Source organism: Devosia sp. SL43, assembly GCF_021729885.1.
GTDB lineage: Bacteria > Pseudomonadota > Alphaproteobacteria > Rhizobiales > Devosiaceae > Devosia.
The window spans coordinates 4,035,857-4,151,199 of sequence record NZ_CP063401.1; the positions used below are offsets into that span (position 1 = coordinate 4,035,857).

The window sequence follows — 115,343 nt, forward strand, 5'->3', positions numbered from 1 at the left end:
GAAGAACACCCCGTGGCGCTGCAACTGGGCGGCTCCGATCCGGCGGAACTGGCCAAGGCGACCCGCGTTGCCGAAGCCTATGACTATGCCGAGATCAACCTCAACGTCGGCTGTCCCTCCGACCGCGTGCAGTCCGGTCGCTTCGGCGCCTGCCTCATGGCCGAGCCCGACCTCGTGGCCGATTGCGTCCGTGCCATGCGCGACGCCACCGATCGTCCGATCACGGTCAAGTGCCGCATCGGCATCGACGATCAGGATACCGAGGAGAGCCTCGATCGCTTCGCCGACGCCATGGTCGGTGCTGGCGTCGATGCGCTCTATGTCCACGCCCGCAAGGCCTGGCTCAAGGGCCTGAGCCCCAAGGAAAACCGCACGATTCCGCCGCTCGACTACGACCGCGTGCATCGCCTGCGCGCGCGCCTCACGCCGCTGCCGGTGATGATCAATGGCGGCCTCGAAACGCTGGAGGCCGCCGAGGCCGAAATGGCGCATATGGATGGCGTTATGCTGGGTCGTGCCGCCTACAACAATCCGATGTTGCTGGCCGAAGTCGACGCCCGGTTCTTCGGCAAGGCCACCCAAGCGCCAACCCTCGAAGCGGTCATGCAGACCATGGCCGCCTATGCCGACCGCGAGGCCGCCAGCGGCACTCGCATCAACAACATCGCGCGCCACATGCTCGGCCTGGCCAACGGTCTCCCCGGTGCCCGCCAGTTCCGCCAGATCCTGAGCGTCGACGCCTGCAAGCCCGGCGCCGATTCAAGCGTGATGCTGCGGGCCCTCGAGGCGGTCAACCGTCCGCGTCTGGCAGAGGCCAGCTAGCCTCGGCTGGCCCAGTAATCGGCCTGTAGCGCGGTCGCTTCGTCCTCCAGCAGTGGCCCAACGACCTCCGTCGCCCGCTGGCCTGCCGCGAACACCACCTCGCATGGCAGGTCGAGCGTCGGGTTCTCCGGGTTGTCGCCCGTCATCGCCTTGAGGCCGCGCTCGGTCTGGCCGTAGACCACCCGGCCAATGCCCGCCCAATAGATCGCCCCGGCGCACATCGCACAGGGCTCGGCAGAGGTGTAAAGAGTGCACCCGGCCAGCGTTTCGAGGCTGTAGGCCTTGCCCGCTCGCGTCGCCAGGAGCTTTTCGGCATGCGCCGTCCGGTCATGTCCTTCCGCCGAAAAGCCATTGCCTTGTTCCATCAGCACCTTGCCATTGGCATCGGCCAGCAAAGCCCCGAATGGATGGTCGCCCTCGTCGCGCGAGCGCAATGCAACCGCGAAGGCCTGCCGCAACAAGGCTTCGTCATCTGGACGGCTGGGCATGGTTCAGTCCACGAGTTCGAGCGAATTCTGCGTCACGCTATAGCGGCTGAGCGTTTCGAGATAGGTCATTCCGAGGAGGCTCATATCGAGCGCATTGTCCTCGGCCACGAAGGCAACGATGCCCTTCCGCCCGATGCCGCCGACATCCATCCGCTCGATCCGCACCCGCGCCGCCCGGCCGGTGCCATTGGCGGTCGAAACCGGAATGGTGAAGTTCAGCGCCGCCGTATCGATTCCCGCCGCCTCCGCATCCTCGATGGTCAGCACCACTGCGCTGGCGCCCGTATCGAAGATCATCGGCGTCGTGTGGCCGTTCACTGTGGCGTTGATCTCGAAATGGCCGCCAACGCCGCGGCGGAACGTGGCTGTGCCGGTGCTCGCATCGACCATGGCCACCCCCGGCTGCAACTCGCCCATCACCCGGCCGGTCATGCCGACTATTTCGTCCCGATAGGCATAGGTCACCATCGCGACCCCGAAAATGCCCACCCAGAGCAAGATGCTGGTGAGCAATTCGCCAAGCTTGCGCCGTCGCGTGAACAGGCCGCCTGCAAGGAGGATCAGGATGACCAGCAGCGGGATGATTTGCGCCGTCTGGTTCTGCGTCAGCCCGACCAGGCTGCCGGCATCGCCACTGATCAGCAGGGCGAGACCAATTGCAATGACAAGCGCTATGCCGATGAAGATCATGGTGTCGCGCTCACGTCCTGGTTCATGTCTTCGATAAAGGCACCGTCGACGGCAATTTCAAGGCCTCACACAAACGGCAACAGCGGGGTCAGCACCGCGATCTCGACCAGCGCGCCCAACGCACCGATCAAATCGCCAGTTTGCCCCCCGACGAGTCGGTTGCACAGGGCCGTCCATCCGGCAATCACCGCCACAGCCAGCAACAGCGCAAAACCAAGCGCCACTAGGCTCGTCGGCGGTCCCGCCAGCACAAACAGCAGAATCGTCGCGAACACTGCACCCACGGCAAAGTTCCCGCCTTTCAACCGTCCCGCCGTTGCCGAAGCCCCGTCGCTTCGCGCCGTCGGTAACGCGACGGCCACCCACAGTGCTCCCGACCGTCCGACGATGTTGGCCGCCAGCCAGACCGCTCCCGCCGCCAGGGGATTGATCGCGGCCATCGTGCCCAGCGCCATCACCCGCAGCACAATGAATAGGCTCAACGCCGCCACCCCATAGGTGCCGTGTCGGCTGTCCTTCATGATTTCCAGTCGCCGCTCGACACTATGTCCGCCAAACAGCCCATCCACCGCATCGGCCAGCGCATCCTCGGCCATCGCTCCGCTGGCAACCACCATGGCCGCCACTGCCAATGCCGCTGCGAAATAGCTGGGCAGTCCGATCAGCGTGCCGCCGATCAGCAGCAGCGCCGGGCCAATGCCGATTGCGATGCTGGCCAGCGGCAGCGCCATGGCGATGCGACCCAAGTTCGGCTTCTGATGCGGCGATGACCCGGTGGGCAGCCGCGAAAAGAACCGCAGCGCCATGATGAAATCGTCTTTTAGCCCGACGCCCTCGGGCGTCGGCGCGGGGCGGCTTGCCTCCAGCGCCTCGGCTCCGATCGCGTCCCTGGGTTGCTCGTCGGTCAATTGCTTTTGGCCTCGTTTTCCGCAACAAGTCCCGACCTTCCTACCACAGCCTCCCGGATGCGCCATGCCTTCGCTTAACCCCGCCTATGCCGACGTTCTTGAGCTTTTGACCATCGTTCCTGATGGCGACGAAGCAGCAGTGGCGGCCGTTCGTGCCCGCGATTCGCAGCTGACCAAGCCTGCTGGCTCGCTCGGCGCACTCGAAGGTCTGGTGGAATTTCTCGCCCGCTGGCAGGGCAGGGCGCAGCCTCGTCTCGACAATCCCATGGTCACGATCTTTGCCGGCAATCACGGCGTCACCGATCAGGGCGTGTCGGCTTTCCCGCGCGAAGTCACCGCGCAGATGGTGGCCAATTTCACCAATGGCGGCGCTGCCATTTCGCAGATTTGCGCCCTGCACGAAATCAACCTGCGCGTATTCGAGTTGGCGCTGGAACTGCCCACTGGCGACATCACGCAGGAGCCTGCGCTCGACGACAAGATGTGCGCCGCCACCATTGCCTACGGCATGGAGGCCATCGCCGGTAAGCCGGACCTGATCTGCATCGGCGAGATGGGCATCGGCAATACCACCGTCGCTGCAGCCATCTACGCTGCACTTTATGGCGGCACCGGCGCCGACTGGGTCGGCCGTGGCACCGGTGTTGACAATGCGGGCCTGAATCGCAAAGCCGATGCCGTCGATCGCGCTCTCACCCGCCATGCCGGCACCCTCGACCATCCGCTGGCCATCCTCGCCCGCGTCGGTGGACGCGAAATCGCCGCCATGCTCGGCGCCTTGCTGGCTGCCCGCCACCAGAAGGTCCCGGTTATTATCGACGGCTTCGTCGCCACCTCGGCCGCCGCCATCGCCCACGCCGTTAACCCGGCGGCGATCAATCACTGCATCTTCGCCCACGTCTCGGCCGAGTCGGCCCACGCCCGCGCGCTGACCGCTATGGGGCAGAAAGGCTTGCTCGATCTGGGCATGCGCCTGGGCGAAGGCAGTGGCGCTGCCCTGGCCGCCGTCCTGGCCAAGACCGCGCTGCATCTCCACAACAACATGGCAACCTTCGAAAGCGCCGCCGTGAGCGGCAAAGAGGGGTAAGCCTAAGCGCCCTTCGGCACCATGATGCGCCCCAGCTCGCGCACCAGGCTTGTTTCCACCTTGCCCGCCTGCGCCATGGCATGGAGGATCATCATGGATTGCGTCGGGCTCTTGGGTTCCTTGTAGCTGCGCCGTTCGATCAGCGCTGCGTAGATATCGCAGATCGTGATGATGCGTGTCAGGTCGCCGATTTCGCTGGCCACCAGCCCGTCCGGGTAGCCCGATCCATCCAGATATTCGTGGTGGTGCCGTACGCTGCCCACCGCATCGGTGGCCACGCTGCTCCGCGCCGTCAGGTAGTCGAATCCCGTCACCGGATGCTGGCGTAGCACCGCCATTTCCACATCGGTCAGCGCGCTCGGCTTGTCGAGGATTTCGATCGGCACAGCCGCCTTGCCGATATCATGCAACAGCCCCGCCACCGTCAGGCGCACCACGTCGCGCTTGGCCATGCCCAGCTTGCTGCCGAAGGTTGCCGCGACCCCGGTCACCAGCATGCAATGCTGGAACGTGCCGATATGATAGCCCTTGACCGTCGCCAGCCAATCATCAAATCCCAGCCCGCTGACGGCATCGGCGATACGGCCGCTGGCATCGATAATGCTGTCCGTGTCGAGTTGGGCATCCGCCGTCAGACAGGCAAAGCTCTGGTCCAGTGCCGCCACGCCGGCGTCTATCGACTGCATCAGCGCCTCGTCGTCGAGACCCACCGTCTTGATGCCAAAATGCTTGTGCAGTGCCGCATTCATCTCGGCCACCGTAGCCGGTCGCGGCAACAGGCTATCCGCGCCAAGCACATTGGCATGCACCACTGTCAAGCGGCTGTTAGGATCGACCAGAAAGATGCGGCAACCGCGCCCGCGGCGTGCCAGCGATCCCTTGAGCTTGCGAATATTGTCGACTCGGCGCAGATCGATGTCGAAGACGATGCTGGGATCGCTGTCGAGCAGGTTGGCTTTGAACTCGTCGAGCCCGACTGTTTCCGCGCCGAGGCCTTTGGCCGTGTCCTGATGAGCAGCGGACGCGGGCCTGTCTGTTACCAGCAATACTGCGCCGCGACCTTGTCTACCGACCACTATCGTCTCCGTCTATCAGGCCGACAATGGGTCCGGAAACATTTCCGCATGACTAATAAGTACGAGTGTGGAGCAAATTAACCGGCTTCCGAGAAGATTTGCAGGCGGTTCTTCTTCTCAACCACTGGCGCCAGCGCATCCATGACCCGGGCGCGGGGGAATGTGGCAATCACTTCTGTGCCGAAGCGCAGCTTGCTGAACAGGTCGAACCGCCCCTGATGCAGTTCCATGATCTTCTGCACGATCGGCAGACCCAGGCCGGCGCCCTGTTCGGCGGTCTTCTGCGCCAGCGAGCCCTGTCCGAACGAAGACAGCACCGTCTCGATCTCATCCTCTGGAATGCCCGGCCCGTTGTCCTTGACCGACACCATCTGCCCGCCATCGCCGCTGCGCGTCACCACCAGAATGACCTTGCCATGTTGCGGCGTGAACTTGATGGCGTTGCTGAGCAGGTTGAGCACCACCTGGCGGATGGCGCGCTCGTCGCCCCACAGCTTGGGCAGGTTGTCGCCGACGCTATAGATCAGGTCGATGCCCTTGGCCTTGGCGCGCAGCTCCATCATGCGGCGGCAGTCCTCGGCGATATCGACCAGCGACACCACTTCCTCGTTCAGCTCATACTTGCCCGCCTCGATACGGCTCAGGTCGAGCAGTTCGTTGATCAGGTTGAGCAGATGTTGCCCGCTGCTATGGATATCCCCGGCATATTCCTTGTACTGGGGCACCTGGTGCGGTCCCAGCAGTTCCGATTTCAGCACTTCCGAAAAACCGATAATGGCGTTGAGCGGCGTGCGCAGTTCGTGGCTCATCGTGGCGAGGAACTGCGACTTGGCAATATTGGCCTGCTCGGCATGGCGGCGCGCCTCGTCCGACATATGCCGCGCCTCTTCCAGCTCGTTGATCAGCGCATCCTTTTCGCCCTGATGCGTAATCGTCTCGAGCTCCGATGCGTGCAACTGCCGCGCCAGATAGACGAAGAAGATTTCGCCACACACCGCCACCGCTGCCAGCGTGTAGTTGAGCGTGCCACCCAGTGCGATCAGGTTGGCCGACACCGTCAGCGTCACCGGCATCGTGCTAACCAGCGTCGCCGGGGGCAGGGTGTGCGTCGCCACCGCATTGGCAGCCACCGCCACCAGCACCATGGCAAACATCACCGGCGTCAATGTCTCGGGATTGGCCACCAGCGTAAACAGTGCCAGAAGCGACCAGGCCAGCCCCAGCACCGTCTCTCCGGCGACAAAGCTGGTTGTCCACTGCCCGGCATTGAATTTGCTTGGATCGCTGGTCTTGAACCGCTGCGCCATCAGCACCACGATCAGCATGCTGAGCAGCACGGCTCCGGCCCAGAGCGCGGTGAAGACCGGCGGCACCCAGAATGTCGCGACGATGGCGAGAATGGCGACGATCGCCGCCATGGGCAGCGCAGCACTCAGCCGGGAATCGGCATAGTCGTGCATCAGTTCGAAATCGAAGGAGGCGCGGGTTCCTGAACTCGAGGTCAACCGCTGGCGCGCATCGAGCACCGTCTTTTGTGCCGCGCGTTTGCCGTCGCGTCCCATCTGCGAACGGACGTCATCGGTGACAGCCGGCTGGGACGCCATGGGGAACTCGTTACTCGTTACTAGATAGTGCGAACCGGAAACGCATTCGCTACGCTACTGGCAAAACACTACGGGCGGCGTAGTTAACGGGTGGTGAAATCCTGCGTCGATACCAGTACCGAACCAGCATCTTTTCCGGTCGCCGCGGCGCGCTGCTCGCGATTGTCGTTTTGGGCGTGCTGGCACTGGTCGCGGCGCGTCTCGATCCGCCCCCGCCACCTGTGTCCGGCACCGCACGGGCCAGCGACGGCGACAGCTTCCGGCTGGGCGACGACCGGGTGCGCCTGCTGGGCCTCGACGCCCCGGAACTGGCGCAGCAATGCCTTGGTGCCGACGGCCTCCAATGGCCCTGCGGCCGAGCCGCCCGCGATCGGATGGCGGCTTTGCTGGCAAGCGGCAATGTCGACTGCATCCCTCAAGACAAGGATCAATACGACCGCCTGCTGGCCCGCTGCACCATCGACAAAAGCGACCTCGGTGCAACCATGGTGGCCGAGGGTCTGGCGGTCTCGTCCGGCGACTACTGGCGCGAGGAACAGGCGGCGCGTGCTGCCCGGCTCGGCATCTGGGCCGGCGGCTTCGATCGCCCCGCCGACTGGCGCGAGGATCACCCTCGTCCGCAAGGCGTATTGGGTTGGTTCGGACTTTAGGTTAAGACAGGGTTAGAAACGGCCGTCGCACTTCGTTGGCGCAAGATTATTGCTAAGGTCGGTGGAATGTGGCAGTTATTTCGCCGAAATCTTGGATGGTTTTGCCCATTCTTAGAAATCTGATCTCGCGGGGGCGATATGGCATTGGACAAGATCGACAGGAAAATTCTGACCCTTCTGCAGAAGGATGCGACCATGCCGGTGGCCGAAATCGGTCGCAAGGTTGGCCTTTCGACCACCCCCTGCTGGCGCCGTATCCAGAAGATGGAAGAGGATGGCGTCATTCAGCGCCGTGTCGCTGTGCTCGACCCGGCAAAGGTCAATGTCGGTGTCACCGTCTTCGTTTCGGTCAAGACCAACGAGCATAACGAAGCCTGGATGCGCAAATTCTCCGGCGTCATTGACGAGTTCCCCGAAGTCGTCGAATTTTACCGCATGAGCGGCGACGTCGACTACCTGATGCGCGTCGTCGTGCCCGACATCCACGCCTATGACAGCTTCTACAAAAAGCTCATCGGCAAGATCAACCTCACTGACGTCAGCTCCGCTTTCGCCATGGGCCAGATCAAGTACACCACTGCCTTGCCGCTCGATTTCGCCATTGTCGTCGATGACGACAAGTAAAGTTCAGTTTGAGGGGACACGACGTCATGCTTCTCGGCTTTGAACATATCGGCATGACGTCCCGCAATCTCGACCGGACCATTGCCTTTTATTGCGACCTGCTTGATCTCAAGCTGGCCCTGCGCCTGAAAACCGATCGGGGCGAGCAGGCCTTTCTTGACACCGGTAGCGGCATGCTTGAGGTCGGTTGTCCTGTGGCCCAGGTTTCGCGCTCACGCGATGTTCCTCCGCACGAAGCCGGCATGCGTCACCTGACCTTTGCCTACGATGACGTCGATGCCATGGTCGAGCGGTTGCAGGCCGCAGGCGTCGAGATTCTCGAAGGTCCGCGCCCTGCCGTTTACACCGAGGTGATCAAACGCGTCGCCTTCGTCCGCGATCCCGATGGCATCATTGTAGAATTGGTCGAGCGCGCCGACGGCCGCTGACGTTGCCGCGAGGTTATGTCGATGGGTTCTTTGGCTTTCGCGGGGGCTTAGCCGGTACCGCGTTCTTTAGTTCAGTTACATCAGTTCTGAGAACGAAGTTGCGATGCACGAATGCTTCGATGATCTGCAGCATAGTGTCTAGTTGATCTGAAGAGGGGCGCCAACCTCGGTGGGCCGACGCATTCCCTGCTTCTGTCATTACGGATAGAGCATCTCGCTCTGTTGCGCCCGCAAAACCCTTGTCTACCAACTGAGTGAGTTTCTCGGAGAAAGTCAAACTGGAGTCGATCCCGAGAAGCTCCGACCCGCGATCGAATGTTGTACGCACGCCGATTGCCGCCAACACCGCTAAGTCTATGTCGAGTGCTGAATATACGTCATTGAGGAGCTTGTAGAGATCCGTGTCCACCGCTGGGAGGCGCTCTAGCCAATTTGGTCTAGGGCGCTTGTTCGGTGCGGGCCAGTGCTTCACATCGTGCTCGTAGTCGTACTCCTCCTCGCCAGTCTCTGGATTCTGCGAGTAAAACATATCTTCCGAGAAGACACGGTCAGTTTGGTGGTAGATAGCATCACATCCGCGACATTTTAGAATGCGATGGTCAATCGAAACCCAAATTCCATCGCGTATGTCGCTCGAATACTCGTTGTAGTGTCCGACTGTATCGGCCCACTTTTCGTCGCCGCAAGTAGGGCAATGCCCCTTGATGGGCTTAGTTTCGCTAACTTTGGTCACCTTGCTCCTCCAGCGGCAAGGAATAGGTGATCTGCGTTGCTAATGGCAATGGTAAGAAGTACGTGTTTGTTGCACAGACTTCTGTCCGTTCCTGGCCTGCCTGGTAACCAGCTTATCGACTCGGCAACGCCCAAGCCGACGACCCAGTCTGCGACGTGGCCAAATGCCTCTTCTGCTCCGAGCACGAAGCCCCCGGCAGCGCGCAGCCCATCCTTGAGGGCTGCGGCCCCATCGACCACCCAGACCCCACCTCGGCCCTGAGCTTCTACACGCTGCTCCACCGCGTCATCATGTGGTGGTTCCTCCGTCACATCGGCGTCCTGCCAACGCCCGATGCGCCCAGTGACATCATGGACGACCTGCGCCAGATGGCTACCCGCTAGGCGACCTGATCGGTGGCAGCCTCCCGTCGCCCAAACTGCCGGAACCCTGGATGCAGCAGCGGCGCCAGCGTGGCCGTAAGATAGACCAACGTGGCGATCCATAGCCCGCCATTGAGGCCGATGCCGCTGATCCACAGGCCGCCCAGTACGCCGCCGAACGGCATGAGCGACCAGGCCAGCGCCCCGATCAGTGCCGTCACCCGGCCCACCAGGGCCTTCGGAATGCGCTCGAACATCAGCGCCCCGATGATCGGGTTGAGAAACCCTGCCGAGAAGCCACTGATCGCCACCACCGCGAAGATCGCCGGCAGCGGCAGGCCCAGTGCCAGTACCGCGAAAAACGGCGGTGCCGAGAACAGAAAAGCGATGACGTAGACGGTCAGCCGCGGCAGGCGGCTGCCGATGGCGGCCGCCAGGGCCGACCCGGCGATCGAGGTGCCCGAATAGGCCGCCAGGATCGCCCCCAGCATCGACGCATCATAGCCATGGCTCTTGACCCAGACCGGCAGCATCACCCCCGCCGACGCCTGGTCGATCAGGTTGGTCACTGCCACCATCATCACTATGCCCACCAGCACGGGGTCGCGCCGCAGGAACTGCCAGCCTTCAGCCAGCCTCCGGCCGTACCTCGATGGTTGTCCTTCCGGCGCTGCCGCAGCCACCAGCGGGATAGCCACGGCCACGACTACAGCCGTCAGTGCAAAGGCCACCGCGTTGAAGATCAGCGCCTCCGCTGGTCCCATAAGCGCAATCAGCGCCCCTGCCGCGGCGGCGCCCACCGTTCCGGCCAGCCGCTCGATGGCGCCGGTTATCCCGGTCACCCGCTCCAGCGGTACGCCGGCCAACCGTGCTATCTCTGGCACCATTGCGCCTTTTGCGGCGTCCGACGGCCCGCGCAGCGCGCCAATCACCGCCAGTAGCACCAGCAGCAGCGGCATCGTCAGCAGGTCCATCAAATGCAGCACCGGCACGGTGCCTATCGCCAGTGCGGAGGCCGTGTCGCACCAGATGGCCACGCGCTTGGGCCCGGTTCTGTCGATGACTGGCCCGCCAAGCCCCTTGGCCAGCACATAGGGCAGCAGTTCGGCCAGGGCCACCAGCCCGGTCAGCACGGGGTCGCCCGTCGTGGTCAGCACCAGCCAGGGCACGGCAATGGTGGAGAGACGCGTTCCCGCCAACGACAGCACCTGCGCCGCAGCAAGCGCGACAAGCGGCTTCATTTGCTGGGATCCTGCATGGGAAAGCTATGCAGCATGACGGTGAAAGGTCTGACACCCTCCGGCAGGGGATCGCCAAGCTTGGGCGCCGCCGCCATCGCCTCCCACAGCAGCGCCCCTATGCGCTCCGTCAGAGCCCTGGCCGCGTCTGCCGTGAGCGGCATGGTGAAGTCGCTCATATCCGAAGCGGCGCGCCAATCGGGCGACAACTGGCTATAGCCCTCAACTGCACGCTGCATCTGCGCCACCTGGCCGCTGAGCGCAGCCTGGGTGAAGGCCAGGCCCGCCTCGAGCGCCGCGCCCTGCGCATGCGCCGTATCCACGCTGGTCGTTTCATGCCGCGCTTTCCACCAGCGGTCCCGGCGCGTGCCCCGGCCTTCGTCCTCCTCGATAAAGCCATGCCGCGCCAGCTGCCGCAGGTGGTAGCTGGTGTCGCCACTATTGAGCCCCAGCCGCGCCGCAAGCGCTGTGGCAGTCGCCGGCCCCTCCATGCGCAACAGCCCCAGCATGCGCACCCGCACAGGATGCGTCAGCGCCTTGAGCGCTTCGGTGTCGGGAACGATCCGGCTGATACTGCGAGGTGTGGTCATGGCTGAACTCCTCAGTCAGACTTAATCCACAAAGAAATATTTGCAAAGGTTATTCTGCGATTGAAGTGCGTGGCGAATTGTATGGCATAGAGAAACGGATGGGCGGCCGTCCTCGGGGCAGGGGCCCAAATTGTTGCAAGGGATGTTTTTGCTCAGGTCCGCGAGTAGGAGCTCAGTGCCACCATCGCGTCCGCCAGCACGGTCTGTGCCAGCGGTCGCGAACCGTCGGGCAACCCGATCAGCACCCGCTGTACGCTATGGTCGTTGTAAAGGCTCACCATGAAATCCTCGACGCCAAGGCTGCCATAGTCGGCAATAGGCACCTCGACCGCCTCCACCACCAGCCGCGTCCCATCGTCGTGCTGCGCGCACAGCGCAAACACCAGCGCCAAAGCTGGCGACACCCCGGCCAGTCGCGTCCGGAACGCCAGGATATCACCTTCATCAGGCGCTGCCGCAAACAACCGGTCCACATAGGCGTCGATCAGGGCCGCAACCAGCAGCGCCCGTCGGCGCGACAGCGGCGCTGCCTGCGCCGCTTGCCATTCGGTCTGCAGATAGTCCCAATGCCCGGCGAGATCAGCCAAGATGTTTGCGGAAGAAGTCGAGCGTTCTGGCGGAAGCCTTGGTGCAAGCCGCCTCGTTGAAGTTGCTGGCGCGCTGGTTGTTGCAGAAGCCATGCGCCGCTTCATAGAGATGAATGGCAACGCCGGGATGCCGCGCCTTCAGCGCTTCGACCTGCTCCAGCGGAATGCCGGTATCCTGGTCGCCATAATGCATCTCCAGCGGAATGCTGGGCTCCAGCTCGATATAGTTGGGAATGCCGCCACCATAATAGCCGGACGCAGCGCTCAGCCCCAAACCCTTGTTGGCCGCACGCCAGCTCACCGCACCGCCGAAGCAATAGCCGGTAATGCCCACCTTGCCGCCCGCCTTGGCCGGTTCGATAGCCGCCGCGACGTCCAGCAGCGCCGTAGCGTGGTCGAACTTCTTCATCAGCTCGCCGATGATGACGAATTGCTCCGGCCCGTAATTGTCGCTCTCATAGCCGTACTCGATCCGGTCGAACATGGCCGGCGCCACCGCCACAAAGCCATGCCGCGCATAGCGATCCACAACATCGCGAATGAAGGTGTTGAGGCCCCAGACTTCCTGGATTACCACCACGCCGCCGCGCACCGGCCCCTCGGGCACGGCCCGATAGGCATTGAGGCTGAAGCCGTCGCTCGCCGTGATCTTGACCCGCTCGCCCATGATAACTCCGCAATGAAATGAAGAAAAACTAGCCGCCCGTAACGCTCATATGGCGGGCCACTGCCGGCGCAGGCTGCGCCCGGTCGATGACAAAGTCGTGGCCCTTGGGCTTGAGCAGCATGGCGCGATCCAGCGCCTCGTCCAGCGCTACCCGCCCACCGTCGCGCAGCGCATCGCGTAGGTTCACCTGGTCGTCCTGCCCCAGGCACATGAACAGCTGCCCGGTTGCCGTCAGCCGCACGCGATTGCAGCTTTCGCAGAAATTGTGGCTCATCGGCGTGATGTAGCCCAGCACGCCGCCGGTCTCGGCGACATGGACATATCGCGCCGGCCCGCCCGTACGCTTGTCGAGCTTGCTGAACGTATAGTGCCGCGCCAGCCGGTCATGCAATTCGCGCAACGGCAGATAGCTGTCGACCCGGTCGATGCCCACTTCGCCCAGCGGCATGCCCTCGATCAGCGTCAGGCCCATGCCCTTGCCATGGGCCCAGGCCATCATGGGCTCGATCTCGTCGTCATTGACGCCGCGCATCGCCACCATGTTGATCTTCAGCGCCAGGCCGGCGTCACGCGCAGCCTCGATGCCATCGAGCACATCATCGATCCGGCCGCGTCGCGTGATGGCGGTGAACCGCGACGCGTCCAGCGTATCCAGCGACACGTTGATCCGCTTCACGCCCGCCGCTGCAAGACCTCCAGCATGATTGCGCAATTGGCTGCCATTGGTGGTGATGGTCAGCTCGTCCAGCCCATGCCCGATCCGCGCCCCGAGCGTCCGCACCAGATCCATAATATCCCGCCGCACCAGCGGTTCGCCGCCCGTCAGCCTGATCCGCGTCGTGCCGCGGTCGATGAAGGCCGTCGCGATCGCCTCGATTTCCTCAAAGCTCAGCACATCCTTCTTGGGCAAGAAGGTCATATCCTCGGCCATGCAATAGACGCAGCGGAAGTCGCAGCGGTCCGTCACCGAGATACGCAGGTAGGAAATATGCCGCCCATAGCGGTCGATCAGCGGGCGGGCAGGGGGCATGGTCATACTCATGCGCGCAACCTAGTCCCGGCAGCACCATTTTCAAAGCCACGCCCAAACAAAAAGGGCCGCCCAGAAGGCGGCCCTCTATCAATTTCGCGCTAATACCAAGCTGGGCAGGCCAGCATCACCTGCTCAGCGCCTATATTAGTGGTTGACGATGATCAATGCGCCAACCTGCACGCGCTCGTAGAGATCAGTGATGTCTTCGTTGGTCAGGCGGATGCAGCCCGACGAAACGGCCTGGCCGATGGACCACGGTTCGGACGTGCCATGCACGCGGTAGAGCGTCGAGCCAATATAGAGAGCGCGGGCACCAAGCGGGTTGTCCGGGCCACCGGGCATGTAGGCCGGCAGATCCGGAACGCGCTTGCGCATCTGCGCCGGCGGCGTCCAGCCTGGCCACTCGGCCTTGCGGGTGATGCGATGCGTCCCGGACCAGGTAAACCCGTCGCGGCCGACGCCAACGCCGTAGCGCATGGCCTTGCCATCTTCGAGCACCAGATACAGGCGGCGCTCATCGGTTTCGATGACGATGGTGCCGGGCTTGTGGGTGGTCGCGTATTCGACGATTTCCTTGCGGATCGGGCTGCCGCCACGATTGCGAGTCTGGGCGACGGCCGGCTCTTCCCAGGTATTCGTATCGGCGTTGTACACGCGTGCCGCCATCGTCGGCATGACGCTTGTCGCCGACAAGATTAGGGAGAGCGCTATCGCGATAGCGGACTTGAACTTGAACATCTGACGACTTGGCCTCTGGAAGTAGAGCGAGCGTTCGATTCGAACGACGAAATATTGCGGTTGCTTACGCGGTTTAGAGACATGCGAAAAGAGCGTGTGCCGCTTTTCTGCCACACTTCGGGCACCTTGCCCAAATTGTGTTGCTGGCTGGTTACAGTTCCCGTTCACCAATGCGTGAACTACGCCGTTCTGCCGCATTGACACCGGCTTTGCGCCCTGCCAAGGCCTCACCTATGGCAGGGGAGATGAAGGCAGGATGAACGAAAATCTGAAGCGACAGGCCGCCGCCATGGCGCTGACCCAGGTTCAATCCGGCATGCGCCTCGGCCTGGGCACCGGCTCGACCGCATGGCACTTCGTCGATCTTCTCGGGCAGCAGGTCGCCGCTGGGTTCGACTGTCTTTGCGTACCAACTTCGGAAGCAACCGCACGGCAGGCCAAATCCCTCGGTATCCCGCTATCCGACCTCGAGACCCTGGACCGGCTCGACCTGACCGTCGACGGTGCCGACGAGATCGATCCCGCTCTCAATCTCATCAAGGGCGCTGGCGGCGCATTGCTGCGCGAGAAGATCGTGGCAGATGCGTCCGATGCCATGATCGTCATTGCCGACGCATCCAAGCTGGTTGAAACCCTGGGCAAGTTTCCCCTCCCGATAGAGGTCAACCGCTTCGGCTTGGGCGCCACGCAACGCGCCATTGCCGACGTCATGGTCACGCATGGCGGCGAGGGCGGGCTGCGGCTGCGCGCCACCGCATCGGGCGACAACTATGTCACGGACGGCGGTCATCTCATCCTCGATGCTTTTTTTGGCCGTATTTCGCAGCCAGAAGCGCTGTCGCGCGACTTACTCGATATTGCCGGCGTGGTGCAGCACGGGCTGTTCCTTAAAATGTGCAGGCGGGCTTATGTGGCGACCCCGGATGGCGTAAGAACGCTGCTCGCGGCTGAAGAATAATGGATCGGGACAACATGGGTAGTTTGAAGATGACCGGTGTGATGACACGCCTCAAGGCGCTTGTGGCCGTGGCGCTCAGCGCCTCTCTCCTGGCATTCTCGGCGCCTGCAATGGCGCAGGAAGTGCCGCCGGAGCAACTGGCACTGGCGCGCAAGTATATCGACCTCACCGATCGCGCCGCCGTCTTCGAGACCACTCTGGTCGAGATCGCCATTGGCACGATGCGCCAGATCGTGACGCAGAACCCCGAGATCTCCGAACTGACCGATACGGCGATCGGCAAGGTCTTGGAAGAGTACAAGGGCCGCAAGGGCGAGCTGCTCGACCAGTTCGCACGCGTCTACGCGATCCGCTTCACCGCAGAGGAACTGCAGGAGATCGTGGCCTTCTACGAATCCCCGACCGGCCAAAAACTGGCCGCGGCAAATCTGGAAGCCAACTCCGACCTGCAGAAGGTCATGCAGGTCTTTACCAACAATACGCGCCCGGAATTCTTCGCCAAGGTTCGCGCCGAACTCCGCGCCCAGGGCGTCGAGATGTAGCCAGCCCGGATCATTCCAGGTCAGGGTCCATTCGATCCTGGCATGGCAGACCGACCGGCCCCGCCTTGTGCGGGGCCTTTTTTTATGCGATGCGCCACCCGATATTCATCGCCAGATACCGATGTAACCTTTGGAGTTTGTCATGAACGATAGCTACGACCTCGTCGTCATCGGTGCCGGCTCCGGCGGCGTGCGTGCGGCCCGTATGGCGGCCACCTACGGCGCCAAGGTCGCTGTTATCGAGGAATTCCGCGTCGGCGGCACCTGCGTTATCCGCGGCTGCGTGCCCAAGAAGCTCTACGTCTATGCCGCGCGCTTCCACGACATGTTCGATGTCGCCTCCAGCTTTGGCTGGCAGGTCGATGCCAGCTTCGATTGGCCCACCCTGGTGGCCGCCAAGGAAAGGGAAATCACCCGGCTCGAAAGCGCCTATACGGCCAATCTCGAAAAGCCCGGCGTCGAGATCATCAAGGACCGTGGCGTCGTCACCGGCCCCAATGGCGTGCACCTGGTTGGCCAGGATCGGGACCTTCACGCCAAGTACATCCTCATCGCCACCGGCGCTCACCCCCACATCCCCCACATCCCGGGCGCCGAGCTCGCCATCACCTCCAACGAGGCGTTCGATCTTCCAGCTTTGCCGCATTCGATCCTGATCGAGGGCGGTGGCTATATCGCGGTCGAGTTCGCCACCATTTTCGCCGGTCTCGGCGTCGATACCACCATCATCTATCGCGGCCAGCGCATCCTGCGCACCTTTGACGACGACATGGCTGTCGGTCTCGAGGCGGGCTTGACCGATCGCGGCATCAAGATCATCTACCAGACCACGATCCAGTCGCTTGCCAAGCACGGCAACGACATCTTGGCCACCTTCAGTGATGGCGTTTCCGCGCCATATGGCGCCGTGATGTTTGCCACCGGTCGCACACCCAATACGCGTGGACTGGCGCTCGACAAAGCCGGTGTGCAACTGACCAGCGCAGGCGCCGTCAAGGTTGACGCCTGGTCGCAATCCTCCGTGCCCTCGATCTACGCCGTCGGCGACGTCACCGGCCGCGCCGCCTTGACCCCGGTCGCGATCCGCGAAGGCTGGTATTTCGCCGAAACCGTGTTCAACAACAACAGACAGGCCGTCGACCACGGCCAGATACCGACCGCGGTCTTTTCCGAACCCGAAATCGGTGTCATCGGCCTCACCGAGGCAGAAGCCGCCACCCATGGCGATATCGATGTCTATCTTGCCCGCTTCCGCCCGATGATGAACACGCTCTCGACCCGCAGCGAGCGCATGATCCTCAAGCTCATCACCGAAAGGGACGGCGGCAAGGTTCTCGGCTGCCACATCCTGGGCCCATCAGCCGCTGAAATGATCCAGCTCGTCGCCATTCCGATGGGCATGGGCGCGAGCAAGGCCGATTTCGACCGGGCAATGGCGCTGCATCCGAGTGCCGCCGAAGAACTCGTTACCTTCAAGGCCCCCAGCTACACCTATCGCGACGGCAAGAAAATCGGCGGCTAGGCTCGCTAAAAAAATGAACGCTGCCCCAAGGGACAGCGCTCCGATAGTCGTCCGCAAACGCGGCTTACTTCATCGTCACGCCATCAATGACCAGCGTATCGGCAATCACCGAAAGCGAAACGGAAGCAGCGGCGTAGGTCGAGTGGCTGGTCGAGACCGAGGTGACATGTGCGCCCTTGATCTCGTAGCGTAGCTCACGCAGCGTGCCATCGGCATCAGGAACGCTGGCGACGATCTCGAGGTCGCGATTTGCCGCTTCGGCACCGCCGGTCTGGGCCGCCCATTCCAGCAGCTTGGTGTCGATGGGCGAGATCACGACGAAGGACAGCGAGAAATCGGTGGAGGCCGGCACGTCGTCATATCCGGCATTGGTAGAAAGATAGACGCCCAGATCGTTGACCTTGTAGTCGCTGGTGCTGCCATCGGCGGCCGTGACGGTCAGCGTGGACGGATCGAAGGTCGGCGTCGCGTCCTGCGCCAGAACGGCAACTGGCGTCGTAACGGCAAGAGCCAAGGCGAAAAGTGCGCTGCGCGTAGAGATCGTGGTCATGTGAGACTTCTCCTGAAGTGCGCCAGACATGCTAAGCCGCCGCCTTGATTGTCAAGCAACCTCCAGCCAAGTGCAGGACGTGGCCCCGATTATCCTTGTCCCTCATGCGCAGCCTTGGTATTCCGCCCACAGCAGCAAGTAACCCTGCCTGAGCGAGACCTGATATGACCACCTGGACCCCCGATAGCTGGCGCGCCAAGCCCATTTCCCAGGTTCCGGCCTATCCCGATCCGGCAGCGCTGGTCGAAGCCGAGCGCCAGCTCGCCACCTTCCCGCCGCTCGTCTTTGCCGGTGAAGCTCGTGATCTCAAGGCGCGTCTGGCTGCCGTGGCCCGTGGCGAGGCCTTCCTGTTGCAGGGCGGCGATTGCGCAGAGAGCTTTGCCGAGCATGGCGCCGACCATATTCGCGATTTCTTCCGCGTCTTCCTGCAGATGGCGGTGGTGCTGACACACGGCGCCTCCAAGCCCGTGGTCAAGGTTGGCCGCGTTGCCGGCCAGTTCGCCAAGCCGCGCTCTGCCGATACCGAAACCATCGATGGCGTCGAGCTGCCCTCCTATCGCGGCGACATCATCAACGATATCGGCTTCACCGAGAGCTCGCGCGTTCCCAATCCCGATCGGATGCTCCAGGCCTACCGCCAGTCCGCCGCGACCCTGAACCTGCTGCGCGCCTTCTCGATGGGCGGCTATGCCGAACTGACCCGCATCCACGAATGGACCGTGGGGTTCATGAAGGGCTCCAACTGGTACCCGCGCTACGAAGAAGTCGCCCGCAAGATTGACGACGCCATCACCTTCATGGGCGCCCTCGGGCTCAACCCGGACAATACCCCGGCTCTGCGCCAGACCAGCTTTTTCACCAGCCACGAAGCCCTGCTGCTCGGCTATGAGGAAGCGCTGACCCGTCGTGACTCGATCACCAATGACTGGTACGCGACCTCTGGCCACATGCTGTGGATCGGTGACCGCACCCGCCAGCCCGATGCTGCCCATGTCGAATACTTCGCCGGCATCAAGAATCCCATCGGCATCAAATGCGGTCCGTCGCTGACCTGTGATGACCTGCTGCGCCTGCTCGACCGGCTCAACCCCACCGACGAAGCCGGTCGCATCACGCTGATCAGCCGCTACGGCTCCGACAAAATTGCCGACCACCTGCCACGTCACATCGAAACCGTGCAGAAGGCCGGACGCACCGTCGTCTGGTGCTCCGATCCGATGCATGGCAACACGATCAAGGCCTCGACCGGCTACAAGACCCGCCCGTTCGACCGCGTACTGTCCGAGGTGAAGTCCTTCTTCGAAATCCACCGCGAGCTGGGCACCTATGCCGGTGGCGTGCATATCGAGATGACGGGCGATGATGTCACCGAATGCACCGGCGGCAGCTTCGCCACCGTCACCGAGGCGTCACTGTCCGACCGCTACCACACCTATTGCGACCCCCGCCTTAATGCCAGCCAAGCCCTGGAGCTGGCCTTCCTCGTCGCCGAGGAAGTTCACGCCCAGAAGCCGCCGCGCCAGCGCATGGCCGCCGGGGAATAATTCTGCGGCCTGGTGAACCCGGGGAGGGGGCTTCGCGTTGCCATGTTGCAGCGGAAAGCATTAATAGGGTTAGGTTCCGTGCGGTCTGCCTTCACGAAAGCTGCCTATGCCGAAGTCCCTGTTTCCTGAGGCTGACACCGAGACGCGCGCGCGCCTCGAACAGAACCCCACGCTCAAGCTGATCAACGACTACGATTGGGCGAGCAATTCGCTCGGCCCCATTCCGGACTGGCCCGAAAGCCTCAAGGGCGCCGTGCGCGTCATGATGGCGGCTTCGACGCCAATGGTCATGATGATCGGCCCGGACGGCGTGTTGGTCTACAATGACGCCTATGGCGATTTTGCCGGCAACCGGCATCCGGCGATTTTCGGGCAACCCGCCACCTTGGCCTGGCCCGAGATCGCCGATTTCAACCGTGCCCACATCGCGCGCGGCCTGAGCGGCGAGTCGCTGATCCTGCGTGATCAGGAATTGGTGCTCGATCGCCACGGCCGCATGGAATCGGGTTGGATGGACCTCCATTACAGCCCCGTGCTCAACAACGATGGCATGCCCCTAGGCACATTGTGCATCGTCCACGAGACCACCAACCGTGTGACCGCCGAAAAGGCCCTGGCCGATAGCGAGCTGCGTTTTCGCACCCTGGCCGACACCATGCCGCAAATGGTCTGGTCGACCCTGCCGGACGGCTTCCACGACTACTATAACGCCCGCTGGTACGAGTTCACCGGCGTGCCGGCAGGCAGCACCGACGGCGAGGGCTGGAACGGTATGTTCCATCCCGAGGATCAGGAACGCGCCTGGTCCACCTGGCGCCTGTCCCTGGCGACCGGCGAGCCCTACGAGATCGAGTACCGCCTGCGCCACCATACCGGCGAATACCGCTGGACCCTCGGCCTGGCCCTGCCCATCCGCGATAGTTCCGGCACCATCGTCCGCTGGATCGGCACCTGCACCGATATTCACGCGACCAAGCTCGCCGCCGAGGAGCGCGAACTGGTGGCCCAGGAACTCAGTCACCGCATCAAGAATATCTTTGCCGTGCTAACGGGCATCATCAGTCTCTCGGCCCGCAGTCGCCCGGAGATCAAGCCCTTCGCCGACGAACTGCGCCAGCGTGTCTATGCCCTGGGCGAGGCCCACGATTTCGTTCGCCCGCATAGCCATGCCTCGCGCAGCGCCGGTGGCCAGAACTCCTTGCGCTCGCTGATCGAGCGCCTCGTTCGTCCCTACCGCAATGCCGATATGGACCGTGTTCGATTGGTGGGGGACGATGCCGCCATCGACGATGGCGCTGCCACGCCCCTCGCCCTGTTGTTCCACGAGCTTGCGACCAATGCCGCCAAATATGGCGCGTTGTCGGAGGCCGAGGGCAGGGTGGTGCTGACCGGGCGAGACCCAGGCGATGGCTGTTACTTGCTTACGTGGAAGGAACTGGGCGGCCCGGTCCCGTCTGCTCCGACCGACAGTAGCGGCTTCGGGTCACGCGTTATCGAACTCAGCGTGCAGGGGCAATTGCGTGGCAAGCTGGAGCGTCACTGGGAATCCGACGGCCTGCGCGTCGATATCGAAATACCGATGGAAGCGCTCACGCGCTCCGCGCGTCTGACCAGTTGAACAGCCGCAGCCGCTGCGGTGGCGTCGCCTCCGCTGCATGGTGCCGCGCGGCGGCATAGGACACGGCAGCCCGCAAGTCCTTGTCGGTGACCGGTTTTGGCAACACCCCGATCGTGCCGGGAATACCGTCGCCGAGCTGGGACGGATTGGCCGTCATGAACAGCACAGTCACGCCATGGGTCTGGGCCAGGATATGGCCGATCTTGCTGCCGGTCGGGCCATCTTGAAGGTTGAGGTCGACCAGCGCGACATCGGCATCACCGGCAAGCGCCAGCGCGGTGCGTTGGTCGGCGGCAATGCCGACGGGGATATGCCCCATCTCCGCGATCACATGTTCAATTTCCGTGGCGACGAATATCTCGTCCTCAACCACCAGTATCCTGCACGTCATAATATCACTCGTCACACACTTGGCCTTCTGGCTAGGAGCAACTCCTGTGGCTGCAACAGGTTGCCTGCTTGGCACGCGCAGCAGCCATCCAGCGTCGATTCTGCGCCCCAGCGGTTACCAAAATCCCAAGTGAAAGGCCCGACCTGCGCTTAGCGGAACATTAACCCTAATGCTTCATAAATTTCGACAATGACCCAGTAAGCGTACCGATCCCGGAGGATCTCATGAAGCGCTCCCTGCAAGGCGCCGTGGCAATTTTGGCAGTCCTCGTCGCAGTGCCCGCACTCGCAGCCGACTATCCACCCTTGCGGCCTGCCTATCCCGACGATTGGGAGAGCAGTGAGGCCAATCCGCTGCGTTACGAGGTGGGCCTGCGCTACTGGTATTCGCTGGGCGGTCAGGACGTGACCTTTCCGAGCGCGTTTGGTGACACCATCCTTGGCGTCCGCGACACGACCCATATCGGGGAACTCTACGGTCGCATCGACGACCTCTCGACCCAAAGCTACGTCAAGGTCTATGGCGGTCTCGGCTTTGCCAGCTCCGGCACCTATGACCTCCAGCAACCCTTCATGCCCGATGTGAACACGTCACTCGGCGGCGCCGGTCGCGTCGGTTACGTTGTCGGCGACTTCGGCTGGTTGCCCTTCGGAAACATGGAGGAAGGCTTCGCCATCGGCGGGCTGGTCGGCTATCAGTACTGGAATGACTCACCGGACATTGGCCGCGGAAACTTCGCCGTCGTTGACGATTCCTCCGATATCGCCTGGACGCCGGGGTCGCCGACCTACTCGATCGGCGGCGACAGCGAGCGCGACAATCTCGACATTCACGCGTTGCGACTGGGTCTCAGCGCCCAGGTCGATATCAACGACATGTTCGATATCCGCGCCGAAGTGGCTGCCATACCCTACGCCTGGGTCACCGGCACTTTCGGGCCGCACGAAGTTCCCAATATTCCGTTCCCCGGTGGCACGGCCTACAAGGCATCAGCAACCTCGGTCAGCGGCACCGGCTACGGCGCTTCGGGCGAACTGATGGTGGGCGTCCACCCCACCGAGAACCTCACTTTGCGCATCGGCGGTCGTGCCTGGTACGTCGGCGGCACGCTCGACGCGACCTACACCCAGGCCAACATCACCGATCCGATCGATGCCGATGCTGACGGCATCTACGAGACCGGCCCCTCGCTGTCACTGCAGGACTATATCTTCACCTCGCAATTCGCCCAGGTGTTCCGCTACGGCGCCCTGTTCGAACTGACCGGCCGCTTCTAGCACCGGCACCACACCATGCCTGTTGTCCGCTTGCCCTCCTTGGGGTGAGCGGATAAGTCTTGCGCGCGTTCCGGCACCCCCTGCCGCAGCGCTCCGCACCTTCAGACAACGGGCAGTACCATCGTGACAGACCGGCTCCGCATTGCGCTCGCCCAGCTCAATCCCAAGGTTGGCGACCTCACCGGCAATCTTGCCCTGGCCCGTGGCGCCCTCGCCGACGCGGTTGCTGCCAAGGCCGATATCCTGCTGCTCTCCGAGCTGTTCCTCACCGGCTATTTCCCCGACGACCTGCTGTTCAAGCCCAAGTTCATCGCCGACGCCATGCAGGCAGCGCGTGAAATGGTCGCCGACACCAAGGGCACCGATGTGGTTCTCATTCTGCCGACCGTGTGGCAGGACAAGAACGGCCTGCACAACGCTGCCATCGTCGCCGAAAAGGGCGAGATCATAGCTATCAGGTTCAAGCGCGAACTGCCCAACACCGACGTCTTCTACGAGAAGCGCTACTTCACAGCTGGCCCGCTGACCGAGCCGGTCATGATCAAGGGCGTGCCGATAGGCATCCCGATCTGTGAAGATGTCTGGCACCCGAGCGTTTGCGAGCACCTCGCTATGCGCGGCGCCGAAATCATGCTCTGCCCCAATGGTTCGCCTTATTGGACCAACAAGCAACACATCCGCAAGGAACTGGTCCGTGCCCGCGTCGCCGAAGACGATGTGCCCATGCTCTACCTCAACCAGGTCGGCGGCCAGGACGAGATCGTCTTCGACGGGGCCTCCTTCGCCATCGAACCCGGCAACAAGCTGGTCTTCCAGGGCAAGTCCTTCGCCACCGATTTCATCGTCTCCGACTGGGTGCGCGAAGAAGCCGGCTGGACTTGCGCCCAGGGCGAGGTCACCGAGCTCACCACCACCGACGAAGCCCCCTGGCTTGCCTGCGTGTTGGGTCTGCGTGACTACGTGCACAAGAACGGCTTCAAGCAGGTTGTCCTTGGCCTCTCCGGCGGCATCGACAGCGCCGTCGTTGCCGCCATGGCCGTCGACGCGTTCGGCGCCGAAAACGTCCACTGCCTCATGCTGCCCTACCGCTATACCTCCGAGGCCAGCCTCAAGGACGCCAAGGACTGCGCCCAGCGTCTGGGTGTGCGCTACGACATCGTCTCCATCGGCAACCCGGTCGACGATGCGCTGACCGAACTCGCCCCCATCTTCGACAACCGCGCCCCTGATCTGGCCGAGGAAAACATCCAGTCGCGCATGCGCGGCGTCGTGCTCATGGCCGTCAGCAACAAGCTCGGCTCGATGCTGCTAACCACCGGCAACAAATCCGAAATGGGCGTCGGTTACGCCACCATCTATGGCGACATGAACGGCGGCTACAATCCGCTCAAGGACATGTTCAAGATGGAGGTCTACCGCCTCGCTGCCTGGCGCAACAGCCATCGGCCAGGCGACAGCCGCGGCCCGACCGGCGAAGTCATCCCCCAGGCCATCATCGCCAAGGCACCATCGGCCGAACTGCGCCCCAACCAGACCGACCAGGACAGCCTGCCGCCCTATCCGGTGCTCGACGCCATCCTTAAGGGTATTGTCGAGGACGAGCTCTCCCTCGCCGAAATCGTCGCCCAGGGCTACGACCAAGCCCTTGTGGAGCGCATTGAGCGCCTGCTCAACATCGCCGAATACAAGCGCCGCCAGTCTGCCCCCGGTCCGAAGCTGACCCCCAAGGCCTTCGGCATGGGCCGGAAATACCCCATCACCAACGGCTACAAGGACCGGACCGTCGGATGATCAGCCCCGATACTCCAGTCGTTCGCTGGGCGCCGTCCCCCACCGGCCGCATCCACCTCGGCAACGCCCGTCCGGCTTTGCTCAACTGGTTCTATGCCCGCCGCCACGGCGGCCGCTACATCCTGCGCATGGACGATACCGATCTGGCCCGCTCCACCCGCGAATCGGCCGACAGTATCGAGGTCGATCTGGCCTGGCTCGGCATCACCCCCGACCTGCTGGTGCGCCAGTCCGAGCGCACATCACTCTACGACGCCGCGGTCAAACGCCTGATCGCAGCCGGACGGCTCTATCCGTGCTACGAAACCGAAGACGAACTCGACCGCCGCCGTGCCCGCGCCCGCGCCCTCAACAAGCCGCCGATCTACGATCGCGCCGCCCTCAAGCTCACGGACGAAGATCGCGCCCGCCTCGAAGCCGAAGGCCGCAAGCCGCATTGGCGCTTCAAGCTCGCCGGCCGCCCGGTGCATTTCGACGACCTGATCAAGGGCGCCCAGACCGTCAACACCGCCTCGATGTCCGACCCGGTTCTGGTGCGAGAAGACGGCAGCTATCTCTATACGCTGCCCTCGGTCGTCGACGACATCGACCTGGGCATCACCCATGTGATCCGCGGCGAGGACCACGTCTCCAATACCGGCACCCAGATCGAGATTTTCGAGGCCCTTGGTGGTCCCGTCCCCACCTTTGGCCACCACAATCTGCTGACAGATGCGCAGGGGCAGGGCTTCTCCAAGCGCCTGGGCAGCCAGTCGATTGCCGATCTGCGCGACGCCGGCTACGAGCCGATGGCCGTCGCCATCATGGGCTCCATCACCGGCACCAGCCTGCCCATCGAGCCCTACGAGACCCTCGACGAGATCGCCAACCGTCTCGATTTCACGATGATTTCGCACGGCCCTGCGCGCTTCGACCCGGTCGAACTCGACAGCCTCAACGCCCGCCTGCTGCACGCACTGCCCTATGAGGGCGCCGCCGCCCGCCTGAGCAGCCTAGGCCTCGAGGGCGAAGCCATGTGGCTACTGTTGCGCGCCAATCTGGCCAAGTTCAACGACATCGTCGACCTCGCCAAGCTCGTCACCGGCCCGATAGAACCGGTCATCGCGGACGAAGACCGCGACTTCCTCGCGCTGGCCAAGGCCATGCTGCCGCCGGAGCCATGGGACGAAACCACCTGGTCACATTGGACCAATGCCCTGAAGGACACCACCGGCCGCAAGGGCAAAGCTTTGTTCCTGCCGCTCCGCCTGGCCTTGACCGGACGTCACGACGGACCCGAGCTTAAGTCCCTGCTCCCGTTGGTTGGGCGTAAGGCGTGTCTGGCCCGACTACCCTGACCACCTTGTCGCCGAACTGCACCAGGCGCAGTTCGGTATCCTCCTCGGCCTGAACCGGTCGCGTCACCGGCGTTTCACCGGGACCCGCCGGACGTGGCCGGGGCAGGGGAACGTTGACCAGCGTCGCCGTCTGCAGCGGCGCCACCGTCGGCTGCACGGCGGCGGCCACCGGCACCACGCCGCGCGGATCACGCAACGGCATCGGGAAGCTGACGCCATTGACCTCGATCATCGTGCGCGTGCTGCCATCGCTGCCCGTGGCCACGCTCAGCGACCCGTCCGATCGCGGCGCCACCTTGCAGCTGGCGCTCGGGCTGGTGTCGAGCGCGTCGCGATACGCAAAGGCCGTCGGCAGCGACATATAGGCTTCGCCATATATGTTGCGCATCTGCTCGGGCTCTTCGCCGGGATTGTTGTAGAAATACAGGGCCACCGGCGTCGTCGGACAACTCGCCTGGCACATAGCGTCGTCGTTGGTCACATAGTCCTGCAACGTCGCGTAGCTGATCGGCCAGAAATAACCGTCGCTCAGCCGCACGCAGACCGTGCGCACCGTCTGGTAGCCTTGATTTCCCCAGTAGCCGCCATCGATCATCTGGCCATTGGTGAAATCGCCTTCCGACGTCGTGCCGAAAATGCGATCGAATACCGACTGGCGCTCGGTCGTGAAGGTCGCGCTCGATCCATTATTGCCACAGCCAAAACGCGCCATTTCCTGCAGGATCGCCTCGCGCTGGCCGGCAACCGCATTGGCGGTTTCGACCTGCTGGGAAATGCCCGCAGCAACCTCCCGCAGCCGCAGCACTTCACGTCCGATCTGCCGGCATTGCTGCGACAGCGGGCGACCAGCCTTGGCATCGTCATTGCATCCATCGCGGATATAGCGGCTTTCCATGGCCTGTACATCGCGCTGCGCCTGCCGCGCCGACTGCGAATTGCCGCCCATCTGCTGGAAATCGCCATTGCGATCGAACTGCCGCAGCGCGTTCTCCAGCTGCGCACACTGGGCCGCCTGCGCATAGGCCGTGTTCACGTCCAGCAGGAGGCATACCGTCGCCAGTATCAGAAGGATAAGGGCGCGTGCGCCATTGCTGCTCAAACTTGCCATCGAATCCCATAGGCGCGCCGCGCGCCACACCGGCCTTAAGACAACGCTAGGACCGATAGCAACACTATAGTGACAGCGCCTGCGCCGTGGTAGCGCTGCGCGGTCACACCAGCGAGAGAATGCGCCGCCATGAAGCTAGCAACGCTCAACAATGGTCGCCCGGACGGACACCTGGTCATCGTTTCCAGCGATCTGACGCGCTGTGTCTCCGCCGGCCGCATCGCGCCAACCCTGCAGGCCGCCCTCGACGACTGGTCAGTCCACGCGCCGGCGCTGACCGCACTCGCCGCGCAACTCGACGCCGGCGCCATTGCCGGCCAGCCTTTCGATCCCGCCGCAGCCCTGGCACCATTGCCGCGCGCCTATCAGTGGATCGACGGCTCCGGCTATCTCAGTCACCTCGAACGCGTCCGCAGCCTCAAGGGCAGCAAGGATGCCGAGCTGCAATCGGGGCGTCCACTGCTCTACCAGGGCGGCTCCGATTCGCTGTCCGCCCCCACGGCGCCTATCCGCATCACCGACCCCGATCTTGCCCTCGATTTCGAGGCCGAGGTCGCCGTGATCATCGGCGCCGTTCCCATGGGTGCCACCAAGGCACAGGCGAGCGCCGCCATCCGCCTCGTGACCGTCTGCAACGATGTGTCGCTGCGCCGCCTCGTCGTCGACGACCTGCAGAATGGCTTCGGCTTCTTCCACGCCAAGCCATCCACCAGCTTCGCGCCCATCGTCGTCACGCCGGAAGGCCTGGGCACCAGCTGGCGCGACAATCGCCTGCATCTGCCGGTCCGCGTCGAGGTCAACGGCACGCTCTTTGGCCAGCCCAATGCCGGCACCGACATGCATTTCGATTTCGCCGACCTCATCGTCGAAGCCGCCCGTACCCGCTCCCTCGCATCTGGTACGATCCTGGGGGGCGGGACGGTCTCCAATCGCCACGATGAGAGCCTGCCGATCAAGAAGGATGGTATCGGCTTTGCCTGCATCGCCGAAGCGCGCACCGTCGAGAAACTCAAATACGGCCGGGCTCGCACCCCCTTCCTCAAACCCAGCGACACCGTCCGCATCGGCGCCATGGCAGATGGGAAGTCAGTCTTCGGCGATATATTTCAGAAGGTGGTATTGGCGTGACTCCGGCTCTCCCCAAAGGAAGTGGGTAGCTAACGTCTTGCAATTCTTGATAACATTCCCGTGTGCGCATTGGGCCCGTCACAGGCCCATGCAACTCTGACCATCTATGATATCATTCGCCGTTGAGGGTGCACTCGTGTCGATCAAGAAGATTTCTGCCATGGCCGTCGCTGGCCTAATGACTTTGGGCGTCGTCGCCGCCTTCGCACAGGACGCCTTCGTGGCACCTGCCACGCCTGAGGAAGCGGTAACTGCCCGCATCGCCCTGATGAAGGAAGATGGCGGCATCCTGCGCTCTGCCGGCAATCTGACCGGCGCCGAAGCCGTCGCCGCCATGACCACCCTACAGACCAACTACAGCCATATCCCGGCTCTCTTCCCCGAAGGCTCGATCGTCGGCGAAAGCAAGGCGCTCCCCGCCATCTGGGAAAACTGGGACGCCTTCGTCGCCATCGCCAAGACCGGTGAAGATGCGGCTGCCGCCGGTCTCGCCGCCGCTGAAGCTGGAGACGCGGCGGGTTACGCCGCAGCCCTCCAGGCTATCGGTGCTACATGCGGTGCCTGCCACCAGCAGTTCCGCAGCTGACACGCGGCCCGAAAGGGCAAAATCGCTCCGGTGGAGCGATTTTAGTTAGTCAGGCCATGAGACCTACGGTCGAATGGCGGCTATCCTTTAGAAATCGCCTCCAAAGCGATTGGCGGCCCGGTGGGGCCGCCTTTTTTCTTTCCGCTTGCTTTCCGCCAAGGCTCCGGTCAATCTCCGCGCCATGAAGACCGGCATCATTCTGATTAACCGCTGCATTATTACCTGCTAACCAACAGTTGGCGGCGCGGTCTTCTTCATCCTGACTTTCTGATACCCGAAGAGCCGTCTGCCAGCGCTATCACGCATGGCCAGGGACGGACCATATGACCACGCCGCAGCTCACGCTCTACAATACGCTCACCCGCAGCAAGGCGGCCTTCACGCCGATCGATGCCAGCAATGTGCGCATGTATGTCTGCGGCCCGACGGTCTACGACTTCGCCCATATCGGCAATGCGCGCCCGGTCATCGTCTTCGATCTGCTGTTCCGCCTGCTGCGCCACGTCTACGGCGTCGAGCACGTCACCTATGCCCGCAACATCACCGACGTCGACGACAAGATCAACGCACGCGCCTTGCGCGATTTCCCCGATCTGCCGCTCAACGAGGCCATCCGCCGCGTGACGGAAAAGACCGAGAACCAGTTCCTCTCCGACGCCGCCGCGCTCGGTGCGCTGGAGCCGACCATCCAGCCCCGCGCCACCGACAATATCGTGCAGATGCAGGCCCTGATCGGCGACCTGATCGCCAACAACCATGCCTACAACGCGGCCGGCGAAGTGCTGTTCGACGTCAAGTCCATGCCCGATTACGGCCAGCTCTCCGGTCGCAATCTCGAGGACAACCTGGCCGGCGCCCGTATTGCCGTCGAAGCCCACAAGAAGAACCCGGCCGACTTCGTGCTCTGGAAGCAGTCCTCCGAGACCGAGCCTGGCTGGGACAGCCCCTGGGGCCGTGGCCGCCCGGGCTGGCATATCGAGTGCTCGGCCATGTCCGAGCGCTACCTCGGCCAGACCTTCGACATTCATGGTGGCGGGCTCGACCTGATCTTCCCGCACCACGAAAACGAAATCGCCCAGTCCCGCTGCGCCCATGGCACGCACGCCATGGCCAATGTCTGGATGCATAACGGCTTCCTTCAGGTCGAAGGCCAGAAGATGAGCAAGTCGCTGGGCAACTTCGTCACCATCAACGATCTCCTGGAAACCGGCGCCATGGGCGGCCGGGCCTGGATCGGCGATGTGCTGCGTCTCGCCATGCTGATGACGCATTATCGCGAGCCGATCGACTTCTCCCTCAAACGCCTCGAAGAAGCTGAAGCGAAGCTCCGCGACTGGCAACGCGCGGCCCGTGGCGCCCAGGTCGCCGAAGGCGACGAACCCGATCCGTCCATCGTCAAGGAACTGGCCGACGATCTCAACTTCCACCGCGCCTCGGTCGCCCTCGACTTCATCGCCAAAAAGGCCAACCGCGACGAGGGCAACGCCAAGCACTGCCTCGCCGCCACCCTGCGCTTCCTCGGCTTCGGCCTCGATAGCCTGCTGACCTCTGACGACGGCTGGGAAGAGCCCCCGCACATCGCCACCGCCATTGCCGATCGGCTCGCCGCACTCAACGCCAAGGATTTCGCCAAGGCCGACGCCATCCGCACCGAACTGGCCGAGCAAGGCATCACCCTGATGGACTACAAGGACGAAGCCGGCGAACGCCGCACCAAATGGGAGAGCAAGCCATGACTTCCCGTCCGGACGAACACACCGGCGGCTGCCAATGCGGTGCGCTGCGCTTCCGCGTCACCCGACTTGGTCGGCCGTCGATCTGCCATTGCCGCATGTGCCAGAAGGCGTTCGGCGGCTTCTTCGGTCCATTGGTCACGGCCCACAATGCCACCTGGACCCGCGGTGAACCCAAATGGTTCCAGTCGTCCAACGCCGCCCGCCGTGCGTTTTGCGGCGATTGCGGCACGCCGCTGGCCTATGAAACCCGCTTCGGCCTCGAACTCGCCATCGGTGCCTTCGACGATCCCGAGGTCGCCGCTCCCGTCATCCAGGTCAATCCGGCCGACAAGCTCAGCTTCTTCGACGGCCTGACCGCGCTTCCCCTGCGCAGCGAAGAGCCCGATGAATGGCGCGACTTCCTTGCCGGTATTCATTCCAACCAGCATCCCGACCACGATACGGAAGCCTGGCCACCCAGGGAGAATTCCTGATGGATCGTTACGCCATGGAAGTCAGCGGCGGCTGCCAATGCGGCGCCGTGCGCTATCACGCCACCGAAATGCTGGACAATTCGCACATCTGCCACTGCCGCATGTGCCAGAAGGCTGTGGGCAACATCTTCGCGGCACTGGTGGCCGCCCCGCGCGAATCCATCACTTGGACCCGCGGCGAACCCGCTCGCTTCCGCAGCTCCGAACACATCGATCGCGGCTTCTGCGCCGCCTGCGGCACGCCGCTCTTCTACGACAACACCGAAGGCGGCCGGGTCAACTTCACCATTGGCTCGCTCGACCACCCCGAACTCTTCCCGCCCCACGCCAATACCGGCAATGAGGGCCGGGTGCCCTGGTTCAAGTCGCTGACCGCCATTGAGGAACTTGGTAACACCGAAGATGGCCAGGAAGCCTGGGCCTCCGCCATCAAGTCCACCAACCACCAGCATCCCGACCACGACACTGTCAGCTGGCCCGAGTAAGCATTATGTCCAAAGACCGCCTCTACATCTTCGACACCACTCTGCGCGATGGCGCGCAGACTGCCGGCATCGAGTTCTCGCTCGAGGACAAGATTTCCATTGCTGGCCTGCTTGAAGAGCTGGGCGTCGATTATGTCGAAGGTGGCTATCCGGGCGCCAATCCGGTCGACACCGAGTTCTTCGAACAGAAGCGCACCAAACGCGCCAAGTTCACCGCCTTCGGCATGACCAAGCGGGCAGGGCGCTCCGCCGCCAACGATCCGGGCGTGCAGGCGCTGCTCAATTCCCGCGCCGACGCCACCTGCTTCGTCGCCAAGACCTGGGACAACCAGGTCAAGGTTGCGCTCGAAATCTCGCTCGAGGAAAACCTCGAAAACCTGCGCGATACCGTCGCTGCAGCAGTCGCCTCCGGCAAGGAAGCGCTGATCGACTGCGAGCACTTCTTCGACGGCTTCAAGTCCAATCCCGATTACGCACTCGCCTGCGTGAAGACTGCGCTGGATGCCGGCGCCCGCTGGGTGGTGCTCTGCGACACCAATGGCGGCACGATGCCCTCCGAGGTCAGCGACATTGTCGGCAAGGTGCTGTCGGTCGCGTCAGGCGACCGCCTAGGCATCCACGCCCATGACGATACTGGCCAGGCCGTCGCCAACACTCTGGCTGCCGTCGAAGCCGGTGTCCGCCAGATCCAGGGCACCCTCAACGGCATCGGCGAGCGTTGCGGCAATGCCAACCTCGTCACCATCATCCCCACGCTGGTCCTGAAGCCCGCCTTTTCCGACCGTTTCGAAATCGGCGTCGACGCCGCGCGCCTCGCCCGCCTCACCCAGATTTCCCGCGCCTTCGACGACCGCCTCAACCGTGCCCCCGCCCGGCAGGCCCCCTATGTCGGCGCGTCCGCCTTCGCCACCAAGGCCGGCATCCACGCGTCTGCCCTGCTCAAGGACTTTTCCAGCTACGAGCATGTGCCGCCCGAGTCCATCGGCAACGAGCGCTCCATCATGGTCAGCCAGCAGGCCGGAAAGTCCAACCTGCTGACCGCTTTGGCCCGTCACGGGATAAACCTGTCCAAGGACGACCGGCGCCTCGAAAGGCTGCTGGCGACCGTCAAGGAACGCGAATCGCGTGGCTATTCCTATGACGGCGCCGACGCCTCCTTCGCCGTATTGGCCCATGAAGTGCTCGGCACCTTGCCTGCCTACTTCACCGTCGAGAACTACCGCGCCAGCGTCGAACGCCGCCACAATGCGCAGGGCGAGGAGATCACCGTCACCGAAGCGGTGGTCAAGATCCGCGTCGGCGAAGAGCTGCTGATGTCGGTGGCCGAAGGCAACGGCCCCGTCAATGCGCTGGATTTGGCCATGCGCAAGGACTTGGGCAAATATTCTGCCCGAATCGAGGACCTCGAACTGGTCGACTTCAAGGTGCGTATCCTGGACGGCGGCACGGGCGCGGTCACCCGTGTACTGGTCGAGAGTCGCGATGGATCAGGCGAGCGCTGGTACACCATCGGCGTCTCTCCCAATATCATTGATGCGTCCTTTGAAGCTCTGTATGAATCAATCACATACAAGCTGTTGAAAACTGAAGCGGCTCAGGGGACGACAGAAAAGGTGGCTTAACCGGACGGCGTTGCCGTCCTCGGGAGGACGAACTGGCCGAAACCGCTCCGAAACAACCTCTTGCGCTCACCCTTGGGGCGGCGGCGGTTACTCTTGCTGTCATTATCGGCGTTCTGGCTGGTCCAAACGTCGTCACCTGTTTCAACGCATCTGAAGGCATGGGCCAGTGCCTGCGCGGCAAGATGACCGATGCCGGCCTCATCCCGGCGCCCGCCACAGCGGTTGCTGCGCCTGAGGCTGAGCCCGCCGAAGAGGTTGCGGTCGTCACCCCGGAGCCTGCGACGTCAGCGGCAGATCCGGCGACCGATGTCGCCGCGCCCGCGCTGGACGTCACGCCGCCCGCGGCCGAAGTCCCCGAAAACCTTATTGCCGCGACCTTCGGCCTGCTGCGCGCCGAGCCCGATGGCTCCGTGGTCATCGCCGGTAGCGGTACACCCGGCACCGAGGTGGAAGTCTATTCCAACGGCTCCCTGCTCGGCAAAGCCACCGTCGAAACCACGGGCGATTGGGTTCTGGTTCCCGATGCGCCGCTGCCCGCAGGTGGTGTCGAAATCACCCTGGGCGAAGCCGGCAAGACCGGTCGCGCCGCGGAATCCTTCGTCGTTGCCATCGCCGACGACAAGACCAGCCAGCCGCTCGTCGTTGCCAGCACGCCCGGCGCCGCCAGTGAAGTCCTGCAGGGCCTCCAGCCACCGACTGCCGGCACCAGCACCGAAGTCGCCTCCGCCGAGCCCGCAACGCCGCCCGTGGCCGCTGATCCCGCAGCACCCGCCGAACCTGCTGAAACCCCTGCTGCCCCTGATGTAGCGCCGACCACGACGCCACCGGTTGAGGTTGCGCCCGTTGCGGAACCCGCGCCGGTCGCTGCCGACCCAGCCTCCGCAGACCAGCCCGCTGTAGCGACGACCGAAACCAGTGCGTCGCCAGCAGAGCCGGCCAGAACGCCACCAGCCGAACCTGCTTCTGCTGATACCCCGGCCGAGCCAGTCGTCGCCACTGCGGAGGCTGCGCCGGTTGAGCCAAGCACAGCTGCCGCAGCGGACGCCACCGTGGCTGCCGTCGCGACACAGGTCACGCCAACCGTCGTGCTTGAAGGCACGCCACCCACCATCGACGCCATCGAGCTCGAGAGCGAAGAGACTTTCTTTGCCGGCGGAGGACCCGAAGGCGCCACCATGCGCCTCTATGTCGACGACATCTTTATTGCCGATGCCAAGGTCGAAGGCGGTCGTTGGCTGGTCGAGGCCGGCAAGGTGCTGACCAAGCCGTCGCAGCGCGTCCGCATCGATATGCTGCAACCCGACAGCGCCAAGGTCGCTTCGCGCGCCGAGGTCAACTTCGTCATCGAATTGCCAGTTGAAGAAGCGCCCATCGCTGTCGCCCAGGCTGAACCGACAGATCAGCCGGAACCCGCAACACCGGCGCCAGAGCCAGCAGCGGTCGAGCCCGCCGCCCCCGCACCAGAGCCTGCCGTTGCCGCACCTGCGCCGACCCCAGAGGCGCCAGCAGCAGAGTCTGCCACGACAGAGCCCGCCGCATCCGCGACGACGCCAGCTGAGCCAGCGCCTACCTCCGATAAGGCCGCAGAACCGGCGCTGCCGGAGTCCGAACCCATTGTCGTTGCTTCAGGCGACAAGGCGATTGAACCCGCAGCTGCGGCTCTCGACGCGACCATCAAACCGGATCAGGCCTCGGTCGCCGCTGCAACGCCAGAACCAACAACACCGGCCGAACCAGTGGTGACGGCGGAAGCGACACCGCCAGCCGATGATACTGCAGACGAACCTGCGCCGACGCCCGCCACCGAACCTGCGCCAGTCGCCGATGTGCCCACAATGGTCGCCGTCGCCATCGGCGGGGCCGATGCTCAGCGCTTCGTCTCCGGCAAGGCCATCATCCGCCGCGGCGACAACCTCTGGACCATCGCCCGTCGTACCTATGGCGAGGGCATCAAATACACCACGATCTACCAGGCCAATACCGGCCAGATCCGCGACCCCGACCGCATCTATCCCGGCCAGGTGTTTGATTTGCCGGAGGGCGCTAACTGATTTCGACTGTGAGTGGGCAAGATCGTGCTCTCCAATCACCCCCTCCCAGCCTTGATCGCTCAAATCGCTCCACTGGAGCGATTGTCCCTCCGGGCCGCTCCAAGCCCATCAAGGGGGAGGTGCAGTTCTGTGGGTTGAACTGCATCGAGCCACACGAGTGGAGCGACACCTCCCCCTGGAAGGGGGAGGTAGTGCAGCTAGGCCCATAGGGCCGTAGCGAAACTAGGTGGGGGTGAAGCCATACACCGCTCCCTCGACTTATCCCTCTTATCCCCACCCCAAAATCCTCTGCCATAATCGTCCTATCACCCCACGCGGCGGCCTGCAGGCGAACAGTGGTGGGGTGGGTCGGGTGGGGACTTTGCCTTCTCCCACAGGTTCGCGTTTCGGCCGTGGGTTGCTATGACTTCCCGCCGCCGGAAACGTTCCAAAAACCGGCACCCCGAGACGGCTTCCGTCTCACTTTTTACTTTACCAGAGGCGAAAGCCGTCTCGGGGTCCGCCCTCGCTGCCCTCTTGGGCATGCGATCTGCGACAACCGCAACCCAGGCGGCGCTTCCGCGCGCCTAAACGCTGCACAACGCGGTCTGCCCATTGATTATTGCCGCATTAGCCTCCATCTATATCGGCAGATACCGATCAACACAGTCGAGCCCATGCAAGACGACGATATTGCCACCATCATGCGGGCATTGGGCCATCCGGTCCGCCTCAGCATCCTGCGCATCCTTGCCCGCCAGCAGCGGGGCGAATGTTGCTGCGCCGATGTCACCGAGGAACTGCCGCTGGCCCAGTCCACCGTCAGCCAGCACATCAAGGTGCTGCTCGATGCCGGGTTGATCGAGCGCAAGCCGCGCGGCACGCGCAATTGCTACATCGTCCAGCATGATCGTCTTGCCGCCCTGGGCAGCGCCTATTCGGGCATGCTCGCCGGCCTTGGTCCGGTCGCCCCGAAACTGGAAGCGGAAACCGCCTGATGTCTTCAGACAGCGCTGAAAAGAAGCCGTCCGTTAACGCGGACGAGGGCTCTGTATTCGCCACGATCGCCAATCTGTGGACTTATATGTGGCCTGCCGATCGTCCGGATCTCCGCTTCCGCGTTGTCCTCGCCATTGGCGCGCTGCTGCTCAGCAAGGTCGCCACCACGCTCATTCCCTTTGCCTACAAGGGCATCATCGACAGCCTCGATGGCGCGACGCCCGAAAGCGCGGTGGTCATGGGCCTCGCGGTTCCCATCGTTCTCGTCATTGCCTATGTGCTCGGCAACATCATCGATGCCGGCTTCCAGCAATTGCGCGACGTGCTGTTTGCCAGCGTGGGCCAGAACGCCGTGCGCAAACTCGCCCTGCGTACCTTCCATCACCTGCATCGCCTGTCGCTGCGCTTCCACCTGGCTAGGCGCACCGGTGGTCTCAGCCGCGTGATCGAGCGCGGCACCAAGGGCATCGAAACCATCGTGCGTTTCACGATGCTCAACATTGCCCCGACACTTGTCGAATTCGTCATCACCGCCGTCATCTTCGTCTGGATGTTCGGCATCACCTATCTCGGCGTTCTGGTGGTGATGATCTGGGGCTATCTCTACTTCACCATCAAGGCGTCGAACTGGCGGATTTCCATCCGCCGCGACATGAACAATTCCGATACCGACGCCAACGGCAAGGCCATCGACAGCCTGCTCAATTTCGAGACGGTGAAATACTTCGCCAACGAGAAGATGGAGGCCGAACGCTACGACGCCTCTATGGCAGGCTACGAGCGTTCCGCCATTCGCATCTGGACTTCGCTGGGCTTCCTCAACTTCGGCCAGGCCCTCATCTTCTATGCCGGCTTCCTGATCATCGCCATCATGGCCATCGTAGGCGTGATGAACAACACGCTGACATTGGGCGACTTCGTCCTGCTCAACACCTTCCTGATGCAGATCTATCGACCGCTCAATTTCATCGGCTTCGTCTATCGTGAACTGCGCCAGGGCCTGACCGACATCGAGGAGATGTTCAAGCTGCTCGACCAGAATCCCGAGGTGGAGGACGCTCCCGATGCCAAGCCATTGGCCATATCTGGCCCGGTAATCCGCTTCGACAACGTCACCTTCCACTACGATCCCGATCGCTCCATTCTCAAGGGCGTCAGCTTCGAAGTGCCGGCCGGCAAGACTGTGGCCATCGTCGGCCCCACTGGCGCCGGCAAGTCCACCATCTCGCGGCTACTCTATCGCTTCTACGATGTCACCGGCGGCTCGATCACCATCGACGGTCAGGATCTCCGCGCCATCACACAGGAAAGCCTGCGCTCGGCCATCGGCATGGTCCCGCAGGATACCGTGCTGTTCAACGACAGCATCGGTTACAACATCGAATACGGTCGCCCCGGCGCCACTCCGGAAGAGGTTCGCGCAGCCGCCGCCATGGCCCAGGTCGGCCCCTTCATCGAAACCCTGCCCAAGGGCTATGATACACCCGTCGGCGAACGCGGCCTGAAGCTCTCCGGCGGCGAAAAGCAACGCGTCGCCATCGCCCGCACCATCCTCAAGGCCCCGTCCATCCTCATCCTGGACGAGGCGACTTCGGCGCTCGACACCAAGACTGAACGCGACATCCAGTCGGCCCTCGACGTGGTTTCGGCCAACCGCACCACCGTGGTCATCGCCCACCGCCTGTCGACGGTCGTCAATGCCGACGAAATCCTGGTCCTGCGCGAAGGCGTCATCGCCGAACGCGGCAACCACGTCGCGCTCCTGGCCCATGACGGCCTCTACGCCCAGATGTGGAACCGCCAGCGCGAAGCCACCGAAGCCGAAGAAAAACTCCTCCAGACCGCCAACGACCCCGACGGCTTCGTCAAACGCGGTTTGCCGGCGGCGGAGTAGGGCCCAGGCACGAGCTCGCCTATGCACCGGCCGGCACCTCCCCCTTGATGGGGGAGGGTGGTAGGGGGTGCGGAAACCCCGGCCCTTGTGTTCAAGTCATCGGTGCCCGGTAGCCAAGACTTATCCCCGCGTCTTCGACCCGCGCTATGCTTGACCCGAACCAGTCTCGTCATCTGGACGAGCCTCCCTCACTAGGTCAGGTTACGCCAATGACGCCCAGCACCATCACCATCGTCCCGGCGACCGCCGACCAGAAGCCGCTGATCGCCAACCTGATTCAGCTCTATCTCTACGACATGACCGAAAGCATGCCGTTCCCGGTCGGTGCCGACGGTTGCTTCGAATACGACTTCCTCGACCGCTTCTGGCAGTTCCCCTATCTGATCTATTCAAACGACGAGATTGCTGGCTTCGCCCTTGTCATCGACGAGTGCCCCCTGACCGAGCGGAGGTCATGCTGGTTCATGGCCGAGTTCTTCGTACTCAAGGCCTATCGCCGCAGTGGCGTAGGGCAGGCGGCGCTCTCGGCGATTACGGCGAACCATCCCGGCGATTGGCACATTGGCGTGCCCGAAGACAATCGGCCCGCCCAAGCGTTCTGGGGCAGGGCCTTGGCGCCCTATACACCCGAGAGTAGGCATATATCATTCGACGGGGCCGACTGGCGGCTCAACGCATTTGCTGTCTAGCGGCGAAAAACAAAGGGGCCCGCATCGCTGCGGGCCCCTCGCAATTCAATAATCGCTGTCTACTCGGCCGCTTCAGGTCGATCCGGACGGCTGACCACGGTCACGCCGTTCTTTTCCTTCTCCACCAGGCCCTCGTCCTTGCTGACGATATAGCGCTTGGCCCCATCGGCATCGGCAGGAATTTCCACGGCCATGCCGTCGAAGCCGGCCGGAGCCGCCATTGCTGTCTGCCGGCCACGACCAGTGACGAAGCGGCCCAGGCGAGCGAACTGATGCCCGACCCACTTGATCTGCTTCCACAGCACATTGGGCGCCACCACCATCACCGGCACCATGACCAGTGTCAGCGCGGTGGAGACGAACAGGCCCGACACCAAGGCTGCCGACAGGTGGATAAACCACGACCCGGCAATGCCACCCACCACGATTTCGCGGCGGATGAAGTCGAACTCGACATTCAGCGCCATCGGGATAACGCCCAGCGCTGTCACCGTTGCGGTGAGCAGCACCGGCCGAACGCGCTGGCTGATGGTGATCAGCATGGCCTTGACCGGCTCGACATGCTCGTCGCGTTGGTAGTGGTTGTAGGTGTCGATCAGCACGATGCCGTTCTTCACCACGATACCGGCCAGCGCCACGATACCCAGCCCGGTCATGATCGCCGAGAAGCTCATCCCGGTGACGACCATGCCCAGCATGACGCCGGCGATCGACATCACCACCGTCATCAGCGTCACGATCACCTGATAGAAGCTGTTATACTCGATCAGCAGGATACCGGCGATCAGCGCCAGGGCGACAAACAGCGCCGAGACGATGAAGGCATTGGTGTCGTCGACCTGTTCGGCCGCACCGCCATAGACGATCTCCACGCTCGATGGCCATTCCTGGGTCGCCTGCCAAGCCTTGATCTCCTCGATCTTGGCGTCGGAGGTAACCGCTTCGCCGGCCGCATTGGTCGGGTTGAGGTTGGCGGCCACGGTCATGGCGTAAACGCCGTTGCGACGCGAGATATTGGCCACCTTCGGCACGGCGGTACGCTCGATGAAGTTCGAGACGGGGACCAGCCCCTGCGGGGTGACGATACGCAGGCTGTCGAGCGCGTCAAATGTGCGCTCGCCTTCCGGCAGGCGAACGCGGATATCGAGTTCGTCGCCACCATCGTCCGGCCGGTAGCTGCCGAGCTTCACGCCCGACGTTACGAGCTGCACATATGGGCTGAGTTCACGCACGCCGATGCCATACTTGGCAGCGGCTTCACGGTCGATCGTGATCTGCCAGTCGATGCCGGGGGCAGGGCGCCCGTCTTCAATGTCGATCGTGTCGCCCAGATCGTTCTCGATATAGTCGCGCAGCTTGGCAACCGCCGGAGCGATATCGTCATAGATGGTGCCTTCGACGCGCAGGTTGATGGCCTTGCCTGCCGGCGGGCCGTTCTCCTGGGCGGCGATCTGCACGTCGAGCCCCGAAATGCCCTTCACCCGGTCACGGATATTCTGGAAGATCTCGGCAGCCTTGACGCGGTCGTTATAGGGCAGTAGTTGCAGATTGAACGAGCCGATGGTGTCCGGCGGACCACCCGAGCTCATCGTATCGCCACCACCGCCGAAGCTCATGATGACGTCCTGGATGCCTTCGACCTGCAGGATCTCGTTTTCGACTTCGACCAGCATGTCGCGGATCTCGATCGGCGAATAGTTGCCGCGCGTGATCACATTGACGGTGCCGAACTCGGGCTCGGAGGCTGGGAAAGCCTCTGTGCCGGTCGGGTTCATGATGTAGGCGGCAAACATCAGCACCACCAGTGTGAAACCGACGCCCAGCGTCAGGATCGGCTGGTGGATCAGGTGCTCCATGGTCCGCACATAGAAACCCGTCACGCCGCCGACCTTCTTGGGGTCGAACTTGTCGGCATACATGACAATGTCGGCGGCTTCCTTCTGCTTGGGATCCACATGGGTGGAGGCAATGAAGGCGCCGATGATGGGCATGAAGATGAGCGCCGAGACCAGCGAGGCGCACATCACCACGATCACGATGATCGGCAGGTAGCTCATGAACTTGCCGATAATGCCCGGCCAGAACAGCAGCGGGATAAACGCGCCCAGCGTGGTGAAGGTGGCCGAAACCACCGGCACGAACATCTTGCGCGCCGCCAGGATGAAGGCCTCCTTCTTGGAGACGCCCTCCATCAGCTTTCGCTCGGCATATTCCACCACCACGATCGGATCGTCGACGAGCACGCCCACCGCCAGCACGAGGCCGAACATGATCATCATGTTGATGGTCATGCCCATCATCTGCACGACGAGGAACGCGATCATGAACGAGATCGGGATCGACATGCCGATCATGATGGCCGGGCGCACGCCCAGTGTGGCGATACAGGTGATCAGCACCAGCGCCACGGCGGTCAGCACGGCGGCTTCGAGCGAACGGAACAGACCCTTGGTCGAGTCCGCCTGGTCGATCAGGAAGCTGGTCTCGATACCCTGCGGCCAACCCGCTGTGAATTCGTCTGTCACGCGGCGAACGTCGTCGGACACCGTGATGACGTTGGTGCCGAGCTTCTTGATCACGCCCAGCGTAATGGCCGGCTGGCCGTTCACATGGGAGTACGACGTCGCATCTTCGAATGTCCGGGTGATCGTCGCAACATCGCCAAATGTCACCACGGTATCGCCGGAGGTCTTGAGTGGCAGCGAGTAGACGTCTTGCGCGTTCTTGATCAGGCCGGGGACTTCGACGTTGAACGAGCCTTGGCCGCTGTCGAGCGTGCCGCCCGGCACGACCATGTTGTTCTTCGCCAGTGCGTCGAACAGTTCGGCGGCGGTCAGGTTGTAGGCTTCCAGCCGGTTGAGATCGATCGTGACTTCGAGCACTTCCTCGCGCGAACCGCTGAGGGTCACGCTCTGCACGTCGCCCATAGTCTCCAGTTCTTCCTGCAGGTCCTTGGCGCGGTTGACGAGCTCACGCTCCGGCACCGTGCCATAGACCGCCACAGAAATGGTCGGCATGTCGCTGAACGAGATTTCCGTCACGGTCGGCTCGGTCGCGTCGTCCGGCAGCTCGGAGGTAACGCCGTCCATGGCGGCACGGATATCGCTGAGGGCGGCATCCTTGTCGGCATTGACGTTGAACTCGAGAAACACCGACGCGTGACCAGTGGTCGACGTCGCAGTATAGTTTTCTAGTCCGTCGAGTTCCTTGATCCGGTCCTCGATGGGCTTGGCCAGCAACTGCTCGGCGTCACGCGGCGACACCCCGGTCTGGCTGACCGAAATGTAGAAATACGGGATGTCGATCGCCGGGAAGCTTTCCTTGGGCAGCGACTGGTAGGCGGCAAAGCCGGCCCCCAGCAGGAGCACCATGACGGTCAGAACGACACGTGGCATTCGCAGGATTCGTTCGATCAAGTCCAGCATCGTGTCAGCTCGCTGTTACGGTGGCGGTGTCGACAGGCACGTTGGTGGCGTCGACAGCCTGACCGTCGACAACATATTCCTGGCCGACGGTAATGATGTCGACCGACAGCGGCAGGCCCAGCACCCACACGCCTTCGCGTGTATCGCTGGCAATGGTGACGGGCAGGAACTTCACCGAACCATCGACCACGGTGCTGACGCCCAGAACGCCATCGTCATTCAGCGTCAGGACAGATTGTGGCAGGAGGTGCGCGGGAGCGGTGCCCATGGTGACCGTAGCAGTCGCCGTGATGCCATCGCGGATTGCGCCGTCGGCATTGGGCAGCTCGATTTCGACCGGGAACGAACGCGTTGCCGCGTCCGCCGTGGCCGAGATGAAGGTCACCTTGCCGTCGACTTCCTGGTCGGTAATGGTCTTGATCGTTGCCTCGAGGCCAAGCTTGGCTAGGCCGATACGGGCTTCCGGCACCTGGCCGATGAACACCATCGGGTCGAGCTGCACGATCGTCGCACAGGGCTGGCCCATGCCGAGCATAGAGCCGGCAACCACCAGCGGATCCTGAACCACACCGGCAACCTTGGCGTGAATTTCGGTGCGTTCGAGTTCGGCTTGCGCATTGTCGAGACCGGCCTGGGCCGAGCTGATCGCCGCCTTGGCAGCCGTCAGCGCCACTTCGAGCTGGCGCGCTGTATTGGGGGCCGCAAGGCCCTTCTCGCGCAGTTCAGCATTGGTGTCGTAGTCTGATTGTGACTGCGCCAGACCCGCATTGGCCTGTTCCAGCCCGGCCTGGGCCTGGGTGACTGCCGCGACGCGCGTGCCTTGATCCAGCGTGCAGAGCAGGTCGCCGACCTTGACGGTCTGGCCCTTGGTGACATGCACCGTATCGACAATCCCGGCAGTCTCGGCCACAGCGCCGACCGACGCCTTTGCCTGGGTGCGACCGCGCAGCGGAACTTCGATGTTCCAGGGCTGGGCGATATAAGTCGAGGTCCGAACCGACTGTAGCGCGGTATTAGCGCCGGTCGATGCATCATTGCGCTGCGCAATGGTCAGGTGCGGATCGACCGCGTGGTCGGTTTCGTGCTGGGCCAGAACGCCGGCTTCGGCCAATTGGGTCGCAATGGGCCCATGTTCTTCGCCTTCAATGACCGAGATGATCGGCCGTTCGCCGTTGCCCGGACCATTGCCGCCCATCACCAGGCTGCCGGTCGCCAACCAGGCGCCCGCTAGAACCATGATCAGAAAGGCTACGCCATAGGAAAATAGTGCACGCATCGAGAATTCGCCCCTTTACTCAGCCGCGTCTTTTTTCGGCTCGGCTCGCGCCAATGTGATCAGTTCGTGCATATGGGAGCGCATGTGCCGTTCGGCAACCTCCATCACTGCACGTCCATAATTGATGACCCATGTGTCCGCGGCATTGCTGCTGCGTTCCGCAAAGGCTTCTTCAAGCTTGCGATGGGACGCTATGTTCTTTTCGAGGAATTCGTTGGCCCGTGCCTCGACCAGATCGCGCGGCAGGATATGCGCAAAACGGGCAAACAGCAGGAACGGGCTGCGGAAAACGTCTTCACCCAGCGGCCCAGCCAACTCGTCGGCGAAGGCTGCTCGGCCCGCTTCGGTGATCGAATAGACCTTCTTGGCCGGCTTGCCGCTCTGTTGTTCGGTCCGGCTGGTGACCAGTCCCTCGTCCTCGAGCTTGGCGAGGGCGGGGTAGATCGAGCCGAAGCTGGCCTCGATGAAATATGCGCATTCGCCTTCCACGCAAAGCTGCCGGATGTCGTATCCGGTCGCTTCGCCCTCATAGAGGATCGACAGGCAAAGGGTTTTGACGTTCACGCGCGCACTCCACCAGAGCATATGCTGGGCCGATATATGCTGGCTCTGTATATGCTCGACCCGAATCGCGCAAGTTGTACGGGCCACTCGATCTGGCAGACCAGTTAAGAGCCCGTTGCATGGCTGGGTTCAGCTGGCCAGGATGCGGCTCATCTCCGCAGCTGCCCGCTGGGCCAGCGATAGACTGGCAGCGGCCACGAAATAGGGGTTGAGGAACGCCAGGTCCCCCTTGCCGTAATGCATCCGCACCCCGTCAAGCGTCACAACAGCCCCGCCGGCAGCCTCTAGCACAGCTTGTCCAGCCGCGGTGTCCCACTCGCTGGTCGGGGTAAAGCGCGGGTAAAGCTCTGCGTCGCCCCGCGCCAGCAGGCAGAACTTCAGCGACGATCCCACCGATACATCGGCGCCGACATCGAGCGTTTCGCAGAGCTCGACTAGCGCCGAATGCCCATGCGACCGACTGGCGACGATCCGCATGGGTAGCGCCGAAGATACTGCGATCGCCCGTTTTTCTGTCGCAACGCCGGACCGCGTGTCACACACGAATGCCCCGTTGCTATCCCCAGTGAAGGCTTCCCCCGTCACCGGCGCCAGCACGACGCCCATCACCGGCAGGCCGTGTTCCACCAGCGCGATATTGACGGTGAATTCCCCGTTGCGCTTGATGAACTCCTTGGTACCGTCAAGCGGATCGACCACGAAATAGCGGTCCCCCAGCACCGGGATGATCCCAGCAGCGACGCTCTCCTCACCCAGCACCGGGATGCCAGTCGGCAGCAGATAGTCGAGGATGACAGCTTCCGCCGCCGCATCCGCCTCCGTGACCGGCGATCCGTCCGCCTTGGCCACTGCGGCAATGGGCCGCGCATAGACATCCATGATTACCCGCGCCGCAGCGATGGCCGCGTCGAGCGCCAGGTCGGTCAGTTCGGCATCGGTCTTGGCCTGCACTTACGCCCCGATCTCGACATCGAGCCCAAGGTCTAGCGGCTTGGCCGCCATGGTGATCTGACTGGTCGAAATATAGTCGACCCCCGTTTCGCCGATCGACCGAACCCGGTCCAGCTTCACGCCGCCCGATGCCTCTAGTTTGGCGCGGTCGGCGTTGATCGCCACGGCCTGGCGCAGCAGGTCGTTGCTCATATTGTCGAGCAGCACCACCTTTGCCCCAGCTGCCAGCGCCTCTTCCAGTTCGGCCAGCGAGGTAACTTCGATCTCGATCGCCACCAGATGCCCAGCAAACGCCTCGGCCGCTTTGTACGCAGCCGTTACGCTCCCTGCGACTGCAATATGGTTGTCCTTGATCAGGATAGCGTCATCCAGCGAATAGCGGTGGTTGGCCCCACCGCCGCAGCGCACGGCATATTTCTGGAACGCTCGCAGCCCCGGCGTCGTCTTCCGCGTATCGCAGATTTGCGCCCCGGTGCCCTCGACCGCATCGGCATATTCACGCGTCAGCGTGGCAATGCCGCTCAAATGATTGAGGAAGTTCAACGCCACCCGCTCCGCCGACATCACCAGCCTCGCCGGCCCCGACACCGTCGCCACGATGCCCCCAACCGCCACCCGATCACCATCGGCGAGGGCAGGGGTGAACACTACCCCGTCGCCGACCAGTCGAAACGCCGCAGCAGCCAGATCAAGCCCGGCTATCACGCCAGCCTCGCGCGCCGATAGCGTCGCCGTTGCGGTCGCGCTCGGCGCCAGCGTCGCCTGGCTGGTCAGATCACCCGCCAGCCCCAGGTCTTCTTCCAATGCAGCGGCAACGGCACGCTCGACCAGCAAGCGCGGCAATTGGGCAGGTAGACGGTCAGGGCGCGTCATCGGCACGATCCTCAAGGAGTTCGCGCTGATGTACGCGCCCGTCTGCTGCAGCGCAACCGGTGCTAGTGGCGCCCTCGTACTGTATGCTCGGCCTCGATGATCGCCGACGTCAGGCTACCCGTCGCTGGATAGAGCGGGATCAGACACGCCTGCAGCGCGTGATAGATATCCGGCTTGCCCACGAACAACCGCGAGGTCGGCGTCAGGTCTTCCTTCAGTTCACTGAGCCAGCCGCCGCGCGCATGGTCGATCACGTGGTTCTCCGCATAGTCCCACAGCTTGCGATACCAGACCTGGAAATAGTCCTCCCGGTCGTGCTCGCTAAGCCATGCGGCCGCTCCGATCGCCTCGCTGACCGGCCACCACAGCTTCTCGCGCATGATGGGCTTGTTGTCCCAGTCGAGCGTGTAGAAAAATCCGCCATGCACGTGGTCCCAGCCGAGGTCGATCGACTGGCGGAACAGCTGGCGCGAAGCATCGGTCATCCAGCTCAGGCGCTTGTCGCCCAGCGCCCACAGCTGGAACAGCAGTCGCGACCATTCCAGCCAGTGCCCCGGCGTAGTGCCGGACGGGCGGAACATCTCGTTGCCTTCGTAATTCTTGTCGAGCACCCACTTGTCGTCGAAATGCTCGGCCACCCGATGCCCTAGCGGCACCGCATTCTTGGCGATGATAAGCTCGGCAATCCGCTCGGCCTTGACTAGGTAGTCGCGATTACCGGTGGCCTCGAACGCCGCCATCAGCGCTTCGGTCATATGCATGTTAGCGTTCTGCCCACGATACGGCAGCAGCTGCGACCAGTCCTCGTTATATTCGTCGCGCACCGAGCCGGTCTTGTCGTCCCAGAAGCGCGTGTTGATGATATCGGTCACGTCGGCGATCATCTGATCGGCGAGCGGATGCCCCACCAGCTTGGCGCTCGAGGCGGCCAGCAGCACGAAAGCATGGCCATAGGCCTGCTTGGACCCATTGACGACGCCATCGTCGTCCAGCCCCCAGACATAGCCGCCGCGTTTGGCGTCACGATGCTTCTCCCAGATATAGCGCATGCCATGATCGACCAGCTCGCCCGAGCCCGGCCGCCCGATCAGGCTGCCGACCGCCGCGCAGTGCACCATGCGCGTCGTCACGTGAATTTGCCGGGTCGAGTTAGCGGCATCCAGTGGCCTGCCGTCGTCGTCCAGTTCGAAAAAGCCGCCCTTGGGATTGATCGACGCCGCTTCGAAAAAGTCGAACAGGTTATTGGCCTGCCGCATCAGATACTGCCGGTGAAACGGCCGGCTCGACCATAGGCTGGAATTGGTCCTTGGCAGCGTCGGATTAGCGTCGGTCATAGCAGCTCCTGGCCGGCAAAGTGGGGCGCCGGCTCCTCATGTCGAGGAGCTATAGCCGGGCTATAGCAACGTTGCAATTCATCCGCGATGTCATTCCGGCGTAGGCCGGAATCCAGGTCCGGCATTCATCGCGACATCCGGAGTATGGAGAGTTCTCCGCATGGATTCCGGCCTACACCGGAATGACGTTGCGGAAGCGTGAACTCCGGGGGCTCACCCCCGCGCGTACCACCCCTCGACCCGGTCCACTTCCTCCGCTGACCCCAAAATCACCGGCACCCGCTGGTGGATCCCCGTTGGCACCACATCCAGTATCCGCTGCGTCCCGGTCGTCGACTTACCGCCAGCCGCCTCGATCAGCAGTGCCATTGGGTTCGCCTCATAGAGCAGCCGCAGCCGCCCGCCCTTGCTCACCGTTTCGCTGTCCAGCGGATACATGAAAATCCCGCCGCGCATCAAAATCCGGTGGATGTCCGCCACCATCGAGCCCACCCATCGCATATTGTGGCGCTTGCCGGTCGGCCCGGTTTCCCCTGCAACATTCTCCGCCACATAGCCCCGCGTCGCCGCATCCCAAAACCGTTCCCGCGCCGTGTTGATCGCATACTCCGCCGAAGCCGGCTGCACCTTCACCGCATCCGCCGTCAGCACCCAAACGCCCGCGTCATCGAGCGTAAAGACCGCCGTCGACGTCCCGAAGGTCAACACCAGGCTGGTCGCCGGTCCATAAGCCGCATATCCCGCCGCCTTCTGGGCGGTGCCCTGTTGCAGCAGCCCGCCCGCCGACTCCAGCACCGAAAAAATCGTGCCCACAGTGACGTTTACGTCGAGATTCGAAGACCCATCCAGCGGATCGGTCGCCACCATGTAGCGACCCTGATTCTCCAGATGAACCTCTTCATCCAGCTCTTCCGACACCAGAATCGATATCTGCGGATTTTGCCGTATGTGATTCAAAACAATGTCGTTTGAGACGACATCGAGCTCCTTCTGCGCCTCGCCCTGTACATTGGTCTGTCCGGCCAGTCCCGTCTGCCCCGATATCGGCGCTGTCCGCAGCACGGCGGCAATATCGACACTTGCAGCGGCCATGGTGCCGACTACCGACTTCAGTGCGTCATCGACATGTTGAGCGGCGAGCCAGTCGGATAGGGTGGTCATGGATGATCTCGATAGTAGGGCAGGGTACCACCCACTTTCGACATGTGACCGGCAGAGGCAAGGGCGACTTTGGCATGAGAAGTCCCTACTTCCACATCCCCCGCACCTTCTCCCCGATATCCATCCGCACCGGGCTCGGCGACAATCCCTCGATATGCGCCGGCGTCACCGGCGGCCAAAGGATGTCCTCGAACAGCCCTAACATGGCTCGCGGAATGAACCGCGTCCGCTGCGCATACATGTGCTTGTCGCCATGCTTGTGCTGCTGCGTCACGAAAAACCGCTGCGGCACGATCAGGTTGAGCTCATCGCGCGCCCGCGTCATCGCCACATAGAGCAACCGCCGTTCTTCCTCGAGCTCATGCGTCGAGCCAGTGCCCAGGTCCGAGGGAATACATCCATCCACGACATTGAGCACATGCACGGCCTTCCACTCCTGCCCCTTGGCCGAGTGGATGGTGGATAGGATCAGGTAGTCTTCGTCGAGCATGGGTACGCCCGACTGGTCGCTCGTCGCATCCGGAGGATCGAGCGTCAGCTCGGTGAGGAACCGCTCCCGGCTGGGATAGCCACCAGCGATCTGCTCAAGCTGCACAATATCCTGCACGCGGACCACTGCATCCTCATAGGCCTGCTCCATCAGCGGCTCATACCAGAGCCGCGCATAGCCCAGTTCCAACGGCCAGCCCGCATCCTTGCGCGACAGTCGTCCGATCAGTTCCACTAACCCGGTCCAACCCTCGGCCGCCCGCGGCGGCGCCGGTATCTCGCCCAGTGCCCAAACTGGGTCGGGGCCAACAGCCATGGCATCAAGAACTTTGCCGGCCGTGCCGGGTCCAACGCCCGGCAGCAGTTGCAGCACCCGGAATCCCGCCACCCGGTCGCGCGGATTTTCCGCCCAGCGCAGGATCGCCAGCAGGTCCTTGATATGCGCCGCATCGAGAAACTTGAGCCCACCGAACTTCACGAACGGAATATTCCGCCGCGTCAGCTCGATCTCTAACGGCCCCGAATGGCTGGACGTCCGGAACAGAACGGCCTGTTGCTTGAGAGCGATGCCTCCCTCGCGCGACTCCAGCACTTTGTGGACCACATAGCGCGCCTGATCCGCCTCATCGCGCACCGTCACCAGATACGGCTTGGCGTCCGACTGCCGCTCGGTCCACAGGTTCTTGGTGAACCGCTCCATCGCCAGGTCGATCACCGCATTGGCAGCGCTCAAGATTGGCTGGGTCGAGCGATAGTTCCGGTCCAGCGTGATGATATCGGCCGGCGGGCTGAACTCGGTCGGAAAATCCAGAATGTTCCGCACCGTCGCCGCCCGGAACGAGTAGATCGACTGCGCATCGTCCCCAACCACCGTCAGCCCTTCGCCGCGAGGTCGCATTGCCAGCAGCACGCTGGCCTGCAGCCGGTTGGTGTCCTGATACTCGTCCACCAGCACATGGTCGAACCGCGATGATACTTCAGCGGCAATGTCCGGCTCAGCCATCATCCCGGCCCAGTAGAGCAGCAGATCATCGTAATCGAGCACATTCTGCCGCTGCTTGGCCTCGACATAGGCGCTGAACAGCGTGCGCAACTCCTTGGCCCACATGGCGCACCACGGAAACGTCTCCTTGAGCACCGCGTCCAGATCGCCTTGTGCATTCACCACGCGCGAATAGATGGCGAGGCACGTGCCCTTGGTAGGAAACCGGCTCTTGGCCTCGCTCATGCCGAGCTCGTGCCGCACCAGATTCATCAGGTCCGCCGAGTCTTCCCGGTCATGGATAGTGAAGGCCGGATCGATGCCGATCTGCGTGGCATGCTCTCGCAGCAGCCGCGCACCGATGCCATGGAATGTGCCCGCCCAGGTCAGCGCATCCGTCAGCACGCTGGAGGTCTTGCCCATCACCTGCGCCGATATCCGCTCGACCCGACGGCTCATTTCGCTCGCTGCGCGACGGGAGAATGTCATCAGCAATATGCGACGCGGATCGGCGCCGTTGACGATCAGATGCGCCACTCGATGCGCCAACGTATTGGTCTTGCCAGATCCCGCGCCGGCAATCACCAGCAACGGCCCCGGCGCAACCTGACCAACGCCGTGCTCAACCGCACGGCGCTGTTCCGGATTGAGCTTGTCGAGATAGTCGAGGCTGGCGAGCACGAATCGGGGACCTGTGAGGAGTGACCTCACAGGAGTCTATTCGTGGTTTGTTCGCAATGGGTGAACGGGCTTTGCCGTTCAAACCTCCCGCGCCAAGTCCGCCAGCAAGCCCGCTGCCACGCTCAGGCGCGACACAGTCAACTGCCCTTGCGTCAGTTCCGCTACTGCAGCCGCTGTCCGTTCGATACCGGCCTTGCGCTGAGACTTCCATGTCGCCAGCCGATGCGCCACCGCACCGCCTTCCACCTTGAGCACATCCGCCGTCAGGTCGCGCTGCGCCCGCAGCAGGTTGGCCAGTGCCCGGTCCAGCGCCATGCGATCGAAGCGGTCGCTCAGCACCAGGGCGCGGCTCTGCGCAATGACCGGCCAAAGCTCGAACGCGGTGAACACACCGAAGAACGCCGCCGCGCCATCAGCCACCGACACACCCGCACGCTCGCTGACCAGCACGATGTCGCTGGCATAGGCCAGCACCGGCAGCGCCGCGATCCGTTGCGCCAGACTGTCCGGCACGCCCTTTCCGGTCAGCCCGGCCGCCGTCTGAGACACGCCTTCGACCAGCGATGTGGGCAGGGCGCTTGCCATCAGGCTTCGCAGATCCGCAACGCCCGCCGCATGCCGCGCCACCAGGTCGCCCAGCCCGCGCGTCACATCGGCATTGCGCAGGAACCAAAGGCTTTCCTGCCGCAGCAGGGCCATCACCTCGGCATAGAGCCCGAGCTGCACGTCGCCGGCCACCGAGCCATCCAGCGCATCGATCGCGCTGTTGATCTCGGTCAGTCCATAGGCATCGCGCGTGGCCGCATAGGCCAGAGCGACTTCCCCCGGACCGGCGCTGGTTGCCGCCGTCAGCTCGCTGACATAGGCGGGTCCACCGCGATTGATCATGGCATTGGCCAGCACCGTCGCGATCACCTCGCGCTTCAGCCGGTGACCGGTTACCGCATCGGGGTATGTCGCCTGCAACGTTTCTGGGAAATAGCGATAGAGCTCCCCCGCCAGGTAGCCGTCGTCGATGGCTTTGCCGGTAAGCAGGTCGGCATAGAGCGTGAGCTTGGCATAGGCCAGGATCACCGCCAGCTCCGGCCGCATCAGGGCCTTGCCGCTGGCCGCCCGTGCATCCATCACTGCATCGCTGGGCAGGAACTCCACCGCCCGGTTGAGCAGGCCACGATCCTCCAACTGCTCGATCAGTACCCGATGGTCGGGCAACTCACCCAACCCGGCCCGCTGCGCCAGCGAGAGCGCCAGCCCCTGCAGGTAGTTGTTGCGCAGGCACAGCGCCGCGACCTCGTCGGTCATCGTCACCAGGAACGCATTGCGTTCCTCTATCGGCAGCGTGCCATCGGCCAGCATCGGGGCGACAGCAATCTTGATGTTGACCTCGAGGTCCGAGGAGTTCACGCCCGCCGAGTTGTCGATGGCGTCCGTATTGATCCGCCCACCCCTCAGCCCGTATTCGATGCGTCCACGCTGCGTGACGCCAAGATTGGCGCCTTCGCCGACCACCTTGGCCCTGATATCACTGCCGGTGATGCGGATCGTGTCATTGGCGCGGTCGCCCACCTCGGCATCGCTTTCAAGGCTGCTCCGGATGTAAGTGCCGATGCCACCGAACCATAAGAGGTCAACATCGGCCTTGAGGATGGCCGTCATCACCTGGCCCGGCGTCGCGTGATCTGCAGCAATCCCCAGCGCCGCCTGGATCGCCGGTGTCAGCGGAATGGATTTGAGCGACCGCGAAAACACGCCGCCGCCAGCCGAGATCAGTCCCTTGTCATAGTCCTGCCAGCTTGAGCGGGGCAGGGCGAACAGCCGCTGCCGCTCCGCCAGGCTCTTGGCCGCATCCGGGCTCGGGTCAATGAAGATGTCCCGATGATCGAACGCCGCCACCAGGCGGATTTCCGGGCTCAGCAGCATGCCATTGCCGAACACGTCGCCGCTCATGTCGCCGACGCCGACCACGGTGAATGGTTCGCGCTGGATATCGCGGTCCATCTCGCGGAAATGCCGCTTCACCGCTTCCCAGCCGCCCCGCGCCGTGATGCCCATCTTCTTGTGGTCATAGCCAGCCGAACCGCCCGACGCGAAGGCATCGCCCAGCCAGAAACCACGCGAAGTCGCGATGCCATTGGCCGTGTCCGAGAAGCTCGCAGTGCCCTTGTCGGCTGCCACCACGAGATACGGATCGTCCCCATCCCGCCGCACCACGTCCATGGGTGGCACAACCGCACCCTGAACCAGATTGTCGGTGACATCGAGCAGTGCGCCGATGAAGATCTTGTAGCTGGCCACGCCCTCGGCCGCGAAAGCCTCGCGCGCCATGCCGGCAACCAGCCGCTTGGGCACGAAACCGCCCTTGGCGCCCACAGGCACGATGACAGCATTCTTCACCTGCTGCGCTTTGACCAGGCCCAGCACTTCGGTGCGGAAATCCTCCGGCCGATCCGACCAGCGGATGCCGCCGCGCGCAATGGCGCCAAACCGCATGTGGATGCCTTCCACCCGCGGCGAATAAACCGAGATCTCGCGATAGGGTCGCGGCGCGACCATGCCGTCGACCTTGGAGGAGTCGAACTTGATCGCCAGCGCCGGCAAGCGATTGCCCTCGCCATCGCGCTGGAACGCATTGGTGCGCACTGACGCGTCGACCAGATTGAGGAACCGCCGCACGATCGTGTCTTCATCGAGCGACGCCATCGCGTCCAGCGCTTCGTTCAGGTCAGAGCGCGCTGCCTCGGCCTGGGTTGCGCCGTCGGCACTTTTGGGGTCGTGCAGCGCATTGAACAAAGCCACCAGCGCCGTCGCGGCAGCGGACTGGTTCACCAGCACCTGCGCGATATAGCGTTGCGAATAGGAAATCCCGATCTGTCGCAGATACCGCGCCAGCGCCCGCAGCAAGGCCGCGTCGTTCCAGGCCAGGTCAGTCCGGCTCACCAGTGCATTGAGTTGGTCGCTTTCGGCCAACCCGTCCCACACTGCCAGCAGGCCGGCCTCGACCGCCGCGCCACGTTCCTCGACGTCGAAATCACTACCGTCCGCCGGCTCCAGCACCATGTCGTGCAGATACCGTTCCACTCCGTCGCGGGGCACTATCGTATAGGTCCGCTCGTCGATCACCCGGAAGCCGAACGCCTCCAGCATGGGGACGCGGTCGCTCAGCGGAATGGCGCTTTCGCGGTGGTAGAACTTGAGCCCGAGCGAACCGTCGGTCCCGGTGCGCTCGTAGAGCCGCAGCGCAACCCCGGCGCCATCGCCCAGCCCGCGCAGCACGTCGATATCTTCGAGCGCATCCCGCGCCGTATTGCGCGATTGATAGGCTGGCGAGAACGCGCCGCGATAGTCGCTGATCGTCGCCGGGTCGATCGCCGCTGCCGCCAGCATGTCGCCGAAATTGGAGGTCAGTGCATTGACCCGATCTTCCAGCTCCGTGCGGCTGGGCCGCGGCGTGGGTCCGGCGATGCGCCCGATGATCACATGCACCCGCACCAGCTCGCCCTCGGGGAAGTGCGGATAATAGGCCGAGATGCGCCCGTCATAGACCTTGGCGAGATATTGCGTGATCCGCACGCGGGCATCGCTGTCGTAGCGATCGCGCGGCACATAGACGAGGACCGAGACGAAATTGTCGAACAGATCGATGCGCGGCAATACCCGCACGCGCGGCCGGTCATAGAGGCTGGCGATCGCACTGGCGAATTCGAACAGTTGATCGACGCCGATCTGGAACAGCTCGTCGCGCGGATAGCTGTCCAGCGCGCTGAGCAGCGCCCGTCCGTCATGTCCTATTGGATCGACGCCCGATTTGCGCATCACGTCGGCAATCTTGCGCCGGATGATCGGCACCTCGGTATGCGGCGTCGCCTGTGCCTGCGACGTGAACAGGCCGACAATCCTCAACTCACCCCGCGCGGTGCCGTCGGCGGCGTAAAGTTTGATGCCCACATAGTCCATATGCACGCGCCGATGCACCCGCGCCCGCATATTGGCCTTGGTAACGAGCAAGGGCTCGCTTGATGCGATGAAGGCGGCGTGCTGCGGCGTCGATTCGACGAAAGTCGCGCCGCTGCGCAGCACCTTGAAGTCGGGGTCGCGCAGGATGCCCAGGCCACTCACCGCCACCGGCTCCAGCACGCCGGCGGCCAGACGATATTCCCGCATGCCCAGAAAGGTGAAGTTGTGCTCGATCAGCCAGTCGAGAAAGCGCAGCGGCTCGTCCTTCTGGGCGATGGTCTTGCCGAGTTCGGCGATGGCCAGCCGTAGCCGTTCCAGCATCGGCTGCCAGTCGCGCACCGCGCTGGTCACCTCGGCCATAGTCGTCTCGATCTCACGCCCCAGCTCGTCGATATCGACCACCGGATCGCTGTGGATATGCAGCACGCTCATCGCCCGGCCATTAGGCTGACGCACCACCGGATGGGTGAAGAGCCGCACCGTTCCGCCCGCCGCCCGCACGGCCGCCAGTGCGCTGTCGACGATGAAGGGCATGTCCGGCGAAACGATATCGAGCACCAGCGGTTCGCCGGCCCGTCGCGGCGGCGCGGCGGTCAACTGGCTTCCCGCGTCGGCATGGGCCAGCAGGTGGAGATAGGACTGCCGCAATGTGGCTTCGAACTGCTCTGGCGCCTGGCGCTTGAGGTCGTCGCCATCGGTGGCCAGCACCGCCGCCTTGAAGAACTGGGCAAACCCGGGCTCCTCAATGTTCAATGCGTCCGCCCGGTCCAGCAAAGCCGGACGGTTCGATTGCGTCAGATTCATATAAACGACTCCCCACTCGCAGCGTTAGTCTAGGCAGGTGGCGCTCGCCTGTCTGCCATTCCTTCGAACAATAGCGTGCCACCAAGATGGCACGGTGACGCCGGAGCAGGATTGCGGCAGATGGAATGAAATTGCGCCAGCCCCTGTGTTTTGCTGTCACGGATCATGTTTTTCTGCAACTTGCGGCGTTTGAGGCAAAATGTTTTCTTCTGCTGCCTCGGTAGGGCTGGTGTTGGCTTGTGATACACGAGTGATCTGGTAGTCTTTTAATCGTCAATCTCAGCGGGAGACAGAGATGAAGAACGCAACCAAATTCCTGGCCTACACCGCGCTGGCCGCCTCGCTGATGCTGGGCTTCGTGGTGACCGGCCATGCCCAGGACCGTACCCTGATCAACGTCAGCTACGATCCGACCCGTGAACTTTACCAGCAGTTCAACGAGGCTTTCATCGCCCACTGGCAAGCCGAGAAGGGCGAGACCGTCGCCATCGAAAATACTCATGGCGGTTCCGGTGCCCAGGCGCGCACCGTCATCGACGGGCTCGAAGCCGACGTCGTGACCCTGGCGCTCGAAAGCGACATCAACGCCATCTCCGATGCCAATCCGGCCCTGATCCCGGCCGACTGGCGCGGCACCTTCGAAAACAACAACGCCCCCTACACGTCGACCATCGTGTTCCTGGTCCGCAAGGGCAACCCCAAGGGCCTCAACGATTGGGGCGATCTGATCAAGGACGGCGTCGAAGTCATCACGCCGAACCCCAAGACCTCGGGTGGCGCGCGCTGGAACCTGCTGGCCGCCTGGACCTGGGCCAAGGCTCAGCCCGGCGGTTCCGATGAAACCGCGCAGGCCTTCGTGACCGACCTCTACAAGCACGTTCCCGTGCTCGACACCGGCGCCCGTGGTTCGACCACCACCTTCGTGCAGCGCGGCATCGGCGACGTGCTGCTGGCTTGGGAAAACGAGGCCTATCTGGCTCTCCAGGAACTGGGTCCGGACGCCTTCGATATCGTGACCCCGTCGATCTCGATCCTGGCCGAACCTCCGGTGGCTCTCGTTATCGGAAATACCGAGAAGAAGGGCACCACCGACCTGGCCCAGGCTTACCTCGAATACCTCTATTCCCCCGAGGGCCAGACGATCGCCGCCGCCAATTACTACCGCCCGTTCAAGCCTGAGCTGGCAAACCCGGAAGACGTCGCCCGCTTCGGCGAGGTCAACCTCGTGACCATCGCCGACTTTGGCGGCTGGCGCGAAGCCCAGCCCAAATTCTTCGGCGATGGCGGCATCTTCGACCAGATCTACTCCGGCGCCCCGGCGCAATAACAGGATACATCCTCCCAGACGCACCAACGCCGGCCCTTGGGCCGGCGTTTTTGTCTTGCGGCTTAGTCGGGGATGACGACCGTCTGCGACTTGCACAGATCCACGTCGGCCTGCATTTCGCTCTGGTCTGCCAGGACGACATAGACCCGCACCAGTTCGCATTTCGTGCTCGCCAGTGGATATGTCACCGTCGTGCCAGGCAGAATATCGCCTTGGCCGCCGATGTTGTCCTCAATCGCCTCACCATCATCGCCAACCGGATAGGTATTGGCATGGGCGGACTGGCTCGACTGGTTGTCGATGGTCAGGAACATGTCATCCGCCAGGGCCGGCAGGGGCAGGGTCAGGACGATTGTGGCAAGGACGGCGCGGATCATGGTTCGGGGCTCGCTTTGGGTTAGCCCTAGCATTGAGGCCTGGTCCATCGCCGTGCAACCCCCGTCCGTGGTGCGATCAGTGCACCGTGGCCGGCTCCACCGGAGTCACGGGGCCATCGCCAACCTTCGGCCCGGCCCAAAAAACAAGGTATAGCAGCTCTTCCCCGGAGGCGTCGGTGATCTCGATCGACCGTGGCAGCCGTGTGTCCCCGCCGGTACTGGCCGCCCGCTCAACGATCGCCTTGGCCATCGCCGCCGCATTATTTTCGGCGGCATCAAGGTCCGGCAGGTCGCTGCCGTCGGTGTCACGGATCAGTTCGTCATCGGTGCGGTAGTGGAAATAGTACCGGGGCAATCACGCCTCCCTTTGGGGAGAAATGCTGAAGGTGGCGGGGAGTTGCCACCTGGCCAAATCGTTTGCACCAGCTTGTCACCAAGCCGCCGGTCAGTCGAGCCCGCCAATCGTGTGATAATGATGGCGCTGCCATAACAGGGGCGCACGGCTCGTCGTTGTCTCTGCCTCGATGATCGCCCCGGCGAACAGTACATGCGTGCCGGTCTCGATGGCGCCAATCACATCGCAATCGACCGCCGTCACGGCTCCGAGCAGCATAGGATGTCCGGACGGCCATTCCGCCCATTGCCCCTGTCCGAACCGGTCGTCCGGATCCAGCCGCCCGGCAAAGGCATCAGCGACCGCCTGCTGGTCATCGGCCAGCATCGCGAGCGAAAAACCGCCGGTCTTGGCAATGAAATCGGCCAGCCGGCTCATGATGTCGATGGAAACCAGGATCGTCGGCGGGTTCATCGACAGCGACATCATCGACGTCACTGTCCGCCCGATCCGCTCGTCGCCGCGCCGCGCCGTCACCACGCTGACGGTGGAGGCCATGGCCGCCATAGCCGAGCGAAACTCCGCGTTTCCCACCACTGGCCGGCGCGGCGGGCGGAGTTTCATCGTATCGGGCAATTCAAAATCGGCCATTGCCACTGTCATAGGTTCAAAGACTTCAAACAATCACTACGTCATTCCCGTGCGGGCGGGAAACTCCCTTTGTGGAGGTCGCCAAAAGACGGCCCCGCCTGCGCGAATTTCTTTAGCCGAGGTTGGCTTCGGCGAATTCGTAGTTCGCCAGCTTGTCGAGGAAGTTGGTCACGTAGTCGGGGCGGCGATTGCGGAAATCGACATAGTAGCTGTGCTCCCACACATCGAGCCCGAGCAGCGGCTTGCCTTCGCCGGTTGCCAGCGGATTGCTCCCATTGGGCGTCTTGGCGGTCTTGAGCTTGCCATCGCTACCAAGCACCAGCCATGCCCAGCCCGAACCGAACTGCGTGGTCGCCGCCGTCTTGAACGCGTCCTTGAAGGCTTCGACCGAGCCGAAATCGCTGACGAGCTTGGCTTCGAGCTTGCCACCCAGCTTGCCACCATTGGGCGACAGGGCGTTCCAGAAATGGATGTGGTTCCAGTGCTGGCCGGCATTGTTGAACACCGGCGCCAGGTCCGCCTTGCCATTGGCGAAGGCGACGATCTCTTCGAGCGACTTGCCCTGCAGGTCGGGGTTCTTGTCGACGAAGCCGTTCAGCGCCATCACATAGGCCTGATGATGCTTGTCGTGGTGCAGTTCAAGCGTTTCCTGGCTCATGCCGCGATCGGCCAGGGCAGAATGCGCATAGGGCAGGGCGGGGAGTTCAAAGGCCATTTTCGCGGTCCTCGTTCTACGAACTGGGCGGCATCTTGCGTTTTGGCGCGCCGCCGGTTAATTTCCAAGCAATGACTTTGAAAACCCTTCCGACAGATATGTCAAGCCAAGGCTTGGATAATGCGTCCTGGTCCCCCCGCAACCCCAGCGAGCGGGTGCTGATGGCCCTGAAGATGCATGGCGCGCTATCCTCATCCGCTTTGGGCAGCATGCTCGGCACGACAGGCGAAGCGGCCCGCCAGCAGCTCGCCCGCCTCGCCGAAGATGGCCTCGTCACATCAACGACGCAGGCGCGCGGAGTAGGGCGCCCCACCCAGAGCTGGAGCCTGACGCCGGCCGCACAGGCCCGCTTCCCGGACACCCATGCAGCACTGACGGTGCAACTCCTCGATATCGTCCGCTCGTCTCTTGGCGATGCGGCGCTCGATACCATCATCGCGGCCCGCGAGACGGACACCCGCGCTGCTTATGAGGCCGCTATCGCTGATCGCACCAGCCTGCGCGACAAGGTTGCCGCCCTGGCCGATCTGCGCACTGCCGAAGGCTACATGGCCGATTGGCGCGAGGAGTCAGATGGCTCGCTTGTCCTCATCGAGAACCACTGCCCCATCTGTGCCGCAGCCACCGCCTGCCAGGGCTTCTGTCGCGCCGAACTGGATGTGTTCCGCGCCGTTCTTGGCCCGAATGCTGAAGTCACCCGCGACGAGCACATCGTCTCCGGCGGTCGCCGCTGCTCCTATGCCATCCGCGAGACGGACGCATGAGTGATGACAATCCGCGCCCGCCGGTCGGGACGCGCCATCAGCGCGTCGGCTGGGAAACCCCAGACGGCCTCGACGAGACGATGATCCGCGCCGTGGTCGACCGCTTCTACGCCGATGCGCGCCGCGATCCGGTCATCGGTCCGGTCTTCAACCGCGTCATCGCGCCCGAAGCCTGGCCGCACCACCTCGCCACCATCGCCGATTTCTGGAGCTCGATGCTGCTCGGCACCGGCCGCTATGCCGGCCGCCCCATGCCCAAGCACATGGCGATCCCGGAGCTCTCCGACGCCCACTTCATGCGGTGGCTGGCGCTGTTCCGCCGGACCGCCGAAGAACTCTGCCCACCCGACATCGCCGCCCTGTTCATCGAGCGCTCCGAGCGTATCGGCAACAGCTTCCGCATGAACATCGCCATGCGAAGGGGCGAGGACATTACCGGGATGGGGCCACTGGAGCGTGAGACACCACTGTGGAGCCCGCCGAAGTAGGTCCGTCTTTGTGTCGAGGGGGAGGCCTGGAGTGGAGTTCACCCTCCCCCTTGAGGGGAGGGAGAGCGAGATAGAACTTAGCGCTTGCTAAGTCCGTCATCGAGCCGGGAGGGGGTATCTCTCCGCGAGTCCGGTGCGTGGCCCACCCCCTCCCTTGATCCCTCCCCTCAAGGGGGAGGGTGTAGACTGTTGGAGTGCGCATAAATTGCGATCGCCGCTCCTCAGATCAGGCGGCCGCGTCCTCAGAATCTCCACACACCCCCGCCCGCGCAATTTTTTTCCACGACACTTTCCCCAAACGCGACTGCCTCGACTTTGATAAACCAGACCAATCCACTAGGGTCGCGCCGCCGAACCGGGTTGAGAGGTCGACATGAACTGCGCCGCCAAAACTGCTGCCTTCCAGGCTGCCGCTTGAGCACCGCCGTCTCGACTGCGCCGCGCCGCGCCCCGCGCTTCCGCCAGCAGAGCGTCATCCCCGGCTTCGGGCTGACCCTTGGCTTCACGCTCACCTATTTTTCCCTGATTATCCTCATTCCACTGATCGCCCTGGCCGTCCGTTCGGCAGGCCTTGGACCCGAGGGTTTCTGGAAGGCTGCTACCGATCCGCGCGTGCTCGGTGCCCTTCGCGTCAGCTTCGTCACGGCCCTGTTCGCGGCCGCCGTCAACGTCGTCTTCGGCACGCTCATCGCCTGGGTGCTGGTGCGCTATCGCTTTCCCGGCCGCCGCATCTTCGATGCCATCATCGATCTGCCCTTCGCACTGCCCACTGCCGTTGCCGGCATTTCGCTCACGGCGATCTATTCGCCCAATGGTGTGATCGGCGCCCTGTTTGCGCCGCTCGGCTGGCGCATCGCCTACACGCCCATCGGTATTACCATCGCGATGATCTTCATCGGTCTCCCCTTCGTCGTCCGCACCATCCAGCCCATCCTCGAAGAGGTGAGCCATGAGGTCGAAGAAGCCAGCGCGACTCTCGGCGCCAACCGTTTCCAGACCATCGCCCACGTCATCCTGCCCAGCCTGATGCCGGCCATCCTCACCGGCTTCGCCTTGGCTTTCGCCCGCGCGGTCGGGGAATATGGCTCGGTGATCTTCATCGCCGGCAACATCCCTTTCGTCTCCGAAATCGCACCGCTGCTGATCGTCATCCGGCTCGAAGAGACCAACTATGCTGGCGCCGCCGCCATCGCCTCGGTCATGCTCATCATTTCGTTCCTGCTGCTCTTTGCCATCAACCTGATCCAGGCCTGGTCGCGTCGGAGGTATGGCTATGGCAGTTAAGCTCACCGCGCGCCGCAAGCGTCGGGTCTCGCCTACCAGCGAAAGCCGTCCGGTTCAGTGGTTGCTGATCGGCATCGCCGCCCTGTTCATGGGGGTGATCCTGCTGTTGCCGCTCTACGCCGTGTTCCACGAGGCATTCCTCAAGGGCATCGGCGCGTTTTTCTCGGGCCTCGCCCACAAGGATGCACAGGCGGCTATACGGCTGACCCTGCTGGTCGCCGCCATTGCCGTGCCGCTCAACGTGGTGTTCGGCATTGCCGCCTCCTGGGCCATCGCTAAGTTCGAATTCAAGGGCAAGGCTTTCCTCATTACCCTGATCGACCTGCCATTCTCGGTCTCGCCGGTGATTTCTGGCCTGGTCTATGTGCTGCTGTTCGGCGCTGGCAGCGTCATGGGCCCGTTCCTCAAATCCTATGGCATCGAGGTGCTGTTCGCGCTTCCCGGCATCGTCCTGGCCACGATCTTCGTCACCTTCCCCTTCGTCGCCCGCGAACTGATCCCGCTCATGCAGGATCAAGGCACTGGCGACGAGGAAGCCGCCCTGTCACTAGGCGCCAATGGCTGGCAGACCTTCTGGCGCGTGACGCTGCCCAACATCAAATGGGGCCTGCTCTACGGCGTGCTGCTCTGCAATGCGCGCGCCATGGGCGAGTTTGGCGCCGTCGCCGTGGTCTCGGGAAAGATCCGCGGCCAGACCACCACCATGCCGTTGCAGGTGGAAATGCTCTACAACGAATATAACGGTACCGCGGCCTTCGCGCTGGCGTCACTGCTGGCCATGCTTGCGCTGGTCACGCTGGTATTGAAGTCTCTTCTGGAATGGCGCTTTGGCGAGGAAATCGCTGCCGGCGCCGGCCACTGACGGTATAGGATCGAGTGTCTATGGAAGTTCGCGTTCAAAATGTGCGCAAGGAATTCGACCGGTTCCCGGCGCTGCATGATGTGTCGCTCGATATTCGTTCGGGCGAACTGATCGCGCTGCTCGGCCCCTCGGGCTCGGGCAAGACGACGCTGCTGCGCCTGATCGCCGGCCTTGAAATGCCCACCCAGGGCAGAATTTTCTTTGGCGACACCGACGCGTCCGAAAAGACCGTACAGGAGCGCAATATCGGCTTTGTGTTCCAGCACTATGCCCTGTTCCGCCATATGACGATCCTTGAGAACATCTCATTCGGCCTCAAGGTCCGCCCGCGCTCCAACCGTCCGCCGGCCAATGAAATCCGCCGCCGCGCGCTGGAACTGCTCGATCTGGTCCAGCTTTCCGGGCTCGAAAAGCGCTATCCCAACCAGCTGTCCGGCGGCCAGCGCCAGCGCGTCGCCCTGGCCCGCGCCCTCGCCATCGAGCCCGCCGTGCTGCTGCTCGACGAGCCCTTCGGCGCGCTCGACGCGCAAGTCCGCCGCGAGCTGCGCAAATGGCTGCGCGAGATCCACGATCGCACCGGCCACACCACTGTTTTCGTGACGCACGATCAGGAAGAAGCGCTCGAACTCTCCGACCGTCTCTGCGTCATGAGCCAGGGCAAGATCGAGCAGGTCGGCACCCCCGACACGGTCTACGACCACCCGACGTCGCCCTTCGTCTTCGGCTTCATCGGTGATTCCAGCGAGCTACCGGTTACCGTCGAAAATGGCGAAGTCTGGGTTGGCGGCCGCGCGATCGGCCTCCCAGCCGGCGATACCAAGCCGGGCAATGCGCGCCTGTTCTTCCGCCCGCACGATGTCGATCTGATCGAGGCCGACGCCTCGCTGGCCGGCGTCGTCGCCACCGCCCGCCGCGTCGGCGGCACACGCCGCGTCGAGCTGGCCATCGGTGGTGAGGGCAATCTGGTCGAGGTCGATCTGCCCTTCGACCATCCCGCTGGCGATAAGACCCGCCTGTCCTTCCGCCCCCGCCGCTGGAAGCTGTTCCCGGGCGCCTAATGCGGTGTCCTAGAACTTGCATCACTTGGCTGTCGCCTAACTCTAGGTACGACAACAAAAATCCTGGCATGTTAGTGTTCTGGCCATAGAATCTGGCTATGCTCTCCGCATCAACACTGAGAGCGTCCAGTGTCCAACCCGGAACTGACCATCGCTGAGGCTTTCGCCCACGCTACGCAATTGCTGCGAGCTGGCCGGTGCGATGAGGCGTTGGCCGAGTTCCGCGGTATCTACGTGCAGTCTGAACTCGCAGGTGACAGCCTCGGCATGGCAGCCTGTCTGTGTGAAATGGCTTGGAGCTGTTATCGCCTGGGCGACCTTGAACAGGGACTCGAATGCGCCATGGGCGCTCGCTGGCTCTGGAAGCGCCTCGACAACCTGGTCGAGCTGGCCCGCGCAATGGCCGTCGAAGCCATCCTCTTCCTCGATCTGGGCTTCAGCGATGAAGCCTATGAGCTGGCAACAGAAGCGCTGGATATAGCCGAGCAGGCGGGTGACGAGGCGGTGCTCGCCTTCGCCCTAAACGCCAAGGGCATTGTGCTCACCATCTGCCGCGAGGCCGAAATGGGTGCCGGTCTCGTCGGCCGCGCCGTCGCCATCGCCGAGCAGTTGAGCAACCATGCCGCTGCCGCCTACTACCTGCTCAATCTCGGATTTTGCCATGCCAAGCTGGCCGAGGAGGCGGATGCGCTGAGCGACGCTGATCTGGCTATGGGTGAACGCGAGGCGGCCATCGAGCTGACCGACATCGCCATCACTAAGGCCGATGCCGTTGGCGACTATTGGACCCTCCGCGCCGCCCTTGGCAATTGTGCCGAGATGCTGGCTCTCGAAGGCCGCTACGACATTGCCCTGCAGTATCTCGAACGCTCGGCCAGTCTGCCTGCTCCCCCCGGTCCGAGCCTGCGCATCCACTTCCTCTATACACTCGGCGACGTCCAGTTCCGCGCCGGCCGCTTTGCCGACGCCCGCGCCAGTGCGGTCGAAGCGCTGCGCCTGGCTGATCTCGGTGGCCAGATCGACCACCAGGTCAACGCGTCAGGCAAGCTTGCCGAAATCCTTGAAGCCCTTGGCGACGTCGAAGGGGCACTGTCCTTGCACAAGCGCTTCCACGCGCTTTATGTCCGTCAATCGGGTGAAACCGCTCGCCGCCGTGCCCGCGTCGAGGAAATCCGCACTGAGACAGACCGTCTGCGCAGCCGGGCCGCGACCTTGGCCGATCAGGCGCATAGCGACCCCCTGACCGGCATCGCCAATCGACGCAGCTTCGATCAGATACTGAACCGCCTGGCCGGCACGCCCTTCGCCGTCGCCATCGTCGATCTGGACCACTTCAAGTCGGTCAATGACCGCTTCTCCCACATAACCGGCGATGCTGTGCTGCAACGCGTCGCCAGTATTCTGGTTGGCCAGCTCGGTCCCCACGGTCACGCCGCCCGGCTCGGCGGCGAGGAATTTGCCCTTATCTTCCCCAACGCGCCCGAAGCCGTCGCCGCCTCATTCTGCGAGGGGGTGCGCACCGCCATATCGGCAACATCCTGGTCTGACCTGGCCCCCGGACTGGCTGTCACCGTCAGCATCGGCCTCGCCGCTGGCAATGGCGAGAGCCCGTCCGGCGCGCTGATGCAGGTCGCCGACAACAGGCTCTACATGGCAAAATCCAGCGGCCGCGATTGCGTGGTTGCCCACGATAAGCTCGTCGCCATGCCAACTGCGGTCATCGAGGAACGCCAGCGGTGGCGCGCATGAGCGCCGCCTTCCGTACATTCGAGGAATGCCTCGCCCGCTACGCCGATCCGCTGGAGACGGGCAGGGCGCTGCATGACCTCGCTGCCTCGATGATCTCATCCCGGCTTTTCACCCTCACGGCCATCAACATGGCCGCGATGCAGGTCCGGCGCGTCTATTCCAGCCACCCGGACGTCTACCCGCTGCTGGGCACCAAGCCGATCGTTCTCGATGACTGGTTCGAGGCCATGCGCACCGAGCGCCGCATCACCGCCATCAACACATCAGCCGGCATGGAGGGCCAGTTCCCCGACCTGGCGCTGATCCGCTCACTGGGCTGCAACAGCTCGCTCAGCATCCCGATCATGACCGGCAACGAATTGCTGGGAACGATCAACGTGCTCGACGCCGAGGGCAGCTATCCGGCTGATGTGGTGGAAAAAGCTGCGGACCTGATCATTCCCGCCACGGCAGTGTTTTTGATTCTGCGCGGGCATTTCGCGCTCTAGCCGGTCTATCCGTCGGGCCTCCCTCCCCCTTGCGGGGAGGGCAAGCAGCGCTTGGCGCGTGAACGCCTAGCGTCGCTCGGGTAGGGGTTTGAAAGCCCCGATATTCGTGCCAAACCCACCCCCACCCTTGATCCCTCGCGCAAGCGGGAGGGAGTCGACTGAGACGACAAATTCTCCCACCAAACCCGCTTGCAGTAAAAAAATTTTGGTGCTGGAATAGCGCCATGTCAGACATTTGCGGCCGACCATCCCCCGCGACGACCACTCCCAGCGGGGGCGTCTGACATGCCCGCCTATATCCTCCAGCGACTGGGCATGATGGCGATAACCTTGTGGGCCATCGTCACGCTGACCTTCTTCCTGATGCACGCGATCCCCGGCGGCCCCTTCGTCTCCGAGCGCATGCTGGCGCCCGAAATCGAAGCAGCGCTCAACGCCAAATATGGCCTCGACCTCCCCATCTGGCAACAATACCTCAACTATCTCGGCCGCATTGCCAGCTTCGATCTTGGCCCGTCCTTCAAATATCCCGGCGTCTCCGTCAACACGATGATCGCGGACGGCCTGCCGGTTACCCTGCAAACCGGCCTGCTCGCCGTCATCTGCGTCATTGCCCTGGGCATTCCGCTCGGCATCATCGCCGCGCTCAACCGCAACAAATGGCCCGACACCACGGTGATGCTCATCGCCACCATCGGCGTCGCCATTCCCAGTTATGTCATCGCCACGGTGACGCTCTACATTTTCGCTTTACGCCTTGGCTGGGTCCCAACCTTCGGCCTTGATGACTGGCGCGGCTATTTCCTGCCGGTCTTTGCGCTCTCCGGCTTCTGGATATCCTTCGTCGCCCGCCTGACGCGCTCATCGCTGCTCGAAACCTTCGAGCAGGACTACATGACCACCGCCCGCGCCAAGGGCCTGCGTCCAGGTCAGGTGCTGTTCAAGCACGGCCTGCGCAATTCGCTGGTCCCCGTCGTCACCGTGCTTGGCCCGGTCGTCGCCAACCTCATCACAGGCAGCTTCGTCATCGAGCAGATTTTCGCGCTGCCCGGCATCGGCCGCCAGTTCGTGCTCTCCATCACCAACCGCGACTACACCGCCATCATGGGCATCACCATCTTCTACGCCGCCGCCCTGATGGTGATGATCCTGATCGTCGACCTGCTCTACGCCGTGCTTGATCCGCGCATCAAACTGACGAGCGCCCCGGCATGAGCGACATCGCCCCCGAAATGTGGGAAAAGCTGGCGCCCGGCGACACCGCCGTGGTCGCGTCCGCCCCGAGCCTGACCTACTGGCAGGACGCCCTCCGCCGCCTCTGGGCCAACAAACCCGCCGTGGTCGCCGCTGGCTTTGTCATCCTGCTGATCCTGGGCGCCATCTTCGGCCCGCTGTTCAGTCCCTTCACCTATTACGAACAAGACCTCAAGCTCGCCAACATCCCGCCCGCCTTCGAGACCTACGCGGTCACATCAGGGGCAGGGGAGACGACCCGCTTCTTCCTCAACGCCTCCAACTTCAATCTCTACGAGGTCGACGCCGAGGGCCACGTCCTTGGCCTGCTCCGCGGCGAACGCAAGGATATGATCAAGAAGTCGCAGGCCTTCGAATTCGGCGATACCACCGTCACCCTGGACTACAAGACCCTCCCGGCCAAACTCGTCGCTGCCGACGGCGCCACCATCACGCCATCCGGCTGGTCCTGGAACCGCACTTACCTGTTCGGCACCGACCAGCTCGGCCGCGACGTCCTCGTCCGCCAGCTCTACGGCGCCCGCATTTCGCTCACCGTCGCCTTTGTCGCGACGCTCGTGAACTTCTTCATCGGCATCTTCTATGGCGGCATATCAGGCTATATCGGCGGCAAGACCGACGCGGTCATGATGCGCATCGTCGAAATCATCTCCACCATTCCGCTGACGCTCTATGTCGTCCTGCTGATGGTCGTCTTCGACAGCGGTCTCTATTCGATCATCATCGCCATCGGCTCGGTCTTCTGGGTCGACATGGCCCGCATCGTCCGTGGCCAGATATTGAGTCTCAAGCAACAGGATTATGTCGCCGCTGCGCGCACCATGGGCGCCAGCACGTCCCGCATCCTGACCAAACACCTGCTGCCCAATTCCATCGGCCCCATCATCGTCACCCTGACGATGCTGATCCCCTCGGCCATCTTCATCGAAAGCTTCATGAGCTTCATCGGCCTCGGCGTCACCCCGCCGCTCGCCTCCTGGGGCACGCTTACCTCCGAAGCCGTCGAAACCATGCGCGCCTATCCGCACCAGCTCTTCTTCCCCGCCGCCGCCATTTCGCTGACGATGTTCGCCTTCAATTTCCTCGGCGACGGCCTGCGCGACGCCCTGGACCCGAGGTTCCGCAAATGAACCCAGTCCTCTCAGTCCGCGACCTCACCACCAGCTTTTTCTCCCAGCGCGGCGAGGTCCAGGCCGTGCGCGGCGTCAGCTTCGACGTCTACCCAGGCGAAATCCTCGGCATCGTCGGCGAATCCGGCTCCGGCAAGTCCATCACCTGCATGTCCATCCTCCGCCTGCTCAAGGCCACCGGCCGCATCAAGTCCGGCTCCGCCACTTTCGACGGCCAGGATCTTATGACCCTCGATCAAGCCGACCTGCGCGATGTCAGGGGCAACAAGATCGGCATGATCTTCCAGGACCCCATGACGTCCCTCAACCCCACGCTGTCAGTGGGCGAACAGGTCATCGAAACCATCCTGCGCCACCGCAAGGCCACCCGCGCTGAGGCAAAGGCCCGCGCCATCGAGCTGTTCGAGTTGGTTCGCATCCCCTCGGCTGCCGAACGCCTCAAGTCCTACCCGCACGAATTCTCCGGCGGCATGCGCCAGCGCGTGATGATCGCCATCGCCCTGGCCTGCGACCCCAAGCTCCTCATTGCCGACGAACCCACCACCGCTCTCGATGTTACCATCCAGCGCCAGATCCTGGGCCTGCTCAAAGACCTCCAGAAGCGCCTCGGCATGGCCATTATCCTCATCACCCACGACCTCGGCGTCATCGCCGAAGTCACCGATCGCATCGTCGTCATGTATGGCGGCCTCGTCATGGAAACCGGCCCGGTCCGCGACCTCTTTGCCACCCCGATGCACCCCTACACCCAGGGCCTTCTCGCCTCCGTCCCCGACCTGCGCGACGACACCCACAAGCGCCTGACCCCCATCCCCGGCAGCCCACCCGACATGGCCCAACCCCCGACCGGCTGCCCCTTCACGCCACGCTGCCCCCACGCCATGCGCCAATGCGCGGCGGCACTACCGCCCATCTTCGGCGAGGGGCAGGGCGCGCGGTGTTGGTTGCATCATCCGGAAGCGCCGAAGGTTGGCGCTCTCAAAGGGATGGCGGTATGAGCTCGTCGTCCACCGTCCTAGCTCGCACCAACCGTCCCAGCGCGGTGCTCAAGAGCCAGGTTGCAAGACTTGAGATCACGAAGATGAGCAAGAAAATGACGCTCGATCGCGAGGGGTCAGGGCACCAGAACGCGTCGGCGCAAACCATCACGCGACTTTCGATAAATACGCTGAGAGCGATGAAGCCGGATACCGACGCCAGGGCGATGGCGGCGAACATTGCAACGATCGTCACGGTCATGAGGAAGTAGCGCATGACCAATCCATATGACGCTCAGCGGCCTCTCGGCAAGGAAAGCGAACATCCCCTCGTCTCCATCCGCGCCCTCCACAAACACTTCCACATCGGCCGCTCCCTTTTCGGCCCCAAGCCAACGCTCCGTGCCGTCGACGGCGTCGATCTCGATATCATCAAGGGCGAAACCCTGGGCCTCGTCGGCGAATCCGGCTGCGGCAAGTCCACGCTCGCCCGCACGCTCATCCGGCTCTACCAGCCCACCTCCGGCTCCATCGCCTTCGACGGAATCGACGTCGCCACTGCCAGTGAACGCGACCTCACCCCGTTCCGCCGTCGCGTCCAGATGATCTTCCAGGACCCTTATGCCAGCCTCAACGGCCGCATGACCGTCCGCGACCTCATCGCCGAACCTCTCGAAATCGCCCGCATCGGCACGCCCGCTTCGCGCACCGCCAAGGTCCACGATCTCCTGTCCCGCGTTGGCCTGCACGCGGACCACGCCAACCGCTTCGCCCACGAATTCTCCGGCGGTCAGCGGCAGCGCATCGGCATCGCCCGCGCCATCGCCCTCGAGCCCGACCTCGTCATCTGCGACGAGCCCATATCCGCGCTTGACGTCTCCGTCCAGGCCCAGGTCGTCAACATGCTGGAAGACCTGCAGGACCAGCTCGGCCTGACTTACCTCTTCATCACTCATGACCTGTCGATGGTCCGCCACATCTCTGACCGCATCGGCGTCATGTATCTGGGCAGGATCGTCGAACTCGCCTCCAACACCGATCTCTACCGCCGCCCCTCGCACCCCTATACTCAGGCGTTGCTGGCCTCGATCCCGGTCCCCGATCCAACCGCTGCTCGTCCGGCCGATCCCGTGCGCGGCGAAATCCCCAGCGCCATGCACATCCCCAGCGGCTGCCGCTTCCGCACCCGCTGCCCCATCGCGACGGACCTTTGCGCCAAAACGGAACCTGAACTCCGAGACATCGGCGGTGGCCACCTGGCCGCCTGCCACTACGCGACACCAGAAATGGCAGCGTAAGCTGCCCTCAAACGGGCGGGGACGAACCCGCCCAAACACAGGAGAGAAGACGATGACCAAGCACTTCCTGCCGCTCCTCACGGCAGCCTTCCTCGCCTCCACCGCCGGTGCCTTTGCCGCCGGTGAACTGACCTATGTGGTCAACAACGAAAGCGCCAAATACGATCCAGGCACCACCGCCGAGACCTTTGCCGCCCCCATCATCGGCAACACCTTTGAAGGCCTCGTCCGTTTCGACGCCGCCGGCGAAATCGTCCCCGCTCTGGCTGAAACCTGGGACGTCTCGGAAGACGGCCTGACCTACACCTTCCACCTGCGCGATGCGAAGTGGTCCGATGGCAAGCCGGTCGTATCGGGCGACTTCGTCTACGCCTGGAAGCGCGTCCTCAATCCCGCCACCGCCGCCATGAATGCCCCGATGCTCTATTCCATCGTCGGCGCCGAAGAGGCCTATAATGCCGGCGGCGCCGGTGACATCGCCATCTCCGCCCCCGACGACAAGACGCTGACCTTCACCCTCAAGCAGCGCGTCCCCTACATGATGCAGCTGCTCACCTACACCACCTTCTTCCCGGTCCGTCAGGACGTGGTCGAAGCCGATCCCGAAGGCTGGACGCGCAACCCCGCCACCTTCATCGGCACTGGCCCCTTCCGCGTCACCGAGTTCAACGCCGGTGAATCCGTCGTGTTTGAGAAAAACCCCGAATACTATGATGCCGACGCGGTCTCGCTCGACAAGCTGACGTTCCGTCTGATCCCCGATCCGGCAACGGCCCTCGCCGCCATGGAAGCCGGCGACGTCGACGGCATCGAATCCGTTCCCGCGCCGGAAATCCCGCGCCTTTCGGTCGAATCCGACGCCTTCATGGTCGTGCCGGCTCTGGGCACCACCTACGCCTTCTTCAACCCCAACCAGGCGCCGCTCGACAACCTCAAGGTCCGCGAGGCCCTGTCCATGGCCATCGACCGCGAGGAAATCGTCGAGTTCGTGCTCCAGTCGGCCGATATTCCGGCCATCGGCTTGGTACCCCCCGGCATGACCTTTGGCGGCAAGGACTTCACCGACGGGCGCGATACCTTCGGCCTAGCCCCCACCGCAGAAGTCGAGGCCGCTCAAGCCATGCTGGCCGAAGCCGGCTACCCCAATGGCGAAGGCTTCCCGTCGACCCTTTACGTGACCTACTCGTCCCCGCCGATCGAGAAGCTGCTCGAAGCCATCCAGCAGATGTGGAAGGAAAACCTCAACATCGACGTCCAGATTCAGGCGTCCGAATGGCAGGTTTTCTATCCTGAAGTCCAGAAGGTCGAATACCAGATCGCCCAGATGGGCTGGGGCGCCGACTATCCGCACCCCATGACCTTCCTCGACAACTTCGTCACCGGCAGCCCGAACAACCTCGCCAACTGGTCCAACCCCGACTACGACGCCGCCATCGCTGCCGCCAAGGCAACCGGCGACGAAGCCGAGTCGGTCGCCGAAATGCAGAAGGCTGAGGCCATCCTGATGAACGACCACGTCATCCTGCCGCAGTACCACCGCAACAACTACATGATGATGAGCCCCAAAGTGACAGGCTTCTGGCGCTCGACGCTCAACGTGCCGTATTTCCGCGATGCGGTGATCGCGGAGTAGTTTGCACAGGGTGTCGGGATTACCCGGCACCCACCCCACTACTGAGTGTGTGGCAGGTCCATCCCCAATCCACCGGGTCCACCCTCCCCCTTGTGGGGAGGGAAGCGAGATAGGACTTAGCTTCAGCTAAGTCCGTTGAATCGAGCAGGGTGGGGGTGTCTCTCCGCGAGTCCAGTACTCTCGGCCCACCCCCTCCCTTGATCCCTCCCCTCAAGGGGGAGGGTGTCGACTGATACATGCCGGCAAAAGTTCATAAGGGCCCTCACTCCTCGTCCCCCTTAACCGCCTCCATCGACACATGCGTCGACGTATGCGCCACATGGGGCAGGGCGCTGATCCGCTCGCCCAGCACCTCGCGATAATCAGCAATATCCTTCGTCCGCACCTTGAGCAGATAGTCAAAGCTCGACGCAATCATATGCGCCTGCTCGACCTCCGGTATCGCCCTTACCGCCTTGTTGAACGCCGCCAACGCAGCCTTGCGCGTATCGCTCAACTTCACTTCGACAAACGCCACATGCGGCAGTCCCAGCCGCTTGGGGTCAATCACCGCCCGATAGCCTAATATGTACCCGGCCTTCTCCAGCCGGGTAATCCGCGCCTGGCACGGCGTCTTGCTCAGGTTCACCCGCCGCGACAGCTCCGCCACACTGATGCGTCCGTCTTTGGCGAGTTCAGCCAGAATGTTCCGATCGATCTGGTCCAAAGTCTCGTAGGTGACGGTTTTCATGGGTTTTAGTCCTGCACAACACCCTCAGGATAACGCTTTGCGCCGCCTGGTGCCAACAGATCAGGCGAAACGCCTGCAGATCATCTGGCACACTGCCTCAACTTACCCCATGTCATCCCGGCGAAGGCCGGGATCCATGTCCGTGGCTGTGAGCATGATCAAGGGTGTAGGGCGTTCACCGCATGGTTTCCGGCCTCCGCCGGAATGACATCGGTGGGAGATGAGGCAGAGGAACTATGACCGACATCATCATCGAAATCCGCAACACTCTCCGCGTCCACAACCTCGCCGATGAAACCCAGCTCGTCCGCGACCTCATCACTGCGACAGGCCTCGACGCCACCGCCCGTACCGCCATCTCGTCCCACGCCGAGTCCCTCGTCACCACTGTCCGCAAAGGCAACCGCCTCGGCCTAATGGAGAGCTTCCTCGCCGAATACGGCCTCGCCACCGACGAGGGCGTCGCCCTCATGTCCCTCGCCGAAGCGCTGCTCCGCGTCCCCGATGCCGAAACCGTCGATGCCCTCATCCACGACAAGGTCGGCGGCGCCGATTGGCCGGCCCATTTCGGTGGTTCTCCCAACCCACTTGTCAATTTCTCGTCCTGGGCCCTGAGCCTCACCGCCGACGTCCTCGGCGATCCCAAAATCGGCCCGCGCAATGCCCTGCATCGTGCCGTCGCCCGTCTCGGCGAGCCTGTGATCCGCACCGCCGTTGCCCAGGCCATGCGCCTCCTCGGCAGCCAGTTCGTCTTCGGGCGCACCATCGACGAAGCCATCGTCAACGCCCGCAAGCCCGAAGCCCAGGGCTACCGCTACTCCTACGACATGCTCGGCGAGGCCGCCCGTACCGGCGCCGACGCGGTTCGCTACTTCGACGCTTACGCCCGCGCCATCGCCAGCCTGGCGCCGCATTGCACGGCCCCCTCGGTGCGCGACAACCCCGGCATCTCCGTAAAGCTCTCCGCGCTCCACCCCCGTTACGAGTTCGCCCAACGCCACCGCGTCATGGCCGAACTCGTTGATGCGACTCGTAAATTGGCGCTGTCAGCCAAAGCCGCGAACATGGGCTTCAACATCGACGCCGAGGAAGCCGACCGCCTCGACCTCTCGCTCGACATCATCGCCGAAGTCCTGGCCGCGCCCGAGCTCGGGGGATGGGATGGTTTCGGCGTCGTCGTCCAGGCCTATGGCAAGCGCGTCCTGCCACTGATCGACTGGCTCGACGCAACCGCGACATCGCTGAACCGCCGCATCATGGTTCGCCTGGTCAAGGGCGCCTATTGGGACGCCGAGATCAAGCGCGCCCAGGTCATGGGCCTCGACGGCTACCCGGTCTTTACCCGCAAGGCCTCGACCGACATCAGCTACATCGCCGCGGCGAAGCGGCTCTTCGCCGCGGGCAACATCTACCCGCAATTCGCTTCCCACAACGCCCATACCGCCAGCGCCGTCCTGCACCTGGCGGCCGAAGCGGGCAGGGGGCCGGAAACGTTCGAATTCCAGCGTCTCCATGGCATGGGTGAACGCCTGCACGAAGTCCTGCGCACCACAGCGGGCACCCGCACCCGCATCTATGCCCCGGTCGGCGCCCATAAGGACCTCCTCGCCTACCTCGTCCGCCGTCTGCTCGAAAACGGCGCCAACGGCTCGTTTGTGTATCAGATCGCCGACGAGGACATCCCGGCGTCAGTGGTGGCCGAGGACCCGATCGCCAAGGTTATTGCGCTCGATGGAGCCTCCGAGTGGAGCGGTCCCTCCCCCTATCAGGGGGAGGCTAGCTGGGGGTACTCCGATGCTTCCGGCATCCCCAACCCGGCCATCCCGGCCCCATCGGCCATCTTCGCCCCGCGCCTGAACTCCGCCGGCCTGGACCTCACCGACTCCATCGCCTTCCCAGCAATGGACGCCGCCCGCTCCACCTTCCGAACCACCCAGTGGCACGCATCTCCCATCGTGGCCAACCGTCACCCCCTCCCATCCTCCCCCATCAAGGGGGAGGTGCCGCTCGGTGGATGGGACTCGATCGATGGCAAAGAGTGGAGAGAAACCTCCCCCTCTGATGGGGGAGGTAGGAGGGGGTGGGGCCCAACGCTCGGTGCCGCCAGATTGATGAATCCCGCCAACCCCACCGACCCCATCGGCACCGTCACCGACGCCACCCCAGACGACATCACCACCGCCATCACGGCGGCCACCACCTCCGCCTGGCCGCAAACACCATTGCAAACTCGCGCCAATCTCCTCCGCGCCACCGCCGACCTCTACGAAGCCAACCGCCCCGAACTCTTCGCCCTCCTGTCCCGAGAAGCGGGCAAGACCTGGGCCGACGCCGTTGCCGAAGTCCGCGAAGCCGTCGACTTCCTCCGCTATTACGCCGAGCACGCCGAGGCCCAGCCCCTCGCGGCGCCCCGCGGCCCCGTCGCCGCCATCTCGCCGTGGAACTTCCCGCTGGCCATCTTCACCGGCCAGATCGCCGCCGCCCTCGTCGCCGGAAACCCCGTCCTGGCCAAGCCTGCACCACAGACTCCACTCATCGCCTACCGCGCCGTCCAGCTGATGCACGAAGCCGGCATTCCGCCCGATGCCATGCAGCTCCTGCCCGGTGCTGGCGAAGTCGGCACTGCGCTGACGAGCAACTCCGCCATAGCTGGCGTGGTCTTCACCGGCTCGCTGCCCACCGCCCGCAGGATCGACCGCGCCATGGCCGCCAATCTGGCTCCATCAGCGCCGTTGATCGCCGAAACCGGCGGCCTCAACGCCATGATCGTCGACTCCACCGCGCTTCCCGAACAGGCCGTGCGCGACATCCTCGCGTCGGCCTTCCAGTCTGCCGGCCAGCGCTGCTCGGCTTTGCGCGTTCTATACGTCCAGGAAGACGCCGCCGACCGCACCATCGAGATGCTGAAGGGTGCCATGGACGAGCTGACCCTGGGCAATCCCTGGGACCTCGCCACCGATATCGGCCCCGTCATCGACGAAGCCGCAAGAGCAAAAATCCAAGCCCATATCGATAGTTACGAGAAAAACGGGAATCTGATTCATCGCTTGAAGACGCCTGAGCAGGGCACCTTCGTCGCGCCCACCGTCCTCCGCGTCAAAGGCATCACCGACCTGACCGAAGAAATCTTCGGCCCGGTCCTCCACGTCGCCACCTTCAAGGCCGACGAGCTCGACGCCGTCATAGGGGCCATCAACGCCTCCGGCCATGGCCTGACCTTCGGCCTGCACACCCGCATTTCCTCCCGCGTCCGCCAGGTCTCGAACACGGTCAAGGCCGGCAATATCTACGTCAACCGCAACCAGATCGGCGCCGTCGTCGGCTCCCAGCCCTTCGGCGGCGAAGGCCTCTCTGGCACCGGCCCCAAAGCCGGCGGCCCGCATTACCTGCCACGTTTCACGCTGGGCCATGGCGACGTTCAACAAGCGCCGCTGCCTCTGCCTGGTCCCACAGGCGAAAGCAACGTCATGCATGTGAGCCCGCGCGGCACGGTCCTTTGCCTGGGCCCCACGGCCGCCGACAAGCAAGCGCAGGCCGCGATGGCCGCAACCCTCGGCAACACCGCCATTCTGGCTGAACTCGATCTCGACGCCCTGGCCCATGCCAGAACCTTCGACGCCGTGGCGTACTTCGCCGAAGACGCCGATCTGCGCACCATCCGTATCGCTTTGAGTTCGCGATCGGGGGCGATCATTCCGCTACTGACGTCAGTGGATGAAGCCAACCGCCTCGTGGTGGAACGCCACGTTTGCATCGACACGACTGCCGCTGGCGGCAATGCGACGCTAATGGCGCAGGCAGGGTGATGCTGCGTGGCATTTGATCGCCCACCCACCGGCCGTCACCCTCGGGCTTGAACCGAGGCGCTGGGCGAGACCTGTTATCGCGCCACAACGGCCGCCAGCTTCGCCGGCACCGCAATCAGCTCCCGGATCGTCCGCACCCGCTCCGGCGCATAATACCCGTCCACATCCAGCATATTCACAGTGCCCACCAACTCGCCGCCAAGCACCACTGGCATATTCACCACGCTCTGGCAGCCCAGCGAATTGATCAGCCCGTAATCCGGAAACACCTTGGCGATATCGGCGATCGTATTGGCCACGAAGTACTGCCGCTGCTTATGGACGATATCGAACCAAGCGTCATAGCGGATCGGCTTGGTGCCGGAGGTCGGATAGTTCTCCGGGTCGCTTGTATAGGCCCGCCGCGCCACTTCGGCCTCCATGTCCACCGTCATATAGGTGAACAGCTTCGCCCCCACCGTCGCCTGCACCAGCGCTTGCAGCGCCGCAAACGCCGTGTCGGCATCTTTGGCATTGGCAATGGCCGCGTCAAACCGCGCGACGGCTTCAAAATGCTCAGTCATGAAAGTTGGTCCTTAGGCAATCACGCTGGCCCGGCCTTCCGTGGCCGCCAGCAATTCTCTCGAATAGGGCTCGACGAGTTCGCCGCGCTTCAGCAGCCCCACATCAGCCACCTCCACCATCCGCCCATGCCGCATCACGGCCAGCCGATCGCAGAGAAAACTCACCACCGGCAGGTTGTGCGTCACCAGCAGATAGGTCAGCCCCTGTTCCTTGCGCAGACGCTTGAGCAGGTTGAGAATTTCCGCTTGCACAGACACGTCCAGCGCCGAAGTCGGCTCGTCCAGCAGCAGCACCTTGGGCTCCAGCATCAGCGCGCGGGCAATCGCCACGCGTTGCCGCTGCCCGCCCGACAGCTGATGCGGAAAGCGAAACCGGAAGCGCTGGTCCAATCCCACGGCCTTGAGCATCGCCTCGACCCGCTCGCCGCGATTGCCGATGCCGTTGATATCAAGCGGCTCGCTCAGCGTGGCGTCGATGGTCTTCCTCGGATGCAGCGAGCCATAGGGGTCCTGGAACACCATCTGCACCTGCCGCGCCACTGCGCGCTCGATGCCATGCGTCCGCGCCTTGCCCAGCACAGCAATCTCGCCCGTCCAATCCGGCGCGAGACCGGCAATGGCCCGCAGGATCGTCGACTTGCCCGATCCGCTCTCGCCCACCAGCGCAAAGCTCTCGCCCTCTGCTATGTCGAGGTTCACCCCATGCACGACCTTGGTGTCGCCATAGGAAATATCGAGGTTCTCAAGACTGATCGCGCTCATGTGCCCGTCCATTGCGTCCGGTCGAGCACCGGCAGTTCATCACGGCTTTCATCGATAGTTGGCATCGCCGCCAACAGCCCCCGCGTATACGGATGCTGGGCCTTTTCAAGCTCACCCGCCGCGCATTCCTCGACGACCACGCCCGAATTCATCACCAGGATCCGGCCGCAATATCGGCTGACCAGGTTGAGGTCGTGGCTGATCAGGATCAGCCCCATGCCTTTGGTTGTCACCAGATCGTCTATGATATCGAGCACCTGTGCCTGCACGCTCACATCCAGCGCCGAAGTCGGCTCGTCCGCGATCAGCAGCTCCGGCTCGGGGATCAGCATCATGGCGATCATCACCCGCTGACCCATGCCACCGGACACCTCATGCGGATAGAGCCCGGCCACGCGCTTGGGATCATTGATCCTTACCGCCTCCAGCATCGCCAAAATCCGCTCATTCACCTCGCGCCGCGGCAATTTCTCATGCGTCACCAGCGCCTCGGCGATCTGCTCGCCGACCGTCATCACCGGATTCAGCGAAAACTTGGGATCCTGCATCACCATCGAAATGCGCGCGCCCCGGATCGACCGCATCTGCCTTTCCGACTGACTCAGGATATCGACGCCATCGAATGCCAGCCGATCCGCCGTCACCAGCCCCGGCTTGCGAATCAGCTTGAGGATCGCCCGCCCCGTCATCGACTTGCCCGACCCACTCTCGCCGACAATGCCGAGGCGTTCACGCCCCAACTCGAACGAGATGCCTTTGACCACCTCAACGCGGCCGCGATGGGTGGGGAAGCTGACGCGGAGGTTTTGTACCGAGAGGAGGGGCGACATCACTTGCCCTCGCTTTTGGGATCAAGCACATCGCGCAGCCCGTCACCAAGGAAGCAAAAGCCCAGACTCACGATGATGATCGCAAACCCTGGCATGGTCGCCACCCACCACTGGTCGAGGATGAACGTCCGCCCGCGCGAAATCATTGCGCCCCATTCCGGCAGCGGTGGCTGCGCCCCCAGCCCGATGAAGCCGAGGCCGGCCGCGGTCAAAATCACGCCCGCCATGTCCAGCGTCACCCGGATGATCATCGAAGACGTACACAGCGGCAGGATATGCTGCACGATCACCCGCAGCGGGCTTGCCCCCTGCAGCCGCACCGCCGCGATGAACTCCGCATTCCGGATGGTCAGCGTCTCCGCCCGTGCGATGCGCGCATAAGCCGGCCACGAGGTAATCGCGATGGCAATGATCGCATTGTTGATGCCCGGTCCCAGCGCCGCGACGAAAGCCAGCGCCAGGATCAGCTTGGGCATGCTGAGGAAGATATCGGTGAACCCCATCAATATCCGATCGGTCCACCCTCCGAAATAGCCCGAAACCGCCCCCACCAGCAGTCCCAAAGGCGCCGAAATCAGAGCCACGAGGCCCACAATGGTCAGCGTAATCTGGCTGCCCCAGATCACCCGTGAGAAGATATCGCGTCCCAGCTCGTCGGTCCCCATCCAATGGTCAGCCGATGGCGGCGCCAGCCGGTTCGCCAGGTCCTGGCCCGTTGCCGAATATGGCGCCAGCCACGGCGCAAAGATCGCGGTCAGCAACAGGATCAGGATAATCACCCCGCCCAGCACCGACAGCGGATTGCGCAGCAATGCCGTGAACACGCGATAGGCCCTGCCCGCATTGGCCTGCCAGCGGGATGTCGGCGAATCCTCAAGCAGCCAGTCGCGCGTCGTCATCGTGCCCTCGGGTCGAGGACGCGGTACAGCACGTCCGAAATCTTGTTGATGAAGATGAACACCGCCCCGATCACCAGCGTCGATCCGAGCACCGCATTCATGTCCGCGTTGAGCAGCGCGGTCGTCAGGTAATTCCCGATCCCCGGCCACGAAAATACCGTCTCGATCATCACCGACCCCTCGAGCAAACCGGCATAGCTCAGTCCGATCACCGTGATCAGCGGTACCCGTATCGGATTGAACGCATGCCGCCAAATCACCACCCGCTCGGGCACACCCTTGACCCGCGCCGTAGTCACGAATTCCTGGCTGAGCTGGTCCAGCATGAAGCTGCGGGTCATCCGCGCGATATAGGCCAGGCTGAAGAAGCCGAGCACCGATGCCGGCAGGATGAGGTGGTTGATGGCGTTCCAGAAAATCTCGAACTCGCCCTGGATCAGGCTATCCACCAGCAACAGCCCCGTGATCGGCGTGACCAGCCCATCGTAGAAAATGTCGAGCCGCCCCGGTCCGCCCACCCAGCGCAGCCGCGCGTAAAACAGCGCCAGCCCCACCAGCCCCAGCCAGAAGGCCGGCATCGAATAGCCCAGCAAACCCACCACGCGGATGATCTGGTCGATCACCGAACCCTGCCGGCTGGCGGCAATCACCCCCAGCGGCACGCCGAGTACGACGCCGATGATGATGCCGACTGTCGCCATTTCGAGCGTCGCCGGGAAGAACCGGCTCAGGTCCTCCACCACTGCACGACCGGTACTCACCGACTGCCCGAGATCGCCCGAAAACACCCCGACCACATAGTTGAAGAACTGCACCGGCAGCGGCTGGTCGAGCCCCATAGCCACCCGCGCTGCTTCGTAGACTTCATTGGTCGCCCGATCGCCGACTACCGCCAGCACCGGATCGATCGGGATCACCCGGCCGATGAAGAAGGTAATGGCCAGCAAACCGAGAAAGGTGAGGAAAACCGTCCCCACGAACCCAGCAATGGCAGATATACTGCGCCCCCATTTCCGTCCACGCGACGAAACCGGGGCAGGGGATACGGCAATCTGCGGCTCGATGCTCAAGCAGAAATCCTCTAGCGAAAACAGCGCTCTAAGCTCACAAGATGACTCTCTTGCAAACCGTGAAGGGCTTCATATTTCGCTTCCACCATACAGAAAACTTTGCTTATATCAAAAAAATTATGGTGGGACGCGATGGCAGGCAATGCACTGACCAAGGCCGAGACAGAGGGGCACCCCAAGGTGGGTGCGCTGATCCGTGCCCGTCGCCGCCAGCAGCACATGACACTCGAAGCCCTCGGCAAATCCGCTGAGGTTTCGGTGGGCTATCTCAGCCAGGTCGAGCGCGATCACGCTACCCCCTCGCTCGGCACATTGGCCCAGATCGCCCGCGCCCTCGGCGTTGGCATCGACTATTTCGTCTCCGCCCCGACGACCCAGACGGCGCTGACCAGGGCAGGGGAGCGCAATCGCTTTTCGCTCGACGGCTCGTCCATCATCTACGAACGCCTCGGTGCCGATTTCCCCGGCAACCAGCTTTCGAGCTTCGTCATGACCGTCCCGCCGGGCTACCGCTCCGAGACCGTGGCGCATGAGGGCGAGGAAATTCTCTACGTCCTCGAGGGCGCCATCACCCAGCGCCTCGATGGCGAAGAGATGATCATGAGCGCCGGGGATAGCCTGCATTTCCGCGGCAATCGCCCGCATTCATGGTCCAACCACACCGACCAACCGGCGCGCCTCCTCTGGACCGGCACGCTCACCCTCTTCCGCTCCTCGGCCAAGCCCAGCCGGCAGGTCGCGGCGGTAGCAAAACCCGGCCTCAAGCCGGTGAAAAACAAGAAAATCGTCAAACCCACGGAGAAACGCTCATGAAGATGCTTCGCGCCGCCTTGTTGGCGACCGCGCTGTCGCTGCCTTTGGCAGCCGGCGCCGTCTATGCCGCTACCCCCGCCGATGCGCTGGTCATTGCCCAGAACATCGATGATATCGTCGCGCTCGATCCGGCCCAGGCCTACGAATTCACCTCGGGCGAGATCAACACCAACGTCTACGATCGCCTCGTCGGCTACGAAGCTGAGGACACCACGACGCTGGCCCCCGGCCTCGCCAGCGAGTGGGTTGCCGACGACGCCGCCAAGACCATCACCTTCACCCTGCGCGAAGCCAATTTCGCCTCAGGCAATCCGGTGCGTCCGGAAGACGTGGTGTTCTCCTTCTCGCGCGTCGTGAAGCTGAACCTTACCCCGGCCTTCATCCTCACCCAGCTCGGCTGGACCCCGGAAAATATCGCCGACATGGTCACCATTGCCGATGGCAAGGTTGTCGTGAAGTACGAGGGCGATTTCTCATCGGCCTTCGTGCTCAACGTCCTGGCCTCGCGCCCGGCCTCCATCGTTGACGAAGTCCTCGTCATGGAAAATGCCGTCGGCGAAGACATGGGCAATGCCTGGCTCAACACCCATTCGGCCGGCTCCGGCCCGTTCGTGATGACCGATTACCGCCCAGCCGAAATCGTTCGTCTCACCGCCAATGAGGGCTACTTCCGCGGCGCGCCCGCAATGAAGTCGATCATCATCCGCCACGTCGCCGAAGCCGCCACCCAGCAACTGCTGCTGACCTCGGGCGACGTCGATATCGCCAAGAACCTCACCCCCGACCAGATCGCCGGCCTCCCCGCCGACACCGTCAAGGTCGATACCTATCCGCAGGCCGCCGTCCATTTCCTGAGCTTCAACCAGAAGTCGGAATCGCTGACGCCACCGGCCGTCTGGGAAGCCGCCCGTTACCTCGTCGACTACGACGGGATGACCCAGTCCTTCCTCAAGGGCCAGATGGAAGTTCACCAGGCCTTCTGGCCCAAGGGCTTCCCCGGCTCCTATGACGAAACGCCGTTCACCTACGACGTCGAGAAGGCCAAGCAGATCCTGGCCGATGCCGGCATCACCACACCGATCGACGTCACCCTGGACGTGATCAACTCGACCCCGTTCACCGACATGGCCCAGTCGCTCCAGGCCACCTTCGCTGAAGCCGGCATCAATTTCGAAATCCTGCCCGGCACCGGCGCCCAGGTCATCACCAAGTACCGCGAACGCACCCACCAGGCCATGCTGCTCTATTGGGGCCCCGATTTCATGGACCCCCATTCCAACGCCAAGGCCTTCGCCTACAACTCGGACAATTCCGACGAGAATTACACCGCCACCACCACTTGGCGGAACGCCTGGGCCGTTCCCCAGGAACTCAACGACCAGGTGACAGCCGCCCTCGCCGAACCCGATCAGGCCAAGCGCAACGCCGACTACATCGAGATCCAGAAGGAAGCCCAGGCCTCCTCGCCGATCGTCATCATGTTCCAGGCCGCTCTGACCATCGCCATGGCCAACAATGTCGAAGGCTACGTCAACGGCGCGACCTCGGACTTCGTCTACTACCGGCTCGTGACGAAATAGGTGCATCGCGGCGGTGGTCCCAAGACGCCGTCGCACCAGGAGCCGGGTCAGCGACCCTCTGGCCCGGCTCCTGACTTCCATCGAACTATCAGTCGGCCACCCTCCCCCCTGGGGGGAGGGAAGCGAGATAGGACTTAGCTTCAGCTAAGTCCGTTGAATCGAGCAGGAAGGGGGTATCTCTCCGCGAGTCCCGCACGCGTGGCCCCACCCCCTCCCTAGCCTCCCCCTTCAAGGGGGAGGTATCTCCCCACTCTTGAGGCGAGATCGAGCTTAACCCACCGGATTCCGCATGAACGCCACCCTGACCACCCGCCTGTCCGCCCTCCGTGCCCGCATGGCCGCCACCAACACCGACCTCCTGGTCATCGGCCCCTCGAGCCACATGCGCTACCTGGCCGATCTCTCGCCCCACGGCGATGAGCGGCCGGTCCTCCTCATGGTGTCGCCCACCTTCGCCGGCTTCCTCATGCCTTCGCTCAATGTCGACAGCTCCCGCCAGCACACCGATCTGCCCTTCTTCCCCTGGACCGACGCAGACGGCCCCGCTGCCGCGCTGGTCAACCTCCTCGCCGCCACCGGCGTGCCCGCAGCGCCCTCCATCGTCCTCGACGAAACCATGCGCACCGATTTTGCGCTGCTCGTCCTCGATGCTCTGCCGGGCGCGACCCGCCGCTTCACCAACGACACCGTCGGCTATCTCCGCTCCCACAAGGACGACACCGAATACAGCTTGCTCAAGGCTGCCCATCTCCTCAACGACCGCGCCGTCACCGCCGCCTTCGCCGCCCTCAAACCCGGCATGACCGAACTCGACGTCGCCGCGTTCATCGGTGAATTCTACAAAGCCAATGGCGCCACCACCGAATTCTGCTCGGTCTGCTTCGGCCCCAACGGCGCCTTCCCGCATCACCACACCGGCACCACCCAGCTCAAATCCGGCGACGCCGTCCTCATCGACACCGGCTGCCGCCTCGATGGCTACCCGTCCGACATGACCCGCATGGGCTATCTCGGCTCAGCTCCCGAGGGATATGGCCAGATCCACTCCATCGTCGACCGCGCCGTCGAAGCCGCCATCGCCGCCGCCAGGCCCGGCGCGAAGGCCAGCGACGTCGACAAAGCCGCCCGCGACATCATCACCGCAGCTGGCTACGGCCCCAATTTCCTCCACCGCACCGGCCATGGCCTTGGCATCGACGTCCACGAAACGCCCTACATCACCGCGACATCCGACACGGTGCTGGAAGAGGGTATGGTCTTCTCCATCGAACCCGGCATCTACCTGCAAGGCCAGTTCGGCCTCCGCCTCGAAGAGATCGTCATTATCCGCAATGGCGAGGCAGAGGTGTTCTCGGAGATGCCGAGGACGGCAGTAAGTGGCGGACAATAGAGCAGGGGAGACCTCATGGTGAGCCCCTCGAACCACGAAGTCGTTTGCGCAGAGCCACCCCATCCACGACGTCATCCCGGCGACGGCCGGGATCCATGTCCGGATGTCATCGCCAACTCAGCATTCGCGGCAGTGCCGGACATGGATTCCGGCCTGCGCCGGAATGACCCATCGGTCATGGACATTCTGATGCACCTCACCACACCTCGCCTCATCCTCCGCCCCCACACCGCCGACGACTTCGCCGCGTGTTGCACCCTTTGGACTGACCCCGACGTCACTCGCTTCATCGGCGGCCGCCCCAGCACCGAGGAAGAAGTCTGGTTCCGCATCCTGCGCTATGCCGGCCTGTGGAACCTGCTCGGCTACGGCTACTTCGTCGCCACCGATCGCGAAACCAACGCGATCGTCGGCGAATTCGGCCTCGCCGACTTCCACCGCGACATCGATCCACCCTTCGGCAATGCGCCTGAAGCCGGCTGGATCATGGGTTCAGGCCATCACGGCAAAGGCCTCGCTCAGGAAGCCATGAGCGCCATCCTTGCCTGGGCCGACCAGACCATGCCGCGCACCGCCTGCATGATCGATCCGGCCAACACGCCATCGCTGAAGCTGGCCGAAAGGCTGGGCTACCGCGAATATGCCCGGACGACCTTCAAGGACAGCCCGACCATCCTGTTCGATCGCATGTTGGGGTAGGGCGATGGGGCTCCCCACCCACAGGCCGTCACCCTCGGGCTTGACCCGAGGGCTCTACACTTTGCGGTGTCTCCGGTAAGTACAGGGCCTTCGGGTCAAGCCCGAGGGTGACGACTGAGGGATTGGGGCAGGGTCGCGACGGCCTTTAAGCGTCCGCCAGCAACAATCCCAAGCCAGCTGGCACATCCCGCTCGAACATCAGAACATCATCCACCACCGTCAGCCGCCCGTGATGCACCGCCGTCTTGCGCGCCGCCACATCCGGGGGCCCATCGGTCTGGCTCCGCTCGTCCCATTCCGGATGCGTGAAATAATACAGTGCCGCGTGATCCCCCACGACCACCACATCGGCATGCCGCAGGAATCTAATATCCATGGGATCGGACCCAGGCGCATCCCCGATGATCCCCTGCCGCTCCCAGTTCACCGCATCCCTGGATCGATACACGCCCTGGCCGCGCCACTCGTCAACGATCAGCCAGTGCCAGCCACCGAGCACGAACACATTAGGCCCCTCATGCGGCGCCGCATCCGGTGATCCAGGCAGCACCAGCCCCTCGAGTTTCCAGTCGTAGAGGTCCGTGCTGACAGCACTCCACGTACTCGAACCGGCATTCTCGTCCTTGTACCACATGCGCCACAGCCCATCCGGGCACTTGAGCACGCAGGCATCGATCACTCGCGGCGAGTTGAGCGTGAGCGGCCCCACCCGCGTCCAGTTCTCCAGATCGGGGCTGGTAAAATGCGTGATCGTCCGCGGCACGCCCGGCCAGTCGCTAGGCACACCCGGAATATAGCTCAGCCACATGTGATACTGCCCCTCGGCCCAGATCACCTCCGGCGCCCAGTGCGTATTGCCGCCAATCACATCGCCCGGCGCATCCAGCCCGGCCACCGTCCCGCGATAATGCCAACTCGCCCCATTGTCGGTGCTCACGGCCACCCCGATCGGCGAACCATGGATCCAGGTAAACTTCGGTCCCTCCGCTGCAGGCTGCCGGTTGGTGTAGAACATCCACCACTCCTGCGTGCCCTGCTTGCGGATGACCGTCGGGTCCGCTGCGCCGTCGGCAATCGGATCGCGATAGATCGGTGCGCTCATCAGCCGTAAACCCGCACCAGCCGTCCATCCGGCCGATTTACCAGCTTGCCTGGCTTACCGACCAAATCTCCCGCCAGCGCGACCATGCCCGGATCAGTGGCCAGCTTGCCATCGCCCGCATCCTCGGTGCTCAGCACGCTGGCCTTCAGCAGCCGCGAATACGGGTGCTCCGGATTATCCAGCACCGTCCGCGCATCACCCATTTCCACGATCCGCCCGCGCTGCATGATGATCAGTCGGTTGGAAATGTAATAGGCCGTCGCCAGGTCGTGCGTGATGTAGATCACCGAAACCTTGAGATCGTCGCGCAGGCTCTTGAGCAGGTTGACGATACTCATGCGCAGCGACGCATCCACCATCGACACCGGCTCGTCCGCCACGAGCAGCGGCGGATTGGGGATCAGCGCCCGCGCGATGGCCGCACGCTGCAACTGCCCACCGCTCATCTCATGCGGGTAACGCCCCTTCACTTCGGCCAGGCTCAGGCCGACCTTCTGCAAGGCCCCGTCCATTGCCCCATCCAGGTCGTCGCGCTTCTTCAGGTGCAGGAACCGCCTGGCCGTCGATTCCAGATACCGGTCGATCTGCTTGAGCGGGTTGAAGGCCTCGAACGGGTTCTGGAACACCGGCTGCACATTGGCCATGAATTCGAGCCGCTCCTGCCGCCCGACGCGATGACTCACCGTCTTGCCGCGAAAACTGATCTCGCCCGAGGTCGGTAGTTCCAGCCCCAGGATCATGCGGGCAAGAGTCGTCTTGCCCGACCCCGATTCCCCGATGATCGTGAAAATTTCCGGCGTCTCGATACTCAGCGACAGGCTGGCATCGTCCACCGCTCGCACCGTCTTGCGACCCAGAAAGCCGCCCATGGTGAAGGTCTTGGAGACATTGCTGACGTCCAGAAGCGTCGTCATGCCATTGCCTCCGCTACGCGTTCCGGTTTCACCAGCGGCTCCACATCGGCAGACCGCCAGCAGGCGGATCGATGGTCGTTCGCCACAGTCACCAGCGGCGGCACATCCGTCTTGCACTTGTCGATGGCCAGCGGACAGCGAGGATGGAAACGGCAACCCGCCGGCGGATTGGCCAGGCTCGGCGGCCGCCCTTCTAGCGCCGGTCGCTGCGTCCGGTCGCCAATGCGGGGCAGGCTCGCCACCAGATGCGCCGTGTACGGATGCTTGGGCGCAAAGAACATCTGCCGCGTCGGGCCTTCCTCGACCAGCCGCCCGGCATAGATGATGCCCACTCGGTCGGCCATGTTGGCATGCACGCTCATGTCGTGGGTGACGAACACCACCGAGCTTCCCATGTCCTGCTGGATTTCGCGGATGAGCCCCAGCACTTCCTTCTGTACCACCACGTCGAGCGCCGTTGTCGGTTCGTCGGCGATGACGAATTCGGGGTGACACACCGTCGCCAGCCCGATCGTCACGCGCTGCCGCATGCCGCCTGAAAGCTCGTGCGGATAGGCCTGCAGTACATCGGCTGTCAGTTTCAGCCGCTCCAGGTGCCCAAGCACCCGCTCGCGAAAGGCATCGCCTTTCAGTCCTAGCGGTTTGGCGGCAAAATCCTCGAATGTATTGCCGATGCGCCGCAATGGGTTCAGCACGCTCATCGAGCCCTGCATGATGTAGCTCAGATGCCGCCAGCGGATCGCCTCGATCTGTGCCTGGGTCGGGTTGGCCACATCGACTGGAATGCCCTTGAAGTCATACTTCACTGAGCCGGCAACGATCCGCATTGGCGGCCGGATCGCCGCCGCCAGTACCTTGATGAAGCTGGTCTTGCCCGACGAGCTTTCTCCGGCAATGCCGTAGATTTCGTTGCGGCGCACCGTCATGGTGATGTCATCGACGGCCCGCACTTCGCGGTTCACGCCAAAATAGTTCATCTGGTAATAGGCCTTGAGGCCTTCGACCTTGAGAATGTCCTCGGTCATGGCTCAGGCTCCCATGCGGCGCAGGCGGCTGCGCGGGTCGATATATTCGTTCATCGACACGGCCAGCAGGAACAGCCCGATAAACGCGATGACGATCAGCACGATCGGGATCACCACCCACCACCAGACGCCCACCACCATGGCCGAGTGGTTGTTGGCCCAGTAGAGCGTCGTTCCAACCGTGGGTATGTTGATGTTGGTGAAGCCAAGCACGGCCAGCGTCACCTCCATGCCGATCGACCACAGCATATTGGCCATGAAGGTAGCAAAGATGATCGGCATCACATAGGGCAGGTGCTCTTCCAGCATCACCTTGATCGGTGACATGCCCGCGAACACCGCATGGCGGGTGAATTCGCGGTGCTTGAGGCTGAGTGCCACAGACCGGATCAGCCTTGCGTCATAGGACCAGCCCAGCCCGGCCATGATCAGCGCCAACGTAAACGTGTCCAGGTTCGAGCGGAACACGAAGTAGAACAAGATCAGCAGCGGAAAGGTTGGCACCGAGACGAAGATGTCGTTGACGAACATCAACACCCGGTCGACCCAGCCGCCCAGATAGGCCGAGGCCAGTCCCACGGCGATGGAAATGATGCGGCTGAGTACCGCCACCATCACGCCGAACATCAGCGTATTGCGGAACGCGAAGGTCAGCACCCAGAACAGGTCTTGCCCGCGCGAATTGGTGCCGAACCAGAACTCTGCCGAAGGCGGGCTGTCCGGGAACGTCATGTAGATCAGGGTCGGATCGACTGGCGAAAAGAAACTCAGCAGCGAGAAGATCACAACGATGCCGACCATGATCAGGCCGAGCGAGAACTCGATATTGTAGCGGATGAGGTCGCGGAATACGGAAAACATGCGCTTACTCCGCCCGCACGCGCGGATCGATGATGGGATAGAGCAGGTCGATCACGAAAATCGAAACGGCCACTGCGATGATTGACACCGACGATACCGCCAGCACCAGTCCGAAATCGCCACGGTTCACGGCCTGGATCAGCAGCGAGCCGAGCCCGGGATAGGAGAAAACTTGCTCGGTGATGATGGCGCCGCCGAACACTCCGCCCAGCGCCATGGCCAGCGCGGTCAGCTGTGGTACGGCCGCATTGCGGAAGATGTAGGAATAGACGATCCGGTTCTTGCTGACGCCGGCAATCTCGGCATAGGTCACGTAGTCTTCAGTGATGATGTTGGACACCAGCGCCCGCATGCCCAGGAACCATCCGCCAAACCCGACCAGCACGAGCGACGCCGCTGGCAGGATGGAGTGGTGCAGGATGGACAGCACGAAGGGCAGGTTCCAGCCCGGCCGCACGTTCATGGCAAAGCCGTCGCTGATCGGCAGCACCGGCCACACCAGCCCGAAAATGATCAGCAGCACGAAGGCGAACACATAGTAGGGAATTGGCTGTGCCCCCACCGCGACAATACCGACGGCCTTGAGAATCTTGCTGTCCTGGTAGTAGCCAGCCAGTGCACCCAGCAAGTTGCCGACCACCCAGTTGATAACGGTAGCGACGGTCAGCAGACCCACGGTCCAGGGCAGGGCGCGCATCACTAGGTCCATGGCGGGCGTCGGAAACGCCATCAGCGAGGGGCCAAAATCACCACGCACCAATCTGCTCCAGAAACTGATGAATTGGTCCATCAGGGGCCGGTCGGTGCCATAGAGTTCGGTGAGGGTAGCGCGGAGCGCATCGGCTGCCGCGGCGCTGAAATTGCCGCGTGACGTCACCTGCGTCATCGCCTGTTCCACCGGGTCGATGGGTGACAGATGCGAGATGAAGAAGGCCGCCGAAATTCCGCAGGCCAGAACGGCGAATAGCTGGATCACGCGTTTGAGCGCGAAACGGAGATAGCCCATTGAGGTCTCCCGGTTGGTCTGGAGCAAGGCGGGCGACCGCCGCTAAAGGGCTCGCTGCCGCAGGTGCCTTGCAGAAGCTGGTGGCGTCCCAGTTGCCCGGGACGCCACCTCGCAGGGAGGAGACTAAGCGTTTACAGGCTTGAGCTGGGTCAGGATGTAGCGCGAATTGGCCCAGTTGTTGACGATATTGGCATAGGGCCGCTCCGCATTCGGGAAGCCGGTCCAGTGCTTTTCGGAATAGGCCGAGAACACGTTGAAGCTCATCAGCGGAATGATCGGCATCTCGTCGACCATCAGCTTCACGAACTCCTGGCCATATTCGACAGCCTTGGCCTCGTCGTTGAAATCCGAACCACGGATTTTCTCGATGAGTGCGTCAAGCCGCGGATCGGTCCAGCGCTGCCAGTTGCGTTCCGGCTGGCGCGTGCCCGGCTGAGCCAGGAACTGGCTGTGCCAGCTGTCCATGAAGAAGCTCAGGTCAGGGTATCCGCCCCAGGTCTCGATCGACCAGCCGATACGGGTGTCATACTCGCCGGCGGCAATCAGGTCGCCGTTGGGGATGACTTCCGCCGAGACGTCGATGCCGTTCTGCTTCCAGTTCTGTGCCACCATGGTGCCGAGGCGGCCAAGCACGCCTTCGGAGTCGATATAGAGGGTAAACTTGAATGGCTGCCCGTCGGGCATCATCCACTGGTTGCCGTTCTTGGTGAAGCCTGCCGACTCAAGCAACTCGCTTGCAGCCTGCGGGTTCTGACCCCACCAGCCATAGCCAAACGCATTGTTGATGGCTTCCGGATCGGTCGGGATCTGTTCGCCAAACTGCGGCTTGAGCATCTCGGCCATCGTGGCCCCGAATGTGGGGTCATATGGCTTGACCTTGGACTTGCCGGTATCGAGTTCGTAGCCGGTGATCCATTCCTGCATCGGTGCATGATAGAATTGCGGCTGCGTACCGGTTGGTGGCACGGCGATGGCCGACATCGTGGCGGCGCCGCGATAGCTGGACATGCTCATGGCCTTGGCGTCGAGCATCAGGGCGAGGGCCCAGCGCACGCGCTTGTCCTGGAACATCGGCTTCTGCGTATTCATCAGCACCGACACGAGCGTCGGGTCCGGATGACCGTAAGGGAAGCCCGGGAACCAGCCCTTGGCGGACGGATCCTGCTTGACCAGCGCAAACATGCCTTCGGGCGTCAGGTCGTGGATCATGTCGAGATTGTCGTTCGCCATCTCGATGAAGCGTTTGTCGACCGGGATGGCGCCACGATAGATGACGTATTTCGGTCCCGGCTCGCCAAACGACGCCATGGCCGTCTTGTCCCAGTCAGCGCGCTTCTGCCAGATATACCAGCCGCCGTTCGGATCGAAGCTGTGCAGCGTGTAGGGCCCGAGGCTGAGCGGCGGGTTATAGTCGAACTTGGTCGGGTCTTCGTGCTGCTCGAAAATGTGCTTGGGCATGATCCACGCACCCATCCAGCGCACCGAGAAGGTGGCATGGAAGCGCGAGTTCGGTGCCTTGAGCTTGAAATGCACCGTATAGGCATCGGGCGCCGTGACTTCAGCCACCTGGGTGGTGAACACGCCAGACCAGATCATGGTCGGGAATTTCTGCTGGGCGGTGACGGTGTAGAGTACGTCGTCGGCGGTGAACTCCTTGCCATCGCTCCACAGGATGCCCGAACGCAGATTGACCGTCATCTCGGTGAAATCGGCATTGTAGACCGGCGGGCCGGAAGCCAGGGAGTTGTAGATTGGTCCGTCGAGGCCGGCATCGGGATCGATATACCAGAACGTGTCGAAGGCCAGCTGGTGCAGGCCGGTCGACCAGCCGCCGCCGCTGGTGGCCCACAAGTTGAACCAGCCTGGATTTCGTGCCAGCCCCTCGGGGTTCTGGATGATCAGCGTTTCGTTGCGCGGAAAATCGGTCATCGGCGGAGCTTCGCTCTCCGCTTCCTGGGCCCAGGCCAGCGTATTCGCGCTGATCATCAGCGCGCCTGCAGCCGTGCCCATCATGAAGAAACGTCTATCCATATCTCTCATCCTCCCTTGTCGGACCCTGTTCGGGCTCCGTGTAACGATGCCCTCCAGCACCGTTTCATAAATCATACTTAACCAGTGATCTGGCCGTGTCAACGTGTGTCGTGATGTAAATCGGAAAACATGATACACAATACAGTGGGGCACGGCTTTGCCGTTACGCCCCTGTGCGTGACACTCAATGCCAACAATCTGCTAGCCAATTCGGCCTAAGTGTGACGTCGCCGCGAATGGGATTGGACGGCCAAACGTGATCCTCAGTCGACACCCTCCCTTGCGGGGAGGGTGTCGACTTGGAGTTTTGTGTTGCCGCCTTAGGCGATCTTCACCCGCACCATTTGGTACGAATAGGGCGGCAGCTTCACGCTCAGCTTGCCGCCGTCGATCTTGGCGCCTTCACCCTTGCGCGGGGCAACCTTGTTCTGGTCCTTGGCAGTATTTACAGCCTTCAGATCAGGATGCGTCATCACCTGGTGGTCGATCACCGTACCGGCCCCAAAGCCCTGCAGGCTGACCTCGGTTTCGATGCTTTCGCTCGTGTGCCGGTTGACCAAGAAGAAGCTCAGTGTGCCGTCTTCCTCATTGTGGACGCCGGAAACGTCAACAAAGGCAGTGTCCTTGGCGTGGGTCGTCTCATAACCCGGTGAGTTGGTCACCAACTGCAAGGCCGTGCCACGGCCGAACACCGAAGCAAAGAAGTACGGATAGTAGATGGTCTGGGCCCAGGCCGGACCACCCTTTTCCGTCATGATCGGGGCGATGACGTTCACCAACTGCGCGATGCAGGCGATCTTCACCACATCCGAGCGGCGGATGAAGGTGTTGAGGATCAGGCCGACCATCAGCACGTCTTCGAAATTGTAGATATCTTCCAACAGGCCCGGCGCATGCGGCCAGCCGCTGTTGCCCTCCAGGATCTCGCGATCCTTCTTGTTGGAGTGGTACCAGACATTCCACTCGTCGAACGAGATATAGACGTCCTTCTTGGACTTCTTCTTGGCCTTCACCTGCTTGATCGTGGAGGCCACGGTCTCGATATAGGTGTCGAGTTTTTCGCTCAGCCCCAGATAGTTAGGGGTGTTGTCTTCGCGGTTGGCAAAATACATGTGCAGCGAAATATGATCGACATGCTCATAGGTATGCTCGAGCACGATGCGCTCCCAGTCGGGATAGCTCTGCATGTCCGAATTGGATGAGCCGCATACGATCAGTTCGAGTTTGCTGTCGAACATGCGCATGGCGCGCGCCGTATTGGCAGCCAGCTTGCCATATTCGGTCGCGTCCTTGTGGCCGACCTGCCAGGGGCCATCCATCTCGTTGCCCAGGCACCACATCTTGACGTTGAATGGTTCTTTGCGGCCATTCTTGATGCGTAAGTCGCTCCAGTAGGAGCCACCGGGATGGTTGCAATATTCTAGGAAATTGCGCGCCTCGTCGACGCCGCGCGAACCCAGGTTCACCGCCAGCATCATCTCGGTGCCCACGGTGGCGCACCAGTCGGCGAATTCATGCACACCCACGGCATTGCTGTCCGATGTGTGCCAGGCTAGGTCGAGGCGGGTAGGGCGCTGCTCGCGCGGCCCGATGCCGTCTTCCCAGTTGTAGGCCGAAACGAAGTTACCACCGGGGTAGCGAACCACCGGTACATTGAGGTCCTTGACCAGCTTGGCCACGTCGCCGCGCATCCCGTCCTTATCGGCCGTCGGATGGTCGGGCTCGTATATGCCTTCATAGATGGCGCGGCCAAGATGCTCGAGGAAGGCCCCATACACCCGGTCATCGATCTTGCTGACCGTAAAATCCTTATGCGCGATAACGGACGCTTTCACGCTGTCCTCCCTCAATGATCCCGTTTTTCTGATTTATATCAGTTGCCCCGTTGTAGACGAGGCCAAAGGGATCACGCAAGGGTGGGAAGACAATAAATATGATAAATCGCGTGGCCGTTGTCCACCCTACAACCAAAGGGCTTCGCGGTGCGAGAGAACGACGCTGCGGCGCGAAGCCTACCGCTCCGTCTGCAACCGCATGATGATCTCCTGATCGTAATTCCCGAACCCCCGACCGAAAATATTGATTCCGCCCGGATGCTTGGCATCCGGCTTCACCGCGATACGCAACCGGATCGAATGGTGGTTCGCAAGGTCCAGATCCACCAGCGATATCGGCGAAATCTTCATCCCATCGACATAGGTACCATCAGTCGTCACCCGCCAGCTCTTGAGCTTGCCATACTGGCTGCCTTTGAGCTTCCACCAGTCCGGCGTATAGACGCCGCGCTTGTCGCCAAAATCGCCCGGACTCATCCAGGTGCCGATCTCGGTGCCGTTTACCGAAAGCGTGATATCGCTGGGCCAATCCGCCGACGTTCCGGGCACTTCCGAGCTCAGCTCCATGGAAAATTCCATGGCCTCGATTTTGGTCTGGCTCAGCTTGGCATTGTTGGGAAACTGGTATTCCAGATACCCACGCGTGAACCAGATCAGCCCAGCCTTCATGCGATCCGGATCGAGGAAGGTGTCCGGCACATCGAGCAGGCCGATAATCCCCTCCGTCGAGCACAGACCGCACGGCGCCGAAACCTCGCAGGACGTGTAGAGCCCCAGCGGCATGGCCACTTCGATCGTGTTCGACCGCAACGGCTTGATGTCCTCCTTGAACATCACCATCACCTCGTCAAACATCGAATGACAGATCTTCTGGTTGCCCTTGCGTGCCTTCTGCGTTTCGGTCCGAATGAGCCCAGCACTTTCCAGAATCTGGATATTGGTCGAAACCGTAGACTGGGGGAGGCTCAGCTTGTCGGCAATATCATTGCCGTTCATTGCTCCTTCCACATGGAGCAGCTTAAGGATCTTGACCCGGATCGGTGATGCTAACCCCTTGAGCACTTCCATGCCCTCTTCGGGGTCAACAACCAGGAAATTGCGGCTCATTCTTAGGGCTTTCGGGCTGTATGCAGTGTGACGATCCTGTGTATCAGGATTGCTGATGCAATCAACCATGCTCATCAGTCCCCGTCGTCACCAGACCGTCGCATCGACCAAAGCCGCTGCACAAAACCCCTCACAACCGCTTGCAATCTCCCCCGGCATTGTCTATTCAGACCCCGCGCCGGGCGATCCGTCCCCCGCGCCAGCCGGTCACGGCCTGCTGGGGAATAGTTCAATGGTAGAACTGCGGACTCTGACTCCGTCAATCTTGGTTCGAATCCAGGTTCCCCAGCCATCATGTCCAAGGTGAAGTAGCGCTATTCTCGATGAATGAGACTGGCAATCTCCATGTCGCGCTCGATTGCGACTGGATTTTGGGCGTTTCTGTTGAGTGACGGCAATCCGAGCGACATGATCACCGGGAAAGCAGCTGTTCTGCCTCGGTCATAGCTGTTGCTAGTCCACAGACTGGGGTTGAGTGTCTCTGACATGTGCAGGAATTCTCATAGGGAGAGGGCCACGCATTCTGCCCACTCACCAATCAGGCACCTGACGAGGCGCGACCGCACTCACACAGAGCAGTAGACAGTGGAGCTTAGCCAGTCCGCAGGCAGGACCCCGTTCCGAAGCGGGACCCGCTGCCAGATGCGGAAGAGTTGATCCGAAATGCTCGCTCCTGCCGCCAGGCGAAGCTGTCGACGCGCAGACCTAAGACCCGCTACGCCGCCCGTTGGCACAACGTTGCGCTTATCTTGCGGCAATATCGACGCTCGCAAATTGGCGGTGCGGGGTCGATCAAGTGCGTCGGTCGCTGGGATGGCTACGTCGATCAGCGCTGCGTCGCTGTGCCAGCCGTGGTAAAAGACGATTGCCTCGGCCGATCCAGCGTCGCCATGGATTTCATTGTTCAAGGCCCTGAGACTGTCATTGATGGCATCGGCCAGCGTGTCTTCATTCAACGTACAGTAGCGCGTGAGGAACATAATGGGCTGCACAACCTCGGTGGTCACGGACGAGGAAACTCGCGACCCGCCAGCGGCCGTCGCTGGGCCGCGAACCACGATGTCGTCAATGACATCTGTCACGCAGGGCAGTCGTCGGACCGATCGCTCGATGAATTGCCTTTCCGCCTGGGTTGCGACCGAGCCGGAGAGCACGGCCTTGCCGTGTTCTAGGCGCCCTGACACGAGGTGCTCGAAACCCACAAGTGCGCTGCTCATAGCGATGCGGGCACACTCGGCAGTCGAGGATGGACAGAGTGCTGATTGACTTGGAAATCGGTGGATCGTTGCAGACAGCGGGCGAGTCATCATCCTTGCCTCCAAGTTGCAGGCGTCGGGCCGCATGGTGGCAGGCTGGGTCGAGGAACACGTTGATCTAGGTCAATTCTGAGCGCCTGGGTGTTCCGTCACTGTCCAGCGCCAGTTGCAGATATCAGGCAGGTCCTCGCCGTGCTCGCGCGTATAGGCGGTGTGTCGGGCCAGACTCGTCGCGATGTATTCGGCAAAGGCCTCCCGTCGATCCGCCATCCTCGCGACCCGGTCAATGGCGGCCTTGGCGAGATGGAAGCGATCGAGCTCATTGAGGACCGCCATGTCGAATGGCGTGGTCGTCGTGCCCTCTTCCTGAAATCCATGGACGTGGAAGCTATCGTGGTTGCGACGGCGATAGGTCAGGCGGTGGATCAGGGCCGGGTAGCCGTGGAAGGCGAAGATGACCGGCTTGTCCGTTGTGAAGATGGCGTCGAACGCGGCATCGTCCATGCCGTGCGGATGCTGGCTCGGTGCCTGCAGCGCCATCAGGTCCACCACATTGACGAAGCGCATCCTGAGATCGGGAAATTGCTCGCGCAGAATCATCACGGCCGCAAGGGCCTCCAGAGTGGGCACATCGCCGGCGCTGGCGATGACCACATCGGGCTCTTCCGCAGCACAGGTCGAGGCCCATTCCCAGGTGCCCAGGCCGACAGCGCAATGGGCCGCTGCTGCGTCCCGGTCCAGCCATTGGGGCGCGGGCTGCTTGCCGGCGACAATGACGTTGATGTAGTCGCGGCTGCGCAGGCAATGATCCACGACGGACAAAAGGGTGTTGGCGTCTGGTGGCAGATAGACCCGCACGACGCTCGCCTTCTTGTTCATAACATGGTCGATGAAGCCGGGATCCTGATGGCTGAAGCCGTTGTGATCCTGACGCCAGACATGGGAGGTGAGCAGATAGGTGAGCGAGGCAATGGGCTTGCGCCAGGGCACGTCCTTGGCCACGTTCAGCCATTTGGCGTGCTGGTTGAACATGGAATCCACGATGTGGATGAAGGCCTCGTAGCAGGATAAGAAGCCGTGGCGGCCGGTGAGCAGGTAGCCTTCGAGCCAGCCCTGGCAGAGGTGTTCGCTGAGGACTTCCATCACCCGCCCGTCGGCCGAGAGTTGCCGGTCGGTGTCGAGCTGATCGCCGATGAACACGCGGCTAGTGGCCTCGAACACCGCACCGAGCCGGTTGGATTCGGTTTCGTCAGGGCCAAAGATGCGGAAGTTGCTTGCATCTGCGTTGAGCGTGAGCACGTCGCGAAGGTACTGGCCCGCCGCACGCGTCGCTTCGCCGGTCACGCTACCGGGCACAGCGACATCGATGGCATAGTCCCGGAAGTCAGGCAATTTCAGGTCTGCGAGCAGCAATCCACCATTGGCATGGGGGTTAGCGCTCATGCGGCGGAGGCCGCTCGGCGCCAGCGCGGCCAAGTCTTGCCTTAACCGACCCGTGGCGTCGAACAGTTCCTCCGGCTTGTAGCTGAGAAGCCAGGTCTCGAGTATTTCGAGATGGCCTGGGTCTTCCGCCAGTCGGGCCAGCGGCACCTGATGGGAACGCCAGGTCCCCTCGGTCGGATTGCCGTCGACTTGCTTTGGACCCGTCCAGCCCTTTGGGGAACGCAGCACGATCATCGGCCACAGCGGCCGGTTCGTATCCCCGCCACTGCGAGCGCGTGCCTGGATGGCCCTGATGTCGGCGATGACAGTGTCGAGCGTCGCCGCCATCGCCTGATGCATCAGCTCGGGCTCACTGCCCTCGACGAAGTAAGGCGTATAGCCATAGCCGCGAAACAGCGCCGCAAGCTCGTCATGGCTGATCCGCGACAGGATGGTGGGACTGGCAATCTTGTAGCCGTTCAGGTGCAGGATCGGCAGCACCGCGCCGTCGCGCGCCGGGTTGAGGAACTTGTTGGAATGCCAGCTGGTGGCCAGCGCGCCGGTTTCGGCCTCGCCGTCGCCTACCACGCAGGCTACGATCAGATCTGGGTTGTCGAACGCGGCGCCGTAGGCGTGCATCAGCGAATAACCCAGCTCGCCCCCTTCATTGATCGAGCCCGGCACCTCGGCAGCGACGTGGCTGGGAATACCGCCCGGCCACGAGAACTGCGTCATGAGTTTCTTGAGGCCGGCCTTGTCCTGGGAGATCGCGGGGTAGAGCTCGCTATAGGTTCCCTCAAGATAAGTGTTGGCGACGATGCCCGGGCCGCCATGTCCAGGGCCGGTCACGTAGATCATGTTGAGGTCCATGGCCTTGATCACGCGGTTCAGGTGGGCATAGACGAAGTTAAGGCCCGGCGTGGTCCCCCAATGCCCGAGCAGGCGCGGTTTCACATGGGCCAGGGTCAGCTTTTCGGTCAGCAGAGGATTGTCCCGCAGGTAGATCTGGCCAACAGAGAGGTAGTTTGCAGCCTGCCAGTAGGCATGGATGCCTGCCAACTGGTCGGGGGAGAGCGGAGCCTTCATGACGTGGTGTCCTTCTGCTGCAACAGGATAGCGACGGTCGCGGCGATGACCGCTTCCTCGTTGGCGGGAATGATGCGGACCGGCACGCGGGATGTCGGGGCCGAGATGACAGCGGCGCCGGCCTGATTGAGGTTCGTATCCAGCTCGATGCCCAGGAAGGCCAAGCCGTCGCAGATACGCTCGCGGATCTTGGGGGCGTTCTCGCCGATGCCGCCACTGAAGACGAGCGCGTCGAGGCCGCCCATTGTGGCGGCAAAGGCGCCAATGCTCTGTCTGATGCGATAGCAGAACAGCGCGAGAGCATCGGCCGCACGCGGGTCGCTGGTTTCCGCCGCCATCAGGTCACGAACGTCCGAACTGGTCCCGGACACGCCAAGAAGGCCCGATTGGTGGTTGACCATGTGGTCGAATGCCGAGGAATTCATGCCCTCGTTTTGGGCGAGGTAACTGATCAAACCCGGATCAAGGTCACCGCTGCGGGTCCCCATTGGTATGCCGGCCGAGGGAGTAAATCCCATTGTCGTGTCGATGCTGTGTCCTTTGTGGACAGCAGCAAGACTGGCGCCGCTGCCGAGATGGGCCAGGATCACCCGGCCATTCGCCAAGGGTGCGCCGGCAAGGTGGCGCAGCTGTTGCAAGAGGTAGGTGTAGGACAGCCCATGAAAGCCATATTTCTGGATGCCCTGATCGAAGTAGCGGCGCGGAATGGGCAGCAGCCGTGCGACCAGTGGCATGTCACTGTGGAAGGCCGTATCGAAGCAGGCCACCTGCGGCACGTCAGGATAGCGCCGATGACATGACCGCATCATGTCGATCTCGGACGGCAGATGCTCGGGGGCATAGTCCGCGATACGCTCAAGTTCAGCCAGAAGTGCATCATCGACAAGGCAGTGGCTGCGATAGCGCGGCCCGCCATGGACGACGCGGTGACCGATCGCCGCGACTGACCAGGCGCCCGACTCTTGATCGATCCAGTCGAAAAGCACCTCCAGTGCCTCGGTGTGGCTAGTCAAGGGCAAGGTCTCAGCACGATGGCCGGGGCCCGGGCCATCCACTTCAAAGATTGCACTGCCCGCCAGTCTGCTGAACTGACCGCCAATGCGTCGGGCTCCACCATCTGTCTCGAACAGGCCGAACTTCAGGCTGGAGGATCCGCCATTGAGGGCCAGTGTGCTGCTGTCGCCTATGCAGTTTTTCACGGATGTGCCCTGCGTTGCGGTTTGATGAAACTTGTTGCCGGTAGCGGCCAACCATCAGGGTGGCGATCATGCCATCCGTATTCCTTGGCCGATTGATCTGGCTCAATGGCGGAGGCACTCCAGACTCAATGTATCAGCGTCAACCAGTTCCGGGGCGACAGGTTCCGCTCGTTGCCCGACAGACCAACCAGCTGGCTCGATGTCTCTCGAACATTGAGCCAAATCAAAGAAAGCGAGCTTCCGCTTTGGTAGCTAGTGGTGCGGAGGCGATCATGAACGTGACAATCGTGTACGACAGCATCTTCGGAAACACTGCCAAGGTGGCGCAGGCCGTGGCGGAAAGGCTCGGAAGCGAAAATCACGTACGGCTGGCTACGGTGCAGGAAGCCAAGGGGGTCGAGCTTTCCGACACTGATCTGTTGATTATCGGATCGCCCACACGCGGCTTCCAGCCCACACCACAAATTCAGGAGTACCTGGCCGAATTGGTTCGGTTTCCCAACGGCATGGTCGCGGCGGTCTTCGACACCAGGCTCGATCTTGAAACAGTCCAGCCTGCACCGCTGAGGTGGGTAATCGAGGTAGGCGGGTATGCGGACCAACGGATGGTTGCCGCGCTGCAGAGCCACGGTATCGAAGTGCGCGGCGATCCGGGCGCCTTCCTCGTCAGCGGCAACGAAGGGCCGCTCAAGGCGGGGGAGATAGAGCGCGCTCACGGGTGGGCCGACACCCTGGTTTGATGATCAGGTCGTCTGCACCGTGGAACGATGTTTGTCAGCTGAACCTTTGGAGACCTCAATGAAAGCCAAGGATGTAATGTCGCCACATGTGGTGACGCTGAGCCCGGGGAACAGCGTCGCCCATGCGGCACAAATCATGCTCGACAATTCCGTCAGCGGCCTGCCCGTCATCGACAATGATGGCGAACTGGTCGGAGTCGTCACCGAGGGGGATCTCGTCAATCGCATGGAACTCGGCCATCCCGCTGCGGACGACCTATCGACGCCGGAGGCCACCGACGACTTCATCAAGTCACATAGCTGGCGCGTGGCAGATATTATGTCTCAACCGGTCGTCACCGTGAACGAAGAAACCACGGTCGAGGAGATCGCGTCGATTTTCAGCAGCCGCAAGATAAAGCGCGTGCCAGTCACCCGCGAGGGGCAACTCGTCGGCATGGTCAGCCGGTCCGATTTGCTTGGCATTATCGCGCGCAGCAAACCGTCGCCGATAGCTGACGGGGACGAAGCGCTTTGCCGCAGCATCGCGGCCCGACTGCGCACGATTTTGCACGTGAGCATCAGTCCCACGGTAACAGTCGTCGACGGGACGGTTCATCTGGGGGGAACCATCCGCGACGAAAATGAACGCCGAGCGATCCGGGTCATCGTCGACGGCGTCCCAGGCGCAGGCCGCATTCAGGATCACATGCGGCTAGACAAACCTGAGCTCGCCCAAGGGTGATCGAGCCGACATCCAGCTCCCCGGCCGCACCCTCGATAAGTCAGCTTGCGTCGGACACTTCCTCGCCCGTAAACTGCAAGCCGCCCCAAACCGCGATGCAGTCTGTATTTGAACCGACTGCTGCGATCGGGCTCTGGCAGGCACACGGATGGTCTCTCAACGAGGACGGTGGAACGCATATGCGCTTTCGGGCGCACTGATCGCGGTCGCGTTCCTGGTCCGCTTCGGGATTGACGACGCCTTGCCCAACTCGGCCATTGGATTGCTGTTCACACCGGCCATCCTTGTTGGAGCCGCTGCGGGGGGCCTGCTCCCAGGATTGCTAGCTACCGCGCTGTCTGCGCCCATCATTATCTACTTCGCCTCCGGCCGCGATGACCCCGCGACGGTCGCAATCAATGTGCTGCTGTTCGTGATCGTCGGCGTGACGATGGCTTGGCTGGGCGACTCGTCTAGGCGCGCGCGCACCGCAGCCGAAGACAGCACGCGCGCGCTCCATCGTCGCGAAGCTCATTTGCAGTCGATCCTTGATACCGTGCCCGATGCCACGATCGTAATCGAGACCGATGGCACGATCATCTCCTTCAACACAGCAGCGGTACGGCAGTTTGGCTACACTTCGCCAGAAGTGGTGGGCGAAAATGTCAGCGTCCTGATGCCGGGCCCCTATCGAGAACAGCATGATGGCTACCTCGCGCGTTACCTTGGTACCGGCGAGAAGCGGATCATCGGAGTCGATCGCGTTGTGGTTGGACGTCGAAAGGACGCGTCGACCTTTCCGATGAAGCTGGCGGTCGGTGAGATGCAATCGGGGGACAAGAGGTATTTCACCGGCTTCATTCGCGACTTGACTGAGCAGGAGGAAAGCCAGGCCCGGCTCAACGAAGCGCAAGGCGAACTGGCGCGACTTGCCCGATTGAACGAGTTGGCGGAAATGGCATCAACCCTGGCGCACGAGCTCAACCAGCCATTGTCGGCGATCGCCAACTACGTTCAGGGTTGCATACGCATGCTCGACAAGATCGATACGGAGCCAGCTGCACGCATGCGCGGCGCTCTGTCGGACGCATCAAAGCAGGCATTACGAGCCGGAGAAATCATACGCCATCTCAGGCAGTTCATCACGCGAGGGGACACGGAGCGCCATCCTGAAGATATCAAGAATGTCGTCGAGGAAGCCGGCGCGCTGGCGCTCGTTGGATCTCGGGAACGCGGCATTCGAACCGTCTTTGATTATGGCGACGGGCTCGAACTGGTATTGGTGGATCGTGTTCAGATCCAGCAGGTGCTGATCAACCTGATGCGAAACGCGATGGAAGCAATGCGCGATAGCCCCGTCAAAGACCTGACGGTGAGCGCTCAGACCGATGTGGGCGACATGCTCATGATAGAGGTGTCGGATACCGGGCCCGGAATATCGGATGATATTTCGCCCCAGTTGTTCCAGCCTTTCGTGACCAGCAAACCCTCGGGCATGGGTGTCGGTCTGTCGATATCCAAACGCATCATCGAAGCCCATGGCGGCACGATCGGGGTGAGTAGAAACGCGTCCGGCGGGGCGACGTTCCGCTTTACGCTGCCAGTGATCGGGGAGCCAGCCTGATGTCCGATGTCGATATCGTGGTTCATATCGTCGATGACGAAGAGGCGGTTCGGAACTCCGTGGCCTTCTTGCTAGGCAGCGCCGGCTTTGCCGTGCGTACGCATGTGAGCGCGACCGATTTCCTGCTTCGCGCGAGCGGTATACGATCAGGGTGCCTGGTGACGGACCTGCGCATGCCAGATATGAGCGGCGTCGAATTGCTGAAACGCCTGCGCGAAGCCGGAGCACTACTACCCGCCATCGTCATCACCGGTCACGGCGATGTCCAGATGGCGGTCGAGGCCATGAAGAATGGCGCACTGGATTTCATCGAAAAGCCTTTCAGTGACGACGTCCTTATCGAGTCGATACAGCGCGCGGTCAACGTGGCGCAGTCACAGCACGAGATCGAGGCGTCGATCGAGGCAACTCGGCAACGCATGGCCACGCTAAGCGAACGCGAGATGCAGGTGCTCAATGGTGTCGTGTCAGGCGAACCGAACAAAACCATCGCCTTTGATCTGGGCATCAGCCCACGAACTGTGGAAGTCTACCGTGCAGGTCTGATGTCGAAGATGCAGGCCAAGAACCTACCCGAGCTGGTTCGTATGATCCTGAGCATCCAGAGGGCCTGATCAATCCTGCAAGGATTTGATCTGCGGCAAACGCCCCCGATTCCAACCGCGCTAGAAACGAACAAGCACGACCTTAAGGTGCTCGGAAACCTGACTCATGGCCAGCGGCCACTTGCTGATTGTAGCCCCTGATATTGACCTGCGTCGATCGCTGGAGTTTTTGCTGGAGGCGGCAGGTTACACTGTGAGTTCACATGCTGCTCTGGCCAGTCGACTGAGCAAAGAAACCTTCGATTGCACCATCCTGGACCACGGGGCGCTTCCCGGGTCCGAACAGGAAATGCCGGAACGCTACAGGACGTCCGGCCCCATCATCCTGCTCGCCGGAGCGCCTTCGCCCGTTCTTGAAGCGCAGGCATTTCGTGTTGTTCGCAAGCCCTTGCTGGGCGAACCGCTGCTCGCGGCCGTCGCGCAGGCGCTCCGTTGGTCCCGGGATAGTGGTCGCACTAAGTAGTCTCCCTAGTCGCTGCACCGGAATTTTCCTGGCGAGTCAGTTCAGCCACTCTCGGTTCATCAAATCCGAGGACCCCGGCCATGTTGACTCAGTTGAACCATCTTCAGACCTCGAACACGCCCACACCCACCGGTCCCCATGATGCAGTCGTGCGGTCGATGCTGGCAAATACTCGCCCCTGCGCGGTCTCGTTCTATCACCCCAACGAGGTGATCTACGCGCAGGGTGAGACCGGCGGTCCACTTTACCTCGTGGAGTTCGGCACGGTGCGCATCTGTCGTCTGACCGCCGATGGCCGCCGGCAGATCAATTCATTCCATTTTGCCGGCGAGGTCTTCGGGTTCGAGCCGGGTGGCGAGCATCGAAATTATGCCGAGAGCGTGGACAATGCCGGCGTTCGGCTGCTTCGCCCGAATGCGGATAATGGGCTGGGTGCAAATGAGCTAGCCATCGCGCTACGTACACTGTCCCGCATCCAGGACCACCTGCTGCTGCTTGGTCGGATGAACGCCTCCGAGAAAGTGGCGGCTTTTCTGGTCGATCTGCTTGATCGGCAAGACGCTGTTCGCTTCATCGACCTTTCTATGCAGCGCAGCGATATTGCCGACTATCTCGGCCTCACCTTCGAAACGGTGTCGCGCGTACTCAAACTACTCAAAGACTCGGGTGTGATCCGACTGCCGTCGGTGAGCCAGGTCGAAGTTATGAACCAGTCTGCCCTGGTGCGGCTGGCCGGGTAGGCGGCCAATGGCCTGATCTGCCTGGCGTCGCCAGACAGACTGCAGCGGGTTCGGCCTCGGGCGTCAGTTGTCTCCCAATGGGGGTTCGCCGGTGTCCTGTGCGGTTTCATCGGCCGAGGGCGGCGTCGCTCTCACGACCCCGATTGTGACCTTTGCAGCAAGGCCGGCGATGGCGCCGATAATCGCCAACCATGGGGCAGCAAGGACCACAACGCCGCCAACGATGGCGCCGGCGGCGAGCGGCACGGCCACATAAACATCGCCCCTTTCAGAGCGTAGCTGAAGTTGCCGCACATTGCCTTCGGCCAACAGGCGCGTCACGTGCTCGACGAGTTGGTGGCCCGTCACTTCGATCTCTTCAGTGAAGGTTTTCCAGGTGGTCTTGGGGTCTTCGGTCACGATTGATCTCCTCTTTCTTCCAATCACCATCTCAGATCCGCCCCGCAGGCTTTTGACCTGGGTCAATCGGGGCGATCACGATCATTTTTGTCACTGGTCCAGCTGCTTTTGATGCCGATCAAGATGTCACTCTGGCGGTGCGTCATGATTGCCTTCACATTCCGGAGGACACATATGATGAAGCCGCTCCATTCACTGCTTGTCGCTGGCCTTCTGTTCGGCTCGTATTCCCTCGCGCAAGCTGACGAGGCCAAACTTACTTTCGGTGGCGACCAGTTCACCGCCGGGCAGGTCGCCACGATCGCCGAACCCGTCCAGCGCGACGCGTTCGTTGTGGGAAATGACGTTACCCTTTCGGGGCCGGTGCTGGGTGACGCACACCTTGCCGGCTATGATGTCGATGTGAACGCCGATGTCTCCGGCGATGTCTATGCGGCCGGCTTCTCGGTGAGCATCAACGGCGCTGTCGGCAGCGATCTGACAGCGGCCGCAAACACGGTCACCGTGCTGACCACGGCCCCTGTATCCGGAAATGCCAGGCTTGCCGGAGCCACCGTCGTCCTGGGTGCCCCTGTCGGAGGCTCTGCCCTGATTTCTGCTCAATCTCTTACGCTGGATGCGGTAGTTTCGGGCGATTTCAGCTTCTACGGCGAGACCCTTACCTTCGGGCCGGGAGCGCGGGTCGACGGCATCCTTGATATCCGCGCGCCCAAGGAAATCACCGTCCCGGCCTCGGTTGCATCCGCAGATCGGGTTCGCTTCGAGCTGCTGGATTCTCCAGACTATGTCTCGGAAGCGGGCAAGACCGCAGGAAGCGTGGTTGGTCGCTTCTGGCCGGTATTCTGGACCCTGGCCGCCTGGTGGCTGGTGCTGGTCCTGGTCGGTGCGGGCCTGATTGCCCTTCTGCCCAAGACTGTGTCGGCACTGCAGGTTGCGGCCGAGAATCGCCCGTTCCGCAACCTGGGCCTCGGGATTTTGGCCTTCGCTGCCATTCTCGGCCTCGTCCCCGTCCTCGCCATGACCATTGTCGGCATATTGCTCGTGCCGTTGGTCATTGTCTTTGCCATAGTCGCCTGCAGCCTGGCTTATCTCGGCGGTGCGTTTCTCATCGGCCTCAGGATCGCCAGTGCCTTTGTGACTGTCGATACAAACCTTAAGCGTCTGGGCGTACTGGCGGTCGCCCTGATCGCGTCTGCCTTGGTCGGCATGATCCCATTCGTCGGGTGGCTCGTGACACTAATGATCCTCTTCTTCGGCTTTGGCGCCGCGACTGTTGTCACGATCGGTCGCTGGTCGGCTCGCGAAGCAGCGCATCCCGGCAATACCTCCGCCACAGTTCTGGCGCCGGGCGAATAGCGATGAGCATGAACATCCTGCTGCCGATTGCAACTTACCCCGACGTTACCTCCAAAGTCGGCCTGGGATACGCCCTCGGCCTCTCCGCCAGGCTGAGCGCCAGCGTGACGGCTATTGTCCAGGAAGTGGACATAGCCCCGATCAACAGCGCCCTAGGCGAGGCGCTGCTAGGACTTTCGAAAATGGCCGCAGATGCGGAAGCGCACAGCCGCGAAAATGGGGCGAGCATGGGCCTGTGGCTCCGGGAGCGGGCCCAGAACCTGGGCGTCGATCTGGACGTCCGGACCGTGCGGTGCCGGCCTGAGGCATTCGCCGACGGCCTGGTTCCGCTCTCCCGCCACCACGACCTGGCCATTGCCGTGCTCGACGGCTCCGATCCGCAGCGCCGGGCCGATACAGAGGCGTTGATCTTTGACTCCGGCGGACCAGTGCTGGTCGTACCGCTCACGGCGGTAGTGCCGGTCGCCGAGCAGCGAGCCGCCCCTTTCAATGTGATCGTCGCCTGGGACGGCGGCCGAGCCGCATCGCGGGCGCTCCGTGATGCAATGCCGCTTCTCGTGCTGGCCGATCTTGTTTCAATCCTGACTGTCGGCGACGACAAGGTCGTCGATCCAGCAGGGATCGCGGGCGTCCAGGCGTTGCTCGACCATCATGGCGTCCGAAACAAGCACCTGCACCAGGAGCGCGGAACCGCCTCGACCGGCGACACGCTGCAGGCAGTCGCGGTCAACCATGACGCGAACCTTCTAGTAATGGGCGCCTATGGCAGAAATCGTCTGCAGGAATTCGTGCTGGGTGGTGCAACCCGCTCGGTCCTGCACGGACCCCGGCTACCCATCCTGCTGTCGCATTAGGCCAGGGTCCCACTTGCGCCAAATCAAATCGGGGCGTCGCGTGCCGGCTTAGGATCCAGCCAGCGCGGTGGCACGGAAGCAGTTCCATGCGGCAACACACATGCACCAATAAGGTGGTCCAGGGGAACTGATGGCGATCAACCGCGAATGGCACGCCCTGCACAAGATGCCGAGAAACGCGACGCTCGATGACCGCATCGCCTGGCATATCAAGCACGCCGCCAACTGTGACTGCCGGGAAATTCCTGTGGCTGTCAGGCGCGAAATGGAAGCGCGCGGCCTGAGCGCTGCCACGCCGCGCAGCCTCAAATGAGACTGGCACCGCCGCTCGAAGCAAGAGAGCGCACGATTGTCCGCCTGTTCCCCTACGCGCTGGTCGCTCTCCCCTTGCTCGGCCTGGCGCTAGGTGCCGCCCTTTGGTGGAGCGCGTCTGGCGCTTTGGCCGAAACGACATGGACCGTGGCGACGCTGCCTGTCCTGATCACACTGCTGATCCAGATCGTTGTTTCGTTGCGCCGCGGCGATGTCGGCCTCGACGTCGTTGCCGCCTTATCGATGTCGGCGGCACTGGTGTTTGGGGAACCGCTCGCCGGCAATGTCGTCGCCTTGATGTATGCGGGCGGCCAGCTTCTCGAAAGCTTCGCACAAGGTCGGGCACGGCACGAAATGACCGCCCTGCTGGGGCGGGTTGCCCATACGGCAATGCGGTACCAGGGATCGGGGCTCGAGGAGGTCCCAATCGCCGCAATCGTGGCGGGCGACCGCATACTGATACGGCAAGGCGAGGTGCTGCCGGTCGATGGGCGCGTTGCCGGCACATTTGCGCTGCTTGATCTATCCACCCTCACAGGAGAGTCCGTGCCGCAACGGGTCGGCGCGGGTGGCGAGGCATTGAGCGGATCGACATCGGCCGGCCCGGCATTCGAACTCATTGCCACGCGGGCCGCTGCGGAAAGTACCTATGCCGGCATAGTGCGGCTGGTCGAGGCGGCTCAGAACAGCAAGGCGCCCATGGTGCGGATCGCAGATCGCTACGCGATAGGCTTTCTGGCGCTGACGGTGGTGATCGCGGCACTGGCCTGGATAATATCGCAGGATCCGCTGCGAGCGCTTGCCGTTCTCGTGGTGGCAACGCCTTGCCCGCTGATCCTGGCCGTGCCTGTCGCTGTTATTTCCGGCATGTCCCGCGCGGCTCGTGCCGGCGTCCTCATCAAGAGTGGCGGCGTGTTGGAGGCATTGGCGGGGATCCAGACCGCCATTCTCGACAAGACCGGGACATTGACCCACGGTCGGGCCGTGGTCAGCGACATCAGATCGAGCAAGGACTTTTCCGAAGCTGACGTGCTGCGCCTGGCGGCAAGTCTCGACCAGGCTTCAGGTCACGTCGTCGCCGCCGCCCTGATTGAGGCGGCCACCGGCCGCGGTCTGGTGCTGTCTTCCCCAACCAATGTCAACGAAACTCCCGGACTTGGTATTGAGGGCCAGGTTGAAGGGCGGCAGATTGTGGTGGGAGGGGACAGCTTCGTACATCGTCGGATCGGAGACGACGATATCCAGGCACTGCATGCAGGGCTTGGCCTCGATGCGACGACCGTTGCCGTTGCAGTGGATGGCATGCTTGCAGGCGTCATCGTCCTGGAAGACCGTGTCCGGGACGATGCCGGGGCCATGCTGGCATCGTTGCGGCACGCAGGCATCAGGCGGATCGTTCTGGCATCGGGGGACAAACAGGAAATCGCCCTCGCGGTCGGCAACGCACTGGGCGTCGATCTGACCCGGGGCGAGCTCAGCCCGGAACAGAAGGTAGCGGTCGTCCGGTCCGAAGCTGCCTCTGGCCCGGTAATGATGGTGGGAGATGGCGTCAACGATGCACCCGCTCTGGCCGCCGCTGATGTAGGTGTTGCTATGGGCGCGCGGGGCACGGCTTCCTCCTCGGAAGCGGCTGGCGTCGTTCTGCTGGTGGATCAGCTGGAGCCCCTTGCCAAAGCCATTACCATTGCCCGCCGCACCCGTGCCATCGCCCTGCAGAGCGTCCTGGCCGGGCTTGGACTTTCCATGGCTGCCATGCTTGCGGCCGCTCTCGGTTACTTGCCCCCGGTGCAGGGTGCCCTGTTGCAGGAAGCCATCGACGTTGCTGTGATTCTCAATGCGCTTCGCGCCCTGCGCTAGCCTTGCGAACAATGCGGCCAGTCAACTCAACTGCCTTCACCAGGGTATTGGAGATCGTGCCGTACTTGCGGATGTTGGTATGCAGCAGGTCGATGCGCCGATCGCTCTCGTCGGTGTCGACGGTCAGGAGATAATCGATAGACGTAATCTGGGGCGGAGCATCGCTGCGGACCGCGTGCAAATGGACACTCATCCCCCGCAGATCGAATTCGAGCAACGGAATTGCGCGCTCGGCGCTCTTGATCATGCAGGCTGCCAGCGCCGCCAGGAGCATCTCAGCCGGATTGAAAGCGTCCGCCCGACCCAACAACGATGTATCCAGCGTCACCTCTGCCTGCCTTACCAAGGCAATGCTGCCGGTGGCGTCTACCCGTCGCGCGTCAATTGAGTATTCCAACATTTTGTGGACTTGGCCTTTCTCGGCTTTTGGTCCGAGGGCAGGGTGACGACACGTCAGACAAGCGCTGGCGCCAGATGCGCCCCGATGAAGTAAGGCCACACGAACAATCCCAGCAGGCCCATCCAAAATTGAGGTGGGTAGCCGATACTGAACAACCATCCACCAAACCAGAATGCGCCGAGTGACGTGTGCTGCGTGATCCTGATCCGTTCCATCGTCTCTCAACTGATGCTGGTTGAGCTGTGTTTTGCCAACCGCCCCTCCAAAGCATGATCTCGACTTGCCGTTCTTGATCTGGCGCAAATCAACGGACGTGCTTTGCGATTGCGGGCCCCGTCCGGGAGGAAGGACGTTGTCCGCAAGACTGCTGTCATGCCCGATATCGATGCGGTAGGTGCTGCACCGCGCGCGGAGGCCGCCTACGCCGAGGCGACCCATCGCCCGCGCCAGCCGGTCACGGCCTGCTGGGGAATAGTTCAATGGTAGAACTGCAGCCTCAGGTTCCCTGGCCAAATTCTCATCTGTCAAATCGCGGCTCTATTCCAGAGATCGGATCGCGCGATATTGGAATCATACTGCGGGGCGCATCCCTGCATTTGGGTGTTTTGTCGACACGCTCGGTGAATCCATGCGACATGGATGCGACAACCGAGAGGGGCTTTTGGCGTATGAGCCAAGTGGGACTGCCGGATACACCACTACCCAAGGGCAGCCCCTTCATGGGGATCGCCCGTTCGGCCCTTGACACATACCGACCGCAGCAGACGCCGAAGGAGCTGTACCACTATACCAGTACAAGCGGCCTCTTGGGCATCCTAACTAATCACTCTCTTTGGTTTACCGATACTCGATATTTGAACGACAGCTCTGAGGTCTTGTGGGGCGTTGGTGTCGTAACCAAGGTCGCCGAGGCTTTTGCGAACACCCGCAAAGAAGATCGCGACAAAATATTGGTAGATCGGGTTGTGCAGCGGCTTGAGACGATTTCTATGCCTAATCGTGCGGCAGTCTTTTGCTTGTGTGAAAGCGCGAACTTACTCAATCAATGGAGGGACTACGGCCGTGACGTAGTTTCCTATTCGCTCGGGTTCGATCCGACAAAACTTCATATGCCTGAAGGATATAACTTCCCGCCAATCTTGATAAAAATGATCTACGACGAGGCGAAGCAGATTGAAATTGCCCAACGTGTCGTCGCGGGCGTCTATGCCAAGGCAATGTTGCTTCCCGCTGAAACGCGCGACGACCCGGATCGTGTGAGCTTCCTGATAGACTCGGCTGCCCATGAATTGTCTCTGGTGACATATTGGTTCAAGAACCCGGCCTTCGAAGCAGAACAGGAATGGCGGCTACTTCTTGAGGCCGGAATGATCCAGAACATGGGTAACACGCCATTATTTCGGCCTTCGCATGTTGGGATCACCCCGTATTTCGAATTCAAGCCGACGAATGAGCAATTGCTGCCGGTCACCAGCTTGATGGTTGGTCCATGCTCTTGGCCGGATGCTGCAATGGCAGCGGCGCATCTGCTTCTGAATGAACGAGGATATGCTGGCCTGAGGCTAAACGCTTCGACCATTCCCATACGGTAGTGGCAATTGGCAAATTGGTGCGAACCGATGCTGGCTGAGCAAGGCCACCTACTCCGCAGCCACCATCATCACCTCGGCCTCCATCATCATCACCCGCCCATCCATCACCTGCACTGGGTAGGTCCGGACCTGGCCTTCATCCGCCCCCATGGCCTTACCAGTCTGCAAATCAAACACCCAGTTATGCAGCGGGCACGTCACTGACGCGCCATGCACTATGCCCTCGCTCAGCGGCCCCTGCTTGTGCGGGCAGCGGTTTTCCAGCGCGAAGACCTGGTCTTCCTGCGTGCGGAACACCGCGATCTTGCCCGCTGGCGTGTTGACGCAGCGCGCGCCACGGCGCGGGATGGCGTCGATGCTGCCGATATCGATCCACTGGTTCATCTGTGTCACTCCGCTGCCACCGGCATGCCAAACTCGGCCATCGCCTCGAATTCATGTGCGTCCTTGCCATTGACGCGCTCTTCCCAAGGGTCGACCTGGGCAAATGTCTGCGAATAGACGAAGCGTTCGTAATAGGCGCGGCGCTTCTCGCGGTCGTTGACCACATTGGCCAGGATCGATGGCGTGCCGACCCGCTTGGCCCACTTGTAGATGCGCTCGAGGTAGCGGCCCTGCTCACGATAGAGCTGCGTCAGCGCCACGATGATTTCGAGTGCCTCGTCCTCGCTGTCGGCGTGACACAGCAGTTCGGTGCCCTTGATGTCGAGCCCGGCGGCGCCGGCAAAGTGGATGTCGTAGCCGGAGTCGACGCAGATCACGCCAATATCCTTGCACGTCGCCTCGGCGCAGTTGCGCGGGCAACCGGACACCGCCAGCTTGAGCTTGGCCGGCGTCCAGGCGCCCCACATGAATTTTTCGATGCGGATGCCCAACCCGGTCGAATCCTGCGTGCCGAACCGGCACCAGTCCGAGCCGACGCAGGTCTTGACCGTGCGCAGTCCCTTGGCATAGGCGGCGCCCGAAACCATGCCAGCGGCGTTGAGATCGGCCCAGACCGCCGGCAGGTCTTCCTTCTTGACGCCCAGCAAATCGATACGCTGGCCGCCGGTCACCTTCACCGCCGGAATGGCGAACTTGTCGGCGACGTCGGCGATGGCGCGCAATTCCTTGGGGTTGGTCATGCCACCCCACATGCGCGGCACCACCGAATAGGTGCCGTCCTTCTGGATATTGGCATGCACGCGCTCGTTGATGAACCGGCTCTGCCCGTCATCCTCATATTCACCCGGCCAGTCGGCCACGAGATAGTAGTTCAGCGCCGGCCGGCACTTGGCGCAGCCGCACGAGGTCTTCCACTCCAGTTCCTGCATCACCTCGGGGATGGACTTGAGCGATTTGGCGATGATCAGCCTGCGAACATCGTCATGGCCATATTCGGTGCACGGACACATCGGCTGCACGGCCGCCGGATTGTAGCTGTCGCCCAGTGTCAGGTGCAGCAGCTGCTCAACCAGATGCGTGCAGGAGCCGCACGAGGCCGAGGCCTTGGTATGGGCCCGCACGCCATCGAGCCCGGTCAAGCCCTTGCCTGATATTGCGCCGGTGATCTTGCCCTTGCACACGCCGTTGCAGCCACAGATCTCTGCCTCATCCGGCAAGGCTGCAACGGCCGCCATAGGGTCCAGGGGGGCGCCCCCCTGATAGGCCTGGCCGAAGATCAAAGTGTCGCGCATTTCGCGCGTATCGACGCCGCGCTTGAGCAGGTCGAAGAACCATGGACCGTCGGACGTCTCGCCATAGAGCACCGCGCCGATGATGCGGTCGTCCTTCAGCACCAGTCGCTTGTAGACACCGGCACTGGCGTCGCGCAGCACCACCTCCTCGCGGTCTTCGCCCTCACCAAAATCACCAGCCGAGAACAGGTCGATGCCGGTCACCTTGAGCTTGGTCGAGGTCACCGAGCCCTGATAGCTCGCCTCCTCTTCGGCCAGTGTCTGCGCCAGGACCTGGCCCATCTCATAGAGCGGCGCCACGAGGCCGTAGCAGGTGCCGCGATGCTCAGCGCATTCGCCCAGCGCAAAGATATGCGGGTCATCGGTCCGCATCTGGTCGTCGACCACAATACCGCGATTGACCGCCAGCCCGCTCGCCTTGGCCAGACCGGACGACGGGCGGATACCCACCGCCATCACCACCATCGAGCAGGGGATCACCGTCCCATCGGCGAGTTCAACACCCTCGACGCGATTGGTGCCCAGCACCTGCTTGGTATTGGCCTTGGTGATCACGGTCACGCCGCGATCGGCAAAAGCCTTCTCCAGCAGATACCCTGCCGCCGGGTCGAGCTGCCGTTCCATCAGCGTCGGCATCAGGTGCAGCACGGTCACGTCCATGCCCTGCATCTTGAGGCCAGCTGCGGCCTCCAGCCCGAGCAGGCCGCCGCCGATCACCACCACCTTGCTGCCCTTGCCGGCCGCCAGCATCTTGTCGACGTCATCGAGGTCGCGATAGGTCACGACACCTGGCAACTGGTGCCCCGGCACTGGCGGAATGAATGGCGACGATCCCGTCGCGATCACCAGCTTGTCATAGTCGGCGACGATGCCGTTGGTCGAAACCACCCGCTTGGCCTCGCGATCGATCAGCGTCACCGGCGACGATTTGTGCAGCGTCACGCCATTGGCGTCGTACCACTCGTCGCCATGGGTGATGATTTCCTCATACGTCTTCTCGCCCGACAGCACCGGCGACAGCATCAGCCGGTTGTAGTTGACCCGCGGTTCCGCGTTGAAGATGGTCACCTCGAAGCGACCGGGCGCAGCTTCGAACAGATGCTCGAGCATGCGCCCCGGTGCCATGCCATTGCCGATGATGACGAGTTTCTCGGTCACGCGCGTTTCTCCTGTGCGGCGGCGCAAAACGAAAAAGCTGCCAACCGAAACGCGTCCGGTCGGGTGACCGGGATCGCGGAACAGTTGGCAGCTTTGCCTTGCGGTGGCGCCCAACGCTGGACGCCGAATAATGTAGAACCCGCTATCGGGCCCTGTACCGATACAAAAGCACGAACCGTGCCACTCGCGTTTCGGCTGAAAATAATTAGTAGAATCAATAAGTTAATGGGACTTGCGAGAGCCGCGGCCACATAGCGCAAGCCTGCGCAACGCATAATCAGGCGGCAATCTGCCTAAGCAAGCATCATTCCTGCAATTTGGACAAGCATTCGGCAGTCTGGTTTTCGTGCTTCGCATAAGCCACCTGCGGCACCCTCCATTGCGCTAACCCGCCCCTTGCTCTACCGTCATCTTCGACACGAAAAACAGTGCGCTCGGGCGCGACCGGCAAAAACCGGCTTCCGCGACCGCGCATATAGGAGACTGATGTGACCGATTCCGATCGGTCCGCCGCCGTAACCTCGTCTCTGGACGAGCCGGCAATCCGTGCCCCGTCCGGTTCCGGCCAGATGGGGAGGGCAGGGGGGCACCCGCCCGATTCAGCGGACAAGCGGACAGCGACCGCCACCAATCCGCCCCGCAAGCATCGCGGGCCGATTTACGCCGCGCTTGATCTTGGCACTAACAATTGCCGCCTGCTGATCGCCCGCCCACATGAGCATGGCTTCCGCGTCCTCGATGGCTTCACGCGCATCGTCCGCCTGGGCGAAGGCGTGTCCGTCACCGGCCGCCTCGGTGACGCTGCCATGGAACGCACCATGGAAGCGCTCCGCCAGTGCCGCAACAAGCTGCGCGAGCACCAGCCCTCCCGCATGCGCCTGATCGCCACCGAGGCGTGCCGTGCCGCCGAGAACGGCCCTGCCTTTCTCGCCCGCGTCAAGGAAGAGCTCGGCCTCGAACTCGAAATCGTCACGCGCCAAACCGAGGCCGAACTGGCTGTCACTGGCTGCGCCGACCTCATTGAGGGCACCGCCGCCGGTGCCCTGATGTTCGATATTGGCGGTGGATCGTCCGAACTGGCCTGGCTCGATTTCCGCGGCGGCCGCCCCAAGTCGCAGGGCCGCATGTCAGCCGCCATCCGCTCGTGGCAGTCCCTGCCGGTCGGCGTCGTCTCGATCGCCGAGCGCTTCGGCGGCATCGATGTGACCCATGAAGTCTTCGAGGCCATGGTCGCCTACGTTTCCGAGCACCTGCGCCAGTTTCGCGGACGCGAAAAGCTGCGCCAGATGATCGCCAATCATCCGGTCCATCTCATCGGCACGTCAGGCACGGTCACCACGCTGGCCGGCCTCCATCTCGGGCTTGAGCGCTACGAGCGCCAGAAGGTCGA

104 protein-coding genes and 1 tRNA gene (2 of these 105 running past the window's edge) are annotated in these 115,343 nt (G+C 62.7%); 55 read left to right on the forward strand and 50 right to left on the reverse strand.

Going from position 1 to position 115,343, the window contains the following annotated elements; genetic code table 11:
• A protein-coding gene (dusA, locus tag IM737_RS19670) for a tRNA dihydrouridine(20/20a) synthase DusA (protein WP_236897000.1) crosses the window boundary here: on the forward strand, positions 1–822 show its 3' portion. It extends 135 nt beyond the left edge of the window; 822 of the gene's 957 nt are visible here — the last part of the coding sequence; its start codon lies beyond the left edge, outside the window; its stop codon occupies positions 820–822.
• On the opposite strand, the gene IM737_RS19675 is transcribed toward dusA, so the two are convergent.
• From IM737_RS19675 to IM737_RS19685, 3 genes are all read right to left on the reverse strand, one after another.
• Complete coding sequence (locus tag IM737_RS19675; RefSeq protein ID WP_236897003.1) at positions 819–1,310, reverse strand: nucleoside deaminase; 492 nt, start codon at positions 1,308–1,310, stop codon at positions 819–821. The genes dusA and IM737_RS19675 overlap by 4 nt on opposite strands.
• Before the next feature lie 3 nt (positions 1,311–1,313).
• The gene (locus IM737_RS19680) at positions 1,314–2,000 is read right to left on the reverse strand and encodes a retropepsin-like aspartic protease family protein (protein WP_236897006.1); all 687 of its coding nucleotides are present in this window, start codon (positions 1,998–2,000) and stop codon (positions 1,314–1,316) included.
• A gap of 65 nt (positions 2,001–2,065) precedes the next feature.
• On the reverse strand, positions 2,066–2,908 hold the full coding sequence (locus IM737_RS19685; RefSeq protein WP_236897008.1) for an adenosylcobinamide-GDP ribazoletransferase: 843 nt from the start codon (positions 2,906–2,908) through the stop codon (positions 2,066–2,068).
• Between the two features lie 64 nt (positions 2,909–2,972).
• Here IM737_RS19685 and cobT point away from each other — a divergent pair, with 64 nt between their 5' ends.
• Positions 2,973–3,995 (forward strand): nicotinate-nucleotide--dimethylbenzimidazole phosphoribosyltransferase, encoded by a 1,023-nt coding sequence (gene cobT / locus IM737_RS19690; RefSeq protein WP_236897011.1) that lies wholly within the window; start codon positions 2,973–2,975, stop codon positions 3,993–3,995.
• 2 nt (positions 3,996–3,997) lie between these two features.
• On the opposite strand, the gene IM737_RS19695 is transcribed toward cobT, so the two are convergent.
• The gene (locus IM737_RS19695; RefSeq protein ID WP_236897013.1) at positions 3,998–5,071 is read right to left on the reverse strand and encodes an HD-GYP domain-containing protein; all 1,074 of its coding nucleotides are present in this window, start codon (positions 5,069–5,071) and stop codon (positions 3,998–4,000) included.
• Between the two features lie 77 nt (positions 5,072–5,148).
• Positions 5,149–6,675 carry a sensor histidine kinase gene (locus IM737_RS19700; protein ID WP_236897015.1) on the reverse strand — a complete coding sequence of 509 codons (1,527 nt, stop codon included), beginning with the start codon at positions 6,673–6,675 and terminating at the stop codon, positions 5,149–5,151.
• Positions 6,676–6,851: 176 nt separating this feature from the next.
• On the opposite strand from IM737_RS19700, the gene IM737_RS19705 reads away from it, so the two are divergent.
• The 3 genes from IM737_RS19705 (at position 6,852) to IM737_RS19715 (ending at position 8,377) form a co-directional block, all read left to right on the forward strand.
• Positions 6,852–7,325, forward strand: a complete 474-nt coding sequence (locus IM737_RS19705; protein WP_236899974.1) for a thermonuclease family protein — start codon at positions 6,852–6,854, stop codon at positions 7,323–7,325.
• Positions 7,326–7,469: 144 nt separating this feature from the next.
• Entirely contained in the window at positions 7,470–7,949 is a 480-nt protein-coding gene (locus tag IM737_RS19710) for an Lrp/AsnC family transcriptional regulator (RefSeq protein WP_236899975.1), read from the forward strand.
• A gap of 26 nt (positions 7,950–7,975) precedes the next feature.
• Entirely contained in the window at positions 7,976–8,377 is a 402-nt protein-coding gene (locus IM737_RS19715; protein WP_236897017.1) for a VOC family protein, read from the forward strand.
• 13 nt (positions 8,378–8,390) lie between these two features.
• On the opposite strand, the gene IM737_RS19720 is transcribed toward IM737_RS19715, so the two are convergent.
• Complete coding sequence (locus IM737_RS19720) at positions 8,391–9,110, reverse strand: DUF4145 domain-containing protein (protein ID WP_236897019.1); 720 nt, start codon at positions 9,108–9,110, stop codon at positions 8,391–8,393.
• A 155-nt stretch (positions 9,111–9,265) separates the two neighbouring features.
• Here IM737_RS19720 and IM737_RS19725 point away from each other — a divergent pair, with 155 nt between their 5' ends.
• Positions 9,266–9,493 (forward strand): hypothetical protein, encoded by a 228-nt coding sequence (locus IM737_RS19725; protein ID WP_236897021.1) that lies wholly within the window; start codon positions 9,266–9,268, stop codon positions 9,491–9,493.
• Here IM737_RS19725 and IM737_RS19730 read toward each other — a convergent pair.
• The 6 genes from IM737_RS19730 to IM737_RS19755 form a co-directional block, all read right to left on the reverse strand.
• Entirely contained in the window at positions 9,490–10,713 is a 1,224-nt protein-coding gene (locus IM737_RS19730; RefSeq protein WP_236897023.1) for an MFS transporter, read from the reverse strand. The genes IM737_RS19725 and IM737_RS19730 overlap by 4 nt on opposite strands.
• Positions 10,710–11,300 (reverse strand): winged helix-turn-helix domain-containing protein, encoded by a 591-nt coding sequence (locus tag IM737_RS19735; protein ID WP_236897025.1) that lies wholly within the window; start codon positions 11,298–11,300, stop codon positions 10,710–10,712. Before IM737_RS19735 ends, IM737_RS19730 begins: the two co-directional genes overlap by 4 nt.
• Positions 11,301–11,452: 152 nt before the next feature.
• Positions 11,453–11,887: a hypothetical protein gene (locus IM737_RS19740; protein WP_236897028.1), complete on the reverse strand. Its 435-nt coding sequence runs from the start codon at positions 11,885–11,887 to the stop codon at positions 11,453–11,455.
• Positions 11,880–12,554 (reverse strand): dienelactone hydrolase family protein, encoded by a 675-nt coding sequence (locus IM737_RS19745; protein ID WP_236897030.1) that lies wholly within the window; start codon positions 12,552–12,554, stop codon positions 11,880–11,882. The genes IM737_RS19740 and IM737_RS19745 overlap by 8 nt, the downstream gene beginning before the upstream one ends.
• A 28-nt stretch (positions 12,555–12,582) precedes the next feature.
• Positions 12,583–13,596 carry a GTP 3',8-cyclase MoaA gene (moaA, locus tag IM737_RS19750; protein ID WP_236897032.1) on the reverse strand — a complete coding sequence of 338 codons (1,014 nt, stop codon included), beginning with the start codon at positions 13,594–13,596 and terminating at the stop codon, positions 12,583–12,585.
• A 135-nt stretch (positions 13,597–13,731) separates the two neighbouring features.
• Positions 13,732–14,325, reverse strand: coding sequence for a L,D-transpeptidase (locus tag IM737_RS19755; protein ID WP_236897034.1), 594 nt, complete (start codon positions 14,323–14,325; stop codon positions 13,732–13,734).
• Positions 14,326–14,581: 256 nt separating this feature from the next.
• Between IM737_RS19755 and rpiA the strand changes: the two genes are divergently transcribed.
• The 3 genes from rpiA to gorA all read left to right on the forward strand — a co-directional run bounded on the left by rpiA (position 14,582) and on the right by gorA (position 17,347).
• Positions 14,582–15,283: a ribose-5-phosphate isomerase RpiA gene (rpiA, locus tag IM737_RS19760; RefSeq protein ID WP_236897036.1), complete on the forward strand. Its 702-nt coding sequence runs from the start codon at positions 14,582–14,584 to the stop codon at positions 15,281–15,283.
• Between the two features lie 14 nt (positions 15,284–15,297).
• A complete protein-coding gene (locus IM737_RS19765) occupies positions 15,298–15,825 on the forward strand; it encodes a DUF2059 domain-containing protein (protein WP_236897038.1) in 528 nt (175 codons plus the stop codon).
• Between the two features lie 142 nt (positions 15,826–15,967).
• Complete coding sequence (gene gorA / locus IM737_RS19770) at positions 15,968–17,347, forward strand: glutathione-disulfide reductase (RefSeq protein ID WP_236897040.1); 1,380 nt, start codon at positions 15,968–15,970, stop codon at positions 17,345–17,347.
• Between the two features lie 64 nt (positions 17,348–17,411).
• On the opposite strand, the gene IM737_RS19775 is transcribed toward gorA, so the two are convergent.
• Entirely contained in the window at positions 17,412–17,897 is a 486-nt protein-coding gene (locus tag IM737_RS19775) for a hypothetical protein (RefSeq protein WP_236897042.1), read from the reverse strand.
• Positions 17,898–18,061: 164 nt separating this feature from the next.
• Here IM737_RS19775 and IM737_RS19780 point away from each other — a divergent pair, with 164 nt between their 5' ends.
• Positions 18,062–19,441 carry a class II 3-deoxy-7-phosphoheptulonate synthase gene (locus IM737_RS19780; RefSeq protein ID WP_236897044.1) on the forward strand — a complete coding sequence of 460 codons (1,380 nt, stop codon included), beginning with the start codon at positions 18,062–18,064 and terminating at the stop codon, positions 19,439–19,441.
• Positions 19,442–19,547: 106 nt separating this feature from the next.
• On the forward strand, positions 19,548–21,059 hold the full coding sequence (locus tag IM737_RS19785) for a PAS domain-containing protein (RefSeq protein WP_236897046.1): 1,512 nt from the start codon (positions 19,548–19,550) through the stop codon (positions 21,057–21,059).
• On the opposite strand, the gene IM737_RS19790 is transcribed toward IM737_RS19785, so the two are convergent.
• Positions 21,031–21,450 carry a response regulator gene (locus tag IM737_RS19790; protein ID WP_236897048.1) on the reverse strand — a complete coding sequence of 140 codons (420 nt, stop codon included), beginning with the start codon at positions 21,448–21,450 and terminating at the stop codon, positions 21,031–21,033. The genes IM737_RS19785 and IM737_RS19790 overlap by 29 nt on opposite strands.
• Positions 21,451–21,674: 224 nt before the next feature.
• Between IM737_RS19790 and IM737_RS19795 the strand changes: the two genes are divergently transcribed.
• From IM737_RS19795 to gltX, 3 genes are all read left to right on the forward strand, one after another.
• Positions 21,675–22,727 carry a hypothetical protein gene (locus IM737_RS19795; protein WP_236897050.1) on the forward strand — a complete coding sequence of 351 codons (1,053 nt, stop codon included), beginning with the start codon at positions 21,675–21,677 and terminating at the stop codon, positions 22,725–22,727.
• 123 nt (positions 22,728–22,850) lie between these two features.
• Positions 22,851–24,518: an NAD+ synthase gene (locus tag IM737_RS19800; protein WP_236897052.1), complete on the forward strand. Its 1,668-nt coding sequence runs from the start codon at positions 22,851–22,853 to the stop codon at positions 24,516–24,518.
• Positions 24,515–25,855: a glutamate--tRNA ligase gene (gene gltX / locus IM737_RS19805; protein ID WP_236897054.1), complete on the forward strand. Its 1,341-nt coding sequence runs from the start codon at positions 24,515–24,517 to the stop codon at positions 25,853–25,855. Before IM737_RS19800 ends, gltX begins: the two co-directional genes overlap by 4 nt.
• Here gltX and IM737_RS19810 read toward each other — a convergent pair.
• Positions 25,800–26,963: a DUF2865 domain-containing protein gene (locus IM737_RS19810; protein WP_236897057.1), complete on the reverse strand. Its 1,164-nt coding sequence runs from the start codon at positions 26,961–26,963 to the stop codon at positions 25,800–25,802. The genes gltX and IM737_RS19810 overlap by 56 nt on opposite strands.
• Positions 26,964–27,092: 129 nt before the next feature.
• On the opposite strand from IM737_RS19810, the gene IM737_RS19815 reads away from it, so the two are divergent.
• The 10 genes from IM737_RS19815 to IM737_RS19865 all read left to right on the forward strand — a co-directional run bounded on the left by IM737_RS19815 (position 27,093) and on the right by IM737_RS19865 (position 38,605).
• Positions 27,093–28,091 carry a fumarylacetoacetate hydrolase family protein gene (locus IM737_RS19815; protein ID WP_236897059.1) on the forward strand — a complete coding sequence of 333 codons (999 nt, stop codon included), beginning with the start codon at positions 27,093–27,095 and terminating at the stop codon, positions 28,089–28,091.
• 136 nt (positions 28,092–28,227) lie between these two features.
• Positions 28,228–28,677 carry a c-type cytochrome gene (locus IM737_RS19820; RefSeq protein ID WP_236897061.1) on the forward strand — a complete coding sequence of 150 codons (450 nt, stop codon included), beginning with the start codon at positions 28,228–28,230 and terminating at the stop codon, positions 28,675–28,677.
• A gap of 323 nt (positions 28,678–29,000) precedes the next feature.
• On the forward strand, positions 29,001–30,413 hold the full coding sequence (cysS, locus tag IM737_RS19825) for a cysteine--tRNA ligase (RefSeq protein WP_236897063.1): 1,413 nt from the start codon (positions 29,001–29,003) through the stop codon (positions 30,411–30,413).
• Positions 30,410–30,886, forward strand: coding sequence for a GFA family protein (locus tag IM737_RS19830; RefSeq protein ID WP_236897066.1), 477 nt, complete (start codon positions 30,410–30,412; stop codon positions 30,884–30,886). Before cysS ends, IM737_RS19830 begins: the two co-directional genes overlap by 4 nt.
• Positions 30,886–31,371, forward strand: a complete 486-nt coding sequence (locus IM737_RS19835; protein WP_236897068.1) for a GFA family protein — start codon at positions 30,886–30,888, stop codon at positions 31,369–31,371. The genes IM737_RS19830 and IM737_RS19835 overlap by 1 nt, the downstream gene beginning before the upstream one ends.
• A gap of 5 nt (positions 31,372–31,376) precedes the next feature.
• Positions 31,377–32,993, forward strand: coding sequence for a citramalate synthase (gene cimA / locus IM737_RS19840; RefSeq protein ID WP_236897070.1), 1,617 nt, complete (start codon positions 31,377–31,379; stop codon positions 32,991–32,993).
• Positions 32,994–33,151: 158 nt separating this feature from the next.
• Positions 33,152–35,044: a LysM peptidoglycan-binding domain-containing protein gene (locus IM737_RS20985; RefSeq protein WP_272906537.1), complete on the forward strand. Its 1,893-nt coding sequence runs from the start codon at positions 33,152–33,154 to the stop codon at positions 35,042–35,044.
• A 656-nt stretch (positions 35,045–35,700) separates the two neighbouring features.
• Entirely contained in the window at positions 35,701–36,021 is a 321-nt protein-coding gene (locus tag IM737_RS19855; RefSeq protein ID WP_236897072.1) for an ArsR/SmtB family transcription factor, read from the forward strand.
• Complete coding sequence (locus IM737_RS19860; protein WP_236897074.1) at positions 36,021–37,916, forward strand: ABCB family ABC transporter ATP-binding protein/permease; 1,896 nt, start codon at positions 36,021–36,023, stop codon at positions 37,914–37,916. The genes IM737_RS19855 and IM737_RS19860 overlap by 1 nt, the downstream gene beginning before the upstream one ends.
• 209 nt (positions 37,917–38,125) lie before the next feature.
• Positions 38,126–38,605 carry a GNAT family N-acetyltransferase gene (locus IM737_RS19865; protein ID WP_236897076.1) on the forward strand — a complete coding sequence of 160 codons (480 nt, stop codon included), beginning with the start codon at positions 38,126–38,128 and terminating at the stop codon, positions 38,603–38,605.
• Between the two features lie 59 nt (positions 38,606–38,664).
• Here the strand turns inward: IM737_RS19865 and IM737_RS19870 are convergent, their stop codons facing one another.
• The 9 genes from IM737_RS19870 to IM737_RS19910 form a co-directional block, all read right to left on the reverse strand.
• Positions 38,665–42,000, reverse strand: coding sequence for an efflux RND transporter permease subunit (locus IM737_RS19870; protein ID WP_236897079.1), 3,336 nt, complete (start codon positions 41,998–42,000; stop codon positions 38,665–38,667).
• A gap of 34 nt (positions 42,001–42,034) precedes the next feature.
• Positions 42,035–43,306 (reverse strand): efflux RND transporter periplasmic adaptor subunit, encoded by a 1,272-nt coding sequence (locus IM737_RS19875; RefSeq protein WP_236897081.1) that lies wholly within the window; start codon positions 43,304–43,306, stop codon positions 42,035–42,037.
• A 15-nt stretch (positions 43,307–43,321) separates the two neighbouring features.
• On the reverse strand, positions 43,322–43,870 hold the full coding sequence (locus tag IM737_RS19880; protein ID WP_236897083.1) for a PadR family transcriptional regulator: 549 nt from the start codon (positions 43,868–43,870) through the stop codon (positions 43,322–43,324).
• A 129-nt stretch (positions 43,871–43,999) separates the two neighbouring features.
• Complete coding sequence (cysQ, locus tag IM737_RS19885; RefSeq protein ID WP_236897085.1) at positions 44,000–44,821, reverse strand: 3'(2'),5'-bisphosphate nucleotidase CysQ; 822 nt, start codon at positions 44,819–44,821, stop codon at positions 44,000–44,002.
• Positions 44,822–45,694, reverse strand: a complete 873-nt coding sequence (nadC, locus tag IM737_RS19890; protein WP_236897087.1) for a carboxylating nicotinate-nucleotide diphosphorylase — start codon at positions 45,692–45,694, stop codon at positions 44,822–44,824.
• A gap of 62 nt (positions 45,695–45,756) precedes the next feature.
• Positions 45,757–47,028 (reverse strand): AGE family epimerase/isomerase, encoded by a 1,272-nt coding sequence (locus IM737_RS19895; protein ID WP_236897089.1) that lies wholly within the window; start codon positions 47,026–47,028, stop codon positions 45,757–45,759.
• 213 nt (positions 47,029–47,241) lie between these two features.
• Complete coding sequence (locus IM737_RS19900) at positions 47,242–48,189, reverse strand: class 1 fructose-bisphosphatase (RefSeq protein WP_236897090.1); 948 nt, start codon at positions 48,187–48,189, stop codon at positions 47,242–47,244.
• 85 nt (positions 48,190–48,274) lie between these two features.
• Complete coding sequence (locus IM737_RS19905; protein ID WP_236897091.1) at positions 48,275–50,341, reverse strand: ATP-dependent helicase; 2,067 nt, start codon at positions 50,339–50,341, stop codon at positions 48,275–48,277.
• Between the two features lie 78 nt (positions 50,342–50,419).
• Positions 50,420–55,099, reverse strand: coding sequence for an NAD-glutamate dehydrogenase (locus tag IM737_RS19910; protein WP_236897092.1), 4,680 nt, complete (start codon positions 55,097–55,099; stop codon positions 50,420–50,422).
• 295 nt (positions 55,100–55,394) lie between these two features.
• Between IM737_RS19910 and IM737_RS19915 the strand changes: the two genes are divergently transcribed.
• Complete coding sequence (locus tag IM737_RS19915; protein ID WP_442874151.1) at positions 55,395–56,426, forward strand: sulfate ABC transporter substrate-binding protein; 1,032 nt, start codon at positions 55,395–55,397, stop codon at positions 56,424–56,426.
• Between the two features lie 62 nt (positions 56,427–56,488).
• Here the strand turns inward: IM737_RS19915 and IM737_RS19920 are convergent, their stop codons facing one another.
• The 4 genes from IM737_RS19920 to IM737_RS19935 form a co-directional block, all read right to left on the reverse strand.
• Positions 56,489–56,803, reverse strand: a complete 315-nt coding sequence (locus tag IM737_RS19920; RefSeq protein WP_236897093.1) for a hypothetical protein — start codon at positions 56,801–56,803, stop codon at positions 56,489–56,491.
• A 76-nt stretch (positions 56,804–56,879) separates the two neighbouring features.
• Positions 56,880–57,158 carry a DUF6894 family protein gene (locus IM737_RS19925; protein WP_236897094.1) on the reverse strand — a complete coding sequence of 93 codons (279 nt, stop codon included), beginning with the start codon at positions 57,156–57,158 and terminating at the stop codon, positions 56,880–56,882.
• Between the two features lie 90 nt (positions 57,159–57,248).
• A complete protein-coding gene (locus tag IM737_RS19930; protein WP_236897095.1) occupies positions 57,249–57,788 on the reverse strand; it encodes a flavin reductase family protein in 540 nt (179 codons plus the stop codon).
• Between the two features lie 112 nt (positions 57,789–57,900).
• The gene (locus tag IM737_RS19935) at positions 57,901–58,503 is read right to left on the reverse strand and encodes a superoxide dismutase (protein ID WP_236897096.1); all 603 of its coding nucleotides are present in this window, start codon (positions 58,501–58,503) and stop codon (positions 57,901–57,903) included.
• A gap of 161 nt (positions 58,504–58,664) precedes the next feature.
• Between IM737_RS19935 and IM737_RS19940 the strand changes: the two genes are divergently transcribed.
• From IM737_RS19940 to IM737_RS19985, 10 genes are all read left to right on the forward strand, one after another.
• Positions 58,665–59,267: a helix-turn-helix transcriptional regulator gene (locus tag IM737_RS19940; RefSeq protein ID WP_236897097.1), complete on the forward strand. Its 603-nt coding sequence runs from the start codon at positions 58,665–58,667 to the stop codon at positions 59,265–59,267.
• Positions 59,264–59,755: a group III truncated hemoglobin gene (locus IM737_RS19945; RefSeq protein ID WP_442874152.1), complete on the forward strand. Its 492-nt coding sequence runs from the start codon at positions 59,264–59,266 to the stop codon at positions 59,753–59,755. Before IM737_RS19940 ends, IM737_RS19945 begins: the two co-directional genes overlap by 4 nt.
• Positions 59,756–60,169: 414 nt before the next feature.
• Complete coding sequence (cysT, locus tag IM737_RS19950; protein WP_236897098.1) at positions 60,170–61,039, forward strand: sulfate ABC transporter permease subunit CysT; 870 nt, start codon at positions 60,170–60,172, stop codon at positions 61,037–61,039.
• Positions 61,029–61,901: a sulfate ABC transporter permease subunit CysW gene (cysW, locus tag IM737_RS19955; RefSeq protein WP_442874153.1), complete on the forward strand. Its 873-nt coding sequence runs from the start codon at positions 61,029–61,031 to the stop codon at positions 61,899–61,901. The genes cysT and cysW overlap by 11 nt, the downstream gene beginning before the upstream one ends.
• Positions 61,902–61,921: 20 nt before the next feature.
• Positions 61,922–62,959 carry a sulfate/molybdate ABC transporter ATP-binding protein gene (locus IM737_RS19960; protein WP_236897100.1) on the forward strand — a complete coding sequence of 346 codons (1,038 nt, stop codon included), beginning with the start codon at positions 61,922–61,924 and terminating at the stop codon, positions 62,957–62,959.
• 129 nt (positions 62,960–63,088) lie between these two features.
• The gene (locus tag IM737_RS19965; RefSeq protein ID WP_236897101.1) at positions 63,089–64,708 is read left to right on the forward strand and encodes a GGDEF domain-containing protein; all 1,620 of its coding nucleotides are present in this window, start codon (positions 63,089–63,091) and stop codon (positions 64,706–64,708) included.
• On the forward strand, positions 64,705–65,196 hold the full coding sequence (locus tag IM737_RS19970) for a GAF domain-containing protein (protein WP_236897103.1): 492 nt from the start codon (positions 64,705–64,707) through the stop codon (positions 65,194–65,196). The genes IM737_RS19965 and IM737_RS19970 overlap by 4 nt, the downstream gene beginning before the upstream one ends.
• 285 nt (positions 65,197–65,481) lie before the next feature.
• The gene (locus tag IM737_RS19975) at positions 65,482–66,411 is read left to right on the forward strand and encodes an ABC transporter permease (protein ID WP_236897105.1); all 930 of its coding nucleotides are present in this window, start codon (positions 65,482–65,484) and stop codon (positions 66,409–66,411) included.
• The gene (locus tag IM737_RS19980) at positions 66,408–67,580 is read left to right on the forward strand and encodes an ABC transporter permease (RefSeq protein ID WP_236897107.1); all 1,173 of its coding nucleotides are present in this window, start codon (positions 66,408–66,410) and stop codon (positions 67,578–67,580) included. The genes IM737_RS19975 and IM737_RS19980 overlap by 4 nt, the downstream gene beginning before the upstream one ends.
• Positions 67,577–68,578 (forward strand): ABC transporter ATP-binding protein, encoded by a 1,002-nt coding sequence (locus IM737_RS19985; protein WP_236897109.1) that lies wholly within the window; start codon positions 67,577–67,579, stop codon positions 68,576–68,578. Before IM737_RS19980 ends, IM737_RS19985 begins: the two co-directional genes overlap by 4 nt.
• Here the strand turns inward: IM737_RS19985 and IM737_RS19990 are convergent.
• The gene (locus IM737_RS19990) at positions 68,559–68,834 is read right to left on the reverse strand and encodes a hypothetical protein (RefSeq protein WP_236897111.1); all 276 of its coding nucleotides are present in this window, start codon (positions 68,832–68,834) and stop codon (positions 68,559–68,561) included. The genes IM737_RS19985 and IM737_RS19990 overlap by 20 nt on opposite strands.
• On the opposite strand from IM737_RS19990, the gene IM737_RS19995 reads away from it, so the two are divergent.
• Entirely contained in the window at positions 68,833–69,855 is a 1,023-nt protein-coding gene (locus tag IM737_RS19995) for an ABC transporter ATP-binding protein (protein ID WP_236897113.1), read from the forward strand. The two genes, IM737_RS19990 and IM737_RS19995, sit on opposite strands and share 2 nt — an antisense overlap.
• 52 nt (positions 69,856–69,907) lie before the next feature.
• The gene (locus tag IM737_RS20000) at positions 69,908–71,488 is read left to right on the forward strand and encodes a peptide ABC transporter substrate-binding protein (RefSeq protein WP_236897115.1); all 1,581 of its coding nucleotides are present in this window, start codon (positions 69,908–69,910) and stop codon (positions 71,486–71,488) included.
• Positions 71,489–71,750: 262 nt separating this feature from the next.
• On the opposite strand, the gene IM737_RS20005 is transcribed toward IM737_RS20000, so the two are convergent.
• A complete protein-coding gene (locus IM737_RS20005; RefSeq protein ID WP_236897117.1) occupies positions 71,751–72,218 on the reverse strand; it encodes an Lrp/AsnC family transcriptional regulator in 468 nt (155 codons plus the stop codon).
• A gap of 236 nt (positions 72,219–72,454) precedes the next feature.
• On the opposite strand from IM737_RS20005, the gene IM737_RS20010 reads away from it, so the two are divergent.
• Positions 72,455–76,024 (forward strand): L-glutamate gamma-semialdehyde dehydrogenase, encoded by a 3,570-nt coding sequence (locus tag IM737_RS20010; RefSeq protein WP_236897120.1) that lies wholly within the window; start codon positions 72,455–72,457, stop codon positions 76,022–76,024.
• Between the two features lie 74 nt (positions 76,025–76,098).
• On the opposite strand, the gene IM737_RS20015 is transcribed toward IM737_RS20010, so the two are convergent.
• From IM737_RS20015 to IM737_RS20035, 5 genes are read right to left on the reverse strand one after another with little or no spacing between them, the layout of a single operon-like run.
• Positions 76,099–76,587: a GAF domain-containing protein gene (locus tag IM737_RS20015; protein WP_236897122.1), complete on the reverse strand. Its 489-nt coding sequence runs from the start codon at positions 76,585–76,587 to the stop codon at positions 76,099–76,101.
• 12 nt (positions 76,588–76,599) lie between these two features.
• Positions 76,600–77,349 carry an ABC transporter ATP-binding protein gene (locus tag IM737_RS20020; RefSeq protein ID WP_236897124.1) on the reverse strand — a complete coding sequence of 250 codons (750 nt, stop codon included), beginning with the start codon at positions 77,347–77,349 and terminating at the stop codon, positions 76,600–76,602.
• Positions 77,346–78,179, reverse strand: a complete 834-nt coding sequence (locus tag IM737_RS20025; RefSeq protein WP_236897126.1) for an ABC transporter ATP-binding protein — start codon at positions 78,177–78,179, stop codon at positions 77,346–77,348. Before IM737_RS20025 ends, IM737_RS20020 begins: the two co-directional genes overlap by 4 nt.
• Positions 78,179–79,078, reverse strand: coding sequence for an ABC transporter permease (locus IM737_RS20030; RefSeq protein WP_236897128.1), 900 nt, complete (start codon positions 79,076–79,078; stop codon positions 78,179–78,181). Before IM737_RS20030 ends, IM737_RS20025 begins: the two co-directional genes overlap by 1 nt.
• Entirely contained in the window at positions 79,075–80,076 is a 1,002-nt protein-coding gene (locus tag IM737_RS20035; RefSeq protein WP_236899979.1) for an ABC transporter permease, read from the reverse strand. The genes IM737_RS20030 and IM737_RS20035 overlap by 4 nt, the downstream gene beginning before the upstream one ends.
• A 204-nt stretch (positions 80,077–80,280) precedes the next feature.
• On the opposite strand from IM737_RS20035, the gene IM737_RS20040 reads away from it, so the two are divergent.
• The 4 genes from IM737_RS20040 to IM737_RS20055 all read left to right on the forward strand — a co-directional run bounded on the left by IM737_RS20040 (position 80,281) and on the right by IM737_RS20055 (position 84,630).
• On the forward strand, positions 80,281–80,961 hold the full coding sequence (locus IM737_RS20040; protein WP_236897131.1) for a helix-turn-helix domain-containing protein: 681 nt from the start codon (positions 80,281–80,283) through the stop codon (positions 80,959–80,961).
• The gene (locus IM737_RS20045; RefSeq protein ID WP_236897133.1) at positions 80,958–82,541 is read left to right on the forward strand and encodes an ABC transporter substrate-binding protein; all 1,584 of its coding nucleotides are present in this window, start codon (positions 80,958–80,960) and stop codon (positions 82,539–82,541) included. The genes IM737_RS20040 and IM737_RS20045 overlap by 4 nt, the downstream gene beginning before the upstream one ends.
• Before the next feature lie 289 nt (positions 82,542–82,830).
• Positions 82,831–83,931: a M24 family metallopeptidase gene (locus tag IM737_RS20050; protein WP_236897135.1), complete on the forward strand. Its 1,101-nt coding sequence runs from the start codon at positions 82,831–82,833 to the stop codon at positions 83,929–83,931.
• 141 nt (positions 83,932–84,072) lie between these two features.
• Positions 84,073–84,630 carry a GNAT family N-acetyltransferase gene (locus IM737_RS20055; RefSeq protein ID WP_236897137.1) on the forward strand — a complete coding sequence of 186 codons (558 nt, stop codon included), beginning with the start codon at positions 84,073–84,075 and terminating at the stop codon, positions 84,628–84,630.
• Positions 84,631–84,775: 145 nt separating this feature from the next.
• On the opposite strand, the gene IM737_RS20060 is transcribed toward IM737_RS20055, so the two are convergent.
• The 8 genes from IM737_RS20060 to IM737_RS20095 form a co-directional block, all read right to left on the reverse strand.
• On the reverse strand, positions 84,776–85,732 hold the full coding sequence (locus IM737_RS20060) for a hypothetical protein (protein WP_236897139.1): 957 nt from the start codon (positions 85,730–85,732) through the stop codon (positions 84,776–84,778).
• Positions 85,732–86,646, reverse strand: coding sequence for an ABC transporter ATP-binding protein (locus IM737_RS20065; protein ID WP_236897141.1), 915 nt, complete (start codon positions 86,644–86,646; stop codon positions 85,732–85,734). Before IM737_RS20065 ends, IM737_RS20060 begins: the two co-directional genes overlap by 1 nt.
• On the reverse strand, positions 86,643–87,671 hold the full coding sequence (locus tag IM737_RS20070) for an ABC transporter ATP-binding protein (protein WP_236897143.1): 1,029 nt from the start codon (positions 87,669–87,671) through the stop codon (positions 86,643–86,645). Before IM737_RS20070 ends, IM737_RS20065 begins: the two co-directional genes overlap by 4 nt.
• Positions 87,672–87,674: 3 nt before the next feature.
• Positions 87,675–88,532 carry an ABC transporter permease gene (locus tag IM737_RS20075; protein WP_236897145.1) on the reverse strand — a complete coding sequence of 286 codons (858 nt, stop codon included), beginning with the start codon at positions 88,530–88,532 and terminating at the stop codon, positions 87,675–87,677.
• A 4-nt stretch (positions 88,533–88,536) separates the two neighbouring features.
• The gene (locus IM737_RS20080; protein ID WP_236897147.1) at positions 88,537–89,538 is read right to left on the reverse strand and encodes an ABC transporter permease; all 1,002 of its coding nucleotides are present in this window, start codon (positions 89,536–89,538) and stop codon (positions 88,537–88,539) included.
• A gap of 123 nt (positions 89,539–89,661) precedes the next feature.
• On the reverse strand, positions 89,662–91,524 hold the full coding sequence (locus tag IM737_RS20085) for an ABC transporter substrate-binding protein (protein ID WP_442874223.1): 1,863 nt from the start codon (positions 91,522–91,524) through the stop codon (positions 89,662–89,664).
• 365 nt (positions 91,525–91,889) lie between these two features.
• Positions 91,890–93,404, reverse strand: coding sequence for an arabinosylfuranosidase ArfA (arfA, locus tag IM737_RS20090; RefSeq protein WP_236897151.1), 1,515 nt, complete (start codon positions 93,402–93,404; stop codon positions 91,890–91,892).
• Between the two features lie 177 nt (positions 93,405–93,581).
• On the reverse strand, positions 93,582–94,511 hold the full coding sequence (locus IM737_RS20095) for an ArsR/SmtB family transcription factor (protein WP_236897152.1): 930 nt from the start codon (positions 94,509–94,511) through the stop codon (positions 93,582–93,584).
• A 218-nt stretch (positions 94,512–94,729) separates the two neighbouring features.
• On the opposite strand from IM737_RS20095, the gene IM737_RS20100 reads away from it, so the two are divergent.
• Positions 94,730–94,803, forward strand: a tRNA-Gln gene (locus tag IM737_RS20100).
• 274 nt (positions 94,804–95,077) lie between these two features.
• Here IM737_RS20100 and IM737_RS20105 read toward each other — a convergent pair.
• From IM737_RS20105 to IM737_RS20115, 3 genes are all read right to left on the reverse strand, one after another.
• Positions 95,078–95,821: a BON domain-containing protein gene (locus IM737_RS20105; RefSeq protein ID WP_236897154.1), complete on the reverse strand. Its 744-nt coding sequence runs from the start codon at positions 95,819–95,821 to the stop codon at positions 95,078–95,080.
• Positions 95,822–95,890: 69 nt separating this feature from the next.
• Entirely contained in the window at positions 95,891–98,275 is a 2,385-nt protein-coding gene (locus tag IM737_RS20110) for a phosphoketolase family protein (RefSeq protein ID WP_236897156.1), read from the reverse strand.
• Positions 98,272–99,474, reverse strand: coding sequence for an acetate/propionate family kinase (locus tag IM737_RS20115; RefSeq protein WP_236897158.1), 1,203 nt, complete (start codon positions 99,472–99,474; stop codon positions 98,272–98,274). Before IM737_RS20115 ends, IM737_RS20110 begins: the two co-directional genes overlap by 4 nt.
• A gap of 272 nt (positions 99,475–99,746) precedes the next feature.
• Here IM737_RS20115 and IM737_RS20120 point away from each other — a divergent pair, with 272 nt between their 5' ends.
• The 6 genes from IM737_RS20120 (at position 99,747) to IM737_RS20145 (ending at position 104,349) form a co-directional block, all read left to right on the forward strand.
• A complete protein-coding gene (locus IM737_RS20120; RefSeq protein WP_236897159.1) occupies positions 99,747–100,214 on the forward strand; it encodes a flavodoxin family protein in 468 nt (155 codons plus the stop codon).
• Positions 100,215–100,272: 58 nt separating this feature from the next.
• Positions 100,273–100,938, forward strand: coding sequence for a CBS domain-containing protein (locus IM737_RS20125; protein ID WP_236897161.1), 666 nt, complete (start codon positions 100,273–100,275; stop codon positions 100,936–100,938).
• Between the two features lie 148 nt (positions 100,939–101,086).
• Positions 101,087–102,541 carry a PAS domain S-box protein gene (locus IM737_RS20130; RefSeq protein ID WP_236897163.1) on the forward strand — a complete coding sequence of 485 codons (1,455 nt, stop codon included), beginning with the start codon at positions 101,087–101,089 and terminating at the stop codon, positions 102,539–102,541.
• Positions 102,541–103,155, forward strand: a complete 615-nt coding sequence (gene fixJ, locus IM737_RS20135) for a response regulator FixJ (protein ID WP_236897165.1) — start codon at positions 102,541–102,543, stop codon at positions 103,153–103,155. The genes IM737_RS20130 and fixJ overlap by 1 nt, the downstream gene beginning before the upstream one ends.
• A gap of 97 nt (positions 103,156–103,252) precedes the next feature.
• Positions 103,253–103,609, forward strand: coding sequence for a hypothetical protein (locus IM737_RS20140; RefSeq protein ID WP_236897167.1), 357 nt, complete (start codon positions 103,253–103,255; stop codon positions 103,607–103,609).
• An 80-nt stretch (positions 103,610–103,689) separates the two neighbouring features.
• A complete protein-coding gene (locus tag IM737_RS20145) occupies positions 103,690–104,349 on the forward strand; it encodes a helix-turn-helix domain-containing protein (RefSeq protein WP_236897169.1) in 660 nt (219 codons plus the stop codon).
• A 63-nt stretch (positions 104,350–104,412) separates the two neighbouring features.
• Here IM737_RS20145 and IM737_RS20150 read toward each other — a convergent pair whose 3' ends face one another.
• Entirely contained in the window at positions 104,413–104,748 is a 336-nt protein-coding gene (locus IM737_RS20150) for a DUF4342 domain-containing protein (protein ID WP_236897171.1), read from the reverse strand.
• A 174-nt stretch (positions 104,749–104,922) separates the two neighbouring features.
• On the opposite strand from IM737_RS20150, the gene IM737_RS20155 reads away from it, so the two are divergent.
• From IM737_RS20155 to IM737_RS20170, 4 genes are all read left to right on the forward strand, one after another.
• Positions 104,923–106,104, forward strand: a complete 1,182-nt coding sequence (locus IM737_RS20155) for a hypothetical protein (RefSeq protein ID WP_236897173.1) — start codon at positions 104,923–104,925, stop codon at positions 106,102–106,104.
• 2 nt (positions 106,105–106,106) lie between these two features.
• Positions 106,107–106,958: a universal stress protein gene (locus tag IM737_RS20160; protein ID WP_236897176.1), complete on the forward strand. Its 852-nt coding sequence runs from the start codon at positions 106,107–106,109 to the stop codon at positions 106,956–106,958.
• A gap of 130 nt (positions 106,959–107,088) precedes the next feature.
• The gene (locus IM737_RS20165) at positions 107,089–107,271 is read left to right on the forward strand and encodes a hypothetical protein (RefSeq protein WP_236897178.1); all 183 of its coding nucleotides are present in this window, start codon (positions 107,089–107,091) and stop codon (positions 107,269–107,271) included.
• Positions 107,268–109,127: a heavy metal translocating P-type ATPase gene (locus tag IM737_RS20170; protein ID WP_236897180.1), complete on the forward strand. Its 1,860-nt coding sequence runs from the start codon at positions 107,268–107,270 to the stop codon at positions 109,125–109,127. The genes IM737_RS20165 and IM737_RS20170 overlap by 4 nt, the downstream gene beginning before the upstream one ends.
• Here IM737_RS20170 and IM737_RS21030 read toward each other — a convergent pair.
• Positions 109,102–110,007 (reverse strand): OsmC family protein, encoded by a 906-nt coding sequence (locus IM737_RS21030; protein ID WP_336886216.1) that lies wholly within the window; start codon positions 110,005–110,007, stop codon positions 109,102–109,104. The two genes, IM737_RS20170 and IM737_RS21030, sit on opposite strands and share 26 nt — an antisense overlap.
• On the opposite strand from IM737_RS21030, the gene IM737_RS20180 reads away from it, so the two are divergent.
• Positions 110,007–111,119 (forward strand): DUF2971 domain-containing protein, encoded by a 1,113-nt coding sequence (locus IM737_RS20180; RefSeq protein WP_236897182.1) that lies wholly within the window; start codon positions 110,007–110,009, stop codon positions 111,117–111,119. The genes IM737_RS21030 and IM737_RS20180 overlap by 1 nt on opposite strands.
• 48 nt (positions 111,120–111,167) lie before the next feature.
• On the opposite strand, the gene nirD is transcribed toward IM737_RS20180, so the two are convergent.
• Together nirD and nirB are read right to left on the reverse strand one after the other, a co-directional pair.
• The gene (gene nirD / locus IM737_RS20185; RefSeq protein WP_236897184.1) at positions 111,168–111,503 is read right to left on the reverse strand and encodes a nitrite reductase small subunit NirD; all 336 of its coding nucleotides are present in this window, start codon (positions 111,501–111,503) and stop codon (positions 111,168–111,170) included.
• Between the two features lie 5 nt (positions 111,504–111,508).
• Positions 111,509–113,953 (reverse strand): nitrite reductase large subunit NirB, encoded by a 2,445-nt coding sequence (nirB, locus tag IM737_RS20190; RefSeq protein ID WP_236897186.1) that lies wholly within the window; start codon positions 113,951–113,953, stop codon positions 111,509–111,511.
• A 488-nt stretch (positions 113,954–114,441) separates the two neighbouring features.
• Here nirB and IM737_RS20195 point away from each other — a divergent pair, with 488 nt between their 5' ends.
• Positions 114,442–115,343, forward strand: the 5' portion of a protein-coding gene (locus tag IM737_RS20195; RefSeq protein WP_236897188.1) for a Ppx/GppA phosphatase family protein. 283 nt of this gene lie beyond the right edge of the window; the window shows 902 of its 1,185 coding nt (coding positions 1–902); it begins with the start codon at positions 114,442–114,444; its stop codon lies off the right edge, out of view.

What these genes read in the sequence shown, in the direction of transcription:
- IM737_RS20005 (WP_236897117.1), bottom strand. Translation starts at nt 72,218, where the DNA reads ATGAAAACCGTCACCTACGAGACTTTGGACCAGATCGATCGGAACATT.
- IM737_RS20025 (WP_236897126.1), bottom strand. Translation starts at nt 78,179, where the DNA reads ATGTCGCCCCTCCTCTCGGTACAAAACCTCCGCGTCAGCTTCCCCACC.
- IM737_RS19785 (WP_236897046.1), top strand. Translation starts at nt 19,548, where the DNA reads ATGCCGAAGTCCCTGTTTCCTGAGGCTGACACCGAGACGCGCGCGCGC.
- cobT (WP_236897011.1), top strand. Translation starts at nt 2,973, where the DNA reads ATGCCTTCGCTTAACCCCGCCTATGCCGACGTTCTTGAGCTTTTGACC.
- IM737_RS20040 (WP_236897131.1), top strand. Translation starts at nt 80,281, where the DNA reads ATGGCAGGCAATGCACTGACCAAGGCCGAGACAGAGGGGCACCCCAAG.
- IM737_RS19675 (WP_236897003.1), bottom strand. Translation starts at nt 1,310, where the DNA reads ATGCCCAGCCGTCCAGATGACGAAGCCTTGTTGCGGCAGGCCTTCGCG.
- IM737_RS19765 (WP_236897038.1), top strand. Translation starts at nt 15,298, where the DNA reads ATGGGTAGTTTGAAGATGACCGGTGTGATGACACGCCTCAAGGCGCTT.
- IM737_RS19830 (WP_236897066.1), top strand. Translation starts at nt 30,410, where the DNA reads ATGACTTCCCGTCCGGACGAACACACCGGCGGCTGCCAATGCGGTGCG.
- IM737_RS20140 (WP_236897167.1), top strand. Translation starts at nt 103,253, where the DNA reads ATGGCCAGCGGCCACTTGCTGATTGTAGCCCCTGATATTGACCTGCGT.
- nadC (WP_236897087.1), bottom strand. Translation starts at nt 45,694, where the DNA reads ATGACGCGCCCTGACCGTCTACCTGCCCAATTGCCGCGCTTGCTGGTC.
- IM737_RS19680 (WP_236897006.1), bottom strand. Translation starts at nt 2,000, where the DNA reads ATGATCTTCATCGGCATAGCGCTTGTCATTGCAATTGGTCTCGCCCTG.
- IM737_RS19985 (WP_236897109.1), top strand. Translation starts at nt 67,577, where the DNA reads ATGAACCCAGTCCTCTCAGTCCGCGACCTCACCACCAGCTTTTTCTCC.
- IM737_RS19795 (WP_236897050.1), top strand. Translation starts at nt 21,675, where the DNA reads ATGAAGCGCTCCCTGCAAGGCGCCGTGGCAATTTTGGCAGTCCTCGTC.
- IM737_RS20985 (WP_272906537.1), top strand. Translation starts at nt 33,152, where the DNA reads ATGGGCCAGTGCCTGCGCGGCAAGATGACCGATGCCGGCCTCATCCCG.
- IM737_RS19875 (WP_236897081.1), bottom strand. Translation starts at nt 43,306, where the DNA reads ATGCGTGCACTATTTTCCTATGGCGTAGCCTTTCTGATCATGGTTCTA.
- IM737_RS19960 (WP_236897100.1), top strand. Translation starts at nt 61,922, where the DNA reads ATGGAAGTTCGCGTTCAAAATGTGCGCAAGGAATTCGACCGGTTCCCG.
- gorA (WP_236897040.1), top strand. Translation starts at nt 15,968, where the DNA reads ATGAACGATAGCTACGACCTCGTCGTCATCGGTGCCGGCTCCGGCGGC.
- IM737_RS19775 (WP_236897042.1), bottom strand. Translation starts at nt 17,897, where the DNA reads ATGACCACGATCTCTACGCGCAGCGCACTTTTCGCCTTGGCTCTTGCC.
- IM737_RS20060 (WP_236897139.1), bottom strand. Translation starts at nt 85,732, where the DNA reads ATGAGCGCACCGATCTATCGCGATCCGATTGCCGACGGCGCAGCGGAC.
- IM737_RS20125 (WP_236897161.1), top strand. Translation starts at nt 100,273, where the DNA reads ATGAAAGCCAAGGATGTAATGTCGCCACATGTGGTGACGCTGAGCCCG.
- IM737_RS19810 (WP_236897057.1), bottom strand. Translation starts at nt 26,963, where the DNA reads ATGGCAAGTTTGAGCAGCAATGGCGCACGCGCCCTTATCCTTCTGATA.
- IM737_RS20155 (WP_236897173.1), top strand. Translation starts at nt 104,923, where the DNA reads ATGATGAAGCCGCTCCATTCACTGCTTGTCGCTGGCCTTCTGTTCGGC.
- IM737_RS20105 (WP_236897154.1), bottom strand. Translation starts at nt 95,821, where the DNA reads ATGATGACTCGCCCGCTGTCTGCAACGATCCACCGATTTCCAAGTCAA.
- IM737_RS19755 (WP_236897034.1), bottom strand. Translation starts at nt 14,325, where the DNA reads ATGTTCAAGTTCAAGTCCGCTATCGCGATAGCGCTCTCCCTAATCTTG.
- IM737_RS19915 (WP_442874151.1), top strand. Translation starts at nt 55,395, where the DNA reads ATGAAGAACGCAACCAAATTCCTGGCCTACACCGCGCTGGCCGCCTCG.
- IM737_RS20045 (WP_236897133.1), top strand. Translation starts at nt 80,958, where the DNA reads ATGAAGATGCTTCGCGCCGCCTTGTTGGCGACCGCGCTGTCGCTGCCT.
- gltX (WP_236897054.1), top strand. Translation starts at nt 24,515, where the DNA reads ATGATCAGCCCCGATACTCCAGTCGTTCGCTGGGCGCCGTCCCCCACC.
- IM737_RS19935 (WP_236897096.1), bottom strand. Translation starts at nt 58,503, where the DNA reads ATGGCCTTTGAACTCCCCGCCCTGCCCTATGCGCATTCTGCCCTGGCC.
- fixJ (WP_236897165.1), top strand. Translation starts at nt 102,541, where the DNA reads ATGTCCGATGTCGATATCGTGGTTCATATCGTCGATGACGAAGAGGCG.
- IM737_RS19865 (WP_236897076.1), top strand. Translation starts at nt 38,126, where the DNA reads ATGACGCCCAGCACCATCACCATCGTCCCGGCGACCGCCGACCAGAAG.
- IM737_RS19945 (WP_442874152.1), top strand. Translation starts at nt 59,264, where the DNA reads ATGAGTGATGACAATCCGCGCCCGCCGGTCGGGACGCGCCATCAGCGC.
- IM737_RS19920 (WP_236897093.1), bottom strand. Translation starts at nt 56,803, where the DNA reads ATGATCCGCGCCGTCCTTGCCACAATCGTCCTGACCCTGCCCCTGCCG.
- IM737_RS20160 (WP_236897176.1), top strand. Translation starts at nt 106,107, where the DNA reads ATGAGCATGAACATCCTGCTGCCGATTGCAACTTACCCCGACGTTACC.
- IM737_RS20130 (WP_236897163.1), top strand. Translation starts at nt 101,087, where the DNA reads ATGGTCTCTCAACGAGGACGGTGGAACGCATATGCGCTTTCGGGCGCA.
- IM737_RS20075 (WP_236897145.1), bottom strand. Translation starts at nt 88,532, where the DNA reads ATGTTTTCCGTATTCCGCGACCTCATCCGCTACAATATCGAGTTCTCG.
- IM737_RS20085 (WP_442874223.1), bottom strand. Translation starts at nt 91,524, where the DNA reads ATGATCAGCGCGAATACGCTGGCCTGGGCCCAGGAAGCGGAGAGCGAA.
- IM737_RS19815 (WP_236897059.1), top strand. Translation starts at nt 27,093, where the DNA reads ATGAAGCTAGCAACGCTCAACAATGGTCGCCCGGACGGACACCTGGTC.
- IM737_RS20000 (WP_236897115.1), top strand. Translation starts at nt 69,908, where the DNA reads ATGACCAAGCACTTCCTGCCGCTCCTCACGGCAGCCTTCCTCGCCTCC.
- IM737_RS20015 (WP_236897122.1), bottom strand. Translation starts at nt 76,587, where the DNA reads ATGACTGAGCATTTTGAAGCCGTCGCGCGGTTTGACGCGGCCATTGCC.
- IM737_RS19745 (WP_236897030.1), bottom strand. Translation starts at nt 12,554, where the DNA reads ATGGGCGAGCGGGTCAAGATCACGGCGAGCGACGGCTTCAGCCTCAAT.
- IM737_RS19780 (WP_236897044.1), top strand. Translation starts at nt 18,062, where the DNA reads ATGACCACCTGGACCCCCGATAGCTGGCGCGCCAAGCCCATTTCCCAG.
- IM737_RS20080 (WP_236897147.1), bottom strand. Translation starts at nt 89,538, where the DNA reads ATGGGCTATCTCCGTTTCGCGCTCAAACGCGTGATCCAGCTATTCGCC.
- cysS (WP_236897063.1), top strand. Translation starts at nt 29,001, where the DNA reads ATGACCACGCCGCAGCTCACGCTCTACAATACGCTCACCCGCAGCAAG.
- IM737_RS19975 (WP_236897105.1), top strand. Translation starts at nt 65,482, where the DNA reads ATGCCCGCCTATATCCTCCAGCGACTGGGCATGATGGCGATAACCTTG.
- IM737_RS19735 (WP_236897025.1), bottom strand. Translation starts at nt 11,300, where the DNA reads ATGACCACACCTCGCAGTATCAGCCGGATCGTTCCCGACACCGAAGCG.
- IM737_RS20180 (WP_236897182.1), top strand. Translation starts at nt 110,007, where the DNA reads ATGGTAGAACTGCAGCCTCAGGTTCCCTGGCCAAATTCTCATCTGTCA.
- IM737_RS19900 (WP_236897090.1), bottom strand. Translation starts at nt 48,189, where the DNA reads ATGACCACCCTATCCGACTGGCTCGCCGCTCAACATGTCGATGACGCA.
- IM737_RS19715 (WP_236897017.1), top strand. Translation starts at nt 7,976, where the DNA reads ATGCTTCTCGGCTTTGAACATATCGGCATGACGTCCCGCAATCTCGAC.
- IM737_RS19835 (WP_236897068.1), top strand. Translation starts at nt 30,886, where the DNA reads ATGGATCGTTACGCCATGGAAGTCAGCGGCGGCTGCCAATGCGGCGCC.
- IM737_RS19995 (WP_236897113.1), top strand. Translation starts at nt 68,833, where the DNA reads ATGACCAATCCATATGACGCTCAGCGGCCTCTCGGCAAGGAAAGCGAA.
- IM737_RS20145 (WP_236897169.1), top strand. Translation starts at nt 103,690, where the DNA reads ATGTTGACTCAGTTGAACCATCTTCAGACCTCGAACACGCCCACACCC.
- IM737_RS20110 (WP_236897156.1), bottom strand. Translation starts at nt 98,275, where the DNA reads ATGAAGGCTCCGCTCTCCCCCGACCAGTTGGCAGGCATCCATGCCTAC.
- nirD (WP_236897184.1), bottom strand. Translation starts at nt 111,503, where the DNA reads ATGAACCAGTGGATCGATATCGGCAGCATCGACGCCATCCCGCGCCGT.
- IM737_RS19930 (WP_236897095.1), bottom strand. Translation starts at nt 57,788, where the DNA reads ATGGCCGATTTTGAATTGCCCGATACGATGAAACTCCGCCCGCCGCGC.
- cysW (WP_442874153.1), top strand. Translation starts at nt 61,029, where the DNA reads ATGGCAGTTAAGCTCACCGCGCGCCGCAAGCGTCGGGTCTCGCCTACC.
- moaA (WP_236897032.1), bottom strand. Translation starts at nt 13,596, where the DNA reads ATGAGTATGACCATGCCCCCTGCCCGCCCGCTGATCGACCGCTATGGG.
- IM737_RS20010 (WP_236897120.1), top strand. Translation starts at nt 72,455, where the DNA reads ATGACCGACATCATCATCGAAATCCGCAACACTCTCCGCGTCCACAAC.
- IM737_RS19870 (WP_236897079.1), bottom strand. Translation starts at nt 42,000, where the DNA reads ATGCCACGTGTCGTTCTGACCGTCATGGTGCTCCTGCTGGGGGCCGGC.
- IM737_RS20065 (WP_236897141.1), bottom strand. Translation starts at nt 86,646, where the DNA reads ATGACGACGCTTCTGGACGTCAGCAATGTCTCCAAGACCTTCACCATG.
- IM737_RS20070 (WP_236897143.1), bottom strand. Translation starts at nt 87,671, where the DNA reads ATGACCGAGGACATTCTCAAGGTCGAAGGCCTCAAGGCCTATTACCAG.
- IM737_RS19860 (WP_236897074.1), top strand. Translation starts at nt 36,021, where the DNA reads ATGTCTTCAGACAGCGCTGAAAAGAAGCCGTCCGTTAACGCGGACGAG.
- IM737_RS19980 (WP_236897107.1), top strand. Translation starts at nt 66,408, where the DNA reads ATGAGCGACATCGCCCCCGAAATGTGGGAAAAGCTGGCGCCCGGCGAC.
- IM737_RS20055 (WP_236897137.1), top strand. Translation starts at nt 84,073, where the DNA reads ATGGATTCCGGCCTGCGCCGGAATGACCCATCGGTCATGGACATTCTG.
- IM737_RS20095 (WP_236897152.1), bottom strand. Translation starts at nt 94,511, where the DNA reads ATGAGCCGCAATTTCCTGGTTGTTGACCCCGAAGAGGGCATGGAAGTG.
- IM737_RS19855 (WP_236897072.1), top strand. Translation starts at nt 35,701, where the DNA reads ATGCAAGACGACGATATTGCCACCATCATGCGGGCATTGGGCCATCCG.
- IM737_RS19990 (WP_236897111.1), bottom strand. Translation starts at nt 68,834, where the DNA reads ATGCGCTACTTCCTCATGACCGTGACGATCGTTGCAATGTTCGCCGCC.
- IM737_RS20030 (WP_236897128.1), bottom strand. Translation starts at nt 79,078, where the DNA reads ATGACGACGCGCGACTGGCTGCTTGAGGATTCGCCGACATCCCGCTGG.
- IM737_RS19910 (WP_236897092.1), bottom strand. Translation starts at nt 55,099, where the DNA reads ATGAATCTGACGCAATCGAACCGTCCGGCTTTGCTGGACCGGGCGGAC.
- rpiA (WP_236897036.1), top strand. Translation starts at nt 14,582, where the DNA reads ATGAACGAAAATCTGAAGCGACAGGCCGCCGCCATGGCGCTGACCCAG.
- IM737_RS19940 (WP_236897097.1), top strand. Translation starts at nt 58,665, where the DNA reads ATGGCCCTGAAGATGCATGGCGCGCTATCCTCATCCGCTTTGGGCAGC.
- IM737_RS19790 (WP_236897048.1), bottom strand. Translation starts at nt 21,450, where the DNA reads ATGACGTGCAGGATACTGGTGGTTGAGGACGAGATATTCGTCGCCACG.
- IM737_RS20170 (WP_236897180.1), top strand. Translation starts at nt 107,268, where the DNA reads ATGAGACTGGCACCGCCGCTCGAAGCAAGAGAGCGCACGATTGTCCGC.
- IM737_RS19700 (WP_236897015.1), bottom strand. Translation starts at nt 6,675, where the DNA reads ATGGCGTCCCAGCCGGCTGTCACCGATGACGTCCGTTCGCAGATGGGA.
- IM737_RS19895 (WP_236897089.1), bottom strand. Translation starts at nt 47,028, where the DNA reads ATGACCGACGCTAATCCGACGCTGCCAAGGACCAATTCCAGCCTATGG.
- IM737_RS19730 (WP_236897023.1), bottom strand. Translation starts at nt 10,713, where the DNA reads ATGAAGCCGCTTGTCGCGCTTGCTGCGGCGCAGGTGCTGTCGTTGGCG.
- cimA (WP_236897070.1), top strand. Translation starts at nt 31,377, where the DNA reads ATGTCCAAAGACCGCCTCTACATCTTCGACACCACTCTGCGCGATGGC.
- IM737_RS20020 (WP_236897124.1), bottom strand. Translation starts at nt 77,349, where the DNA reads ATGAGCGCGATCAGTCTTGAGAACCTCGATATTTCCTATGGCGACACC.
- IM737_RS20120 (WP_236897159.1), top strand. Translation starts at nt 99,747, where the DNA reads ATGAACGTGACAATCGTGTACGACAGCATCTTCGGAAACACTGCCAAG.
- IM737_RS20050 (WP_236897135.1), top strand. Translation starts at nt 82,831, where the DNA reads ATGAACGCCACCCTGACCACCCGCCTGTCCGCCCTCCGTGCCCGCATG.
- IM737_RS19970 (WP_236897103.1), top strand. Translation starts at nt 64,705, where the DNA reads ATGAGCGCCGCCTTCCGTACATTCGAGGAATGCCTCGCCCGCTACGCC.
- IM737_RS20165 (WP_236897178.1), top strand. Translation starts at nt 107,089, where the DNA reads ATGGCGATCAACCGCGAATGGCACGCCCTGCACAAGATGCCGAGAAAC.